Source organism: Endozoicomonas sp. G2_2, assembly GCF_017744135.1.
Classification (GTDB): Bacteria; Pseudomonadota; Gammaproteobacteria; order Nevskiales; family Salinisphaeraceae; genus Salinisphaera.
Genome location: NZ_JAGHQU010000005.1, coordinates 170724 through 284349 on the forward strand (window position 1 = coordinate 170724; position 113626 = coordinate 284349).

Annotated in this window: 104 protein-coding genes (2 of these 104 only partly in view); 58 read left to right on the forward strand and 46 right to left on the reverse strand. The window is 66.2% G+C overall.

Annotated elements, in window-relative coordinates:
* Both J7355_RS07930 and J7355_RS07935 read left to right on the forward strand, forming a co-directional pair.
* Positions 1-413: the end of a DUF445 family protein gene (locus J7355_RS07930; RefSeq protein WP_209061486.1), read on the forward strand. The gene continues 817 nt to the left of window position 1, outside the view; only the last 413 of its 1230 coding nucleotides appear in the window; its start codon lies beyond the left edge, outside the window; it ends in the stop codon at positions 411-413.
* A gap of 21 nt (positions 414-434) precedes the next feature.
* Complete coding sequence (locus tag J7355_RS07935) at positions 435-848, forward strand: DUF4282 domain-containing protein (protein WP_209061488.1); 414 nt, start codon at positions 435-437, stop codon at positions 846-848.
* Between the two features lie 64 nt (positions 849-912).
* Here J7355_RS07935 and J7355_RS07940 read toward each other — a convergent pair whose 3' ends face one another.
* The 5 genes from J7355_RS07940 to J7355_RS07960 form a co-directional block, all read right to left on the reverse strand.
* Positions 913-1965 (reverse strand): hypothetical protein, encoded by a 1053-nt coding sequence (locus J7355_RS07940; protein WP_209061490.1) that lies wholly within the window; start codon positions 1963-1965, stop codon positions 913-915.
* Positions 1962-3020, reverse strand: a complete 1059-nt coding sequence (locus J7355_RS07945; RefSeq protein WP_209061492.1) for a hypothetical protein — start codon at positions 3018-3020, stop codon at positions 1962-1964. The genes J7355_RS07940 and J7355_RS07945 overlap by 4 nt, the downstream gene beginning before the upstream one ends.
* Positions 3021-3143: 123 nt before the next feature.
* Positions 3144-3893 carry an SDR family oxidoreductase gene (locus J7355_RS07950; RefSeq protein ID WP_209061494.1) on the reverse strand — a complete coding sequence of 250 codons (750 nt, stop codon included), beginning with the start codon at positions 3891-3893 and terminating at the stop codon, positions 3144-3146.
* A 57-nt stretch (positions 3894-3950) separates the two neighbouring features.
* Entirely contained in the window at positions 3951-4691 is a 741-nt protein-coding gene (locus J7355_RS07955) for a sulfite exporter TauE/SafE family protein (protein ID WP_209061496.1), read from the reverse strand.
* 126 nt (positions 4692-4817) lie between these two features.
* Entirely contained in the window at positions 4818-5372 is a 555-nt protein-coding gene (locus J7355_RS07960; RefSeq protein ID WP_209061498.1) for a cytochrome b, read from the reverse strand.
* Positions 5373-5546: 174 nt separating this feature from the next.
* On the opposite strand from J7355_RS07960, the gene J7355_RS07965 reads away from it, so the two are divergent.
* Complete coding sequence (locus J7355_RS07965) at positions 5547-6803, forward strand: Glu/Leu/Phe/Val dehydrogenase (RefSeq protein ID WP_247739853.1); 1257 nt, start codon at positions 5547-5549, stop codon at positions 6801-6803.
* Positions 6804-6824: 21 nt separating this feature from the next.
* Here J7355_RS07965 and J7355_RS07970 read toward each other — a convergent pair whose 3' ends face one another.
* Entirely contained in the window at positions 6825-7199 is a 375-nt protein-coding gene (locus J7355_RS07970; protein ID WP_209061500.1) for a hypothetical protein, read from the reverse strand.
* Between J7355_RS07970 and J7355_RS07975 the strand changes: the two genes are divergently transcribed.
* Entirely contained in the window at positions 7198-8622 is a 1425-nt protein-coding gene (locus J7355_RS07975; protein WP_209061501.1) for an alpha/beta hydrolase, read from the forward strand. The genes J7355_RS07970 and J7355_RS07975 overlap by 2 nt on opposite strands.
* A 310-nt stretch (positions 8623-8932) precedes the next feature.
* Here J7355_RS07975 and J7355_RS07980 read toward each other — a convergent pair whose 3' ends face one another.
* Positions 8933-9904 (reverse strand): TerC family protein, encoded by a 972-nt coding sequence (locus J7355_RS07980; RefSeq protein ID WP_209061503.1) that lies wholly within the window; start codon positions 9902-9904, stop codon positions 8933-8935.
* Positions 9905-10126: 222 nt separating this feature from the next.
* On the opposite strand from J7355_RS07980, the gene J7355_RS07985 reads away from it, so the two are divergent.
* The 5 genes from J7355_RS07985 (at position 10127) to J7355_RS08005 (ending at position 15325) form a co-directional block, all read left to right on the forward strand.
* A complete protein-coding gene (locus J7355_RS07985) occupies positions 10127-11500 on the forward strand; it encodes a hypothetical protein (RefSeq protein WP_247739854.1) in 1374 nt (457 codons plus the stop codon).
* 9 nt (positions 11501-11509) lie between these two features.
* Positions 11510-12079 carry a TIGR00730 family Rossman fold protein gene (locus J7355_RS07990; RefSeq protein ID WP_348523008.1) on the forward strand — a complete coding sequence of 190 codons (570 nt, stop codon included), beginning with the start codon at positions 11510-11512 and terminating at the stop codon, positions 12077-12079.
* Positions 12080-12143: 64 nt separating this feature from the next.
* On the forward strand, positions 12144-13652 hold the full coding sequence (locus tag J7355_RS07995; protein WP_209061507.1) for an SLC13 family permease: 1509 nt from the start codon (positions 12144-12146) through the stop codon (positions 13650-13652).
* 10 nt (positions 13653-13662) lie between these two features.
* Positions 13663-14256, forward strand: a complete 594-nt coding sequence (locus J7355_RS08000) for an exonuclease domain-containing protein (RefSeq protein ID WP_209061509.1) — start codon at positions 13663-13665, stop codon at positions 14254-14256.
* Between the two features lie 121 nt (positions 14257-14377).
* Complete coding sequence (locus J7355_RS08005; protein WP_209061511.1) at positions 14378-15325, forward strand: oxygenase MpaB family protein; 948 nt, start codon at positions 14378-14380, stop codon at positions 15323-15325.
* Between the two features lie 808 nt (positions 15326-16133).
* Here the strand turns inward: J7355_RS08005 and J7355_RS08010 are convergent.
* The gene (locus tag J7355_RS08010; protein WP_209061513.1) at positions 16134-17246 is read right to left on the reverse strand and encodes a M23 family metallopeptidase; all 1113 of its coding nucleotides are present in this window, start codon (positions 17244-17246) and stop codon (positions 16134-16136) included.
* Between the two features lie 167 nt (positions 17247-17413).
* Between J7355_RS08010 and J7355_RS08015 the strand changes: the two genes are divergently transcribed.
* Complete coding sequence (locus J7355_RS08015; protein ID WP_209061515.1) at positions 17414-18835, forward strand: amidase; 1422 nt, start codon at positions 17414-17416, stop codon at positions 18833-18835.
* Between the two features lie 103 nt (positions 18836-18938).
* On the forward strand, positions 18939-19334 hold the full coding sequence (locus J7355_RS08020) for a PaaI family thioesterase (protein ID WP_209061516.1): 396 nt from the start codon (positions 18939-18941) through the stop codon (positions 19332-19334).
* A gap of 190 nt (positions 19335-19524) precedes the next feature.
* On the opposite strand, the gene J7355_RS08025 is transcribed toward J7355_RS08020, so the two are convergent.
* Both J7355_RS08025 and J7355_RS08030 read right to left on the reverse strand, forming a co-directional pair.
* Complete coding sequence (locus J7355_RS08025) at positions 19525-20721, reverse strand: HD-GYP domain-containing protein (protein WP_209061518.1); 1197 nt, start codon at positions 20719-20721, stop codon at positions 19525-19527.
* A gap of 101 nt (positions 20722-20822) precedes the next feature.
* Positions 20823-21836: an FAD-dependent oxidoreductase gene (locus J7355_RS08030; RefSeq protein ID WP_209061520.1), complete on the reverse strand. Its 1014-nt coding sequence runs from the start codon at positions 21834-21836 to the stop codon at positions 20823-20825.
* Positions 21837-21938: 102 nt separating this feature from the next.
* Here J7355_RS08030 and J7355_RS08035 point away from each other — a divergent pair, with 102 nt between their 5' ends.
* Both J7355_RS08035 and J7355_RS08040 read left to right on the forward strand, forming a co-directional pair.
* A complete protein-coding gene (locus tag J7355_RS08035; RefSeq protein WP_209061523.1) occupies positions 21939-23219 on the forward strand; it encodes a hypothetical protein in 1281 nt (426 codons plus the stop codon).
* On the forward strand, positions 23216-23989 hold the full coding sequence (locus J7355_RS08040) for a VacJ family lipoprotein (protein WP_247739855.1): 774 nt from the start codon (positions 23216-23218) through the stop codon (positions 23987-23989). Before J7355_RS08035 ends, J7355_RS08040 begins: the two co-directional genes overlap by 4 nt.
* A 28-nt stretch (positions 23990-24017) precedes the next feature.
* On the opposite strand, the gene J7355_RS08045 is transcribed toward J7355_RS08040, so the two are convergent.
* Positions 24018-25160, reverse strand: coding sequence for a glycerate kinase (locus J7355_RS08045; protein WP_209061524.1), 1143 nt, complete (start codon positions 25158-25160; stop codon positions 24018-24020).
* Between the two features lie 123 nt (positions 25161-25283).
* Between J7355_RS08045 and J7355_RS08050 the strand changes: the two genes are divergently transcribed.
* The 3 genes from J7355_RS08050 to J7355_RS08060 all read left to right on the forward strand — a co-directional run bounded on the left by J7355_RS08050 (position 25284) and on the right by J7355_RS08060 (position 28295).
* Positions 25284-26624 carry a sigma 54-interacting transcriptional regulator gene (locus J7355_RS08050; RefSeq protein ID WP_209061525.1) on the forward strand — a complete coding sequence of 447 codons (1341 nt, stop codon included), beginning with the start codon at positions 25284-25286 and terminating at the stop codon, positions 26622-26624.
* A gap of 315 nt (positions 26625-26939) precedes the next feature.
* A complete protein-coding gene (gene fliA, locus J7355_RS08055) occupies positions 26940-27656 on the forward strand; it encodes an RNA polymerase sigma factor FliA (RefSeq protein ID WP_209061526.1) in 717 nt (238 codons plus the stop codon).
* Between the two features lie 114 nt (positions 27657-27770).
* Entirely contained in the window at positions 27771-28295 is a 525-nt protein-coding gene (locus J7355_RS08060; protein ID WP_209061527.1) for a gamma-glutamylcyclotransferase family protein, read from the forward strand.
* 90 nt (positions 28296-28385) lie between these two features.
* Here the strand turns inward: J7355_RS08060 and J7355_RS08065 are convergent, their stop codons facing one another.
* From J7355_RS08065 to J7355_RS08085, 5 genes are all read right to left on the reverse strand, one after another.
* Positions 28386-29495, reverse strand: coding sequence for a glycosyltransferase family protein (locus J7355_RS08065; protein ID WP_209061528.1), 1110 nt, complete (start codon positions 29493-29495; stop codon positions 28386-28388).
* A 64-nt stretch (positions 29496-29559) separates the two neighbouring features.
* Entirely contained in the window at positions 29560-30543 is a 984-nt protein-coding gene (locus J7355_RS08070; RefSeq protein ID WP_209061529.1) for a hypothetical protein, read from the reverse strand.
* Positions 30544-30612: 69 nt separating this feature from the next.
* Positions 30613-31710, reverse strand: coding sequence for a glycosyltransferase family 9 protein (locus J7355_RS08075; protein ID WP_209061530.1), 1098 nt, complete (start codon positions 31708-31710; stop codon positions 30613-30615).
* Positions 31711-31795: 85 nt separating this feature from the next.
* Positions 31796-33061: a HAMP domain-containing sensor histidine kinase gene (locus J7355_RS08080; RefSeq protein ID WP_209061532.1), complete on the reverse strand. Its 1266-nt coding sequence runs from the start codon at positions 33059-33061 to the stop codon at positions 31796-31798.
* 19 nt (positions 33062-33080) lie between these two features.
* Positions 33081-33761, reverse strand: a complete 681-nt coding sequence (locus J7355_RS08085; protein WP_209061534.1) for a response regulator transcription factor — start codon at positions 33759-33761, stop codon at positions 33081-33083.
* A gap of 172 nt (positions 33762-33933) precedes the next feature.
* Between J7355_RS08085 and J7355_RS08090 the strand changes: the two genes are divergently transcribed.
* From J7355_RS08090 to J7355_RS08100, 3 genes are all read left to right on the forward strand, one after another.
* Positions 33934-34755, forward strand: a complete 822-nt coding sequence (locus J7355_RS08090) for an HAD-IIB family hydrolase (RefSeq protein ID WP_209061536.1) — start codon at positions 33934-33936, stop codon at positions 34753-34755.
* 12 nt (positions 34756-34767) lie between these two features.
* Entirely contained in the window at positions 34768-36000 is a 1233-nt protein-coding gene (locus J7355_RS08095; protein WP_209061537.1) for a glycosyl transferase, read from the forward strand.
* A gap of 138 nt (positions 36001-36138) precedes the next feature.
* Complete coding sequence (locus J7355_RS08100) at positions 36139-37410, forward strand: GGDEF domain-containing protein (protein ID WP_209061538.1); 1272 nt, start codon at positions 36139-36141, stop codon at positions 37408-37410.
* Between the two features lie 94 nt (positions 37411-37504).
* Here the strand turns inward: J7355_RS08100 and J7355_RS08105 are convergent, their stop codons facing one another.
* On the reverse strand, positions 37505-39220 hold the full coding sequence (locus J7355_RS08105; RefSeq protein WP_209061539.1) for a sugar phosphorylase: 1716 nt from the start codon (positions 39218-39220) through the stop codon (positions 37505-37507).
* Positions 39221-39318: 98 nt separating this feature from the next.
* Between J7355_RS08105 and J7355_RS08110 the strand changes: the two genes are divergently transcribed.
* The 9 genes from J7355_RS08110 to J7355_RS08150 all read left to right on the forward strand — a co-directional run bounded on the left by J7355_RS08110 (position 39319) and on the right by J7355_RS08150 (position 49991).
* Entirely contained in the window at positions 39319-39720 is a 402-nt protein-coding gene (locus tag J7355_RS08110) for a GFA family protein (RefSeq protein WP_209061540.1), read from the forward strand.
* 36 nt (positions 39721-39756) lie between these two features.
* Positions 39757-41169 carry a DUF945 family protein gene (locus J7355_RS08115; protein ID WP_209061541.1) on the forward strand — a complete coding sequence of 471 codons (1413 nt, stop codon included), beginning with the start codon at positions 39757-39759 and terminating at the stop codon, positions 41167-41169.
* Between the two features lie 92 nt (positions 41170-41261).
* On the forward strand, positions 41262-43175 hold the full coding sequence (gene mnmG, locus J7355_RS08120) for a tRNA uridine-5-carboxymethylaminomethyl(34) synthesis enzyme MnmG (protein ID WP_209061542.1): 1914 nt from the start codon (positions 41262-41264) through the stop codon (positions 43173-43175).
* A gap of 101 nt (positions 43176-43276) precedes the next feature.
* Entirely contained in the window at positions 43277-44911 is a 1635-nt protein-coding gene (locus tag J7355_RS08125; RefSeq protein WP_209061543.1) for a peptide ABC transporter substrate-binding protein, read from the forward strand.
* 40 nt (positions 44912-44951) lie between these two features.
* Complete coding sequence (gene oppB / locus J7355_RS08130) at positions 44952-45869, forward strand: oligopeptide ABC transporter permease OppB (protein WP_209061544.1); 918 nt, start codon at positions 44952-44954, stop codon at positions 45867-45869.
* Positions 45866-46759: an ABC transporter permease subunit gene (locus J7355_RS08135; RefSeq protein WP_209061545.1), complete on the forward strand. Its 894-nt coding sequence runs from the start codon at positions 45866-45868 to the stop codon at positions 46757-46759. The genes oppB and J7355_RS08135 overlap by 4 nt, the downstream gene beginning before the upstream one ends.
* A gap of 678 nt (positions 46760-47437) precedes the next feature.
* A complete protein-coding gene (locus tag J7355_RS08140; RefSeq protein ID WP_209061546.1) occupies positions 47438-47737 on the forward strand; it encodes a hypothetical protein in 300 nt (99 codons plus the stop codon).
* A complete protein-coding gene (locus J7355_RS08145; protein WP_209061657.1) occupies positions 47713-48531 on the forward strand; it encodes an ABC transporter ATP-binding protein in 819 nt (272 codons plus the stop codon). The genes J7355_RS08140 and J7355_RS08145 overlap by 25 nt, the downstream gene beginning before the upstream one ends.
* Positions 48528-49991, forward strand: a complete 1464-nt coding sequence (locus tag J7355_RS08150) for a phospholipase D-like domain-containing protein (protein WP_209061547.1) — start codon at positions 48528-48530, stop codon at positions 49989-49991. The genes J7355_RS08145 and J7355_RS08150 overlap by 4 nt, the downstream gene beginning before the upstream one ends.
* Before the next feature lie 33 nt (positions 49992-50024).
* Here J7355_RS08150 and J7355_RS08155 read toward each other — a convergent pair whose 3' ends face one another.
* The gene (locus J7355_RS08155) at positions 50025-50858 is read right to left on the reverse strand and encodes an endonuclease/exonuclease/phosphatase family protein (protein ID WP_348523009.1); all 834 of its coding nucleotides are present in this window, start codon (positions 50856-50858) and stop codon (positions 50025-50027) included.
* 56 nt (positions 50859-50914) lie between these two features.
* On the opposite strand from J7355_RS08155, the gene J7355_RS08160 reads away from it, so the two are divergent.
* From J7355_RS08160 to J7355_RS08180, 5 genes are all read left to right on the forward strand, one after another.
* Positions 50915-51925 (forward strand): dipeptide ABC transporter ATP-binding protein, encoded by a 1011-nt coding sequence (locus tag J7355_RS08160; protein WP_209061548.1) that lies wholly within the window; start codon positions 50915-50917, stop codon positions 51923-51925.
* Between the two features lie 33 nt (positions 51926-51958).
* Positions 51959-53161 (forward strand): hypothetical protein, encoded by a 1203-nt coding sequence (locus J7355_RS08165; RefSeq protein WP_209061550.1) that lies wholly within the window; start codon positions 51959-51961, stop codon positions 53159-53161.
* A 66-nt stretch (positions 53162-53227) separates the two neighbouring features.
* A complete protein-coding gene (locus tag J7355_RS08170) occupies positions 53228-54997 on the forward strand; it encodes an alkaline phosphatase D family protein (protein WP_209061552.1) in 1770 nt (589 codons plus the stop codon).
* Between the two features lie 130 nt (positions 54998-55127).
* Positions 55128-56573, forward strand: a complete 1446-nt coding sequence (locus J7355_RS08175) for an alkaline phosphatase PhoX (protein WP_247739856.1) — start codon at positions 55128-55130, stop codon at positions 56571-56573.
* Complete coding sequence (locus J7355_RS08180; protein ID WP_209061554.1) at positions 56570-58345, forward strand: alkaline phosphatase D family protein; 1776 nt, start codon at positions 56570-56572, stop codon at positions 58343-58345. The genes J7355_RS08175 and J7355_RS08180 overlap by 4 nt, the downstream gene beginning before the upstream one ends.
* A 75-nt stretch (positions 58346-58420) precedes the next feature.
* On the opposite strand, the gene J7355_RS08185 is transcribed toward J7355_RS08180, so the two are convergent.
* A complete protein-coding gene (locus tag J7355_RS08185; protein ID WP_209061556.1) occupies positions 58421-58693 on the reverse strand; it encodes an RNA-binding protein in 273 nt (90 codons plus the stop codon).
* Between the two features lie 193 nt (positions 58694-58886).
* On the reverse strand, positions 58887-59660 hold the full coding sequence (locus J7355_RS08190) for a M48 family metallopeptidase (RefSeq protein WP_209061558.1): 774 nt from the start codon (positions 59658-59660) through the stop codon (positions 58887-58889).
* A 131-nt stretch (positions 59661-59791) separates the two neighbouring features.
* On the opposite strand from J7355_RS08190, the gene uvrD reads away from it, so the two are divergent.
* From uvrD to J7355_RS08205, 3 genes are all read left to right on the forward strand, one after another.
* The gene (uvrD, locus tag J7355_RS08195; RefSeq protein WP_209061560.1) at positions 59792-61951 is read left to right on the forward strand and encodes a DNA helicase II; all 2160 of its coding nucleotides are present in this window, start codon (positions 59792-59794) and stop codon (positions 61949-61951) included.
* A 268-nt stretch (positions 61952-62219) separates the two neighbouring features.
* Positions 62220-63200, forward strand: coding sequence for a DUF3187 family protein (locus tag J7355_RS08200; RefSeq protein ID WP_348523011.1), 981 nt, complete (start codon positions 62220-62222; stop codon positions 63198-63200).
* A gap of 27 nt (positions 63201-63227) precedes the next feature.
* The gene (locus tag J7355_RS08205; RefSeq protein WP_209061564.1) at positions 63228-64361 is read left to right on the forward strand and encodes a transporter substrate-binding domain-containing protein; all 1134 of its coding nucleotides are present in this window, start codon (positions 63228-63230) and stop codon (positions 64359-64361) included.
* A gap of 49 nt (positions 64362-64410) precedes the next feature.
* On the opposite strand, the gene J7355_RS08210 is transcribed toward J7355_RS08205, so the two are convergent.
* The 9 genes from J7355_RS08210 to J7355_RS08250 all read right to left on the reverse strand — a co-directional run bounded on the left by J7355_RS08210 (position 64411) and on the right by J7355_RS08250 (position 75040).
* Positions 64411-65130, reverse strand: a complete 720-nt coding sequence (locus J7355_RS08210; protein WP_209061566.1) for an SPOR domain-containing protein — start codon at positions 65128-65130, stop codon at positions 64411-64413.
* A 289-nt stretch (positions 65131-65419) separates the two neighbouring features.
* The gene (gene argS, locus J7355_RS08215) at positions 65420-67066 is read right to left on the reverse strand and encodes an arginine--tRNA ligase (protein WP_247739874.1); all 1647 of its coding nucleotides are present in this window, start codon (positions 67064-67066) and stop codon (positions 65420-65422) included.
* Positions 67067-67150: 84 nt separating this feature from the next.
* Positions 67151-67981, reverse strand: coding sequence for a class I SAM-dependent methyltransferase (locus J7355_RS08220; RefSeq protein WP_209061570.1), 831 nt, complete (start codon positions 67979-67981; stop codon positions 67151-67153).
* Positions 67982-68041: 60 nt separating this feature from the next.
* The gene (locus J7355_RS08225) at positions 68042-70243 is read right to left on the reverse strand and encodes a primosomal protein N' (protein ID WP_209061572.1); all 2202 of its coding nucleotides are present in this window, start codon (positions 70241-70243) and stop codon (positions 68042-68044) included.
* A gap of 273 nt (positions 70244-70516) precedes the next feature.
* On the reverse strand, positions 70517-71095 hold the full coding sequence (locus J7355_RS08230) for a CoA pyrophosphatase (RefSeq protein ID WP_209061574.1): 579 nt from the start codon (positions 71093-71095) through the stop codon (positions 70517-70519).
* Between the two features lie 82 nt (positions 71096-71177).
* Positions 71178-72575 (reverse strand): NAD(P)(+) transhydrogenase (Re/Si-specific) subunit beta, encoded by a 1398-nt coding sequence (locus J7355_RS08235; protein ID WP_209061577.1) that lies wholly within the window; start codon positions 72573-72575, stop codon positions 71178-71180.
* A gap of 46 nt (positions 72576-72621) precedes the next feature.
* Entirely contained in the window at positions 72622-72906 is a 285-nt protein-coding gene (locus J7355_RS08240) for an NAD(P) transhydrogenase subunit alpha (RefSeq protein WP_209061579.1), read from the reverse strand.
* Between the two features lie 41 nt (positions 72907-72947).
* Positions 72948-74120, reverse strand: a complete 1173-nt coding sequence (locus J7355_RS08245) for a Re/Si-specific NAD(P)(+) transhydrogenase subunit alpha (RefSeq protein WP_209061580.1) — start codon at positions 74118-74120, stop codon at positions 72948-72950.
* A 155-nt stretch (positions 74121-74275) separates the two neighbouring features.
* Positions 74276-75040, reverse strand: a complete 765-nt coding sequence (locus J7355_RS08250; protein ID WP_209061581.1) for a DUF4412 domain-containing protein — start codon at positions 75038-75040, stop codon at positions 74276-74278.
* 75 nt (positions 75041-75115) lie between these two features.
* Between J7355_RS08250 and J7355_RS08255 the strand changes: the two genes are divergently transcribed.
* From J7355_RS08255 to J7355_RS08270, 4 genes are all read left to right on the forward strand, one after another.
* Complete coding sequence (locus tag J7355_RS08255) at positions 75116-76000, forward strand: 5'-3' exonuclease H3TH domain-containing protein (protein ID WP_209061582.1); 885 nt, start codon at positions 75116-75118, stop codon at positions 75998-76000.
* Positions 75997-76875, forward strand: a complete 879-nt coding sequence (locus J7355_RS08260; RefSeq protein ID WP_209061583.1) for a fructosamine kinase family protein — start codon at positions 75997-75999, stop codon at positions 76873-76875. The genes J7355_RS08255 and J7355_RS08260 overlap by 4 nt, the downstream gene beginning before the upstream one ends.
* Before the next feature lie 91 nt (positions 76876-76966).
* Complete coding sequence (gene ttcA / locus J7355_RS08265; RefSeq protein WP_209061584.1) at positions 76967-77788, forward strand: tRNA 2-thiocytidine(32) synthetase TtcA; 822 nt, start codon at positions 76967-76969, stop codon at positions 77786-77788.
* A 191-nt stretch (positions 77789-77979) separates the two neighbouring features.
* Positions 77980-79167 carry an acyl-CoA desaturase gene (locus J7355_RS08270; RefSeq protein WP_209061585.1) on the forward strand — a complete coding sequence of 396 codons (1188 nt, stop codon included), beginning with the start codon at positions 77980-77982 and terminating at the stop codon, positions 79165-79167.
* 239 nt (positions 79168-79406) lie between these two features.
* On the opposite strand, the gene J7355_RS08275 is transcribed toward J7355_RS08270, so the two are convergent.
* Together J7355_RS08275 and J7355_RS08280 are read right to left on the reverse strand one after the other, a co-directional pair.
* Positions 79407-80291: an ion transporter gene (locus tag J7355_RS08275; protein WP_209061586.1), complete on the reverse strand. Its 885-nt coding sequence runs from the start codon at positions 80289-80291 to the stop codon at positions 79407-79409.
* 30 nt (positions 80292-80321) lie between these two features.
* Complete coding sequence (locus tag J7355_RS08280) at positions 80322-80846, reverse strand: NlpC/P60 family protein (protein WP_247739857.1); 525 nt, start codon at positions 80844-80846, stop codon at positions 80322-80324.
* A gap of 90 nt (positions 80847-80936) precedes the next feature.
* Here J7355_RS08280 and J7355_RS08285 point away from each other — a divergent pair, with 90 nt between their 5' ends.
* Positions 80937-82469: a Ppx/GppA phosphatase family protein gene (locus J7355_RS08285; protein WP_209061587.1), complete on the forward strand. Its 1533-nt coding sequence runs from the start codon at positions 80937-80939 to the stop codon at positions 82467-82469.
* 265 nt (positions 82470-82734) lie between these two features.
* Here J7355_RS08285 and J7355_RS08290 read toward each other — a convergent pair whose 3' ends face one another.
* The 3 genes from J7355_RS08290 to J7355_RS08300 all read right to left on the reverse strand — a co-directional run bounded on the left by J7355_RS08290 (position 82735) and on the right by J7355_RS08300 (position 85808).
* The gene (locus tag J7355_RS08290) at positions 82735-84345 is read right to left on the reverse strand and encodes a peptide chain release factor 3 (protein WP_209061589.1); all 1611 of its coding nucleotides are present in this window, start codon (positions 84343-84345) and stop codon (positions 82735-82737) included.
* 402 nt (positions 84346-84747) lie between these two features.
* Positions 84748-85485, reverse strand: a complete 738-nt coding sequence (locus J7355_RS08295) for a hypothetical protein (protein WP_209061591.1) — start codon at positions 85483-85485, stop codon at positions 84748-84750.
* Positions 85486-85529: 44 nt separating this feature from the next.
* Positions 85530-85808: an acylphosphatase gene (locus tag J7355_RS08300; RefSeq protein WP_209061593.1), complete on the reverse strand. Its 279-nt coding sequence runs from the start codon at positions 85806-85808 to the stop codon at positions 85530-85532.
* A gap of 60 nt (positions 85809-85868) precedes the next feature.
* Here J7355_RS08300 and J7355_RS08305 point away from each other — a divergent pair, with 60 nt between their 5' ends.
* From J7355_RS08305 to J7355_RS08320, 4 genes are all read left to right on the forward strand, one after another.
* Entirely contained in the window at positions 85869-86558 is a 690-nt protein-coding gene (locus J7355_RS08305; protein WP_209061595.1) for a hypothetical protein, read from the forward strand.
* A gap of 94 nt (positions 86559-86652) precedes the next feature.
* Complete coding sequence (locus tag J7355_RS08310; RefSeq protein WP_209061597.1) at positions 86653-87000, forward strand: cytochrome c; 348 nt, start codon at positions 86653-86655, stop codon at positions 86998-87000.
* A 17-nt stretch (positions 87001-87017) separates the two neighbouring features.
* A complete protein-coding gene (locus tag J7355_RS08315; protein ID WP_209061599.1) occupies positions 87018-87377 on the forward strand; it encodes a cytochrome c in 360 nt (119 codons plus the stop codon).
* 36 nt (positions 87378-87413) lie between these two features.
* The gene (locus tag J7355_RS08320; RefSeq protein WP_209061600.1) at positions 87414-87599 is read left to right on the forward strand and encodes a hypothetical protein; all 186 of its coding nucleotides are present in this window, start codon (positions 87414-87416) and stop codon (positions 87597-87599) included.
* 24 nt (positions 87600-87623) lie between these two features.
* On the opposite strand, the gene J7355_RS08325 is transcribed toward J7355_RS08320, so the two are convergent.
* Positions 87624-88445, reverse strand: coding sequence for a ParB/RepB/Spo0J family partition protein (locus J7355_RS08325; RefSeq protein WP_209061601.1), 822 nt, complete (start codon positions 88443-88445; stop codon positions 87624-87626).
* 122 nt (positions 88446-88567) lie between these two features.
* On the opposite strand from J7355_RS08325, the gene J7355_RS08330 reads away from it, so the two are divergent.
* The 5 genes from J7355_RS08330 to plsB are packed head-to-tail and all read left to right on the forward strand — an operon-like array spanning position 88568 to position 94496.
* A complete protein-coding gene (locus J7355_RS08330; RefSeq protein ID WP_209061602.1) occupies positions 88568-89386 on the forward strand; it encodes a lysophospholipid acyltransferase family protein in 819 nt (272 codons plus the stop codon).
* Entirely contained in the window at positions 89386-90465 is a 1080-nt protein-coding gene (locus J7355_RS08335; protein ID WP_209061603.1) for an NAD-dependent epimerase/dehydratase family protein, read from the forward strand. The genes J7355_RS08330 and J7355_RS08335 overlap by 1 nt, the downstream gene beginning before the upstream one ends.
* 37 nt (positions 90466-90502) lie before the next feature.
* Complete coding sequence (locus J7355_RS08340; protein WP_209061604.1) at positions 90503-91249, forward strand: VacJ family lipoprotein; 747 nt, start codon at positions 90503-90505, stop codon at positions 91247-91249.
* Positions 91250-91261: 12 nt separating this feature from the next.
* On the forward strand, positions 91262-91960 hold the full coding sequence (locus J7355_RS08345; RefSeq protein WP_209061605.1) for a hypothetical protein: 699 nt from the start codon (positions 91262-91264) through the stop codon (positions 91958-91960).
* A 22-nt stretch (positions 91961-91982) separates the two neighbouring features.
* Complete coding sequence (plsB, locus tag J7355_RS08350; protein ID WP_209061606.1) at positions 91983-94496, forward strand: glycerol-3-phosphate 1-O-acyltransferase PlsB; 2514 nt, start codon at positions 91983-91985, stop codon at positions 94494-94496.
* Between the two features lie 12 nt (positions 94497-94508).
* Here the strand turns inward: plsB and sppA are convergent, their stop codons facing one another.
* From sppA to J7355_RS08380, 6 genes are all read right to left on the reverse strand, one after another.
* Complete coding sequence (sppA, locus tag J7355_RS08355) at positions 94509-95510, reverse strand: signal peptide peptidase SppA (RefSeq protein ID WP_209061608.1); 1002 nt, start codon at positions 95508-95510, stop codon at positions 94509-94511.
* Positions 95511-95512: 2 nt separating this feature from the next.
* Positions 95513-96025, reverse strand: coding sequence for a hypothetical protein (locus tag J7355_RS08360; RefSeq protein ID WP_209061609.1), 513 nt, complete (start codon positions 96023-96025; stop codon positions 95513-95515).
* A gap of 162 nt (positions 96026-96187) precedes the next feature.
* Entirely contained in the window at positions 96188-97528 is a 1341-nt protein-coding gene (locus J7355_RS08365; RefSeq protein ID WP_209061610.1) for an ATP-binding protein, read from the reverse strand.
* Positions 97528-98250 carry a response regulator transcription factor gene (locus J7355_RS08370; protein ID WP_209061611.1) on the reverse strand — a complete coding sequence of 241 codons (723 nt, stop codon included), beginning with the start codon at positions 98248-98250 and terminating at the stop codon, positions 97528-97530. Before J7355_RS08370 ends, J7355_RS08365 begins: the two co-directional genes overlap by 1 nt.
* A gap of 48 nt (positions 98251-98298) precedes the next feature.
* Positions 98299-98622 (reverse strand): PepSY domain-containing protein, encoded by a 324-nt coding sequence (locus tag J7355_RS08375; protein ID WP_209061612.1) that lies wholly within the window; start codon positions 98620-98622, stop codon positions 98299-98301.
* A gap of 62 nt (positions 98623-98684) precedes the next feature.
* Positions 98685-99104, reverse strand: coding sequence for a glycine zipper 2TM domain-containing protein (locus J7355_RS08380; protein ID WP_209061613.1), 420 nt, complete (start codon positions 99102-99104; stop codon positions 98685-98687).
* Between the two features lie 164 nt (positions 99105-99268).
* Between J7355_RS08380 and J7355_RS08385 the strand changes: the two genes are divergently transcribed.
* On the forward strand, positions 99269-99817 hold the full coding sequence (locus J7355_RS08385; protein WP_209061615.1) for a hypothetical protein: 549 nt from the start codon (positions 99269-99271) through the stop codon (positions 99815-99817).
* On the opposite strand, the gene J7355_RS08390 is transcribed toward J7355_RS08385, so the two are convergent.
* Positions 99814-100929 (reverse strand): DUF3080 family protein, encoded by a 1116-nt coding sequence (locus tag J7355_RS08390; protein ID WP_209061616.1) that lies wholly within the window; start codon positions 100927-100929, stop codon positions 99814-99816. The two genes, J7355_RS08385 and J7355_RS08390, sit on opposite strands and share 4 nt — an antisense overlap.
* Before the next feature lie 49 nt (positions 100930-100978).
* Here J7355_RS08390 and J7355_RS08395 point away from each other — a divergent pair, with 49 nt between their 5' ends.
* The gene (locus J7355_RS08395; protein WP_209061618.1) at positions 100979-102271 is read left to right on the forward strand and encodes a sigma 54-interacting transcriptional regulator; all 1293 of its coding nucleotides are present in this window, start codon (positions 100979-100981) and stop codon (positions 102269-102271) included.
* A gap of 76 nt (positions 102272-102347) precedes the next feature.
* Entirely contained in the window at positions 102348-103703 is a 1356-nt protein-coding gene (locus tag J7355_RS08400; protein WP_209061619.1) for an NADH:flavin oxidoreductase/NADH oxidase family protein, read from the forward strand.
* A 15-nt stretch (positions 103704-103718) separates the two neighbouring features.
* On the opposite strand, the gene J7355_RS08405 is transcribed toward J7355_RS08400, so the two are convergent.
* Together J7355_RS08405 and J7355_RS08410 are read right to left on the reverse strand one after the other, a co-directional pair.
* The gene (locus tag J7355_RS08405) at positions 103719-104045 is read right to left on the reverse strand and encodes a hypothetical protein (protein ID WP_209061621.1); all 327 of its coding nucleotides are present in this window, start codon (positions 104043-104045) and stop codon (positions 103719-103721) included.
* Positions 104046-104048: 3 nt separating this feature from the next.
* Positions 104049-104774 carry a BON domain-containing protein gene (locus tag J7355_RS08410; protein ID WP_209061623.1) on the reverse strand — a complete coding sequence of 242 codons (726 nt, stop codon included), beginning with the start codon at positions 104772-104774 and terminating at the stop codon, positions 104049-104051.
* Positions 104775-104872: 98 nt separating this feature from the next.
* Here J7355_RS08410 and dusB point away from each other — a divergent pair, with 98 nt between their 5' ends.
* Positions 104873-105886, forward strand: a complete 1014-nt coding sequence (gene dusB, locus J7355_RS08415; protein WP_247739858.1) for a tRNA dihydrouridine synthase DusB — start codon at positions 104873-104875, stop codon at positions 105884-105886.
* An 11-nt stretch (positions 105887-105897) separates the two neighbouring features.
* On the opposite strand, the gene J7355_RS08420 is transcribed toward dusB, so the two are convergent.
* Complete coding sequence (locus J7355_RS08420) at positions 105898-106449, reverse strand: YIP1 family protein (protein WP_209061625.1); 552 nt, start codon at positions 106447-106449, stop codon at positions 105898-105900.
* A gap of 138 nt (positions 106450-106587) precedes the next feature.
* Here J7355_RS08420 and J7355_RS08425 point away from each other — a divergent pair, with 138 nt between their 5' ends.
* The 4 genes from J7355_RS08425 to J7355_RS18030 are packed head-to-tail and all read left to right on the forward strand — an operon-like array spanning position 106588 to position 111824.
* Positions 106588-107502, forward strand: coding sequence for a lipid kinase (locus J7355_RS08425; RefSeq protein ID WP_209061627.1), 915 nt, complete (start codon positions 106588-106590; stop codon positions 107500-107502).
* 50 nt (positions 107503-107552) lie between these two features.
* Positions 107553-109763, forward strand: a complete 2211-nt coding sequence (locus J7355_RS08430; RefSeq protein ID WP_209061628.1) for an acetyl-CoA hydrolase/transferase C-terminal domain-containing protein — start codon at positions 107553-107555, stop codon at positions 109761-109763.
* On the forward strand, positions 109760-110653 hold the full coding sequence (locus tag J7355_RS08435; protein WP_209061630.1) for a MoxR family ATPase: 894 nt from the start codon (positions 109760-109762) through the stop codon (positions 110651-110653). The genes J7355_RS08430 and J7355_RS08435 overlap by 4 nt, the downstream gene beginning before the upstream one ends.
* Positions 110643-111824, forward strand: coding sequence for a VWA domain-containing protein (locus J7355_RS18030; RefSeq protein ID WP_209061632.1), 1182 nt, complete (start codon positions 110643-110645; stop codon positions 111822-111824). Before J7355_RS08435 ends, J7355_RS18030 begins: the two co-directional genes overlap by 11 nt.
* Before the next feature lie 837 nt (positions 111825-112661).
* On the opposite strand, the gene J7355_RS08445 is transcribed toward J7355_RS18030, so the two are convergent.
* On the reverse strand, positions 112662-113626 hold the 3' portion of the coding sequence (locus J7355_RS08445; protein WP_209061634.1) for a DUF5924 family protein. It continues 97 nt past the right edge of the window; the window shows 965 of its 1062 coding nt (coding positions 98-1062); its start codon lies off the right edge, out of view — the gene reads right to left on this strand; it ends in the stop codon at positions 112662-112664.

Consider the following 113626-nt stretch of genomic DNA (forward strand, 5'->3'; position numbering starts at 1 on the left):
TCACCCCGGCCAACATCATCGAGGCCGTGCTCAAGGGCCCGTATTCCGACAAGGTCTTTTCGCTGATCGGTCGCCACGTCCAGCGCGCGATCGACGAGCAGTCCAGCATCGCCAAGCCGTTCGTCACATTTACCGTGGGCACCGAGAACTATCGCCGCATCAAGACGTCGGCGGTGGACAAACTGGTCGAGCAGCTGCCCGACACGCTGCACCACATCGAGTCTTACGCCGACGACGCGCTGGATCTGCAGAACACGCTCCAGACGCGGCTGCAGGCACTCACGCCGGAGGAATTCGAGGGCATGCTGCGTCCGGCCTTCGAGCAGGACGAGTGGATTCTGATCGCAGTGGGCGCCTTGCTCGGCTTCGCGGTCGGCGTGTTCCAGCTGGTGGTGATGTTCGGTGGCGGCTGACATGCCGAAAAGGAGACATCAATGACCCGGCTCAAGGACATGCAAAACGACGGCGGCAGCCTGCTGTCCGGACTGCGGGATCTGCGTTTCGAAACCGTGGTCACCACCCAGATGGTACCCACCATCTATACCCTGGGGCTGGTGTTCTCGGCATTGTCGACGCTATACATGATCGCCTGGGGGTTCGGGCAGTCGTTGTGGATTGGGAGTGCCTGGGTCGTGGTGCTCGGGCCGGCGATGTTTCTTGCATTGGCGATCACCATTCGCGTGTTGCTCGAGTTCGTGCTCACGGTATTCCGGATCGCGTTCTTTCTCGAAGCGCTGGGCGGGCGCATCGACAGCATCGCGGGTCAGACCGAGGAAATCGCCGAAGATCTGCCGCGTATCCGCTTCTGGCGATCGCGCCGCAACCGCGACAATACGACGCAGAAGTAAGCCGTGGCGCGCCGTCGCCCGGAGATCGACGTGGCCGGCGTTTCGAACAACCCGAAGCGGCGAGTCAGTCCGCCGACACCGCGTGGTCTGGTTCCGCCCGCGGCAGCGTGACCACGAGCGTGCCGTCATCGCGCATGCCGAGGCGCCCGCGTGCGATCTGGGCCTTGTAGTCGGGGATGCTGAAGGCCATCGACTGGCCCGATTCCGGCTCTACGAGCACATGGGCGTTGACGATCAGCTTGTCGAGCGCGGCCAGATCCCCGGCCTGCACCCAGATATAACTGTCTCCCGCATCGGCCGGCGGCTCGAGGGTGACTTCGGGCGCACGGTCGAAGCAGATGGTCACGCCCTGGTCGTCGACGTTCAGGCGGTCGGGCGTGGTGGTGATGGTGGGCGGCGGAAATACTTTCGTCACGTCCAGATCGATCGCATATTCGCCAACCGTCACGCCCGGCCGGTCGATCGACAAGAGCTGGTCGAGCGCGATATGGGTCAGGTGGAGCACCTGATGGGCGCGCACCTTGAGGGCGTCAATCCGGTCCGGACGGTAGACGAGCTGGCCGTTATTCAGCGTGAGCGGGCCGCGCAGATACAGCGGCATCCAGAAACCGGGAAACCAGCTCCAGAGCTTGATCTGGCCGTTGATGGTCAGCGTATCGGCCGTGGTGCTAAGCGCAAGATCGTTCAGGGGCCGGGGCTCGTAATCGAGGATATGATCGTTGAACAGCGCCGAGAGCTGGGCCGGTGACAACCGCGCGCAGCCGTGCGCGACCTGTACGGAGAAACCCGCCGGGTCATTGAGATCCACCGGCGTCCCCGGCGTTTCGGGCACCAGTTTGGCGGTGACGTCCTGGGCGTAGAACCCGACATCGCCCTTGAAATACAGATCCACGTTGCGGATGCGTACCCACACGCCCCCCACGCCCGAGTCATAGGCATCGACCGGCGCGGTCGGTGCGTCGACGCCGGCCGGCACGTCCGGCGTTTCCCAGCCCTGCCGTTGCGCGTGGTAGGTCGACTGCTGGCGCTCGATGAATGCCGGTTCGGCCTGCGCGGCCGCCGCCGTAAACAGGATCAGCGTCAGCGCGAAGGCCGTGCGCACGATCGCGGGGTTCATGGCGTGCTCCCGAGCGTATCGAGATTGGGAATACGCGCGATGAAGACCTCGCGCGGGCTGCGCTCGAAGTTGAAATAGCCGGCGACGACCTGGCGGCGGTACTGATACAGGGACAGATTCAGCCGCATGCCGGCGTCGATGGGCAGCAGCTCCAGATTGGCGCCGCGCACCACCGTACGCATGATCTTGACGTCGCCGCCTTGGACCAGCACATAGCTGTCGGCGTCGCTGGTGGGCTCCAGCGCGGGCACGTCGACGCCGTCGTCCACGTCCAGCACCACGCCGTCGTCGCGCACCTGCGCGGCGCGGACCGACAGCTGCATGGCCGGCGGCGGGAACATGTCGAGCACGTGGAGTCGGATGGTGTTGCCGGACAAGACGACGCCGTTGGCGCTGACGTCGAGAATATCGTCGAGCTCGACGTGAGCGGCGGCCAGCAACTCGGCGGCCGGGTGGCCGGCGACGGTGATCTCGTCGGCGACGAATTTCAGCGTCTGTGGATTCTCGACCTCGAGCGCGCCGTGCATGGTGAAATCCACCCAGCCGTCGCGGTAATACTGGCCCGCGAACCCGAGCTGCCCGTCGCGCGTGGTGATCCGGATCCGGCGCAGCGGCGCGCCTTCGAAGGCGAAGCTGTAACGATTGAGCAGGGCAGCAAGCTCGTCGGCGCTCATGATGACCCGGCCAGAGTGCACCACGATTCTGAACGCCGTGGGATCGCCCAGACGCAACGGTTCGGCCGGATCGCTGGGATAGGCGCTGGCGGTCAGCGATTCGAGCGTGAAGCCGATGCCGACATCGAAATGCAGCCCGGCATTGCGCGCGAACAGCAATGTTTCATCAATGCCGGACGCCCGCGAGGAGCCGGCGCCGGACGTCGCGAGCGCATAATCGCCAATCTGGCGGCCGGTTGGCAGCGTGCCCTCGCTGACCAGCGCGCCTGAATCGGCGGTCGCCGGTGCCGAAGCGTTCGATGCTTTCGGCGGTACCGTATTTGCACAGGCGACCGCCGCGCATAGTACGAGCGCAAAGGCGCCGCACAGGCCCTGTCGCATCGCGTCTCCTCGCCGTCATTGTTGTTATTGCGCCGCGTATGCACGCGCTGTTCTAACCGCATTGGAGCGGCACGGACGCGATCTTGTCAATGTTCGATGGCGAGGTCGGGCGCCGCCGGCCGCTCAGACGCCGCCGTCGACGTCCAGGAACGCACCGGTCGTGAACTGGGCTTCGCTGAGATAGAGAATCGCCTCGGCGATGTCCTCGGGCTGGCCCACCCGGCCCAGCGGGATCACCGACTTGGCCTGCTCCGGTTTGTCCGGCAGGCCGCCGCTGGCGTGGATCTCGGTATCCACCACCCCCGGGCGTACCGCGCTCACGCGGATCTGCTCGGGCGCGACTTCCTTGGCCAGGCCTTCGGTAAAGGTGTCGATCGCACCCTTGGAGGCACCGTAGTCGATATACGTGTTGGCGCCGCCGCTACCGGCCGCATGGCTGGCTGCCGACGAGACGTTGACGATCACGCCGCCCGGGCCGCCGTAGGAGGTGCCCATGCGGCGAATGGCTTCGCGCGCGCACAGGAACGGGCCGACCACGTTGACGCTCATCATTCGGGCGACGCGTTCGGCCGCCATGTCGGCGACCTTGGCGGGCTGATCCACGATCCCGGCGTTGTTCACCAGCGCGGTGATGCGCCCGAGTTTGTCCTCCACCGTGGCGAACAGGCGCACGACATCCTGTTCGTCGGCCACATCGGCCTGGATGGCGAGCGCCTTGCCGCCCTCCTTCTCGATGGCGGCCACCACGGCGTCCGCGGCCTCGCGATTGCTGTGATAGTTCACCGCCACGGCATAGCCGTGCTTGGCGGCCATCAGGCAGGTGGCCGCACCGATGCCCCGGCTGCCGCCGGTGACGAGCATGATCTTGTCCATAGCGAAAACGCAGTCTGAAGATTTGCCGCCAGCCTAGACAAAGACGCGCCGTGCGCGCTAGCCGCGGATGAACATCAGCGCAGTCATCGCCAGCCCTATCACCACGATCCCCGCGCGGTGCCATTGCGGTGCGATGCGATAGCCGAAGGACGCGCCGATCCAGCCGCCCAGCATCGCGCCGGTTGCCATGAGTGCGGCGATCGGCCAGTCGATGAGCCCGAACAGGGCGTATACGGTCACCGAGATCGTGGTCAGCGTGGCCGACATGACGGCTTTCATCGCCACCGACGTCAGTAGCCGGCTCTGGCCGAGCAGCCCGAGTAGCGCGATGACGATGATGCCGACGCCGCCGTTGAAATATCCGCCGTAGGTACAAGCCAGATAGAGCGCGATCGCCGCGACGGGCGTGCTTGCCTCGCGCGCCGCCAGCGCGCTCTTGATCCACGGTGCGGCAGCAAAGATCGCGGTGGCGACCAGCATCAGCCAGGGCACGATGGCCGAGAACGCGCGATCCCCGGTGGCGAGCAGCAGCGCCGCGCCACTGACACCGCCGGCCGCGGCAATGGCGACCATCGCGATCAGCGACAGCGAGGCCGGCGGTTCGACGTCCTTGCGAAACCGAAACAGCGTCGTGGCATAGCCGGGCAGCACGGCGGTCGCGCTGGTGGCGTTGGCCACCGTTGGCGGCAGGCCGTGGAACAACAGCGCGGGTAGCGTGATGAAGCTGCCGCCGCCGGCCAGCGCGTTGATCGCGCCGGCCGCCAGCGCGGCGGCAAACAGCAGGGCCAGTTCCAGCAAGCGTCAGTCCCCGGGCGAGAAAGACGGCACTCTAGCGTAATCGCATCCGTGCCTGTGCTCGCATGGATTCAACGCCCCGGCGCGGGCACGCGCCCGCGCTGGTGCTCGTCGCCGTGCTGCGATGTTTCATGCGCGCTCGTCGCCCTTGGTCATGCGCGCGATCATGGGTTGTTTCCAGGCGTAGGTATGCACGAACGCCATGATGATATGGCCGGCGATGAGCGCGAACAGGGTCCAGCCGACGAAGCCGTGCCAGTCGTTGCCCAGGTTCGACATCCACTCGATCTTGGTCGCCTGGCCCGCGAAGAAGTCGATGCCCAGCGCCGAGAAGGGGCGCGTACTGCCGTAGGCGCGAATCAGCGCGATCACCGGCACCGCGATCAGTAGCGCATACATCGCCACGTGGCCCAGTGCCGCCACGCGATCCAGGCCGCCGCTGTGCGCCGGGCGGCGCGACAGATTGAGCAGCCCCCAGAACCCGCGCAGGATCGTCAGTCCGAGCAGCAGCACCCCGTTGGCGAAGTGGTAGCCGAAGAAGAAATCGGTAATCGGCGTGTCGTCGAGAAAATAATGCAGTGCTGCAGAAATCACCTGCCAGAGCAGTAGCAGGACCATCGCCCAGTGGAAGAAACGACTGACCAGACCGTAGCCGTACGCGTGATCCATAACGCGGGTATCCATGTGTTCGATCCTCGTGCTTGCGAGTAGAGTTTCCCAGCCTAGCGGAACTTGTATGACAACGTCCTGATTTCAGGCATCTTTGATGCCGGAGGCGGCGACATCCGTGGCATGCCGGACTTGAATCGGTCGCGGCGCACAGGCAGATATTGGGCTTTCGCGAACCTTTGGATTGTCATGCCCAGCCTGTTCGACGGTGCCAGTGCCCGAATCGAAGCCGCACTGGCACACACGCAAATTTCCGACGACATCGCCCAGCAGCTGGCCCAGCCGGATACCGCGCTCAAGGTGTCCGTGCCGCTGCGCCACGACGACGGCGCAATGAAGCTCTATCCCGGCTATCGGGTGCGCTACGACAACACCCTTGGCCCGTCCAAGGGCGGTATCCGCTTTCATCCGGACGTGAACGCCGACGAGGTCTCGACGCTGGCGTTCTGGATGACTATGAAATGCGCCGTGCTCGGTCTGCCTTTCGGCGGCGGCAAGGGCGGTATCTGCATCGACCCCAAGCAGCTTTCGCCGGCCGAAATGGAGCGCCTGTCGCGCGCCTATATCGACAAGGTCGCCGATTTCATCGGCCCCGATACCGACATCCCCGCGCCGGACGTGAACACCAACCCGCGCGTGATGGGCTGGATGATGGACCAGTACCGCATCATCAACCGCGCCGAGGAACGCGCCGTGATTACCGGCAAGCCGGTGGAAATGGGCGGCTCGGTGGGCCGCACCACGGCCACGGGCGACGGCGCTTTTCACACCCTGCAGACGATGATGCAGCGCTGGGACCGCAAGGCCCAGGGGACGACCGTGGCCGTCCAGGGCTTCGGCAATGCCGGGCAGCAGTTTGCGCGGCTTTGTGCCGATGCCGGCTATACCGTCGTCGCCGTGAGCGATTCCGGCGGCGGCATTCACGACGCGAACGGGCTGGACGTGGACGCCGTGGCCGAAGCCAAGGCGGCCGAAGGCTCGGTATCCAGCGCCGCGGGCGAGACGCTGTCCAACGCAGAACTCGTCGCACTCGATGTCGACGTGCTTGCGCCGGCCGCGCTGGAAAACGTGATCACGGCCGAAAACGCCGGCGAAGTGAAAGCCGGCGTGCTCGTCGAGATCGCCAACGGCCCCGTCGCCAGCGAGGCGGACGCGACCTTGATCGACAACGGCGTGCAGGTCTTGCCCGACATCCTCGCCAATGCCGGCGGTGTCACCGTGAGCTATTTCGAGTGGGTCCAGAATCGCCAGGCGTGGTACTGGGATGCCGAGACCGTCTCCGAGCGGCTCGAGTCGCGCATGGTCGATGCCACGCAGCGCGTTGCCGATCGCGCGGATCGGCTCGATATCGACTATCGCACCGCGGCCTATGTGCTCGCGCTGGAAAAGCTCGAAAACGCGGCGCGTGCGCGCGGTACCAGCGCGTTCTTCCGCGAGGGCGCCTGACCCGCGAAACAGCGAACGGCGTCAGGCGCAATGCCCGGCGCGCGGGCGTTTTCGTCGTATTTGCGCGATCGCAGTGCAACATCGCACGTTTGCAGTGCAGCATGATCCGGCCGGCGATATTTTAATTTCGCCGGCGGCGCGCCGCTGCAAGCCACTGAGATACGACATGAAACCATGTTTCGGCAGGGCGTGTCCGGCGGCGGCGTGGCCGGCGATCCCGTTGTAGGCCTGGGTTGGCGCTTGACGAATTCGTCGTAGCGGTGGATTACTCACCCAGTCGTTGAAATCGAATTTCGCAATTCGGTTCTGCGGCCTGAAAACACGACGAACATAACCAATTAGCGCACCCGAACCGTCCACCACAGAGACGGCGGTGACGCACGAGGGGATATACATGACGGATCTACGCTGGACGAAAGTCCTGGCGCTCACGATGGTGGGCGCGCTGGTGGTCGGCTGTTCCGATAGCGGGGGCAGTGACGATAATGTGGATACTGGCGATCAGGCGACCCGTGTGCAGGACACGCGCGAATTCGCGGTTCAAGAGGAAACGTTGGCGTTCGAGGCGATCGACGGTGTCGAGACCGATCGCTGGACCGGGGTCATGGACAACGGCGCGGGTTATCGCGTCGAAGTGCCGGCCGAAGGGAACTGGAACGGCATGCTGGTCATGTATGCCCACGGCTACCGCGGTGAAGGCTCTGAGTTGACAGTGAGCAGCCCGGCTCTGCGTAGCTACTACATTAGCCGGGGCTACGCTTGGGCCGCCTCGAGCTACAGCACGAACTACTACGACGTGCGTACTGGCGTCGAAGACACCAACGCGCTGGCCAATGCGTTCGTGGATATCGCCGCCCAGAACGGCCGCACGCTGATGGCGCCGTCCAAGATCTATATCACCGGCGATTCCATGGGTGGCCATGTGACCGCGGCCGCGATCGAAGCCGAAACCCAGGCCACGGCCGCGAACAAGGTCACCTATGCCGGTGCCGTGCCGCGCTGTGGCGTGGTGGGCGGCACCTACGAGTTCGACTACCTGTTGAACTTCACCTTCGCCGCTCAGCATGTCGCAGATATGGGGCCGACGAGCTACCCGGCGACAGACTTCGACCAGGCCGCCATCGACGACGTGCTGTGGACCACCACGCCGAGTTTCGCGGCGCAGGGGGTGCCGACAGAGGCCGGCCTGCAGCTCGAGAACATCGTTCGCACGCTCAGCGGTGGCGATCGTCCGACCTTCGAACAGGGCTTTCGCGGCGGCTACTACAACGTGGTCATGGGCACCGGCGGTCGTGACGGCACCGTCAACGGCATCCTGCTGCGCAACCTGAGTGGCAACGAGGGCGTGAATTACAACCTCGACGGCGACCCGGACAACAGCACGTCTGAGGAAACGGCATTCAACGAGTCCATGTTCCGCGTCATGGCCGATCCGGCCGCCAATCCGCTGCGCAACGACGGCGTGCGCTGGATCCCGCAGGTCAACGGCGAGTTCACCGTGCCGGTGGTGAGTCTGCATAACCTGGGCGATCTGTACGTGCCGTTCGTGCACGAGCAGATCTATCGCGAGCGTGCCGAGGCCAACGGCAGCGACGCCTGGCTGGTGCAGCGGGCCATCCGTTCCTCGCCGCACTGCAGTTTCGAAGCCGCCGAACTCATCAGTGCCTTCGACGCCATGATTGCCTGGGAGCAGAATGGCACCAAGCCGGAAGGCGACGACGTAACCACGGCCAGCGTGGTGGCGGACGAGAACTACGGCTGCCGATTCACTACCGCGACGCGCACGGGGGTGCCAGCCTGCCCGGCGACGGTGCAGTAAGCGCCGCGTATTGTTGAACCGGTGTACGGGCCGGGGCTGACGCCCCGGCCTTTTTTTGTTTTGCCGGAGTTGGTGGGCGTTCGCGGCCCCGCGCTGTGTGCGCTCCATAGCGCGACGCCTCGGCAAGGTGTCGGTGCCGCGCGGCCCGGCGGGCCGCTAATCGGCAGGCGTACGCGCCACCGCGTCGTGCGCTCTATTGCAGGTCCCGTGACGCAGCCCTGGAGCACCGAAGCCGAGCGCGCGCACGCCACGCCCCTGTCGGCGCAAGGGGATCCGGCGGCTGAAACGCGCGTCGTGCGCGTTCAGCGGGTCAGTGCGATTTTCGGCTGCTCATCAGGCTCGCCACGGTCGTCACGATCAGAACGCCGATGATGATCGACAGCGACAGCCAGATCGGGATTTCCGGCACCAGATGCACTTCCTGGCCGCCGTTGATGAAGGGTAGCTCGTTGGTGTGCAGCGCGTGGATCATCAGCTTGATGCCGATGAAGCCCAAAATCACCGCCAGACCGAGCGAGAGATAGACCAGCCGGTCGAGCAGCCCGCCCAGCAGGAAGTAGAGCTGGATCAGGCCGAGCAGGGCGAAGGCGTTGGCGGTGAACACGATATAGGGCTCCTTGGTGAGCCCGTAGATCGCCGGGATCGAATCCAGCGCAAACAGGATATCGGTGGCGCCGATGGCGATCATCACGATCAGCATGGGCGTGATGACGCGCTTGCCGTTTTCGATCGTGAACAGGCGCGTGCCGTCGTACTCGTCGGTGGCCGGCAGGTATTTCTGCGCCAGGCGCACGAGAATATTGGGCTCGTATTCCTCGTCCTCGTCGTGCGAGGTACGCGCCAGACTCCAGGCGGTATAGATGAGAAACAGCCCGAAGATATAGAACACCCAGGAGAAGTTCTCGATTGCGGCTGCACCGAGGGCGATGAATATCGTGCGCAGGATGAGCGCGATCACCACGCCGACCAGCAGCACCTTCTGCTGGTATTCGGCCGGCACGTTGAACGACCCCATGATGATGACGAACACGAACAGATTGTCGACGGACAGGCTCTTCTCGGTGATGTAACCGGCGAAGTACTCGATGCCGTGATCGTGGCCCCAGACCATCCACAGGCCGATGCCGAAGATCACCGCGAGTACCACGTAGAACACCGACCAGCCGCCGGCCTCCTTGAGCGACGGGGCATGCGGCGTGCGCACGTGTGCATAGAAGTCGAAGATGAGCAGGGCCAGAATGCCCGCAATCGTGCTGCCCCAGACCCAGACCGGTACGTCCATCGAATCGTTCTCCTCATGGCGCGCGAAAGCGGCGCGCCGTCGTTGCCGCGATGCTACCCGCATGGGCGTCAACGCATTGTTAACGCGGGCGACGGCCCATGGGCCACGGCGATCGCCCGCGGCATCATCGCACGTTAGCGGTGTGCGTCACGGGAATTGCGAGGGCGACGGGCTGGCCGGCGATGCTATCTTACGCGCCTCGAAATTCAGGGAGAGTTGATGGTGCAGTGGGCAAAACGCACGGCAGGTGAATCGCCGTACTGGGGCGCGGGGCCGTTCAAGGTTCGGTTACCGTTCTTGCATTACCGCTTCGAATGGCCGGATTACCTGCAGGGCCTGTTGATGTGCGCGGTCGACCTGGCCGCGATTCCGCTGATGACCGATCTGCTGGGCATGCCCTTCGAGGCTGCTCTGGCCGTGGTCATGCTCAACGGTCTGTTCTATCTCACCCATCATCTGTTGGGCGACCCGGTGGTGCCGGGCTGGATCACCCCGGCGATTCCCCTGCTCATCGCCTACTGCGAAGGCTTTCCGGAGGGCGTGGATCGCGTGCATGCGCTCATTGCCTTTCAGTTCATGCTCGGGGCGCTGTCGATAGGCCTCGGCGTGACCGGGCTGGCCAAGCATGTCGTGCGCTTCGTGCCGCCTGCGCTCAAGGCCGGCATCATCATGGGCGCGGGCCTGGCCGCGGTGAACAGCGTGTTCTCCGACGGCGGGCGTTTCTGGACGTTTCCGTTCACCATCTCGATCGCCGTGGGGCTGGCCTTCCTGCTGATCTTTTCGCAGGGCTTCAACGTGCTCAAGCAGCGCAACGCGGTGTTCGGGCTGATCGGCAAGCTGGGCATCTTCCCGATCATCGCGCTCGCCATCGTGATTGCGCCGCTCTTCGGCGAAGCGCCGTGGCCGAACGTGGAATGGGGCTTTTCCAAGCCGGACTTCGCGACCCTGTGGGCCGAGTACACGGTGTTCGGCGTCGGTCTGCCGCCAGCCTGGTTCTTCATCCAGGCGCTGCCGATGGTTGCGGCGACCTATATCGTGCTGTTCGGCGACGTGCTTCAGTCCAAGGCGCTGCTCGACGAAGCCGATAGCGCGCGCCCGGACGAGGACATCGACTACAACCCGGACCGCGCGCACATGATCTTCGGCGCGCGTAACGCGAGCATGAGTATCCTCGGCCCGGATGTTGCCATGTGCGGCCCGCTTTGGGCGGCCATGCATGTGGTGATCGTCGAGCGCTACAAGGAAGGCCGCAAGGCCATGGATTCCATCTTCGGCGGCTCGGGTTCGTTTCGCTGGGGTACCAACACCGGCCTGCTGCTGCTGCCGATCGTGTCCGTGATCCAGCCGATTCTGGGCGTGGCCCTGGCGCTGACCCTGCTCATTCAGGGCTATGTGAGCGTGCGTATCGGCATCATGGAAGCCCGCAGCCAGCGCGATCTGGGTATCGCAGGCGTGACCGCCGGCGTGCTCGTCACCCAGGGTGCGGCCTGGGCGTTCGGCATCGGCATCGGCCTGTGCCTGCTCATCTACGGCAAGCGGTTCTTTTCCGGCGAGGTCGATGAAACCTTCGTCAAGGATACGGACGGTGACCGCTAGCCCGATCGCGTGGTTCGAGTCTGCGCCGTGAGCGGGGTGCGCAGTGTTTGTGTCTACTGCGGCTCGCGCGACGGTGCGCGGGCCGACTACCGACAGGCGGCGAGCGCGCTGGGTGGGCTCATCGCCCGGCGCGGCTGGCGGCTGGTCTATGGCGGTGCCCAGATCGGGCTGATGGGCGCAGTCGCCAATGCCGCCCTCGCGGCCGGCGGTGACGTGCTGGGCGTGATTCCCGAATCCATGATGGATCGCGAGATTGCCCATGTCGGGCTGACCGAGCTGCAGGTGGTATCCGGCATGCATGCGCGCAAGCTCGCGATGATGGACGCCGCCGATGCCTTCGTCGCGCTGCCCGGCGGCTTCGGTACCCTGGAAGAGCTGTTCGAGGTGCTGACCTGGCACCAGCTCGGCTGGCACGACAAGCCTTGCGGCCTGCTCGACGTGGGCGGTTTCTACGCGCCGCTGGTGCAGGCGATGGCCCACATGCGTGACGAAGGCTTCGTCTCGGCGACGCATGTAGAGCGCATCAAGGTTGCCAACACCCCCGCCGGCCTGCTCGAATCGCTTCAAACAGACGCCTGAGGCGTCTTGCGAACCCGCGCGCACCACAGGCAGACCGTCGCGCTGCCGTATTCGGAGACTACCCATGAGCCCCAGTCAGGACAGCGTTTCCTCCAACCAGCAGAAGGCGCATTCGACCAGCCGCGCCGGGCGTATCGGCCTGTTTCTCGGCCCGCTGCTGATGCTGGTCACGCTGGTGCTGCCGGCGCCGGCCGGCATGGAAACCGCGGCCTGGCATTGCGCGGGTCTGGCGCTGTTCATGGCCACGTGGTGGGCAACCGAGGCAATCCCGATTCCCGCCACCTCCCTGCTGCCGCTGGCCATCGGCCCGGCGATCGGCGTGGGCGGCATCGAGGATCTCGCGGCGTCCTATGCCGACGACATCATCTTCCTGTTTCTCGGCGGCTTTTTGCTGGGTCTGGCGATGCAGCGCTGGAATCTGCATCGGCGCATTGCGCTGGCCACGCTGCTGGCGGTCGGCTCCAGCCCGGCCCGTCAGATCGCGGGTTTCATGATCGCCACGGGCTTCATCTCCATGTGGGTGTCCAACACCGCGACCTCGATCATGATGCTGCCGATCGGCATGTCGGTGGTCAGTCTTATGGCTGAAAACCCGGGCGAAGAACGATCGCCCGCCGTCGACCGCTACGCCACGCGCCTGTTGCTGGGCATCGCCTATGCCGCCTCGATCGGCGGCGTGGCCACGCTCATCGGCACCCCGCCCAACGCGCTGCTGGCGGGCTATCTGTCGTCGGACCAGGGCATCGATATCGGCTTCGCCCAGTGGATGATCGTGGGCATTCCAGTGTCGATCACCATGATGGCTGCGGCCTGGGCATGGCTGGTGTGGGGCGGCTTCGACCTGGACAACAGCCAGTCCGGCCGCGACATGCTCAAAAGCGAGATGGACAAGCTTGGCGCGCTCACGCCGGCGGAGAAACGTGTCGGCGTGATGTTTATGCTCGCCGCCGGCCTGTGGATATTCCGGCCGCTGCTCAACAGCGCCGGTCTCGACTGGTTGTCGGACGCGATGATCGCCATGGCTATTGGCGTGGCGTTGTTCGTGGTCCCCGCCGGCAGTGGCCGCGTCGGTCCCGATCGCGAACCCGCCGAAAGCGGGCGGTTGATGAACTGGGAGAACGAGGCGAACGTGCCCTGGGGCGTGCTGCTGCTGTTCGGCGGTGGCCTGGCGCTGGCCGGTGCGATCAAGAGCACCGGGCTGGCGGAATGGATCGCCACCCAGATGGAGGTCTTCGGCGTGCTGCCCAGCGTGCTGCTGATCGGCGCTGTCGTGCTGGTAATCATCTCGCTGACCGAAGTCAGCTCGAACACGGCGACCGCGGCCGTTTTCATGCCGCTGCTCGGGGCGCTGGCCGGCTCGGTCGGCGTCGACGTGCTGCTGTTGACCGTGCCCGCCGCGATCGCGGCCAGCTGTGCCTTCATGATGCCGGTCGCCACGCCGCCCAACGCCATCGTGTTCGCCACCGGGCGCATGCGTATCCAGTCGATGATGCGGGCAGGGCTGGCGCTCAACGTGGTCTGCGTGATCCTGGCCACGCTGATTCCGTATCTCATCATCAGTACGTTCTGGTAAGGGGCCGGCCTTGGCCCGCCCCATTGAGGCGCCGGTGCGCGCCGACCGCGTGCCGGATTTCATCGCCATCGACGTGGAAACCGCGAACAACGACGCGGGCAGCATCTGCCAGATCGGCTTCGCGACCTTTGCCGACGGCGCGCTGGTGGACAACTGGTCGTGGTTGATCAATCCGCGTACCTGGTTTTCCGGTCACAACATCGCGATTCACGGTATCCGCGCGGCCGATGTCGCCGACGCCCCCGGCTGGGACGAACGTTACGACGAGATCGCGGCGCTGCTCGCCGGGCGCACCGTGGTCTCGCATACGGCCTTTGACGTCACCGCGACGGCACGCGCCTGCGCGCGCCACGACTTGCCGTTGCTGGCCGCGCAATGGCTGGACTCCGCCCGGGTCGCGCGGCGCGCGTTTCGTCAGTTCGCCCGGCGCGGCTGGGGGCTCGCCAGCCTGTCCGCGCATCTGGCGATCGATTTCGAACACCACGATGCGGGCGAGGATGCCCGTGCCGCGGGCCTGGTGGTGATGGCCGCCGTCGAGGCCAGCGGCCGTTCGGTTAGCGATTGGCTCACCGACGCCCACCGGCCGCTGCGCGAGTTTGCGTAGCCGCGTTCGCCCGGCGTGCGAGACGACGGCTAAAAGTGCACGCGTGCAGTTTTAGCGGCGCCACGCGCATCTGCCGGCCCAGGCGCGCGGTATAGTCGAAAGCCTGTTTTCATCGAGTTTCATGCCGGTGTTCGATCGTTTCACCCAGCGCCTGCCTGCGCCGAATCAACTGCTCACGCCGCTGCACAAGCGTCTGCGCGACTGGATCGTGGGTGTGGTCGCGACGACCGAGGACTTCGGCATCGACTACGACGCGCCGGTCGGCGACGCCGGCCTGTTCGGCCCGGACAGCGTGACCTGGAAGATCCACGGCGATTTCCCCGGCATGATGTCCGGCGGCATTGCCGCGCTCATGCTGCAGACGCTGCATCCGCGTGCGCTCGCGGGGGTGTGGGATCACTCCAATTTCCGCGACGACCCGCTGGGTCGGCTGCGGCGCACGACCATGTTCGTGGCCGCGACCACCTATGCGCCGACCGCCGACGCCGAGCGCATCATCGAGCTGGTCGACCGTATCCACGACCGCGTGCGCGGCACCACGCCCGAAGGCGAGCGCTATTCCGCCCACGATCCGGATCTGCTCACCTGGGTGCACTGCACCGAGATGGCGAGTTTTCTCGACGGCTATATGCGCTATCGCCGGCCCGACCTGAGCGTGGCCGTGCAGGATCGCTACTTCGACGAGACCCGGCGCATCGCCGAAGCGCTCGGGGCACAGAATGTTCCGGGCTCGCGCGCCGAGATGGACGACTACTTCGCCGCCATGCAGCCGCGGCTGCGCTTCGACGAGCGTTCTCGCGCGACGCTGGCGGTGCTCGAAGCCATGGAGCTGCCGATTCCCATCGCCGGCGTGTCGCGGCGCATGTTTCTCGGTGCCGGCGCGGCACTATTGCCGCTCTGGGCGCGTGAACTCATTCACCGCACGCCGCGTCAGCGGTTGATCGATCGCGGGGCTGCCGAAAGCCTCAACCGTGTCGCGCCGCTCATTCGTGCGGCGATGTCGGAAGGCGTGGCCGTGCGCTCGGCCCGGCGGGCTGGGGCGGACAGGGATTGTCTGCGTTTCGACTGAGGGTTATCGAACAAAACTAGTTCGGTGCTTTGTAACCTCTTGTTTCGGGCTGCCGGTTCTGTAGCACTCACGAGTTTGTTGGACCGATGGTTTCGCACTGCTGTGCGAGTCACTTCTCTTTGCTTGTCCAAAGAGAAGTAACCAAGAGAAAAGACACCCGGGTTACGCGCCGGCGCGGAGCGCCGGTGCACTGCGATGCTCGGTCCGAAGGGATGCGGCCAGAACTCGCGTCGCTTTGGCGACGCTCAAACAGCTGGCCGCACCGGCGCAGTGCGCCGGACACCCTTCGGCCCTGTGCTTCTCGTCGCTTCACAAGGGGCCCGAATACAGGCGCCGCGGCCCGACTGTCGCCGTTGGAACAACTGCCGAGTAGAGGTTGGATCGGATGGCTGCGTTCCGGTCGGACTTGCCTTCGGCATTGTCCGACGAAGATCGCTTTGCGATCTTGGCGAAGCGTCAGCGAGCCGGTCTTCGTTTGTATTAGGCCCCCTTGGGCGCAGCGCCGAGCAGCGCGGGCCGCAAGCGGATCAAGGCGGCCGGATGTTTGAGCGCAGCGAGTTTCCGGCTGGCCCGCTTGCGGCCGGAGCCGCGCAGGGCACCGATGCGTAGCCTCGGCGCAAGACAGGGTGTCTTTTGTTTTGGTGCCTTTTATTTGGACAAGCAAATAAAAGACACTCGCACAGCAGTGCGAAACCCCAAGTAAAAATTCACCCGCATCGTCGGTTCAAACACTCGCGCTATCAAGTGGCGAGCCTCAGCCTGACGGTGAGAGTCGATTCCGATCGAGCACGCTCAAAAGCCACCCAAATCAACTCTCCGGCAACCGAGGCGGCGGCCCCAGAAACGGTGCCGGGTCGACCGGCCCGAAGCCGGTATAGATGCCGAAATGCAGATGCGGCGGCGTGGTCCGCGCATTGCCGGTATTGCCGACCGTGCCGATCACGTCGCCCGCCTGCACGCGGCTGCCCGACTCGACCGAGAAATCGTCGAGATGCGCGTAGTAGTAGCGCGCGCCGCCGATGCCGAGCATGCCGGACGACAGCCAGACGTGGTTGCCGCCGATCCCGCCCGTACCGGTGCGCACGCGCCCGTCGGTAACCGCCCGAACGGGCGTGCCGCGATCGGCGAATATGTCCACGCCGTGATGTTCGCGCGAGCCGCCGTCGCGCGGCGCACCGAAGCCGCTGCCGATATCGTGCGCCGCTGCGCCCTCGACCGGGAAGGGAATCGAGCCGCCACGGGCCATGGCGATCTCGTAGCTGACCCCCGCCGCGAGCTCCGGCTGGAGGACGACGCGATAGTCGCCGTTCTGGTCGACCACACGGCTGTCGGTCTCGCCGCCGGTGTCCAGCGTGGCCACCGTTGTCCAGTCGGCCGGGTCATCGCTGTCGGCGGCACGCCGTTCGAGGCTCGCGTAGAGCGCGTCGCGGCCGTTTTCGCACGGGGCGTCGCGGCGCAGACGGATGTCGAAACGCTCGCCGCGTTGCAGCGCGGTTTCGTACACATGCGCCTCGATCTGGTCGGCGGCGAATTCGTCGCGGGTGGCGTAGCGAGTGGTGAAACGTCGCGGGTCGGCGCCTGCGCGTTCGACCGCGCTGCGCCAGCGCTGGCCCAGCGCGCTGTCGTGCAGACCCGCCACGCGCAGGCGTAGGGCATAGACCGCCCGCGGCGAGATGTTCAGCCCGTCCATCACCGCGCTTCGTGTCGTTTCCAGTGCATCGTGACGCAGTTCCGGGCGTTGCACGAGCAGCGCGATGAGGGCGGCCAGCAACAGCAGCAAAAGCCACGGCCGCCAGCGTGCGCGCGCAGGCGTGGCCGGCGTCTGTGTCTCCGGCATGGACGCGTTTTCCGGGGCGGCGACCGGTTCGGCGACGTGTTCGTCCGTCGGTGCCGTCGAGTCCCGCTCGCTATCGTCATTCATGTATTGGATCGACTCGGATCGGATGCGCTCGATACGCGCAGGCCAATGGTCCGGATGATGACGGCGCCTTGCGCCTCGCGATTTGGGTATTTGTACGCATTGGCCCGGGCGCGCGAGGTCGATAGGGTCCGCGCCCTGATTTTTGGCCGTATGGGCACCAGAGCAACATGAGTGCAAACGATACCGATCTGGGCACGATGGATGCCGGCAAGCTTGTCTCGCTGTTCAAGTCGGGCGAGGCTTCGCCGCTGGAGGCCACGCGCGCGGCGCTCGATCGTATCGACCGATTCAACGGCGACGTCAACGCCTATGTCCATGTCGACCGCGAAGGCGCGGAGGATGCGGCCCGCGCATCCGCACGGCGCTGGGGGCAGGGCAAACCGCTATCGCCTGTCGATGGCGTGCCGACTTCGTTGAAGGACCTCACCGAAGCGGCCGGCATGCCCGCACGCGACGGCTCGCTGACCACCGGCACGGCCAAGTGCAAGACCGACGCACCGCCGGCGCGCATGCTGCGCGAGGCGGGCGCGGTCTTTCTGGGCAAGACCAACACCCCGGAATTCGGCTGGAAGGCCGTGACCGACAATCGCGTGCACGGCGCGACCAGCAATCCCTGGGATACGCGCCTGACGCCGGGCGGCTCGTCCGGCGGCGCTGCTGCGGCGGCGGCGCTGAACATGGGCGTGCTCCATCAGGGCGGCGACTCGGGCGGTTCGATTCGTATCCCGGCCGCCTTCACCGGCGTGTTCGGCTTCAAGCCCACCTTCGGCTGGACCCCGCAATGGCCGCCGGCCAAGATGCCGACGCTGTCGCATATCGGTCCGCTGACCCGGCATCCGCGCGACGCCGCGCGCATGCTCAACGTGATCGGTCGCTACGATTATCGCGACCCCTATGCCACGCGCGGTCAGCCGGAAGACTGGGGCGTGGATTTGGAATGCGATCTGCGCGGGCTGCGTATCGCCTACTCGCCGGACCTCGGCTATGCGGATGTCGATCCGCAGATCGCCGAGCGCGTGAAGGAAGCCGCGCAGAAGCTGGAAGAGCTTGGCGCCGAGGTGACCGAGATCAACCCGGGCTTCAGTTCCCCCATCGATATCTTTCGCAAGCTGTGGTTCACGGCCTCGCTGCAGGTTTGGAACAGCTGCGATCAGAAGGGGCGCGAGCTGCTCGACCCGGGGCTGGTGGCCAACGCCAAGCATGCGCAGAACTGGAGCGCGCTGGAGCTGTTCCAGGCCTTTTCCGAGCGCGCGGACCTCACCCTCGAACTCGAGAAGTTCAACCAGGACTATCACCTGCTGATGACGCCGACGGTGCCGCTCATGCCGTTCGAGGTGAACCACGAAGTCCCGCCGGGCAGCGGCATGCGCGACTGGGAGGAATGGGCGCCGTTCTCCTATCCGTTCAATCTCAGCCAGCAGCCCGCGGCGTCCGTGCCCTGTGGTTTCACCGACTGCGGCCTGCCGGTCGGCTTCCAGCTCGCGGGCGGCAAGTTCGACGATATTCGTGTGCTGCGCGCCTGCAACGCCTATATGGACGCCTACCCGGCGCGCTTTCCGACTGTGCCGAATCCGGCCGAGTACGGCTGACACGCTAAAGGCGCGTTCTGGCGTCAGGGAGGCCGGTGTGGAGAGACCCTCGTCGGCTGCGGCCCGGTAGAGTATGTCGCTCAGTCACCACAATCGGTCGCACATGGATCCGAGAGTCGCGCAGGTCGCGAATCACCCACTGCATCGCCATCTCGGCATCGCAGATGTGGTATCGGAAGCGGGGACAGGCCGTCTGTCAGTGGCCGTTGAAGAGCGCACGGTCAATCCGGCCGGCGTCTTTCACGGCGGTGTGCTCTACATGCTCTGCGATGTCTGTGCGTATGCCGGGCTGTTAAGCCAGCTCGATGCCCAGACCGAGGCGGTGACCCACGACATCCACGTATCCGTGATGCGCGCGGCACAGCCGGGCGAGGTCGTGGTGTTCGAGTCGACGCCAGTGCGCGTGGGCCGACGTATAGCCTTCATCGACGTGCGCGCCGCCGTGGGCGAACGGTTGATCGCCCAGGCGCGGGTAACCAAGACGCTGATCGCGGTCTGATTCCCGCGCCCGGAAGCTAAAGCGCCTGGCCGGACGCAGGCCGGTTCGTATCGCCGTCGACTGCGAGGCGGCGACGCCGCAACGATGTGTCGTCGTTGCGCTGACCCCGGCCGCCGGCACCGGGCCCAAACGCCATGTTGCGATCCGTCACAGCGCGGCGCGATCGCGCCTGCGAGGGGCGAAGACCGCTCTACAGCTCCCAGGCTTCGGCGTAATCGTCCACGTCCACGCCGTGGCTGCCGGGCGCGAGCATGCGCGTGACATGGAACTTGGGAAAACGCATCAGATCGCGTACACGCTGCGGAAAGTAGCGGCGCTTCTTGTAGTCGAGCACCAGCAATATCGTGGGCTTTTCCTGACGCTGCTGGCTCGGAATCACGAAACCCACTTCGCCGGTGTTGAGTTCGACCATGCTGCCGATCGGATAGTCGCCGAGGTAGTCGGCGAACTGGCGCAACAGCTCGTCGTTGAAGTCGCCATCGAAGCTCATCATCAGTTTCAGGGCTTCGGCCGGCGAGCGGCCCTTCTGATAGACGCGATCGCTGGTCATCGCATCGTAGACGTCGGCGATCGCGGCGATCTGGCTGTAGTAGGAGATCTCCGCGCCCTTGCGTCCGGCCGGATAGCCTCGGCCGTTGAGGCGCTCGTGGTGGTCGCGCACGATTTCCAGGCTCGCCGGTGTCAGGTCCGGCGAGTTCTTGAGAATCTCCACCCCGTACTCGGGGTGTTTCTTCATGATCGCGTATTCCGCGTCGGTGAGCTTGCCGGGCTTGTTCAGCACTTCCAGCGGCACCTTGAGCTTGCCCACGTCGTGCAGCAGTGCGCCGATACCCATTTCCTTGATCGCGCGAGCGTCGTTGCCCACCCAGGCGGCCAGCGTGACGGCGAGCATGCACACATTGAGGCTGTGCACCGCGGTGTATTCGTCGCGATCCTTGAGGTTGGAGAACCACACCAGCGCATCCGGGTGGCGTGCGACGCTGTCCATCATGCGCTCGACCACTTCCGCGATGGCCGCGGTGTCGAGCTTCTCGCCCTCGCGGACATCCTCGTGGAGGTTCGTGACCAGGCTCTTGGCATTGCTGTGGATCGCGCGAGCGATCGGCAGCTCCTGGCGAAAGGAGCGCGGCGTCTGGTCGCCCAGGGCCGGCATTTTCGGCGTGTCGTCGCTCGCTGTTTCCTCTTCCGCGGGCGGCTCGTCGCTACTGATATAGACGAATGCGCACAGCGACTGCAGTTCGTCGATATCGTTCTGGTTCTCGATGGCGATGCCTTCGAGCAGATAGGGCGTTTCGAGCCACGGACGGTCGAGCGCTTCGACGAACATGCCGGGCCGAAGATCGCGGACTTCGATTTTCTTCTTGTATAACGCCATCAGGTCGGCCATGTCCGATCGTTCCGCGGCAACGCGGTAGTCTATTTCTAATATATCGCACAAAACGGCCAAGTCTTGACCCCCGACGGGCGACAAGGCACGGGGCATATGGATTACCGCAGCGCGTCGGCGGCGGCCCGGCCCGAATGCCAGGCGCCTTCGATGCGCCCGCCGGCCAGCCAGTCGCCGGCCAGGGCGAGTCGAAGCTCGGGGCGCGCCAGGCAGCGCGTCTCGGCCGGCGGTGGCTCGGCGCCGGGGCGCGCGTAGCGCCAGCGGTGCTGGTGTACCGGCTTGATGCGCGCCGTGGCCAAACCGCCGAGCGCGGCGAATTCCTCGATCAGCAGCGTGGAGATCGTCTGCGGGTCGTCCTCGAGATGGTCGGCGCTGAATGCCGGCCCGGCGTGCAGTATCCACAGATGCCTGCCGGCCTCGCCGTGCCCGGCCTTGTGGGTGTTGTCGGCACACCAGGCGAGATGCCCGCCCTTGACGAAAATGCCGTGACAGTCGGCCAGGGCAGGCGCGGCGACGACCAGCGAGTGGCAGGGACTCAATGCCGAGTCGGCCGCTGCCAGCTCGGGCATGTCGTCGGCGAGATCGCCGAGCAGGCCGGCCGCCTGCACCGCGGGCAGGGTGACGATCAGGGCGTCGGCGTTCTGCGATGCGGCGTCGTCGGCGAACTGCAGCTGCCAGCCCTGCGTCGAGCGCGCGACCGCCGACACCCGGCGCTGACACTGGATATCGGCCGTGGTTTGGTCGAGGCGATGCCGGATCCAGTGGTTCAGGCCGCGCGGGCCGATCAGCCGTTCGCGCTCGTCCGGCGACGGCGTGCGGCGCCAGCCGGCATCGCCGTGCTCGGCGACATGCAGCATCGGCCGCCAGTGACACAGCGCGCCGGCGTCCAGATCGCTGGCGATTGCCTGCCGAAACGCCGGGTCGCGCGCGGTGAAATACTGGGCGCCATAATCGAACCAGGGGCTGGCGGTATCGGCGGCCAGGCGGCGGGTCGCACAGCGCCCGCCCGGACGTGCGGCCTTGTCCACGAGCGTCACGCGCCAGCCTGCGTCGGCAAGGGTTGCGGCCGCGCTCGCGCCCGCCACGCCGGCGCCGATGATCACAACATGAGGCATGGGCGGCATTGTCGGCTGAGCTGCTGCAGCGCGCAAATCGTGCGGAACACGGTATAATCGCGCCTATTGTGTTCGATGTTTCAGATAGCGCGGGTTTAATCCATGCGTAGCTTGTTGCGTGCTTTGGGGGCGCTTGGATTGCTGGCGACAGCGCTGGTGGTATCGGCCCAGCCTGCGTCCGGCACCTACCCGATCGAGGACGGGCTGGCAGCGACGGTGATCGGCACCCCGGCCGACTACAAGGCCGATCTGCCCGAGGATCTGGATTTCGAGGTGCGCAGCCTCGAGCCGCTGGTCGAGCGCGATACGCCGCCCACGCTGCGCTATGCCCGCCCGCTGCAGTATCTGCGCGTGACGCAGGACGAGCCGGCGCCGCTGGCCTTCGTCATCGCCGGCACCGGCGCGAGTGCGTTGTCGAGCAAGTGCGTCATGCTCTCGCGCGCGTTGTACGACGTCGGCTACAGCGTGGCCTGTCTGCCGTCGCCGACCAGCGTGACCTTCATGCTGGGCGCGGCCGAGCATCCGGTGCCGGGCCGCATGCGCACCGACGTGGCCGATCTCTATCGGCTCATGGGCGCGGTGCGCGACGATCTCGACGAACAGACCCAGGTCACCGGCTATGCGTTGACCGGCTGGAGCCTCGGCGCCACCCAGGCCGCGTTCATCGCCCGGCACGATGCCCGTGTGGGCACATTCGGTTTCTCGAAGGTGTTGCTGCTCAACCCGGCGGTGAATATCTGGGCCTCGGTGCAGCGCATGGACGCGCTGCTGGCAGAGAATCTGGACGGCGGGATCGACGGCATCCCGGCGTTCGTCGCGCGCGGGCTTGGCGGCCTCAAGCAGCTGTATGCTTCCGGCGATCCGCTGCGATTCAACGAGGATTTCCTCTATCGCGCCTACACGTCGCAGTCGCCGGATCGCGCCGATATCGCGGCCATCATCGGCCTGGCCTTTCGGCTGTCGCTGGCCAACATGGCGTTCGGCGCCGACGTGATCACCCGTGCCGACGTGATCGTGCCGCGGGATGAGGAACTCGGCCCCTACGATTCGCTCGATCCCTATATCCAGCGCTCGTTCAAGACCTCCTTCGCCGCCTATATCGACCGGCTGCTGGTGCCGTACTGGAACCGCGACGGCCGGCATGTGCCGCGCGAACGGCTGATCGCCGAGGCGGATCTGCGCGCCATTCGGGAATTCATCGTCGACAATCCGGATATCGGTGTGTTCACCAGCGCCGACGACCCCATTCTGAGTGACGACGAGATCGACTTTCTGCGCGACAGCTTCGGCGAACGCGCCCGCATCCGTGCGCGCGGCGGCCACATGGGCAATCTGTCCTCGCAGAATACCGTGCGCGCTCTACAGGACTTCTTCTCGCCATGATCGCCATGACCCGGTTCGGCTGCATGCATGCACGCCAGCGCGGCGCGCTGATACTCGTCTTGACCCTGCTGCTGGGTGCCTGTGCCAGCACACCGCCGCCGCGTACGGTCGACGAAAGCACGCCCGACGACGTGCCCGTGACCGCGACGACCGCCAACCCGCTCGCGATCAATGATCCCTGGGAAGGTTTCAACCGGCGCGTCTATCGCTTCAATGCGCTGGCCGATCGCTACGCGTTGATGCCCGTGGTGCAGGTGTATCGCACCGTCACGCCCGGGTTCGCGCGAACCGGCGTGCAGAATTTCTTTTCCAATCTTGGCGAGATCAACACATTCGCCAACAGCGTGTTGCAGATCAAGCCCGCCAGTTCGGCGGTCACGCTGTCGCGTTTCGTGGTCAACTCGACCGTCGGCCTCGCCGGGCTGTTCGACCCGGCAACGGCGCTCGGCCTCGAACAGCGCAACGAGGACCTGGGCCAGACGCTGGGCCACTACGGCGTCGGCGCCGGCCCCTATCTGGTGTTGCCGTTCTTCGGCCCCTCATCGCTGCGCGACAGCGTCGGTCTGGCGGGGGATCAGGCGTTCTTCTACGTGCTGGACCCGCTGCAGTTCGACGAACACCCCTGGGCGCGGGTGCCGTACTGGCCGCTATACGTGATCAACAAGCGCGATACGGTCAACTTCCGCTATTACCAGACCGGCTCGCCGTTCGAATACACGCTCGTCCGGCTGGTCTACATGAACTACCGCGCACTTCAGGTCGAGGAATAGCGTTGCGGCTGGGCCGCGGCGGCGCCGCTCAGCGGGTCGCGGCGGCGATCAGCGCCTCGGCGTCCCGGCCGATCTCGGCAGCGGCGTGACGTACCCAGTGCAGCGGTTGAGCCAGCGCGGCGTCTGCCGAGCCGGCGCGCTCGACCAGCGTGAAGCAGCCGGCGAATCGTTCGGCCAGCGCATCGACGGCGTCGTCGGCGATCGCGCCGGACAACAGCACCGTGGGCGTCGGCGCGGCGGCACGCGCGATCGCCAGAGGCAGCTTGCCCGACAGGGTCTGCGTGTCGGAACGGCCTTCGCCGGTGATCACGAGATCGGCTGCGGCGAGCGCGTCGCGCAGGCCGGTCATGTCCATGAGCGTGTTCGCGCCGGGCTGGAGATCGCCGCCCAGCAGCGCCAGGGCGAAACCCAGGCCGCCGGCCGCGCCGCTGCCCGGCTTTTCGGTCAGCGCGCGTGCGCTGCTGCAGGCGGCCATATGGGCGAATGCGTGCTCCACCGCGTCGATATCCGCGTCGGTCAGGCCTTTCTGCGGTCCGTAGACGCGGCTGGCGCCGCCCGCGCCGAGCAGCGGGTTGTCTACGTCGCAGAGCACGTGAATGGTCGTTTGCGCCAGTCGTGGATCAAGGCCGGACAGGTCCAGCGTGTCGAGCGCGAGCAGACCGTCCATCGTCGGTTCGACCGGGTTGCCGCCGGCATCATGCGCGGTGGCGCCCAGCGCGATCAGCAGGCCGAGCCCGGCATCGTTACAGGCGCTGCCGCCGAGGCCGATATAGAGTTCGTGAACGCCTTCATCGAGAACCGCTGCAATGAGCGCGCCGAGCGCGGCACTGCCGCGCGCGTGCAGCGTCGGCGCATCGGCGCTGGCCTGAACCAGCGGCAGCCCGAGCACTTCGGCCGATTCGATGATGGCGCGGCCGTCATCGGTGAGATACCAGCGGGCGTCGACAGGCGCGCCGTGAATCGCGTGTACGCCGACCTGTGCCCAGCGGCCCTCAAAGGCGGCCGCGACACAGTCGAGGGTGCCCTCGCCGCCGTCGGCCATGGGGGCGAGCGTCAGGCGGGCGTGCGGCAGCGCGGTCTGCAGGCCTTCGCCGAGTGCGTGTGCGATTTCGAGCGCGCTGGCGCTGCCCTTGAAACTGTCCGGGGCGAGTACGATACGGGGCCCGGTCATCGCGGCCGTCCTGTTTCAGGGGCCGCGCTGTGGTCTAATTTCGGGATAGTGACAATGGCTATGCGGGTCATTTGACGGGTCGTTCGCAGATGTTTTCGACAACTTCCAAGGCGGGGGGCGCCCGTGGCCGTGGCATTCGTCGATCATAGCGCGTCGGTGCTGGTCGTCGCTGCCAGCCGCGATGCCGCTGCCCCCGTACTGGATTATTTCTTCGATCAGGGTCTCGCTTTCGGCTTCAGTCGTCCTGCGGATCTCGCTTACGCCAGCGGCCGGCTGGACGCGATCTATCGCCTGGCGGTCGTGCTCGACCTCGGGGTCGGCGATCGTGTGCGCGATGCCGCGCACGCGCTCTCGCGAGAGTTGCCCTGTGTGCTGGTCAGCGACATGCCGGTGGCGCAACGGGGCGAATTTCGCGCCGTGCTGCACACCGACACTTCTCCGGCGGAACTGTTCGACAGCGTGCGTGGCGTGCTGGCGGGCAAGGCGACGGATTCCGGCCTGACCGGCACATCGCCGCTGATGCAACATGTTCACCGTCTGGTCGAGCGGGTGGCGAACAAGGCCACCACGGTTCTGCTCCTAGGCGAGAGCGGCACCGGCAAACACCTGGCCGCCCGCGAGATTCATCGCTATTCCGGTCGCCAGGGCGCGTTCGTGACCGTCGATTGTGCGGCCCTGCTGGATTCGAACCTCGAGGCCGACCTGTTCGGCGGCAACAGCGGCGGGCGTGCCGGCGGCGGCTATTTCCAGGCCGCGCAGGGCGGCACGCTTCTGCTCGACGAGGTGGGGGATCTCAGCATGGCCAGCCAGGCGCGGTTGCTGCGCGTGCTCGAGAACACCCGCCATCGGCGGCCCGGCGACGCCCATGCCCAGGCGCCGGACGTACGCGTGATCGCGACCAGCCGGTGCAACCTCGTCGAGGCCATGGACAACGGTGCGTTCCGCAGCGATTTGTTCTTTCAGCTGGCCGTGTTTCCGATTCGCCTGCCGCCGCTGCGCGAGCGCATCGCCGACCTGGCCGCGCTCGTCGAAGCACTCGGTGCCGGTCTGCCGGGCGGCCGGCCACGCTTCGATGCCACCGCGATGGCGCGTCTCAAGTCGTACGGTTGGCCGGGCAACGTGCGCGAACTCGCCAACGTGATCGAGCGGCTGGCGATTCTCTATCCCCACGAGACGATCGATCGCAGCACGCTCGATGCGCATCTGCACCCCATCGACGTCTCTCTTCTGGCGTCGCAATCCCTGCCCGGCGACGGCCAGGTGCCGGCGACCCAGATCTCGGCCATGTCGCTGCCGGAGGATGGCGTCGACCTGCGGGAGCTGGTCGAGCGCCTGGAGAAGCGACTCATCGAACAGGCGCTCGATCGCAACGGGCGTGTTGTCGCCCATGCCGCGCGTACGCTGGGTCTGCGTCGGACGACGCTCACCGAGAAGCTGCGCCGCTACGGCATCAGTACCGACTGATTGCCCGTCCCTCGTGCCGGCACGGCACGCGCCTGTACTGCGCTTGTATAAACGCCGTTTTTTGTCTAAAAGTGACGCAAAGTGTCGTTTTCTTGTCACCGCTGCGCAGGAAAAAAATCCCTCAAACGCCGCGTTTTGTCACGCTGTTTCGCAAGTCATTGAATAAAAAGCGTCATAAAAACGGCACGTCGTTTGCTAGAGCGATAGCGTGAAAACAACACAAACGTGACTCGAGCGCCGGTTTCCTGCCGCGCTCGAGGATCGGGTAACCACCGAGCGGGCCGCGGCATGGCCCGCCAGCTTCGAGGGGACAACATGTACGCGGCACTACATAACCGGAGCCCGATACAGGATATTGGCGTGGTCGTCGACGAGAACCTGGAGCTCGTCAAGCGCATAGCCTGGCGTCTGCATCAGCGCCTGCCCGACTGTGTGCAGGTCGAAGACCTGATCCAGGCCGGCACCATCGGGCTGCTCGAGGCCTGGGAGCGCTACCAGCCGGATGAAGACGCCAGTTTCGCGACCTTCGCTGGTATCCGCATTCGGGGTGCCATGCTCGACGAAATCCGCCGTGGCGACTGGGCGCCGCGATCGCTTCATCGTGCTGCCCGTGCGGTGAAGCAGGCGCGGGCCGATGTCGAGCGCCGCGTCGGTCGCGCGGCCGCGAGTACGGCCGTGGCCGCCGAGCTCGGCATGCCGCTGGCCGAATATCGCCGGCTGTGCGACGACGTCGCGCTGTCGCACGTCGCCAGCCTTGATGCCGCGCTCTCGGACCAGCCGGCGCTGGAAGTCTCTGCCGACGACGGTTTCGCGCCCGAAGCCGCGGTCGAATATGAGGACATGTGCGAAGCCATCCAGCGTGCGGCGGTCGAATTGCCCGAGCGCGAACAGCTGCTGCTGCATCTCTATTACGAAAGCGGCCGGAACCTGCGCGAGATCGCCGAACAGCTCGGCGTGTCCGAATCGCGGGTTTGCCAGCTTCACGGTCGTGCGATCCGCCAGATCCGCACGCTCGTCGGCGAAGCCGCCTGACCCGGCAACCGAATCCCTCCGTCGTGACCTGACCGCCTTCGGGCGGTCTTTTTTTGTCGCCGGCGATCGCTTGCGCTGTAAGCTTGCGCTCGCCAATCGACGTTCTAGCTATCGATGTTCTATTTTGCCTACGGCTCGAACATGCTCACCGCGCGCCTGGCCGAGCGGGTGCCCACCGTGCGCCCGGTCGGGCGCGGCTGGCTGGTCGGTCATCAGCTGCATTTTCATCTGAGCGGCAGCGACGAATCCGGCAAGTGCAACGTGCTGCACACGGGAGACGACCGCGATGTCGTCCACGGCGCGGTCTATGAACTCGACGCCGAACGCCTGGATCGCCTGCATGCGGCCGAGGGGCCGCCCTATGCCTTTCTCGAGCTCGAGATCGGCACGCCTGAGGGGCCGCTGCGTGCGGCGACCTACCGTGGCCGTGCCGAGTATCTGGACGACCGGCTCGTGCCGTTCGACTGGTATTGCGATTTCGTGGTCCATGGCGCGCGGGAACACGGCTTGCCTGCCGATTATGTCGCTGCGCTGGAGGCCGTCGTGCCGCGGGCGGATCCGGATACGGCCCGCGCCGCCATGAATCGCCGCATCCTGCGGCATAACGCGACCAATGTGCGTCGCGACAGGCTGGGTTGAGCCGGCGCGGCGCTGCACGGGTTTGCGGTTTCGTCGCCGCAGATGCGCTCGACCTTGGCTCGCGGCCATGGCGGCCATCGCGGGCAGCGGCTAGTAGGCCCCGGTCAGCCGCGCGAGGGCACCCGGCGCGGGGCGCGGCCGGCGCGACAGGGTATGGATGTGGCGGCGCAGCGCGGCCGTTGCATCGGCCAGCCCGTCGCTGCGATGGCCGGCGGTCGCGGCCGCGTGCGTGTCGGCATTTTCCAGAAACGCGCCGAGGCAGGTCAGCGACAGCTTGTGTAGCGGGGCACTCGCGCCTACGCCCATGCTGACGATCGCCTGGGCGTTCAAGCGCTGTTCGACCGCGTCCTCCGGCAGTGCCAGCACGGGTTTACCGAGATAGACCGCTTCCGAGAGCAACTGGTTGCCCGCTGTCGAGACCACCGCCTTCGCGGCGGCCAGATCGTCGATGAAGCCTTGCTGCGAGGGCGCCTTGAACTCGAGGTTCGCGCTCTTGCCGCGACGTGCGGTGCCGTAGACGACGACATCCTCGCCGCAGGCGCGCAGCGCGGTATCCAGCGCTGCAGTGTACTGATGCGCGCCTTTATTCAGGTACACCAGCACGCGTTCGCCGCGTATCGGTCTGGCCGTGCGCACGGGTTCGCGAAGGATCGGGCCGACCATCTGGACGGTGTCGCGCCGCGGCCGGGCCGGGTAGAAGCTGGACACGATCACGCGATCGGGGTCGCCCATGAAGGCGCGGTAACCGAGGCCGTCGCGAATGCCGGCGAACGCATCGCCGGGCGCGAAGTCGCAGTGGCAATAGGCCATGATCCCGACATGATCGAAGCCGATACGCGGAATGCCGTGGTGACGCGCGAACCGGTGACCATAGGTTTCGGAGTCGGATATGACGATATCCGGGGCGAAATCCGCCATCTGTTGCCAGACGGCGCGGGTACGCGGGCCCGCGGCGAGCAGGTCGGCGACCAGCGGCGCGTTGCGCAGCATCGTTCGGCGCGGGCAGATGCGGCCGTTGCTGCCGTACTGATAGCCGATGACGGGAATTTCGACACTGCCGTGGTCGCGCGCGAGCATGTCGTGGGCGTCGCGCCCGGCAAAAACGCGGACATCGTGATCACGTTCAAGGGCAGGCAGCACGGCCGCGGTACGCATGGCATGGCCGCGACCGTAACCCATGACGGCATAGGCGATTCGCATGACGGTCACTGTTTCGTGTGTCGGCGCCAGTATCGAGGCCGAGCATGACGAATTCGTGACCGTTTCAGGTCAGCGGCATCTGGGCCTCGAACTCGACCAGCAGTTCCTCGCGACAAAGCGGCGCGTGCAGCAAGGCGATCGGTACCCCGGGCGCTCGTGCCTTCGCGATCGCCTGAATGGTGGCCGCATCGCGCGGCACGCGGATATAGGCCTTCAGACATTCGAGTGCCGCCAGCCCGGTGGCCGGATCCCACGCGTCGGCATGGGCCATCACCGCGGCGACGTTGTCGAGCGCTTCGTGGGTCTGGGCGGCGACGTCGCCGATATGTCGGCTCTCGTGGCCGACGATGCTCGCGGTGCCGGAAATCAGCAGATAGGGCGTGCCGCCGAGTTCCATACGGCCGGCGCGAGCGAAGGCCGGAGCCCGCTCGCCGTACTGGCGTGGATAGTCGTAGGCGCTGACCTGACGCGGATTCTCGATCGGCGTGACCGGCCGATCGCCCAGCAGCACGTGCAGGCGCACGCCGCGACAGTGTCCGGCCACCAGTGTTGCCGGCGGTAGCGTTGTCATGTCGTGCCCGGGCAGATCGAGTGCCTCGGCCCGGCCACGGCAGAAACGCTTGTAACGCTCATCGTCGCCGTCGCCTGCGGTGACCGCCGACAGCCAGTGCCAGATGCGCTGGACATGACGCAGGCCGAGCTCGCGCTGGAGCGCGAACAGCCCGGTGTAGGCCGCCAGCGCCGCCTGCTGGATGGCGCCCGGTGTGGCCGGATCCTCGCCGTCGTCGATATGGCGAGCGGCAAAGACTAGCCCCGGTTCCGCGCGCGCATATGTCCAACCGTGGGCCTCGCCGCGCGTGACCGGCGTGCGCGCCAGCCAGCGTTCGGCGTCGAAATCGCCGCCCAGACTGGGCAGCGGGCAGTTGCATACGTCGTCGTCCGGGCGGTGGTGTACATCCACGAGCGTGTGTACATCGTCGGCCGGCGATATGCGGTCGGGGTCGGGTAGCCAGCGCAGGGCGGCGCGGCCGGTCGAGGCATCGGACATGCGTTGCGCAGCAGCGTCGAGACAGGTTGGCGCGCCAGTCTATCCGGTGTGCGCAGGGCGAACCAGCGGCTATGCCGCGCCGCTGGTCCGGCGACGCGTGATCATGTCGGCGACGGCATCGACCGCGCCTTCGGGCGTGAGCGCGTCGCCGCTGAGCGAGACACAATCGGGGCCGAGCGGGGCGTAGGCGGCCGGCGAGGTGCTGCGAAACAGGCCGGCGACCGGCACGCCGGCGGCAGCGGCCAGATGCATGGGGCCACTGTCCGCGGCGACGAAGGCATCCACCCGCGACAGGGTGGCCGCGAGCACGTCCAGCGCGGGAATGCATACGCTGGCGATATCCGTCGGTGCCGCCATGCCCGGCGGGCATATCTGGAGCAGCCGCGCGTTCGGCAGGCGGGCGGTGATCTGCTCGCGAAATGCCGACCACCAGGCGTCGTCCAGCTGCTTGTTGCCCGTGGCCTGGGTGAAGAAGGCCACGACCGGCGCATCGACCGGCGTCGCACCGAATGCCTCGACCCAGTGCGCTTGCGCCGCCCGGTCGGCGGCATCGCTGGGAAACACGGCGAGGCTGTCGAAGGTGTCCCAGCTCTTGCCGGTGACGCTGGAGGCCAGCAGTTCGACGGCCTGTTGCGCCTGATGACGGCTGCGCGGGCGTGGCGCTGCATGGGTGAGCGGCACCCACTGGTCGGTTCGGGCAAAGCCCATGCGCTGACGCGCTTTGGACAGCGCGATCGCAAGGCGGTTGCTGGCCGAGTTGCCGCTCGGGTCGATGGCGAGATCGTAGCGCCGCGCACGCAGCGTGCGCAGCAGCCGCAGGCTGGCGCCGAGCGATTTGTCCTGGATCCAGACGCGGCCGATGCCGGGCAGCGTTTCGAGCAGCGCCTTCTGGCGGGCGTCCTGTATGACCACGTCGATACGCGCGGCCGGAAGCGACGCCGCCAGTGTGCGCAGCATGGGAGTAAGAAAGAGAATATTGCCGAGGCGCTTGTTCAGCCGCACCACGAGTACGCGCCGGGTGTCGTCGGCGAGGGGGGCACGGCGTGGTTCGGCCGTGCCCAGCAGCCGCGCGAGCACGCGATTGAGGCGCTCGCGCGAGCCGCGGCGGGTGCGTTTGAGCCCGGCCTTGAAGCCGGTCGCGTTCACATGGCTGCGCTGGCCTGCCATGGTGAGGATCCCCTACAAGCGTCGATGAGTGAATAGGATGAACGTCCGCCGTTGGCGGGATCGTCAATACGAAATCAAGATTTCGTTAACGCGCGGCCAGTCGCACCTCGATACGGGTGCCTTCGTTTTCCCGGCTGGTCAGGCGCAAAGGCCAGGCATAACGGTCGGCCACACGCTTGACCAGGTACAGCCCGAGCCCGAGTCCGGCGCCCTGGCCGTTGCGATAGCCGCGTTCGAACGCATGACGCAGCTGTTCACGGCCCATGCCGTTGCCGTCGTCGGACACGCTGAGTACGCCGTCGGCCAGCGTCACGCGTACCGTATCGCCGCCGTGGCGCAGGGCGTTGCGGAGCAGATTGCCGAACACGATCACCACCGCGATACGCGGCGCGGCCACGCGGCAGTCATCCAGAGCGGGCACCTGCAGGTGCTTGTTGCCGAGCAGGGGGCGATAGGCATCGATGACTTCGCTGACCACGGTGTGTGCGCGGCAATCGGGCTCCACGCCGTCGCTGCTGCGGTCTTCGTCGCGGGCCAGGAACAGCAGCGATTCGATCAGCTCGGCCATCTGTCGGGTCGCGCGCTCGATGCGGGTGAGCGGCGCACTGTGGGCGCCGGGCGCTTCCTGCTGCAGGACTTCGAGCGCGCCCTGGATCACGGCCAGCGGCGTACGCAGCTCGTGGCTGGCGTCTGCGGTGAAGCTGCGCTCGCGCTCGACGAAGCCGTCCAGCCGTTGCATGAAGCGATCGAACGCGCGCGCGATAACGCCAACTTCGAAGCCGTCGAAACGATCGGCGAGATCGCGCCCGGCCGCCTCCGGCTGAAGACTGGCGACATGGTCGGCCAGCTCGTTAATGGGCTTGAGGCTGATCCGGGCGATCCAGATGCCCAGCGGCAGCGCCAGCGCCACGACGACGATCGCCGCCACGATCAGCACGGTGCGAAACAGCGACTCGCGTTGTTCGATGGCGGTGACGTCGTAGGCCAGAAACGCCCGCTTGCCCTCGATGACGGTGGTCGCGACCCGATAGCTGCGGCCGTTGAAGGTGAGGTCCATGCCGGGGTGGTGTGCCGGCAGGCTGCGCAGCGGCACCGGCAGGCTGTCGAGCGCGTCCGCCTCGACCACGAAGGCCTTGATCGTGGCGGAGTTCGGCAGCGCGGCCTCGCCCTCGACGGCGTATTCGGTTTCCAGCTCGTTGACCTCGTGGGCGACGATACCGTCGAGCAGGTCGTCCTCGAGGCGTTCGTTGATCGCGAACAGCGCCATCACCATGAGCGTGGCCATCATCGCGACGAACAGGGCCAGCGCCGCCGTCACCCTGAACTGGAGACTGTCGAGCCGGCGTTTCATCGCGTCGCGCCGGGGCGGCTCATGCGGCGTCGGGCGCGATCAGTCGGTAGCCCATGGTCGGCACCGTATGCAGCAGCGGCGTATCGAACGGCTTGTCGATGGCGGCACGCAGGGCATGGATATGGGTGCGCAGCGCCTCGGAATCCGGCGGATGGTCGCCCCAGATCGCGGCCTCCAGCTCGGCGCGGCGCACCAGACGGGGCGAGGCGCGCATGAGCACTTCCAGCAGGCGCAGGGCGGTTGGGGTGAGGGTGATGCGCTGCTCGGCGCGCTCGGCCTGCCAGGTATCGAGATCGAGGACCAGGTCCGCCACGCGCAGTACGTGCTGACTGCGCCGCGGGCCGCGGCTGCCGATGGCGGTCAGCCGCGCGTCGAGCTCGAGCAACGAGAACGGCTTGATCAGATAATCGTCGGCGCCGGAGGCGAAACCGGCCAGCTTGTCGTCGATGGTGTCGCGCGCGGTCAGCATGAGAATCGGCGTCTGGCAGTCCACCTCCCCGCGCAGCCGTGCACACAGATCGATCCCGCCGATGCCGGGCAGCATGAGATCGAGCACGATCGCGTCGTACTCGTTGACCACGGCCAGATGCAGTCCGGTCACGCCGTCGGTGGCGCTGTCCATGATGTGATGGCGCGCCGACAGGAATTCGATGATGTTGGCGGCGAGGTCTTCATTGTCCTCGATCACGAGTATGCGCATGCGATCTCCCGTTGGGTGCAGGCGCGAGCCGACAGGCCGCAGGGGGCCCCCGGCAGAATAAAACGGGCTGTCATGAGGTTATTTTATCCGCATGTCGCGCGGGCCGGGGCGGCGCGGGTGTTCTACACTGCGGTTGAAACCATGTCCCCCGCTCGTTGTTCGATAGACACGCATGCCGCCACGCCGTTCCCCTGCCGTCGTATTCACGGATCTCGATGCGACCCTGCTCGATCACCACGACTACGACTGGTCGGCCGCCCGTGCGGGCATGGCACAACTGGCGGCACGCGATATTCCGCTCTGCATCATCACCAGCAAGACGGTGGCCGAGGTCGCCGCGCTGCGCGTCGCACTGGGCAATGGCCATCCCTTCGCGGTCGAAAACGGCGGCGCGGTCGCCGTGCCGCGCGGCTATTTCGAGGGCGCGGCCTGTGATGCCCACACGCCGGTGGATGTCACCACGCTCGGCGCGCCGCGCGAGGCGTTGACCGCGCTGGCCGCGACGCTGCGCGCGCAACACGGGTTTCGCTTCACCGGCTTTGCCGATATGGATGTGGATGACGTCGTGGCGGCCACCGGGCTCGATCGCGAGAGCGCCATGCGGGCACTCGAGCGCAGCGCCTCAGAGCCGCTGCTATGGCAGGACAGCGACACGGCACGCGAAGACTTCATGCAAGCCGTCGTCGCCGCCGGTTATGCCTGCCGCGAGGGCGGCCGCTTCGTGCACGTGCTCGGGCATGCCGACAAGGGCGACGCGCTCGCCTGGCTGCGCAGTCGCTACGGCGCGGCGCGCGGCCCGATTCTTGCTATAGCGATGGGCGACAGCGGCAACGATGCCGACATGCTCGCCGCTGCCGATATCGGCTACTGGGTGGCGCGACCCGACGGCTGCCATTACGCGGCGGCGGGCGGGTCGATCCGGCATGCCGACGGCATCGGCCCGGCCGGCTGGTCGGCCGCGATCGACGATCTGATCGCGCATCACGACATCTGACGAGGACAGGACATGGCGGATTTTCACCAGAACGGTCTGATCACGACCCTGCACCGACTGGGCGATCGCCCGATCGCCGCACTCGAAGCCGAGCTGCGGGCCTTCGGCCGGCGCCGGCCCATGTCGCTGATCCTGCCCTGCCTGTATTCGGAGCTGGAAGGCGATGCGTTGCCGAACATCGTCGAACAGATCGCCAAGGTCGACTATCTCGACGAGATCATCATCGGCCTCGATGCCGCGAACGCCGAGCAGTTCGCCCATGCGCACGCCTTCTTCAAGCAGTTGGGCCAGCCGCATCGCCTGCTCTGGAACGACGGTCCGCGGCTGCAGGCGCTCTACGATCAGCTGGATGCCGAGGGCCTGGCGCCGGAACGCCCGGGCAAGGGCGCGAACGTCTGGAACTGCATGGGCTATTTCCTCGCCTCGGGCCGGGGGCGCGTTCTGGCCATGCACGACTGCGATATCAAGACCTACGACCGCGATCTGCTCGCGCGCCTGTTCTACCCGATGGTGCACCCGAACTTCACCTACAAGTTCGCCAAGGGCTATTACGCGCGTATCGCCGAGGGCAACATCAACGGCCGGGTGGCGCGGTTGTTCGTGACCCCCCTGGTGCGCTCGCTGATGACCGTGGTCGGCGACATGGACTACCTGCGGTATATGGACAGCTTCCGCTATCCGTTGTCGGGCGAATGCGCGATGACCGCCTCGGTGGCCGAATCCATCCGCATTCCCAGCGACTGGGGCCTGGAGATCGGCATCCTCGCCGAGGTGCACCGCAACTACACGCCCAACGCCATCTGCCAGGTGGATATTGCCGACGCCTACGACCACAAGCACCAGCCGGTCTCCGACCACGAAGCGGATACCGGTCTGGCCAAGATGAGCGCGGATATCGCCAAGGCGCTCTACCGCAAGCTCGCGACCTATGGGGTGGTGCTCACGCCGGAGACCATCCGCACCATCAAGGCGGTGTATCTGCGCAACGCGCTGGACAGCGTGGAGCGCTTTTATTTCGATGCCCAGATCAATGGCCTCGCCTACGATCGCCACAAGGAAGAAAAGACCGTCGAGGTGTTCGTCGAGGCGATCATCAAGGCCGGCGAGCAGTACATCGCCAACCCCATGGAAGTGCCGTTCATGCCGACATGGAACCGGGTACGCGCTGCGTTTCCCGAATTTCTCGACCGCTTCCACGAGGCGGTGGAAGCCGACCACGCGCAGGCGGAGTCCGCGCACCGCTGACGCGCGCATTTTTTCGCTGGACGGTCGATGGCGGCCGGCCGGTAACGCCGTCAAATCAGGCCGCTGCGCAGCCGTTCAGCCTGAGCGCGGGCGCGCATGTTATCTAGACGCCCTTCACCTGTTTGCAGGATGACGAACATGCGCAGTTCGCGTGTCGACGCGTTGGCAGATGCCCGGGAGATCGAACAGGCGCAATCGGCGCCGGCGCTGATCGGGCTGATCCGGAAACAGCTCGTGCGCGGTTTCGCTTGGCTGCGTTTCGCCAGCGAACTCGAGCAGGCGTTTCGCGTCGATAACGACCGGGCCGCCCGGATCAACCGCATCGCCTTGCTGGTGATTGCCACGCTCGTGCTGCTGCTCAGCCCGTTGTTCGACATGGCCTATTTTGGCGTGCCGGCGTCGGCCGCCTTCTGGTCGCGGCTGCTGCTTGTCGGCGTGCTGGTACCGGTCACACTCGCGGCGCTGGTCTGGTGCCTGCGCCGCGGCGAGTCGCGGGCCACGGAGTTCGTCATCACCGGGCAGTTCGCGATCGTCACCGTGGGGCTGCTGGCCAATCACGTGATCCTCAACCGCTACAGCGCCGATTTTCCAATCGAGTTCGTGGGTGTCGGTTTCGTGGCCGTGGTCGCGCTCGGCCGGGTGCGCTCCTGGGTGATTCTGCCGGTGGGTACGGCGCTGTCGGTACTCACCTGCGTCACCGTGGCCGGGATCGTGAACGCGAGCCCGGCGGATTATTACCACCTGGCCGCGGCCGGCGTGCTCGCCCTGTTCGCGACCTATCTTCAATACGCGAGCGAGTACGTGTTGCGACGCAGCTGGCTCGACCGCCAGCTGCTGCAGCTGGTCGCGCGTCACGACGGCCTGACCGGGCTGCTCAATCGTCACGCGCTGGAGAGCGCGCTGGCCACCGCCCACGCCCATGCCGTGCGCGAACGCAATGACTACAGCCTGGCGATGATCGATATCGACAAGTTCGGCAGCTACAACAACCGCTACGGACACCCGGCCGGCGATGAGGCGCTGCGCCGGGTCGCCGAGGTGATCGAAACCCATGCGCGGCGACCGCTCGACGTCTGCGGTCGCTACGGCGGCGAGGAGTTCGTGACCTTCTGGATCGAAGGCCGGCCCAACGAGGCCGAAGAACACGCCGAAGCCCTGCGCGCCGCGGTCGAAGCGGCCGCGATAACGCACGAGACGTCCGACGTCGCGCCGGTGGTGACGATCAGTATCGGTCTCTGTCACGTCGAGCAACCCCAGAAACGGGATTCGCTGTCTGCCGTTTTCGCCACGGCCGATGCATTGCTTTACGACGCCAAGGCCGCGGGGCGCAACTGCGTGAAGGTCGGCCTTTTCGACCGCAGCGAAACCCGCGATGAAGAAACTGAAGAGACTAGGGAGGCGGCCGGTTGAGGGCGTTTCGTTGAGCGGGCGACTCGCGCGGTGTCGGCGTGCCCGGCCGCCCCGGTGTCGCTGGCAGCGCACAGCCGCTTTCGAATTCGCGCACTCAATCGCTGATCCAGGCCACCTCATACGGTGCGAGGGTGATCGAGCGTGTTGACCCGCTGATGCCCTGGGCGGCGACCACGTTGCGGCGTATCCGGGCATCCGGCAGTACGTGGGCGGCGACCTTGACCGGTCGGTCGGTGACGTTGTGCAGGGCCAGCAGCGTCTGCCCGAAGCCGCGCCGCTGCAGGGCGAACAGCTGCGGGCCGAGATCGACCACCGTCTGCGCGGCTTCGGGGTGCAGCGCCGGCTGGCGCGCGCGCACGGCCAGCAGATGCTTGAGACGCGAGAAAACCTGCGCGTGGTGGGTATTGCCGCCGAGATGGTATTCCAGTTCGCCCACATCCCAGCGGCGCCGGTTGATGGTGCGATAGCGCCCGCTTTCCTCCACCCGGGACAGATCGTTATGGGTGCCCGTGAGACTGTGGAAATACAGCGCCGGAATACCGGCCAGCGCCATCGCGATCGCCTGACTGCACACGAAGCGATCCATATGCACCGGCGTGTCGCGCTCGGCGACATCGGCGAGCAGGTCGTAATAGGCGATGTTGAGTTCGTAGGGCTTGTGCGACCCATCCGATACCGCGCGGGTGGACACGAAGCCGCCGCGTTCGCGCACGGTCTCGACCAGGCGTTCGATCGCCTCGGCTTCCAGGATCGACTCCACCGCGCGCAGGCCGATGCCGTCGTGGCTGGCGGTGAAGTTGAGGAAATGACAGCCGGTCGGCAGCGAAGGCAGGTTATGCGCCCAGCCGGTCAGCGTCCGGGCGTCGCCGCTGAGCAGGGCGTCGGCGACCAGCGGCGGCAGCGCGAACTGGTAGGCCACATGGGCCTCGTCGCCGTCGACAAGATAGGAGATGTTCTCCACATGCGGCACGTTGGTCTCGGTGATCAGCTGTACGCCCGGCGCGTAGTGGGCGAGCAGGGCGCGCAGGAACTTGATCAGGCGGTGGGTCTGCGGCAGGTGGATACACGGCCCGCCGATGTCCTTCCACAGGAATGCCACCGCATCCAGGCGCAGCAGCCGCGCACCGCGCGCGACATATTCGAAGATGATGTCGATGAATTCCGACAGGACCTTCGGATTGGCAAAATCCAGGTCGATCTGATCCTCGGAGAAAGTGGCCCACAGGTGACGCGTGCCGCGGGCGGTGGCCACCTCGGCGAGCAGCGGCGTGCTGCGCGGGCGCACCACGGCACGCAGATCGGTGCCGGGCTCCACCTCGATGAAATAGTCGCGCCCGGGGTCGGCGTCGCCGAGATAGTTGGCGAACCACTGGCCCTTGCGCGAGGCATGGTTGAGCACGAGATCGAACATCAGCGGGTGGTCGTCGCCGAGCGCGGCCACGTCGTCCCAGTCGCCAAGTTTCGTATCCACCGCCCGGTAGTCCATCACCGAAAAGCCGTCGTCCGAACTGTGCGGATAGAAGGGCAGGATATGGATCGCCGCGATCGAATCGGCCAGATGCTTGGCCATGAACGCCTTGAGCGTGGCCAGCGGCGCCTCGCCGGGGCGCTGGACGATATCGCCATAGGTGATCATCACGTTGAACGACTGGTCGATTACCGTCTCGGCGGCGACCGGCAGGCCGTGACGGATCGCCGCATCTGCGGCGCCGTCCACGCAGCGCGCGGCATCGTCCGCGCCGTAGAGCGGGTCGAGCCAGTCGATCAGGGACGCGCGTGGTGCCCGCGTCGGGCTGCTTGCATCAGGCATGCCTAAGCGTCAAACAAGAGTTGTGCCAGCATGCATTATGCCGGCGTCCCACCTATGATTGTGCTTCCAGATCCCACGATCGGCAGGAAGGATTGATCATGATCACGGGCGGTTGTCTGTGCGGCGGCGTGCGCTACGCAATCCACGCCGCGGTCGACGAGATCCAGCTCTGCCACTGCCGCAGTTGCCGCAAGGCGCAGGGCGGGCCGCTAGCGAGCAACGTCCCGGTTGCCACGCGCGATTTCGAACTCATCGACGGCGCCGAGCGGCTGCGTGATTACGAGTCCTCCCCGGGCAAGCACCGGCTGTTCTGCAGCGTTTGTGGTTCGCCGATCATCAGCCGCCACGACGATCGCCCCGAGGCGGTGCGCGTACGCGCCGGCACGCTCGACGGCGACCCGGGGGCGCGTCCGGTTTCGCAGGCGTATGTCGGCGAGGCCGCGCCCTGGTGGACGGTGGACGAGGATCTGCCTTGCCATGTCGGCCCGCGGCCGGCGTGACGCCATGCCATTCTTACGACCGCGAGTACGCTCCACATGATTCGCAAGACGCTGCTGCTCGGTCTGCTGGTGCTCGTCGCCCTGGCGGCGGCCGCGCCGGCGCTGGTGGGGTTCTATCTCGAGCGTGAATTCGACGACGTGATCGCGCGCTTCGAGCGCCCCGGCCTGACCCGGGTGGTGAGTAGCGACTTCGAGCGCGGCTGGTTTTCGTCGCAGGCGCGTCTGCGTCTCGAGCTCGACGACGCCCTCTGCGAGACCCGGCCCTGTGCCGGGGTGATGCTCGACACCACGGTGCATCACGGGCCGATCCCGTTTGGTGCGCCGGTCGATCCGGACGCGGGCTTCAGGCCAAGTCTGGGTGTGGCGATCACGCGGATGGACCCGGCGGCGCTGTGGCCGCGGCTGGTCTTCGACCCGGCGTTGGCGCCGCTGCGGATCGTCACCCGTGTGGGCTTCGAGGGTAGCGCCCGCTCCACGCTTCGGATCGAGGGCAACAGCGTCGACATCTCGCGTGAGCGCCGCCTTGCGCATGTCGATTCGGCGCCGGTTACGGCCCGGGCCACCGTGCCGCTCGGCGCCGGTGCGATCGAGGCCGGGGTGGACGCGCCGCAGTTTCGCATCGTCGGCGAAAACGGCGGCCAGTTGGCCTGGCGTGCTCTCCAGGCCCGTCTTGGCCAGCCGGAGCAGAGCGGCAACGCCACCCGCGCCGGCGGCGTGCTCCGTGCCGAGTCGCTGCGCATCGCAGACGGGCTCGGGCTTTCTGCGCTGCTGCAGTCGCTGTCCTGGCAGTGGCAGCCGCTGCCGGCTACCCAGGAGCGCGTGAGTGGCCGGCTCGACGGGCGCATCTCGCGCGCGGTTATCAACAACGGTGAATACGGGCCGCTGATGCTGGGCGCCGAGGTTCGGGATATCGATCCCGACGCCTGGCGTGCGCTGTTCGATCAACTCGGCCTGCTGCGCGACGTGGAAACCGGCGCGCTCGATCCCGATGCCCGGGCCACGCTCTACGGCGAGACGCTGCCGGCGCTGCTTTCGGGGGCGCCGCGTATCGATATCCAGCGCCTGGTGCTGACCACGCCGCAGGGCGAGGTGCGGGCAAGCCTGCGTATCGACGCGCCCGAACAGATGCGAGAGGCGCGTCTGCTGGCGGACGTGATCTCGCAGTTGGATGTGGATTTCCAGGCCCGGCTGCCCGCAGGGCTGGCGCGCGACCTCACGGTGCAGGTCATGCTCGCCAGCGGGCGTTCGCCCTACGATATCGAGGAAAGCGATATCGACGCCGCACTGGCCGAGCTGGTGGCCGAAAACCTTATCGAGTCGGTCGACGAGGGCGCCGCCTATCGCCTGCGTCTGACGATCGAGTCGGGGCGTTTGACCCTCAACGGGCGCAACCAGATCGGCTGGCAGGCGATGGTCGATCAGTTCGAGGCGGCCCGGGAGCGGCTGTAGTCGAAGCATTCGAGCCGTTATACTGCGCGGTTCAGCAAGCAATACGGTATACCGCGTCACGCCGCGGTATCTCCCGCTCAGCAGGTGCGCACATGAGCAGTCAGACGCAATTCGACGTCATCGTTGTCGGCGGCGGCCACGCCGGGACCGAGGCCGCGACCGCGGCCGCCCGCATGGGCGCGCGTACGCTGCTGCTCACCGACAATATCGAAACCATCGGCCAGATGTCGTGCAACCCGGCGATCGGCGGCATTGGCAAGGGGCATCTGGTGCGCGAGATCGATGCGCTGGGCGGCGTCATGGGCCGCGCCGCGGATCGCGGCGGCATTCAGTTTCGCACCCTCAACGCGCGGAAGGGCCCGGCCGTGCGCGCCACCCGTGCCCAGGCCGATCGCGCGCTCTACAAGGCCGCAGTACGTTCGATGGTCGAGAACCAGCCGAATCTTCATCTGTTCCAGCAGTCGGTGGCTGATCTGGTGGTCGAGAACGGCCGGGTCGCCGGTGTCGAGACGGCCATGGGGCTGACCTTTCATGCGCCCACCGTCGTGCTCACCGTGGGCACCTTTCTTGGCGGCACGATCCATGTCGGCCACAAGCGCTTTGGCGGCGGCCGCGCGGGCGACGCGCCATCGAACGCGCTGTCCGAGCGTCTGCGCGCGCTGGATCTGCCGGTGGGGCGGCTCAAGACCGGTACGCCGCCACGGATCGACGCCAAGAGCATCGATTATTCCCAGCTCGCCGAGCAGCCGGGCGATACGCCCGCACCCGTATTTTCGTTCATGGGGCGGCGCGCCGAGCATCCGCGCCAGGTGAGCTGTCATATCACCTACACCAACGATCGCACTCATCAGATCATCCGCGACAACATCGGCGAGTCGGCGATGTATTCCGGTCAGATCGACTCGGTCGGCCCGCGCTATTGCCCGTCGATCGAGGACAAGGTGGTGCGCTTCGCCGACAAGGAATCGCACCAGATCTTCATCGAGCCGGAGGGGCTGACCGCTGCCGAGGTGTATCCCAACGGCATCTCGACCAGCCTGTCGTTCGAGACCCAGCTGCAGGTGGTGCGCTCGATCGCCGGCTTCGAGACCGCGCATATCACGCGCCCCGGCTATGCCATCGAGTACGACTATTTCGACCCGCGGGCGCTGAACTACACGCTGGAAACCAGGGCGATCGGCGGGCTGTATTTCGCCGGCCAGATCAACGGCACGACCGGTTATGAAGAAGCCGCGGCCCAGGGGCTGCTTGCGGGCATCAACGCGGCCCGCGCGGCGACAGATCGCGCGCCCTGGTGGCCGGGCCGCCATGAGGCCTATCTCGGCGTGCTCGTGGACGACCTGATCACGCGCGGCACGATCGAGCCCTATCGCATGTTCACCTCGCGCGCGGAGCATCGCCTGCTGCTGCGCGAGGACAATGCCGATACCCGGCTGACGCCGATCGGTCGCGAACTCGGACTGGTTGGTGACGACCGCCTGGCCGTGTTCGAAGCACGTCGTGAAGCCGTCGCCGCCGAGCAGGCGCGGCTGGCGAAGATCACGGTCAAGCCGGCCGATCTTGGCGCCGACCACGGCGCGGCCTGGTTGGGCAATGGGCTCAAGCAGGCGCTACCGGCCGCCGAGTTGCTCAAGCGCCCGGGTGTATCCCATGCCCAGGTGGCGGCGATCGAAACCGTCGGCGCGCCGGCGCTGGCGCATCTCGACGCGGAAGATGCCGAGGCCGTGGGCGAGCAGGTCGAAATCCAGGCCCGCTATGCCGGCTATATCGATCGCCAGCAGGCCGAGATCGAGAAGACCAAGGCCCACGAGGCGACTGCGCTTCCTCGAGAGATGGACTATGCGGCGGTCTCCGGCTTGTCGAACGAACTCCGGGGCAAGCTCGAGGATGTCCGCCCGGCCACCCTCGGTCAGGCGTCGCGAATTCCGGGCATGACCCCGGCCGCGATCTCGTTGCTGCTCGTGCATCTGAAGAAAACCGGAGCGCCGCTACAGAAAAGCGCCTGATCACGGTGTTCCTGCGCGCCCGGCGCGTAGCGCCAGGGCATTCGAACAGCGCGTCTTTCGTGTAGTCTGAGCGCGCATCCCAAGCTGGTTATTGTCTGCGCATGCTGTCTCGTCGAATCCTGCTTTGCCTGCTGTTTCTCTGCGTCGGTCTGACGGCCTGCAGCAGCGACAAATCCGAGCAATTCCCGGTCAAGAACACGCCGGAAATTCACGACGACGGCAGCACCACCCTGCGTCGCGGCAATGGTGCGGAGCCGGAAAGCCTGGACCCGCACCAGGCGCGTAGCGTGCCCGCGGCCAATGTGCTTCGCGATCTCTATGCCGGGCTGGTGCAGATCGCGCCGGACGGCGAGATCGTGCCGGCAGACGCCGAATCCTGGGAGGTTGGCGAGCAGAAGCTGGTCTATACCTTCACGCTGCGCGATAACGCGCGTTGGTCGAACGGCGAGCCGCTCACGGCCCAGGACTATGTCTACAGCCTGCGGCGCAGTGTCGATCCCGTCACCGGTTCGCCGTATGCCCAGCTGCATACGCCGATCGTCAACGCCAACGACATCATCCAGGGCGACAAGCCGCCGGAAAGTCTCGGCGTACGCGCGCTCGACGACAAGACGCTCGAAATCACGCTGAAATCGCCGACGCCGTATTTCCTGGGCACGCTGGCGCACAGCATCAGCTATCCCGTGTATCGCCCCGCTGTCGAGGCCCACTGCGCGGCTTTTCCGCAGCCGGGCAACGCGGTCACCAACGGTGCCTACAAGATGGCAAGCTGGCGGGTGAACTCGATGATCGGCCTCGAGCGCAACACCGAATACTGGGACGACGCCAACACCGCCATCGACCGGGTCGAGTTCTACCCGATCACCAACGGCAATTCCGCGCTGTCGCGCTACCAGGCCGGCGAGCTGGACTGGGCGACCAAGGTCCCCATCTCGCAGTATGACGCGATCGAGAAATACATTCCCGCGCAGCTGCATACCCAGCCCACGCTCGGCGTCTACTACTACGGTCTGAACCTGCGGCGCCCGCCGTTCAAGGATGCGCCCGAGCTGCGCCATGCGCTGTCGATGGCGATCGACCGGCGCGTGATCGTCGACAAGATCACCCGCGGCGACGAGATCCCTGCCTATGGCTGGATTCCGCCGGTGGTCGAAGGCTACGACGGCGCCAAGTTCGAGTGGACCACGCTGTCGGATGCCGACCGCAACGCCAAGGCGCGCGAACTCTATGAAAAGGCCGGCTATTCCGAGGACAAGCCGCTCGAGGTCGAGATTCGCTACAACAGCGGCGAGGGCAACAAGAAGATCGCTTCGGTGATCGCGTCGATGTGGCGCAGCGTGCTCGGCGCGGATGTCACCCTGCGCAACGAGGAATGGAAAGTCTTTCTCGACAGCGTGCGCCAGGGCGCGACTACCGAGGCCTACCGGTTGGCCTGGATCGGCGACTACAACGACCCGAATACCTTCTTCGAGCTCATGAACTCGAAGTTCGGCCTCAACGGCACCGGCTATGCGAGCGCCGAATACGACCGCCTGCAGGAGAAACAGGCGCATATGCCGGACGGGCCAGAACGCAACAAGGTGATGAAGCAGGCAGAGGCCACGCTGCTGGCCGACAGCCCCGTGATCCCGATCTATTTCTATGTCAGCAAGTATCTGATCAAGGACTATGTGAAGGGCTTCGAGGGCAACCCGCTCGACGCGTACTACAGCAAGGATCTGTCGATCGAGCCGTGAGCGGCTCGGTGATCGACATGCGCGACAGGCACGGTTGATCATGCTGTCCTATGCGCTGCGCCGGCTGCTCGGCGCGTTTCCCACGCTACTCATTTTGCTCACGCTGGCGTTCGTGATGATGCGCGCCGCGCCCGGTGGTCCGTTCGATGCCGATCGCGAGCTGCCGGCGCAGGTCAAGGCCAATCTCGAGGCCAAGTACCATCTCGACGAGCCGCTCTATCAGCAGTACGGCCGTTACCTCTGGGATGTGGCCCATTTCGATTTCGGCCCGTCGTTCCAGTATCGCGATATCACCGTCAACGACCTTATCGCCTCCGGCTTTCCCGTTTCGCTCAAGCTCGGCGGTGCATCGCTCGCCTTCGCGCTGCTGTTCGGCGTGCCGCTGGGCATGGTCGCGGCGCTGCGCCAGAACCGGCCGGCGGATTACGCCGCGATGACCACGGCCATGCTCGGCATCTCGATTCCTAACTTCGTCCTCGCCCCGCTCATGATCCTGCTGTTCGCGGTCTATAACGACTGGCTGCCGGCCGGCGGCCTGGGCGGCTGGCAGAACTACGTGATGCCGGTGCTCGCGCTTGGTACGGCGATGATGGCCTATGTGGCGCGCCTGTCGCGGGCCTCCACCATTGAGGTCATGCGCTCGAACTATGTGCGCACGGCGCGCGCCAAGGGCCTGTCCGCGCGGCGCGTGGTCTGGGTGCATGCCTTGCCCGCCGCGCTCACGCCGGTGGTGTCGTTTCTCGGCCCGGCCGCGGCCGGCATCATCACCGGGTCGGTGGTCATCGAGACCATCTTCGGCATTCCCGGGCTGGGCCAGTTCTTCGTGCAGGGCGCGCTCAATCGCGACTACACACTGGTGATGGGCGTGGTGCTGTTCTACGGCATGCTCATCGTCGCCTTCAATCTGGTCGTGGACCTGCTCTATGGCTGGCTTGACCCGCGGGTGAGCTACTCGTGAGCAGCCGCGCCGATGAAATAGAGATCGCGAGCGCGCCCGAAAAGGGGCGCAGCCTGTTTTCCGACGCATTGCTGCGCCTGCGCGCCAACCGCGCTGCACTCGCCTCGTTGGGCCTGCTGGGCTTCATCGTGGTCGCGGTGGTGGTCGGGCCGTGGCTGTCGCCGCACGATTACTTCACCCAGAACTACGGGGCGATCTGGGTGCCGCCGACGATGACCGAAAGCCACTGGTTCGGTACCGACGGTCTCGGCCGTGACCTGTTCGTGCGGGCGCTGGAAGGCGGGCGCATCTCGCTGCTCATCGGCCTGGTCGCCACGCTGGTGAGTCTGGTGATCGGCGTGGCCTACGGCGCCACGGCCGGCTATGCCGGCGGGCGCGTGGACGGCGTGATGATGCGCATCGTCGATATTCTCTATGCGATGCCGTTCCTGTTCTTCGTGATCCTGTTGATGGTGTTCTTTGGCCGCAACATCCTGCTGATCTTCGTGGCCATCGGCGCGATCAACTGGCTGGATATGGCGCGCATCGTGCGCGGCCAGACGCTTGCCCTGAAACAGCAGCCGTTCATCGAGGCCGCACGCATGTCCGGGGCCTCACCGTTCGCGATCGTGCTGCGGCATATCGTGCCCAACCTGCTCGGCGTTGTGGCGGTGTATATCACCCTCACCATTCCGCAGGTGATCCTGTTCGAATCGTTCCTGAGTTTTCTCGGGCTCGGCGTGCAGGAACCGGCCACCTCTTGGGGCGCGCTGATCAAGGATGGCGCCGATGAGATGGGGCGCGCGCCCTGGCTTTTGATCGTGCCGGCGGTTTTTCTGGCCGTGACGCTGTTCTGTTTCAACTTCATCGGTGATGGTTTGCGGGATGCGCTTGATCCGAAGGATCGGTGACTGCCTGAGCGTGTTGCCGCGCTAAAATCTGTCGGCCTTCGATAGCGACTCACTTTGAAGTGCTGGGCTGACGTAGCCTGCAATCAAGAGTGTTGGATCAACGGTGGAGGTGGATTTTTACTTGGGGTTTCGCGCTGCTGCGCGAGTCACTTTTATTTGCTTGCCCAAATAAAAGTAACCAAAACAAAAGGCACCCTGTCTTGCGCCGATGCTACGCATCGGTGCCCTCCCATCGCGGTCCGCAAGCGGGACGGCCGGAAACTCGCTGCGCTCAAACATCCGGCCGTCTTGATCCGCTTGCGGTCCGCGCTGCTCGGCGCTGCGCCCAAGGGGACCGAATACAGACAAAGACCGGCTCGCTATCGCTTCGCCATGAAGATCGCTAAGCGAGCTTCCTCGGACAACGCCGAAGGCGAGTCCGACCGGAACGTAACAAAACACCGCAACTTCGACTTGGTAGCTGTTCCCACGCTGTTGCTAGGCAGGCCGCGCCTGTATTCGGGCCCCGTGTGGCGCGACGAGAAGCGCAGGACCGAAGGGTGTCCGGCGCACGGCGCCGGTGCGGCCAGCTGTTTGAGGATCGCCAAAGCTATCCGAGCCTAGTTAACTGACTAGGGCTGCATCCCTTCGGACCGAGCATCGCAGTGCACCGGCGCTCCGCGCCGGCGCGTAACCCGGGTGTCCTTTTCCTTTGCTTACTTTCTTTTGGACAAGCAAAAGAAAGTGAGTCGCACAACAGTGCGAAACCCCAAGCCGGAATTCACCCGCGCCGTTGATTTAGAAAACCCAGTTTTCGCCGCCGCAGCTTTTAATAAGCGCTCGACAGAAGCCATAGATTCTCGTGAAACAGCGCTGATCTTCGCCAACTGTGGCGAGTTCACCGAGGCGGTAAAACTCAACAGGGCAGGCACGGCTGGCCCGTTCGAAGCAGCGGTTGCCTTACACTGGGCGCCATGCTGCTCGATGTCCGCGATCTGAAAGTAAGCTTCGACACGCCCGACGGCGTGGTTGAGGCGGTACGAGGTCTGGATCTGCAGCTGGCGGCCGGCGAAGCGGTCGGCATCGTCGGCGAATCCGGTTCGGGCAAGAGCCAGAGCGTACTCGCGCTCATGGGCCTGCTGGCCGACAACGCGCGGGTGACCGGCAGCGCGCGATTGGAAACGCCGACCGGGCCGGTGGAATTGATCGGCGCCAAGCGCCGCGTGCTGGAGCGCATCCGCGGTGCGCGTATCGCGATGATCTTCCAGGACCCGATGACCACGCTCAACCCGCATCTGCGTATTGCCACCCAGATGACCGAGGTGCTCAAGCGCCACCGGGGTCTGAAAGGTAAGGCCGCGACGGCGGCGGCGATCGAGATGCTGGAAGCCGTGCGTATTCCCGACGCGTCGCGACGGATCCGCTACTACCCGCACCAGTTCTCGGGCGGCATGCGCCAGCGCGTGATGATCGCCATGTCGCTGGCCTGCGAGCCCGACATTCTGGTGGCCGACGAGCCGACCACCGCGCTCGACGTCACCGTGCAGGCCGATATCCTCGACCTCATGGCCGAACTGCGTACGCGCACGAATACCGCGCTGCTGCTGATCACCCACGATCTCGGTGTGGTTGCCGGTCAGACCGAGCGCGTACTGGTCATGCGCAATGGCGAAGTGGTCGAGCGCGGCGCGATCGATACGCTGTTCGCCGACCCGCAACACGACTACACGCGGCGGTTGCTGGCGGCCGTGCCGCGGCTGGAAACGCCGCGGGACGTGGCCTCGGGCCAATGAACCTGCCGGACTATCTGACCGCGCCGGAGCTGGTCTCTCTGCTGCGGTTCTGGGCAACCGTGCTGTTGCTGGTGGGCACCGCGCTGGTGGCGAGCGTACACGCGCTGCTCACGCGCGAAACCCCGGCGAGCGCTTTCGGCTGGATCGGCGTGTCGATACTGTTCCCGCCGGTTGGGCCCTTGCTCTACTACATGTTCGGCGTCAATCGCGTGCGTATTCGTGCGCGGCGTCTGGACCGGCAATCGCGCCACGGCCTGGGTGCACGCCAGCCCGGCGCGTACGCGGAACTGCGCGACTACAGCGATATTCTGGACCGGCGTCGTCTCGGCCTCGCCGCCGCAGGCGACCGGCTGTCCGCCTGGCCGGTGGTGGCCGGCAACGCCGTGGACATGCTTCATAACGGCGAGCAGGCCTATCCGCCGATGCTGGAGGCGATCGAAAAAGCCCGGCGTTTCGTCTATCTGACCACTTATATCTTCGAGACCAACAAGGTCGGCAAGCGCTTCATAAACGCACTCGGGCGCGCTGCCGAGCGTGGTGTGGACGTGCGCGTGCTCATCGACGGCGTGGGCGAGTACTACGCCTGGCCGGGTCGGCGCGCGGTGGCACTGCTCAAGCGACAGAACGTGCAGGCCGCGCGTTTTCTGCCGCCGCGGCTATTGCCACCGTCGCTGCGTATCAACCTGCGCAATCATCGCAAGATTCTGGTCACGGATGCCGGGGTGGCCTTCACTGGCGGCATGAATATCGGCGATCGGCATTTCTATGCCGACGGGCGCGGCGTCGAGGACATGCATTTTCGTTTCGCCGGCCCGATCGTGCGCCAGATCGAGGCCGTGTTTCTGTCTGATTGGGCGTTTGCGACCGGTCGCCAGACCGGCGTCAGCCGCGGCGAGATCGCGGCCTCCGGCAGCGCGGCCTGTCGCAGTATCGAAAACGGGCCGACCCGCGACACCGAACGCCTGGCCACGCTGGTGCAGACCGCCATCGCCAGCGCCCGCCGGCGGGTGCTGATCATGACGCCGTATTTCCTGCCCGGCCCGGCCCTGATCGGCGCGCTGCAGTCGGCGGCGTTGCGCGGGCTGGACGTGCAGATCGTGCTGCCGTCGAAGAACAACCTGCCGTTCGTGGAATGGGCCTCGCGCCACGCGCTGGGCGAACTGATGCTGCGCGGGGTGAAGATCGTCTACCGGCCGCCGCCGTTCGCGCACACCAAGCTGCTGGTGCTCGACGACGACTATGCGCTGGTCGGTTCGCCCAATCTCGACCCGCGGAGTCTGCGTCTGAATTTCGAGCTGGCGGTAGAGATCTTCGATACGAGCGGTGTCGAGGCGCTGGCGACGCATATCCAGGGCATCGCCGAGCGCAGCCGCGCCTACACGCTCGCCGACCTGCGGCGCCGGCGCTGGCCGGCGCGCGTGCGTGATTCGATCTTCTGGCTGTTTTCGTCGTATTTCTGACGCGTTGCGGGCGCGACCCGGGCCCCTCGCTCTCTAGCCTTGACGGCCGTGATGGGCGCTTTCCAGCGCCTGCTGCAGCGCTGTCGGCAGTTCCACGGTCATGTGCAGCGGCAGGTGATCGGAGAGCACCGTGTCGATCGCCCGTGCGTCGCGAATCGCGAGGCTGGGCGAGGTGAGGATATGGTCGATGCCGCGCCGCGGTCGCCAGCTCGGAAAGGTGGGCAGCGGCCGGTCGTAGACGTGTAGGCCGCTGGCCGCCAGCGCCGGGTCCGCGATCAGCGCGTGGGCGGTGCAGTTGGTGTCGCCCATGACGACGACGTGTTCGTCTTTCGCCACCAGATCACAGATTGCGGCCAGCTGGCGCGCACGGCTGCCCGCGCCCAGCGCCAGATGCGTGACCACCACCGCCAGGCTGTCGCTGGGGGTGCCGAAACGCGCGATCAGCGCGCCGCGGCCGGGCAGGCGCCCGGGCAGCTTGTGCTCGCTCACCGCAAACGGGGTGAAGCGGCTGATCAGGCCGAGGCCGTGCTGGGCCACGCGCCCGAGATTGCGGTTGACCTGGACCCGCCAGTATTCGAAGCCCGCCTGTTCGGCGAGGTGTTCGATCTGGTTGCGATACTGGCTGCGCCGGCTGCCGGCGTCGATTTCCTGCAGGCCGATGATGTCGTGGCCGACCAGTAGTTCGCCGATGCGGTCGAGATTGTCGCGCACCTGCTGGCTGGGCAGCACATGGCGCCAGCCGCGGGTGACGTACTCGCGATAGCGCTTGGTGCCGACGCCGACCTGCATGTTGAAGCTGAGCAGGGACAGACGCGGCCTGTCGCGACTGGGGTGACGCAGGGCGCCGGGAGCGTTGGGCGAATTCACGGCTTCAGCGTACCATCGTTACCGGACTTAGTAGGTGCCGTACGGGCGGCTTGCCGATGAACGAAACGCTTCTGCACGCGCAGGATCTCAAGGTGCATTTTCCGCTGAGTGCCGGTTGGCCGTGGCAGGACGCGGGCGTTCTCAAGGCGGTGGACGGCGTCAGTCTGGCGCTGCAGCCCGGGCGCACCCTGGGGCTGGTCGGCGAGTCCGGCTGCGGCAAATCGACCCTGGCGCGGGCGCTGACCGGTATGGTGCCGATCACAGCGGGCGATCTCGTGTTCGACGGCCGCCGCGTCGAGCACCGGAAACCGACAACCTGGAAATCACTGCGCCGCGACGTGCAGATGATTTTCCAGGACCCGCTGGCCAGTCTCGACCCGCGCATGACCGTGGGTCAGATCGTGGCCGAGCCGCTGCGCCATCTCAGACCCGAGCTGTCGCGGTCCGAGCGCAACCGGCGCGTGCGGGACATGATCGAACGCGTCGGCCTGTCGCAGGCACAGATCAACCGCTACCCGCACGAATTCTCCGGCGGCCAGTGTCAGCGTATCGGCATCGCCCGCGCGCTGGTGGTCGAGCCGAAAGTGCTCATTTGTGACGAGCCGGTTTCAGCGCTGGATGTCTCGATCCAGGCCCGGATCGTCGAACTGCTGCAAGAACTGCAAGCGGAGTTCGGCATTGCGATCCTGTTTATCGCCCACGATCTCGCCGTGGTCCGACAGATCAGCGACGAAGTGATGGTCATGTATCTCGGCCGGGTGATGGAGCAGGCCGAGGGCGACGCCCTGTTCGACGTGCCGGCCCACCCCTATACCCGCGCGCTGCTGTCGGCGGTACCGCGCCCCGACCCCGCACTCGAGCGCGCGCGTCGTCGTATCGCGTTGCCGGGCGAGCTGCCGTCGCCGGCGAATCCGCCGTCCGGCTGTGTCTTTCGCACGCGTTGCCCGTGGGCGCAGGCGGACTGCGCGGCCCAGGTGCCGGCGCTGCGCGCGTTCGGCGAGGCCGGCCGCGTGGCCTGCCTGCATGCGGAGGCCGTGGCCGAGCAGAGCATCGCCGCGGTGTCTTGAATCGCGATGCCGGGCCGCTGGAGTCTGCGTGCATTGGGCGTTGCCGTCGTGCTGGCCGCGTTCACGATCCTCGTGTTCGCCGGCTGGCGCGCCGCGCTCGACCGCTACGCGGGCGCGTGGACCCATCAACCCGAAGATGCCGCCTGGGTGCTGCCGGACACCGCGCAGACCCTGGTCGAGCAGAGTTTTGCCGACCTCGACGGCGCCGTGGTCGACCAGCATGTGGATCTCATCACCGACGGCCAGCTCGCGTCTGCCGCGGTCGGGGGCGGGGCGCAGGCGGATGTCCGGGCGTCGCCGTCCGGGTCACCGATCGCCTGGGCCCGGCGGCGGGCGGTGCGCCATGCCGCCGGCATGGGCGACGGCGTGTTCGCCGATGCAGAGTACATGTCGCGTCTGCTGCGCCAGATGGCGGCGATGCCCGGTGATTATCGCGCCCGGCTTTTCGCCCGCGACGCGGTCTACGACGACCAGGGCCGGCTTGCGGCGGCCGCGACCACGGATTTCGTCGCCAACGCTGTGGTGGTCCGGCTTGCCGAGCGCGCGCCTGATCGACTGGTGCCCGTGGTTTCGGTGCATCCGGCGCGTGATGACGCCGTGCAGGCGCTGGCCCACTGGGCCGAGCGGGGCGTGAAGCACGTCAGCTGGCTGCCCGTCGCCCAGCGTATCGATCTCGACGGCGCCGCCGCGAACGCGGCCTATGCCGCGATGGCCGAACACGGCATGACGCTGCATACGCGCGTCGGCCGATGGAAAAGCGCCGCCGGGCACGAGGACACGATCGATCCGGCCGCGCTCAAGCCGGCGCTCGATGCCGGCCTGGAGGTGAGCGTTGCGATCGGCGACGTGGATGCGGGGGCGGATATCGACGTGATGGCCTCCCTGTTCAGCCTGCTGCGTCAGCCGGCCTACAACGCGCGGCTGCGCATCGACCTCGGTGGCGTGCTGAAGGCCGGCCGACTCGCCGACGTGCTCACCCCGTTGCTGCAACATCCGCAGTTCTTCGATCGCATGCGCTATGCCAGCGCGTATCCCGATCCGGCCCTGGCGCATGCGATCGATCCGGCACGCCTGGCGGATCACGACTTCCTCGACCCTGCGCTGGTCGAGCCGCTGCGCGCGATCTACGACGTGAATCCGTTGCTGTTCGCGCTGGTCACGCTGCGCCATGTGCGGCTGCCGACGACGGGGCTGCATTTTCCCGCGTCGGTCTTCACACAGGAAAGCGGGTCATGAAGGCTTAACAGCGGCGATCGAACCTGACCCGACCATCCTTCGTTATCGGGTCAGGGGAGATACGCCATGGGTCAGCCGGACAGCAAGCGTGGCAACGCCTGGGCGCCACAGTCGCGTCGATCGTTTCTGCGCCGCGCGGGATTTGCGGGGAGCGCGGCCCTTTCGCTCGTCGGTCTGTCGGCCTGCAGCGACGACGGCAAGTCGCGCACGCGGCGCACGCCGGGCAGCAGTGTCGACGTGTTCGCCCACGGCGTGGCCAGTGGTGACCCGCTGGCCGATCGCGTGATGCTCTGGAGCCGCGTCACGCCCGCTGCCGAGGGCGATGTCAGCGTCAACTGGACGTTGTCCGAGTCGCCCGACATGAGCGACGTACTGCGCAGTGGCACCGTTGTGACCGGCGCGGCGCGCGACTACACGGTCAAGGTCGATGCCACCGGCCTGGCCGCTGGGCGGACGTACTACTACCGCTTCGAGGCCCTGGGCGAGACCTCGCCCATCGGGCGGACCCGAACGCTGCCGGCGGCCGGCGTGGATCGGCTGCGCATCGCGGTGCTGTCCTGCTCGAACTACCCGTTCGGCTTCTTCAATGTCTATGCGCGGGTCGCGGCGCGCGCGGACCTCGATCTGGTGCTGCATCTGGGCGATTACATCTACGAATATCCCGGTCGCGGCGTGTCGGCCGAAGAAAACCCCGACGAGTACGGCGACGGCCGCCCGCTGGGGCGTGCGCCGGAGCCGCCCTACGAAATCGTGACGCTCGAGGACTACCGCACCCGCCACGCCTGCTACAAGACCGACCCGGACCTGCAGGAAGTCCATCGCCAGCATCCGATGATCGCGGTCTGGGACGATCACGAATCGACCAACAACAGCTGGCGCGACGGTGCACAGAACCACGACTCCGATAGCGGTGAAGGTGCGTGGCGCGAGCGCGAGGCGGTCTCCATCCAGGCTTATTACGAGTGGCTGCCGATCCGCGAGGTGGCGGCGGACAACCCCGAACGCATCTACCGCGGCTTCGACCTCGGCGACCTGGTGTCGCTGTCGATGCTCGACACGCGCCTGATCGGTCGCGATGAACAGCTGGCGCCGAACGTCGAGCAGGGTTTCACCGACACCGGCGCCTATGCCGACGCCGGGCGTACGCTCATCGATGCCGCGCAGCGTGACTGGCTGAGCGAGCGCCTGAACAACGGCAACGCGACCTGGCATCTGCTCGGTCAGCAGGTGATGTTCGGCCAGCTCAAGATTCTGGGCGCGCCGAACGCCAGCAATACCGACAATTCGGGCGGCCAGGGCGGCGTGTTCCTGAACCCCGATCAATGGGACGGCTATCCGCGGGCCCGCGAGGCGATCTGGGACATTATCCGCGGCGGGCAGGCCGCGCCCAATGTCGCGATCGACAACGTGGTGGTGCTGACCGGCGATATCCATACCTCCTGGGCGATGGATATCACCGAGGATCCGAACAATCCGGGCACCTACGACCCGGATACCGGCATGGGGTCGATGGGCGTGGAGTTCGTCACCACGTCCGTGACCTCGCCGGGCAGCGATGCCGAACCGGCCGCGATCATGAGCCAGAACCCGCACATGAAGTATGTGGAGCTGGCCAGCCGCGGGTATCTTCTGCTCGATATCACGCCGGCGCGTATGCAGGCGGAATGGTGGTATGTCGACGACATCGAAAGCCGCAACGACACGGAACGATTCGCCGCGGCCTGGCAGGTGCGTGCCGGCGAGAACCACGTGGTCGCGGCCGATGCCGCCAGCACGCCGAAGGGTGAGGCGCCGCTGCCGGCGCCGGCAGCCAGCCGTGCGGTCGGCGGTCGCTAGGCCGTTATAAGCGGCGTTCCGGGTCCGCTATTTCGGCATCGATTTAAGGAAAAGATGTCATTTCACAGTAGCGTCATATGGGCGGGCTAGTTTTTCCCGGACAAGACTTCGATTCGGTACGGGGGAAATCATGGTCAAGCTCGTTGCGGCACGGCCGCACGATCCGGCGCGTCGTCGTTTGTTGCTGCAAAGTCTCAGCGGTGCCGGTCTGTTGGTTACCGGAAGCCTGCTCAGCGGCTGCAGCGATGGCGATGCCGCGGTCAACCTGGGGAACGGGGGCACGAGCAGTGGCTCGGACGGCGGCGGCACGGTGCGCCCGTCCATGCCGGACGGCGGGTCGTCGCCCTCGCCGATCAGCCAGCTCGGCGCGCTCGGCGAGCCGGACGCCAACGGGTTGCGACTGCCCGAAGGCTTCACGTCGCGGGTGATCGCGCGCGCGGGCGAGGCGCCCTATGGCGGCTCTCCCTATCGGTGGCACATCTTTCCCGACGGCGGCGCGACGTATGCGCTCGAGGACGGCGGCTGGGTCTATGTCTCGAACAGCGAGTTCATTCCCGGCGGTGTCGGCGCACTGCGTTTCGACGCCGCCGGCGAGATCGTCGATGCCTACGCGATTCAGACCGGCACCATTCTCAACTGTGCCGGCGGGCCCACGCCCTGGGGCACCTGGCTGACCTGCGAGGAATACGAGGGCGGCCATGTGTTCGAGTGCGATCCGCGGGGCAATGGATCGACCGCGTATCTGTCCAACATCAAGCGCGCGCTGGGCACCTTCAACCACGAAGCCGCGGCTATCGACCCGGTCAACGGCATCGTCTATCTCACCGAAGACGATGCCGACGGTGGCTTCTATCGGTTTGTCTGCGATGCCTATCCGTCGCTGGACAGCGGCACGCTGCAGATTGCCGAAGTCGTGGGCGACGACCCCATGACCCGGCGGCCGGTCATCTGGCACGACGTGCCGCAGCCGAACCCGCAGCTGGCCGTGGTCAACGAGGCCACGCTCGCCGCCAATGAGGCGCTGCGCGAGATTCCCGGTCTGGGCGAGGCGATCGCCAACGGGCTGGAAAACGTCAATCTCGTGGTCGGCACGCCGACCCGGCAGCAGGTCGAGGCGGCCACGCCGTTCGATGGCGGCGAGGGCATCTGGTATCACGAGGCCATCGTGTTCTTCACCACCAAGGGCGACAACCGCGTCTGGGCCTACGACACCACGACCGACTCGATCGAAATCATCTACGACGACGATCTGTTCGAGGACGCGATCCTCACCGGTGTGGACAACGTCACCATCTCCCCGCTGGGCGATATCCTGGTCGCCGAGGACGGCGGCGACATGCAGATCGTGGCGATCACGCCCGAGCGCGAGGTGCTGCCGGTGGTGCAGGTCGTTAACCAGGACGGCTCCGAGATCACCGGGCCGGCGTTTTCGCCCGACGGACGGCGCCTGTACTTCTCCAGTCAGCGTGGTAACGCCGCGGCCGGCGACCAGGCAGCCTCCGACGGCGGGCAGGGCATCACCTACGAGATTGCCGGCGTGGGCGACAGGCGCTTCTTCACGCCGGCGGCCTCGTGAGCCCGCCGCGCGATCCGAAAGCCTATTCGCCGTCGCGGCGCGGTTTCCTGCGCCGCGTGGGCATGGCCGGCTCGACGCTGGCGGCCACGCCCTGGCTGGCCGCCTGTAGTGACGATACGGCTGTCGCATTCGCGCCTGCACCCGAAGACGGTCGCGATCCTGCCGAGCAGACGCCGGACACGGCGCCGGAAACCGCGGACGTCGCGGTGCGTTTCGAGCACGGCGTGGCCAGCGGCGATCCGCTGCCGGACGCGGTCATGCTCTGGACCCGCGTCACTCCGGCCGCGCCCACGACATTGCCCGTTGCGGGTCGCTATGTCGTCGCCCGGGATGCCGGCATGGCCGATATCGTGGTCGCGGGCGACTTTCTGACTGACGCCGATCGTGATTTCACGGTGAAGATCGACTGCGCGGGCCTCGACGCCGGCCAGACTTACTATTACGGCTTCGTGGTGAACGGCGTGCGGTCGCCCATCGGTCGCACGCGCACCGCGCCGATCGGCCCGGTCGATCGTCTGCGTATCGCCTTTACGTCCTGCTCGCAGTACACCGACGGCTATTTCAACGTCTACGGCGCGATCGCCAGGCGCGACGATCTGGATGTCGTGCTGCATCTGGGCGACTACATTTACGAGTACGGCAGTGCAGGCATCGACGGGCGCGATCACGAGCCCGCCCGCGAAATCGTTTCGCTGGCCGACTATCGACAGCGGCATGCCCAGTACAAGCGGGATCCGGACCTGCAGGCCCTGCATGCCGCACACCCGATGATCGTGGTCTGGGACGATCACGAATCGACCAACGACAGTTGGGCCAACGGGGCAGACAATCACCAGCCGGATACGGAAGGCGACTGGGCGTCGCGCAAGGCGCGGGCGATCCGTGCCTATTACGAGTGGCTGCCGATCGGGGCCGTGGACCCCGATCGTCCCGAGCGCATCTATCGCCGCTTCGCCTACGGCGACCTGGTCGACCTGATCATGCTCGACACGCGTCTGGTCGGCCGTGATCAGCAGGCGTCGAGCCCGGCGGATGCCGCCACGATCGGCGATGAAAGCCGCACGATGCTGGGTTTCGAACAGGAGGCCTGGCTCAACGGCGCGCTCGCCCGTTCGACGGCGCAATGGAAGCTGCTGGGGCAGCAGGTGATGTTCATGCCGCTACGGCTGGGCCTGCCGCGGCTGCTGGAACTCGATCTGCTGCCGTCGCTGAACGAAAAGCTGTCACTGCTTACCGACGGCGGCGTTGCGATCAATGTCGATCAGTGGGACGGTTATCCGGCAGCACGCGATCGCATCATCGATCAGCTGCGTATTCAGGGGCTCGACGATGTCGTCGTACTGGCGGGCGATATCCATACCGCCTGGGCACAGGACGTGACCGAAGACCCGAACAATCCGCTGGTCTACAACCCGGTCACGGGCGAGGGCTCGCGCGCGGTGGAGTTCGTCAGCCCGTCGGTGACGTCGAGCGGCCTGCCGGAGCTGCAGCCGGTGCGCGACAGTATTCGCCTGCTCAACCCGCACATGAAATACGTGGATCTCGAGAATCACGGCTATGTGCTGCTCGATATCACGCCGCAGCGGCTACAGGGCGAATTCTGGTATGTCGATACCGTTCTCGCGCGCAACAGCGACGAACGGCGGGCGGCCGCGTTCGCCACGGACGCGGGGGCCAACCGTCTGCGGGCGGTCGATGTGCCGGACGCCGAAGCCGGCGCCGGCGCGGCCAGCAGCCGACTGCCGCCCGTACCGGCAGCGGACGCCGGCTGACGGCGCCGCCGAAGACCGGCCAAAAAAAAGCCGCCCGATCAGGCGGCTTTTCTTGTTCTTCGCGAACGGTCGCTCTTAGAAGCGACGCGGACCGCGGGGACGGTCGTCGCGCGGACGCGCTTCGTTCACCCGCAGGGTGCGACCACCCAGGTCCTTGTTGTTCATGCCTTCGATGGCTTCCTTGGCGGCGCTGTCGTCCGGCATTTCCACGAAGCCGAAGCCGCGCGAACGGCCGGTCTCGCGATCCATGATCACCTTGGCCGACGACACTTCACCGAACGCCTCGAAGGCGCCACGGAGTTCGTCGTCATTGGTGTTCCACGACAGGTTGCCCACGTAAATATTCATCTCGACTGATCCTAGCGATACCGTGTCATTATTTCTGAAAAACCGTACGGACTCGTCAACGACACCAAACTAAGACCAACGGAGAACGGCTAAGCCGTACAAATCCGAGTCTACATATTTTTTCCGCCGTGCAATAGCTCAAGACGAAAAATATTTCAAGTTTTGACGTTCATCACGCCAGACTTGCGGCAGGCTAGCTGCAGTTCGTCTTGTTCGGCGCCTGCTGGTAGAGCTGCATCGCCTGATTCATATGACTTTGCAGGTTGTTGATGCGGGTCTCGTTCGAAGGGTGGGTCGACATGAATTCCGCCGGCTTCTCGCCGCCGGCCGCGGCCATGTTCTGCCACAAAGCCACGGATTCGCGCGGATCGAAGCCGGCCCGTGCCATCAGTTCCAGCCCCACGGTGTCGGCTTCGCTTTCCTGAGCGCGCGAGAACGGCAGCAGAATGCCGACCTGAGCGCCGAGGCCGAGCGCGGACATCACCGCCTGGCTGCCGGCGCCACCGCCGGAACCGCCGAGAAAGGCGGATACGACCTGGAGGCCGCCCTGGGTGGCCGCCTGCTGGGACACCCGCTCGTTGCCGTGCTCGGCCAGTACATGGCCGACTTCATGCGCGATGACCGTTGCCAGTTGATCGTCGGTTTGGGCGACATCCAGCAGTCCGGAGTAGACGCCGATCTTGCCTCCGGGCAGTGCGAACGCATTGACCTGATCGCTGTTGAAGACCACGACTTCCCAGGTGCCGCCGGTTACATCGGTAATGGCGTCGGCGACACAGCCTACGTAGTTATTGACGGACGAGCCGTTGGCGACCGGCGTCTGACTTTTCATTTCCTGAAAGCTCTGGGCGCCCATCTCGGCCAGGCGCTGCTCGGAAAACAGCTTGAGCTGATTACGCCCGGTGGGGGAAGTCGCGCAGCCCACCAGTACGAGCAGAATCAGCGCAGGCGTGATGAGTCGATGCATGGTCTGGAATCTCCCGGTCGGTCGGCGCGAGCCGACGGACTGTCTACTCTCGTTACCGCCTATTCTAGGCACTTCGCCTTTCGGGCGCATTAACGCACGACGCCGCTGGGGCCTTGGTTACAATGCGCGCCATGGACGACGTATCGACGATTCTCGAACCCCTGAACGAAGCCCAGCGCGAAGCGGTGGGTGCGCCGCCCGGGCACATGCGCGTGCTTGCCGGCGCCGGCTCCGGCAAGACCCGTGTGCTCATTCATCGCATTGCCTGGCTGATTGGCGTGGAAGGCGTGGCCCCGCAATCGATTCTGGCGGTGACCTTCACCAACAAGGCCGCCGGCGAAATGCGCGCGCGCCTGGAGCCGATGCTGCGGGTGCCGGCGCGGGCGATGTGGGTCGGTACCTTCCACGGCATCGCGCATCGGCTGCTGCGCCTGCACTACAAGGAAGCGAAGCTGCCGCAGGCGTTCCAGATCATCGATGCCGACGATCAGTACCGGCTCGTGCGCCGCACGCTCAAGAATCTGGAAATGGACGAGCAGCGCTGGCCGCCGCGCCAGATGCAGGGCTTCATCAACAGCTGCAAGGAAGCTGCCGAGCGCCCGCGCGACCTGGCCGATACCGGCGACTATGCTAGAAGTCAGATGATTCGGGTCTATCAGGCCTACGAGAACGCGCGCGAGGCCGCCGGCCTGGTCGATTTCCCGGAGCTGCTGCTGCGCGCCTTCGAGACCTGCCGCGACAACGCGGATCTGCTGGCGCACTATCGCCGCCGCTTCAGTCATATCCTGGTCGACGAATTCCAGGACACCAACGCCCTGCAGTACGCCTGGATACGGCTGTTGGCCGGCACCAACGGCAAGGTGTTCATCGTCGGCGACGACGACCAGTCGATCTATTCCTGGCGCGGCGCGCGGGTGGACAACATCCTGCGCTTCGAAGACGACTTCAAGGACACGGCCACGGTTCGCCTGGAGCAGAACTATCGCTCCACCGGCACCATCCTCGGCGCGGCGAACGGCCTGATCGGCCACAATCTCTCGCGTCTGGGCAAGGAGCTGTGGACGGCCGGCAGCGACGGTGAGCCGATCGATGTCTACGCCGCGTTCAACGAATACGACGAAGCCCAGCACGTCGTCACGCGCATTCAGAACTGGATCGCCGAGGGCGGCAAACGTTCGGATATCGCCATTCTCTATCGTTCCAACGCCCAGTCGCGGGTGCTCGAGGAGCGGCTGATCGCGGCCGAGATCTCCTACCGCATCTATGGCGGCCAGAAGTTCTTCGAGCGCGCCGAGATCAAGGACGCGCTGGCCTATATGCGCCTGCTGCAATCGCGCGCCGACGACGCCGCCTTCGAGCGCATCGTGAACACGCCGACGCGCGGCATCGGTGCGACCACGGTCGACAAGATCCGCAGCCATGCCCGCGCCGGCGCGATGAGCCTGTGGCAGGCGGCCTTCGATCTGGCAGAGAACGGCCTGCCCGCCAGGGCCGGCAAGATGGTGATGGCGTTCATCGAGCTTATCGACACGCTCGACGCCGAGATCGAGGGCATGGCCCTGCATGAGATTGCCGAGAAGGTGATCGTCGCCACCGATCTCAAGGCCCACCACGGCAAGGGCGGCGATGAAAAGGCCGAAGGGCGCAAGGAAAACCTCGACGAACTGGTCTCGGCCGCGCGCGCCTATACGGCGGACGACGACGAAACCATGGACGAGATCACCCAGTTCTTGGCCTATGCCTCGCTGGAGGCCGGCGAAAACCAGGCCGGCGAATGGGATGAATCCGTGCAGCTGATGACCTTGCATTCGGCCAAGGGGCTGGAGTTTCCGCTGGTGTTCATGGTCGGTCTCGAGGAAGGCCTGTTTCCGCATCAGCGCTCGGTCGACGACGACAACGGTCTCGAGGAAGAACGCCGGCTCTGCTACGTGGGCATGACCCGCGCGATGGAGAAGCTGCATATCTCCCACGCCGAGGTACGGCGCCTGCACGGCAGCGAAAACCTCTGCGCGCCGTCGCGCTTTCTGCGCGAGATTCCGGCCGATTATCTGCGCGAGGTGCGTCCGCAGGCTGGGATTAGCCAGCCCGTGTTCCGGCCCGGCAGCATCGCCAAGTCCGAACAGCGGGCCGCCGGGTTGTCGCTGGGCCAGCGGGTGGCGCACAAGAAATTCGGTCAGGGCACCGTGCTGGCGTTCGAGGGCGACGGCGCGCGGGCGCGTATTCAGGTGAATTTCGACGGCGTGGGCAGCAAGTGGCTTATCGCCGGGTATGCCAAACTCGATCCGGCATGATCTGAATCGTGTTATTAACCTGGCAGGGAATACCTTCATGCCGGGTTAACAGCGCGAATGCGCCTCGGCGCATTCGCCACGGCTACCGGCCGCGAAGCCATTGAAGATAAAGAACGGACATGCCCCGGTCTTTATTTTCGGCGGCTTTGAAAACAGCCGATCTTTCAGCTGTTTGGGTGACGATTAATAAAAACGAACGCGCCGTACGGCGCACAGCCTTGGGGGCGACATGGGGTTACGTCGTGCAGGGAGATGGTACGGGTTGTCGGTGCTGGTCGGCGCGGTGGTGCTGACAGCGCCGGCATTTGCGCAGGATGACGATCGCCTTGCGCCACAGCCGCTGACCTTTTCGGATCAATCGCCGACGGTGAGCATCTACGGTCTGCCGCGCGCCGACGGCTATACGGTGGCGCAGCCGGGCGCATGGCATGCCGGGCTGCGTATCGACTACACCAGTCATTACACCGAACAGGAAAGCGGCAACGAATCCCTGCTGTTCGACGGCGAGACCACACGCGCGGCCCTGGTGTTCAGGCGCGGCTTTGCGGGGCGCTGGCAGGCCTCGGTGGAAATTCCCTTCGTCGATCACAGCGGCGGCTTCGCCGACGGTTTCATCGACGATTTTCACGACGTCTTCGGCTTCGCCGACGGCGGCCGCTCGGGCGCGCCGGACGATCGCCAGACCTTTCGCTATCAGCGCGACGGCCGGCTGGCGCTGGATGTCAGCGATTCGCCTTCCGGCATCGGCGATGTTCGTCTGGGTTTGAAGAAGCGGCTGCCCGGCGTTGGCGACTGGGGCATGGCTGTCGCCGGTGAACTCAAGCTGCCCACCGGCGATGCCGATCGGCTGACCGGCAGCGGCGCGGCGGACGTGTCGCTCTGGGCCACGATCGGAAACAACCAGAGCGGGACATCACGCTGGCGCATGCTGGCCGGCGCCGGTGGCCTCTATTCCGGCGAGGGCGACGTACTGGAACGACAGCGCGTACAGGAAGTGGCCTTTGGCTGGGCCACGCTTGGCTATGCGCTGACGCCGGCCTTCGTGGTCGAAGTCCAGGCCTATGCCCACAGTGCCTTCTACGAAGACACCGATATCGAGGCGCTGGACGGTACCGCGGTGGCTGGCGCACTGGGTTTCGACTGGCAGCTCACGCAGCAGTCGAGCCTGGATTTTGCGATTATCGAAGACCTGAATACCGGCGCCTCGCCGGATGTGAGTTTCATGCTGGGGCTGCGTCACGATTTCTGACGCCGTACCCGTCATTAGGGGGAATAGATGAAAGATCTCTTGTCGTTCAAGACGCTGACGACACTCGTGCTGTGTGCCTTGCTGGCCTTGATGGCCTCGCCGGCCTGGGCGCAGCAGGATGCCGACGACGCGGTCTCGGCAGCCATGCCGGCCAGCGAGCGCGGCGCCGATCTCATTGTCGGCACCAAGGCTGCGCCGCCTTTCGTGGTCGAGGACGAGGCCGGCGCATTCTCCGGTATCAGCATTCAGCTCTGGGAAGCGGTGGCCGATCGGCTCGGGGTGCCGTTCGAGTACGCGCCCAGCGACCTGAGCGGCCTGTTTACCGGGTTGGGCGACGGCACGCTCGATCTGTCGGTGGCCGCGCTTACCGTGACCGCGCCGCGCGAGGCCAATATCGATTTCTCCTACCCGTTCTATTCCACCGGGCTGGCGATCGCGGTCCCGGCGGGTGGCAGCGCGGTATGGGGCACGATCAGCCGTTTTTTCTCCTGGCAGTTCTTCACTGCCCTTGGCGCGCTGGCGCTCGTGCTGCTGGGCGTCGGCGTGGCCATCTGGTTCTTCGAGCGCCGATCCAACGCCGAGGAATTCGGCGGCACGACCGCACAGGGGCTGGGCAGCGGCTTCTGGTGGGCGGCGGTGACCATGACCACGGTGGGTTATGGCGACAAGGCACCCAGGACGTTCGGCGGCAAGGTCATCGGTCTGATCTGGATGTTCGCCGCGATCATCATCATCTCGAGCTTCACTGCGGCGATCGCCACGTCGTTGACCGTCGATCGGCTGGCTTCCGGCATCAACGGCGTGCAGGATCTGGCCAACGCGCGGGTGGTGACGGTCAAGGGCTCCGCCGCGGCCGACTCGCTGAGCGAACGCGGCATCGCTTTCACGACGCGCACCGAGCTGGAAGAAGGGCTGGAGGATCTGGCCGCCGACCGTGTCGATGCCGTGGTCTATGACGCGCCGCTGCTCAATTACCGCGTGCTCAACGACTACGCCGGCACGCTCGAAGTGCTGCCGTCCGTGTTTGACCGCCAGGATTACGCGTTCGCCCTGCCCCAGGGCAGCGATCTGCGCGAGCCCATCAATCGCGCGATTCTGGAATACCTCGCGGGCGACGAATGGCGCGCGACGCTGACGCAATACATGGGCAAGCAGCCCTAGCTGCGCGTTATCCGGACGATCGTGCGGCGCCCCCGGCGCGGGCGCCGCGCTATTTCTTGGCCCGCATCACCAGGGTGTCGATCCGGTTCTCGCGCAGGCGCTTGAGCATGCGGTTGAGCTCGTCGCTGGAGCCGATGGTGTTGCTCTGCACGCGATAGACGGTCTTGCCCGAGGGCAGGTCGACCTGCACGATCCGCGCCGCCAGGCCCAGCAGGCCAAGCTCGGCCTTGCGCCGATCCGCGTCGGCGTGGGTCGAGAACGAGCCGGCCTGAATGATGTAGCTGCCCGGCTCCTCGACGCGGGGGGTGGTCGGCTGCGGCGTCTCGGTTTCTTCCGGGTCGGGCGGCGGTGCCGGCCCCGCGCCCGCGCTGGTGCCTTCCTCCGGATATTCCTCCTCCGGGATCACCACCTCGTAGTTCGGCAGCATCTTGTAGAAGGAGAAACGCGGTTCTTCCTCGGCCTTGGCGGGCTCGGCCGGCTGTTCTTGCGGCGCGCTTTCGGCGGACTTGTCGCTGCCGGTGACCTTGGGTGTGGCGATCTCGACCTGTTCACGCGCGAGCGTGCCGCCGGGGCGCGCAAAGACATAAAACACCGCGGCCACGGTCAGCCCGATGCACAGCCCGCAGACCATCCATACCCAGCCCGGCGGGCCGCCGCCCTTGGCGCGCCGGCTCTTGGTCGGTTTGGCCGCCGGCTTGCTGCGCGTGGTCTTGCGCTTGCCGTTCTTCGACGAGGCGCTGCCCGGACGCGAGGAATAGTCTCGAGCCATCAGGAAACCTCTGATCTATTCAGCCGTGGATCGCGTTCGCGTCCCATGCCGTCTGACTGCAAGGCGCCGGGCGAAGTGCCGTGGCAGGTGCCACGGTCGAGCCCGGCAACGCCGCTGGCGGGCGGCATGGGCCAAACCTTTTGCCTTGCAGGCAAAAGGCCAGGCTCTTGCGCGCGCCTGATCTGCGTCATTTGTCGTTCATGTGCAATAAGCACATTTCTCTCCTCATTCCTTGTCAGCCGCGCGCAAGAACTCTGGCGCGACCGCGTATGAATAGATCAGAGGTTTCCTACATTTTCTCCGGAGCACTCACGCCCAACAGCCTAAGCCCGTTGGCGAGCACTTGCCGAGTCGCGTACACCAGGGCGAGGCGTGCGTTGCGCAGCGCGCCGTCGTCGACCAGGAACTGCTGGGCGTTGTAGTAGCTGTGGAAAGCGTCGGCCAGATCGCGCAGATAGTGCGCCACGGTCTGCGGTGCGCAATCCGCCGCGGCAGACTCGACGAGTTCCGGAAAGCGTGACAGAGCGGTGATCAGGCGCTGTTCGTGCGGCGTATCCAGGCGCGCCGGATCGGCCTCGTCGCGGGCGAAGACGAGGCCGCGCTCGGCGAGCTGCCCGTCGACGCTGCAGATACGCGCGTGGGCGTACTGGATGTAGTAGACCGGGTTTTCCTCGCTCTGGCTGCGGGCCAGGTCGATATCGAAGGTCTGTTGCGAATCCGGCTTGCGCGCGGCGAGAAAATAGCGCGTTGCGTCGCGTCCGACTTCGTCGATGAGATCGCGCAGCGTCACGTAGGAACCGGCCCGCTTGGACAGTTTCACTTCCTCGCCGCCGCGCATGACGGTAACCATCTGATGTAGCACATAGTCCGGCCAGCCCTCGGGTATGCCCATATCCAGTGCCTGCAGGCCCGCGCGCACGCGGGCGATGGTGCCGTGGTGATCGGCGCCCTGTTCGTTCACCGCGCGGGTGAAGCCGCGTTCCCATTTGGCCACGTGGTAGGCGACGTCCGGCACGAAATAGGTATAGCCGCCGCCGGCCTTGCGCATGACGCGGTCCTTGTCGTCACCGAAGTCCGTGGTCTTGAGCCAGAGCGCGCCGTCCGCCTCGTAGGTGTGACCGGCGGCGATCAGGGCCTCGACGGTCTGCTCGACGCGATCGTCGGCATACAGCGCGGACTCCAGCGAATACACGTCGAAGTCGACGCCGAAGGCTTTCAGGTCGGCGTCCTGCTCGCGACGCAGATAGGCCACGGCGAATTCGCGGATGGCGTCGAGATCCTCGGCATCGGCCGCACCGGTGACCTCGCGGTCGTCGGCAGCCACGGTCTCACCGGCGAGATAGGCGGCCGCGACATCGGCGATATAGTCGCCGCGATACCCGTCGTCGGGCCAGGCGCTGTCTTGCGGTGTGATGCCTTTGGCACGCGCCTGCACCGACACGGCCAGGTTGGTGATCTGGGCGCCCGCATCGTTGTAATAGAACTCGCGGGTGACGTCGAAGCCTACGGCCTCGAACAGCCGCGCCATGCAGTCGCCGACCGCGGCACCACGGCCGTGGCCCACATGGAGCGGGCCGGTCGGGTTGGCCGAGACGAACTCGATCATCACCTTTTCGCCCGCCCCGGCATCGCTGCGGCCGTAGGCGTCGCCGGCATCCAGCACGCTGTCGATCGCGGCACGAAAGGCAGCCGGTGCCAGGAAGAAATTGATAAAGCCGGGGCCGGCGATCTCGACCTTGGCGATGCGTTCGTCGTCGGGCAGGGCATCGACGATCGCCTGCGCGATCTCGCGCGGATTGCGGCGCGCGGCCTTGGTCAGCGTCATCGCGATATTGCTGGCGAAATCGCCATGTGCGGCATCGCGGGTACGTTCGACATGTGGCGTGGCCGACGTGTCGATATCGGGCCAGGCCCGATCGGCGGCACGGGCGAGCAGATCCTGTACGAGGCGTTTCACGGTGGTATCGGTTCGAGGCGGTCGCGAATGACCGCGCAGTCTAACGCGGCGCGTCACACCCGGCTATGTCTCGGCCTCGATGAGAGCGAAAGCGCGCTCGGCGGGCGGCGGCGCGCGCCCGGCGTCGGCCAGTTCGGACTCCGGCAACACCCGGGCGTCGGCGAAGCCGCTGGACTTGAGCAGTGCGATGGCCTCGCCAGTATCGGCACAGAGCTGGTCGAGCATGTCCCGGCCGCTGATTCTACGCAGTGCGTCGAGTACGAGGTGGGCGGCCGGCCCGAAGCGCTCGATGCGATCGCGCGGGTGGACTTCCAGCAGATAGCGGCCGCCGCCGAGCCGCTTGAGCAGTGACGCAATCGCCTGCCAGGCGCGTTGTTTCTCGGCGCGGTCGAGATAATCCGTTACGCCTTCGGTCATCGCGATCACGCGGGCGTTGTTCGGCGCGGTGAGTGCGGCGCCCAGATGCGGCGCGAGCAAATCGCCGGCTTCCAGCGTGTAGTTCGTCGGCAGCGCGTGGGCCGCGAGCATTTTCTCGCGGGCGCGCACCATGTCGGGCAGGTCGTAGTCCACCCAGTGCATGTCGGCATGGCGCTGGGCGTAGGCGATGCCGCGGGTCGACAGGCCCGCGCCGATCTCGATCGCCAGCCCCGGCGCTTGGCTTTTCGCCCACTCGGAGAACCAGTAGTGACGCCAGTAGAGCGTCTCGGTGAACGCGCCCGGCGCCGGTGCGACGGTTCGCAGCGCGCGACAGCCCAGATGCATGGGCAAGAACAGCGCGCGGCCGCGCAGGGTGCTGAACCACTGGGCGTGTTCGAAGCCGAAATGTGCCCAGGCGCTCGCCGTGGCGTAGCCAGTCAGCGAAACGCGCGGATTGCCGGCAATCGTCTCTGTCATGGTCGTGTTCGATAGGCCTGCCAATACCGCAGGCTCGCACAACTGCGGCGCTCGTGCGCGCTAGAGCAGGTCCTGCGGGTCGACATCGATCGACCAGCGTACGCGGCGCGCGCCGGGCAGATCGGCGAGCACGCGCTGCCAATGATCCAGCGCCGGGTGCAGGCGCGCGCGCCGCGTGGCGTGCAACAGCAGATGGGCGCGATAGCGGCCCGCGCGGCGCGGCATCGGGGCCGGAACCGGGCCCCAGCAAGCGATATGTTCGTCGACGTTGATGGTCGCCGCGGCCTGTTCCAGAAACGCCTGTGGCGGCTGCATATCGTGTGCTTCGGCGCGCAGCAGGGCGAGATGCCCGTAAGGCGGCAGCCCGGCTTCGCGCCGCTCCGTCAGTGCGGCGCGGGCAAAGCCGTCATAGCCGTCGCTGAGCAGGCGATGCAGCAGCGGGTGCTCGGGGTTGCGGGTTTGCAGCCAGACCTCGCCGGCCAGGTCGCCGCGTCCGGCACGCCCGGCGACCTGCGTGACCAGCTGCGCCATGTGCTCGGCGGCACGAAAATCGGCCGAGAACAGGCCGCCGTCCACGTCGAGCACGCCCACACAGGTCAGGCGCGCGAAATCGTGCCCTTTGGCCAGCATCTGGGTGCCTACGAGCAGCTGTGTGGCGCCGCTGGCGACGTCCGCGAGTTGCGATTCCAGCCGCCCCTTGCGCGCCATGCTGTCGCGATCGAAACGGGCGATGCGCACATCCGGAAACCGGCTGCGCAGCGCCCCCGCCACGCGCTCGGTGCCGGCGCCGAGTGCGACGAGCTGTTTGGAGCCGCAGCTCGGACAGGCAGGCGGCGCGGGCTCGTTCGCGCCGCAGTGATGGCACTGCAGGCGCGCGCCGCCGCTGTGCAGGGTCAGCGGCGCGTCGCAACGCGCGCAGGGCGCGATCCAGCCGCAATCGTGGCAGGACAGGGCGGGCGCATACCCGCGGCGGTTGATGAAGATCATCACCTGATTGCCGGCGGCGAGGTGGCGTTCCACGTGGGCGAGCATCGGGTCGGACAAACCGCCGAGCAGCGGGCGTGAGCGGATATCGATCACCCGGATTGGCGGCATGGCCGCACCGGTGGCGCGCCGGGGCAGCTGCAGATGGGCAAAGCGTTTCTGCTCGGCGTTGTGGAGGCTCTCCAGCGCCGGCGTCGCACTGCCCAGCACGATCGGCACGCCGCGCTGCTGGGCGCGTCGCATGGCGACATCGCGGGCGTGATAGCGGAAACCGTCCTGCTGCTTGTAGGAGCCGTCGTGTTCTTCATCGACGACGATCAGCCCGAGCCGCGGCAGCGGCGTGAACACGGCCGAGCGCGTGCCGATCACGATGTCGGCATCGCCGGCGCGCGCCGCACGCCAGACATCCGCGCGTTCGCCTTCGCTGCGCTGGGAGTGAAGTACGCCGATGGCGGCGTCGAAACGCGTGCGCAGGCGCTCGATGAGCTGCGGCGTCAGGCCGATTTCCGGCGCGAGGAACAGCACCTGCCGGCCGGCGGCCAGGGTGCGGGCCATGCGCTGGAAATAGACTTCGGTCTTGCCGCTGCCGGTGACGCCTTCGAGCAGAACGGGGTGGAATGCGTCCCCGAGCGCGCACAGATGATCGACCGCCACCTGCTGATCATCGCCGAGCGCGGGCGCGGTGCCGGCGACGCCATGCTCGAGGGCGCCGGGCAGGTCGACGGGTTCGATCAGACCGCGACGTTCGAGCGCCTTGAGCGGCGCCTGCACGGAACCGAAACGCGCGAGCAGATGCGAATGAGCGGTGGGATGCGGCGTGGCGCGGATCGCGGCCAGCAATTCGTGCTGGCGCGTGGCGTTGGCCGCGGGCTCGTTCGCGCTCTCGTTCGCGGCGGCCTGCCAGCCGCGGTGGCGGTTTGGCGTCTGGTCCATCCGTGTACGCCGCAGGGCCACGGGCAGGGCGGTCGCAAGCGCTTCGCCGACAGGGTGGTGATAGTAGCGGGCGGCCCAGCGCAGCAGCCCGAGCAGTTCCTCGTCGAGCACCGGCGCGTCGTCGAGAACCGCTTCGATGGCGCGCAGGCGCGCGGCGGCGACGTCGCTTTCGTGGGCGTGCTCGATCACGATCGCCACCAGCCGACGACGCCCGAAACGCACGAGCACGCGACTGCCCACCGGCGTCGGTGCGGCGTCGCCGATGTCGAGATAATCGAAGCCGCCGTACAGCGGAACCGGCACGGCGACACGCAGGATCGGCGGGCTTTCGCGGCCTTCGATCAAAGGCTTATAGCCTGTGGATAAAATCGTGGATGGTTTTGCACCGCAGCGAGCATAGTTTTCTTCTAAGAACCGAAACGGCTTGAAATAAATTAACAATAAATATTAAAAACAGTCAGTTGCGTTCTATTGTCTTCAAGCTGCAATGCAGCAACCGGTGACGCGCGATCTTTTGAACGTTGTGCATATGTGGACAACTTTGGCTCATCCCCATGCTCGTGCGGCCGGCCCGGCCCCGGCCGACTGTGGACCTCAGGCTGCACGATACGGGTGCGTTCAGGCCAGTGCGCGGAGCTCGTCGAGCATCGCGAGCGTGAGGCCCCAGAGTCGGTGCCCGTCGCCACAGTCGTAGCAGGGCATGGGAACCGGCACGCGGCCGATTTGCCAGTGCATCGTGCGCCGTTGGTCCGGTTCGTCGAGCCAGGCCAGCGGCAGCCAGCGCGTTGCCGTGATTTCGTGGTTGAGTGTTGGCGTGTGCGTGCGGGCCTGTCGATAGACGAAGGGGGAGACCACCATCGGCGCGCGTCTGCGGTGATCGAGCGTCAGCCGATCGCCAAGGCGGCCGATGCCGTCGTCGCGAGAAATCGTCAGCCCGACTTCCTCGGCCGTTTCCCGGCAGGCGGCCGTGGAAGCGCTGGCCTCGTCGGCGGCGTCGACGCGGCCGCCCGGAAAGGCCATGTCGCCCGACCAGGGGTCGCCCGGGCGGTGGGCGCGCACGGTGAGCAACACTTCGGCGCCCTGGCGGGTTTCGCGCAGAATCACCGCGACCGCCGCCCGCTTGAGCCGGTGCCGCCAGCGATAGCGACGCGGCCGGTAGCGGGCCAGTGCCGCAGCCAGGGGAGCGATCTCGTGCATGATGTCGAGCTCAGCGCGGAATATGGGAGCCGAACGAAAAAAGCCGCCCGCAGGCGGCTTTTTCCTCTTTGGCCCGACAGCCCTAGAGCTGCTTGAGGCCGTTGGCCAGATCGGTACAGACCTGCTTCGCGTCGCCGAACACCATGCGGGTGTTGTCGCCGAAGAACAGGGCGTTCTGTACGCCCGAGAAGCCGGTGCCCTTGCCGCGCTTGACGACATAGACCTCGCGGGCCTTGTCGACGTCGAGGATCGGCATGCCGTAGATCGGGCTGGATTCGTCGGTACGCGCGGCCGGGTTGACCACGTCGTTCGCACCGATGACCAGGGCCGCGTCCGCGGTCGGGAACTCGGCGTTGATCTCTTCCAGATCGAAGATCTTGTCGTAGGGCACGCCGGCCTCGGCCAGCAGCACGTTCATGTGACCCGGCATGCGGCCCGCCACCGGATGGATGGCGAACTTCACGTCCACGTCGTGCTCCTTCTCGAGCATCTGCACGAACTCCCAGAGCTTGTGCTGGGCCTGGGCCACGGCCAGGCCGTAGCCCGGAACGATGATCAGGCTGTCGGAGTAGGCGAACGAGGCGGCGGCGTCGAAGGCCTCGACCGATTTCATTTCGCCTTCCGGGCCGTCGGCTTCGCTGCCGTCGTCCACGCCGAAGCCGGCGAACAGCACGTTCGAGATCGAGCGGTTCATGCCATTGGCCATGAGCAGCGTGAGCAGCGTGCCGGCGGCACCCACCACCGTGCCGGCGATGATCATGGCCGCGTTGCCGAGCACGAAGCCCTCGAACGCGACGGCCAGGCCGGTGAAGGCGTTGTACATCGAGATGACCACCGGCATGTCGGCGCCGCCGATCGGGTTGGTCAGCAGGACGCCGAAGGCCAGGCAGAGCACGAAGAAGATCGTGACCAGAACCGGCGCGCTGCCGGTGGAGAAAATGATCCAGATCGCGAGCAGCACCGTGACCAGCGCCACGCCGCCGTTGATGGCCTGCTGCGCCGGCAGACGGATGGTCTTGCTCATCTTGCCTTCGAGCTTGGCCCAGGCGATGAGCGAGCCGGAGAAGGACACGCCACCGATCAGGGCGCCGAGCACGGCGAGAATGAGCACGGTCGTGCCGTGATCGAAGGCGCGCCCGGAGTACATCTCGATGAGCGCGATCGCGGCTGCTGCGCCGCCGCCCATGCCGTTATAGAGCGCAACCATCTGCGGCATACCGGTCATTTCGACCTTCTTGCCGGAATACCAGGCGCCCGCACCACCAATGCCGATCGCAAGCAGGATCAACACATAGCGGAAAAAGCCGGCATCCATCATCGGATGCCAGAGCGTGACCACGGTGGCCAGCACCATGCCGATGCCGGCCCACTTGATGCCGCTTGTCGCGGTCTTGGGCGAGCCCATGCGCTTGAGGCCGATGATGAACAGTACGGCCGCGATGAAATAGCTCGCGTCTACGGTGAATTCCCAGAAACTCATATTCGGTAACCCTTTCGTGTAATCGGTATTCGCGGTCGGGGCGTGATCAGTCCTTGGAGGACTTGAACATTTCGAGCATGCGCGCGGTCACCACGTAACCACCCACGGCGTTGCCGGCCGCGAGGATCACGCCGATGAAACCGATCAGCGTTTCCCAGAAACCTTCGGCATGGCCAAGTGCGACCATGGCGCCCACGAGCACGATGCCGTGCACGAAGTTGGAACCCGACATGAGCGGGGTATGCAGAATGGCCGGAACCCGGCCGATGATCTCGTAGCCGGTAAAGGCCGCGAGCATGAAGATATAGAGTGCGACAAAACCTGTGATCACTGTCTTTTCTCCCGGAAAAATTTGCGCCGCGTACGCAAGGCCTAGGCCTTGTCGCCGAGGGCTTCCTTGGCGGCTTCGTTGACCGTTTCGCCGTCGTGCGTCAGCGCGGACTTGGCCAGGATCTCGTCGTCCCAGTTGATTTCCAGCTTGTGCTGCTTGTCCGCCGGCTTGGCGTCTTCCTGACCTTCTTCCGGCACCACGATGAGCTGCAGGAAGTTGAACAGGTTCTGGGCATACATCTCACTGGAATGCTCGGCGAGCAGTGCCGGCACGTTCGACGGCCCGTAGATGGTCACGCTGCCGTGGGTCACGGTCTCGTCGGGCTTGGTCAACTCGCAGTTGCCGCCGCCCGAAGCGCCGAGATCGATGATCACGGAGCCCGGCTTCATGGCGTCGACCATCTCGGTGGAGATGATCTTGGGCGCCGGCCGGCCGGGCACGGCAGCCGTGGTAATCACCGCGTCGGCATCGGCCATGTTCTTGGCCAGCATGTCCTGCTGTTTCTTCTTTTCCTCGTCAGTCAGCTCGCGCGCGTAGCCGCCCTCGGCCTCGGCCTTGACGCCTTCGGCCATGAGGAAGTCCGCGCCGAGTGATTCGACCTGTTCCTTGGTGTCGGTACGCACGTCGTAGGCGAACACCTTGGCGCCGAGACGCTTGGCCGTGGCGATCGCCTGCAGGCCGGCCACGCCGGCACCGATGACCAGCACCTTGGCCGGGCGGATGGTGCCCGCGGCGGTGGTCAGCATGGGCAGGAAGCGTTCCAGCGAATTGGCAGCCATGAGCGCGGCCTTGTAGCCGGCGGCCGAGGCCTGGGAAGACAGCGCGTCCATCGACTGCGCACGGGTGATGCGCGGCACCAATTCCATGGCGAAAGAGGTCACGCCGGCCTTGTTGAGCGCTTTCACCACGTCCGGGTTATTGTGCGCCTGCACGAAGCTGACCAGCACCGAGCCCTGCTTCATCTTGCCGATCGCCTTGGCGCTCGGTGCATTGACGGCCAGCACCACGTCGGCGCCGAAAATATCGCCCGGCTTGTCGCTGAGCTTGATCGGGTCCTTGAAGGAGTCATCCGGAATACGGCTGCCTTCGCCGGCACCGTTCTCGATGGTGAGATCGACGTTCAGCTTGGCCAGCTTGTCGGCCACCTTCGGCACCATGGCGACGCGTGTTTCGCCGCTGGCCGTCTCTTTCGGGACTGCGATAGTTACGCTCATGTTTTCCCTTGTTTGATTGCGATGAACATCCGGCGCGGCAGCATGGTCGGCGCGAGGCGCGCCATAGCCCCCTTCGGGCCGCAGGCCGGATCAACCCTCAGGCAGTCTAACCGAAACCATACGGCTTTCGTAGCAGGCGGCGCTGTGGCACGCCCCTAGCCGCCAGGCTGCGTGATCGCGGTTTCGATATAGCCATCGGGGATGGTGAAACGCTTTTCGGGCAGCGAATCGTGGGCCACGTTGGACAGCTGACGGCGCTCGCCGGAATTGGTGTCGGTGAAGCGAACCGGCATGCCGGACAGGCTCAAATAGGGCAGGCCCGCGGTCTCGAAACCGGTGCCGGCGAGCATGGTCTGCATGAGGGAGAACATCGACTTCACGCTGGCGAAGGTCTGCTTGGACATACCCAGCGCGTCGGGGCTGGCAATACACAGCGTTTCCGCCGGCTTGCCGTCGCGCACGACCTGGACGACCTCGCAGGGTACGCCGGCCACGCTGTCCTCGCGGCCGGTACGGTCGAGGCCGACTTTCTGGGCGCTCGTGTCCAGGCCGGGTACGGACTGGAGCATGGCAGCGCGGGCGGTGGCCTGCTGACCTTCGGGCAGCTGCTGTACCCGCGACTCGATCTGGGCGCGCAGGGCGTCGACGCGTTCGCGTATCGCACTGGCGGTGTTGCGATCCAGCCGCGTGTAGCTGCGATCCGACGGGTCGATCGAGAAGATCGCTTCGGACGACTCTTCATAGAGCTGCCACTGGCGCGTCGCGTCGTCGATGCGCACGGCGCCGGGTTTCATGTCGACGGTGAACTCGCCGCTGGCGCCCTGATAGGTCAGCGTCGTGTCGGCCTGGGCAGCGGTGGCCGCCACGCCCAGCAAACCGGCCAGCAGGAGCGTGCTGGCGCGGGTAAGATATCGGCTCATGATCGGTTTCCTCCGGGAATGAAATCGGTACGGGGCATGACAATCGGCGGTGCCGGCACCCGAACGCGGTCAGCGGTGCAGTACACTAGCGCCATGCTGCTCGTGGACGCCAGTGTCTATATCTTCCGGGCCTTCCACTCGCTGCCCTCGAGTCTGACCGGGCGCGATGAGCAGCCGCTGAATGCCGTCTACGGCTATGCGACCTTCCTCGCACAGCTGCTCGACGCCGATGCCGACCCCGAAATCGCGGCCGCTTTCGACGAGTCGCTGGTCAGCTCGTTTCGCAACGCGCTTTATGCCGACTACAAGGCCAACCGCGAGCTGCCGCCACAGGCGCTGGTGGACCAGATCGCGGCGTGTCGCGAGATCACCGAATCCCTGGGCGTGCCCACATTATCCAGCCCGGTCTACGAAGCGGATGACCTGATCGGCACGCTCGCGGCCTCGACCACGTCGCCGGTAACGATTGTCACGTCCGACAAGGATCTCGCCCAGATCATGGGCGCCGACGACATTCTCTGGGATTACGGGCGCGAGACGCGCTACGACACGGCCGCGATCGAGGCGAAGTTCGGCGTGCCCCCGCGATTGATTGCCGATTATCTCGCGCTGGTCGGCGATACGGTGGACAACATCCCGGGCGTGCCGGGCATCGGTGCGAAAACCGCCGCCGCGCTGCTGCAGCGTTTCGACGGCATCGACGCGTTACTCGCCGATCTGGCCGGCGTGGCCGCCAGCGGCCTGCGCGGGGCGAAATCGCTCGCGGGCAAGCTCGAGGCGCACGCCGATCAGGCGCGATTGTCGCGCCGGCTCGCCACGATCGTGACGGATATCGAACTCGATGCCGATCAGCGCGACGTGGCTCGCCGTAGCCCCGATCACGATGCGTTGGCCGCGATCTGCGATCGCCTCGGCGTGGGCGACCGGCTGCGCGGCCGGCTGGGACTGTCCGGCTCGTGATCGACTGGGAAGGGATCGATGCCGCCATCGCCCGCACCACCGGCCGCAGGTTCGCAAGCGGGCACCGTACGCGGGTCGGCGGCGGTTCCATCAATAGTGCATATCGGCTGGGCGATGCGCGCCAGCGTTTCTTTCTCAAGCTCAATCGGGCCGATCGTCACGCCATGTTCGAGGCCGAGGCCGCCGGGCTGGCCGAACTCGGGCAGGCGGTCGGACTGCGCGTCCCGCGGGTCGTCACCCACGGTACCGTCGGGGCACATGCCTTTCTCGTACTCGAATACATCGCCCTGCAGCCGCTCGCGCCCGCGGCGATGACGCGCCTGGGCGAAGCCCTGGCCGACATGCACGGCATTGTGGCCGCGCGCTACGGCTGGGATCGCGACAACACCATCGGTTCGAGCGCCCAGCCCAACGCCCGACACCCGCACTGGCTGGAGTTCTGGCGCGAGAACCGGCTCGCGGCCATGCTCGACGCGCTCGCACCCATCCATCCCGGCCTCGGGCGTGACGGCGACGCGCTGCTTGCCGTGCTCGATGAACTACTGGCCGGGCATCGCCCCGAGCCGTCGCTGGTGCACGGCGACCTGTGGGGCGGCAACGTGGCCATGGACGAGGCGGGCACGCCGGTGCTCTACGACCCGGCCGTCTACTACGGCGACCGCGAGACCGATCTCGCGATGGCCGAGCTGTTCGGCGGTTTCTCGCCGCTGTTCTTCGAAGCCTACTGGGGGGCCTGGCCGATGAGCCCGGGCTATCGGTATGTACGGCGTCCGCTCTACCAGCTCTATCACCTGCTCAACCACGCGCGTCTGTTCGGCGGTCACTACGTTGCCGAAAGCCGACGTGTGATGCAGTCGCTGCTCGCCCGCGTGTAATGAGGCGCATGCCGCGGCTGTCGGCGTTTTCGCGCCTCGGTACAATGGCGCTCGTTTTCGATTCACCGCAATCCCTGCCAGCGTGGCGCACATGTCCGATATTCCGGTTCTCGATACCCGCCCACCGGCCGGCCTGACGCCGGGTTCCGTCGGCGCGAACAAGCTTGCCAAGCGACTGAAGCGGCTGACCGGCCAGGCCGTGACCGACTACGACATGATCCGCGACGGCGATCGCATCATGGTCTGTCTGTCCGGCGGCAAGGACAGCTACACCATGCTCGACATGCTGCGCTATCTACAGAGCGTGGCGCCGGTGCGCTTCGAGCTTCGGGCGGTCAACCTCGATCAGAAGCAGCCGGGCTTTCCCGAGCACATCCTGCCGCAGTATCTGGACGGCCTCGGCGTCGACTACGAAATTCTCGAACGCGACACATATAGTGTGGTCACCGAAAAGGTGCCCGAAGGCGCGACCATGTGCGGGCTGTGCTCGCGTCTGCGCCGCGGCATTCTGTACCGCTATGCGCGAGAGAACGGCTTCAACCGCATCGCGCTGGGCCACCATCGCGACGACATGATCGAGACGATGTTTCTGAACATGTTCCACGGCGCGCGCATGGCGGCGATGCCGCCGAAGCTGCGCTCCGACGACGGCGACAATGTCGTGATCCGCCCGCTGGCGTATTGCAGCGAGCGCGACATCGAGAAATACGCGCGGCTGGAACAGTATCCGATCATTCCCTGCAATCTGTGCGGTTCGCAGGCCAATCTGCAGCGCCAGAACATCAAGGCCATGCTCGCCGAATGGGAGCGCACCGATCCGGGGCGCAGCGAGCGCATCTTTCGTTCCATTACGCGCATCGCGCCGTCGCAGATGGCCGATCGCGAACTCTTTGATTTCGCGGCGCTCGACTGAAGCCACTGCGTCCGCGGCGGAACGACTGTCGTAACAGGGCGTCCAATCGCAGGAACAGGCACAGCTGTTGCCTGTATTTCCCGGCATGGTCTTTCTTGAAAAGCGATCGGACCTGCCGCATACTTTTTTGGCGCAGTGAACAGTTGTGCACTGCAGCGAAACACCGTAACCTCGTGAGGGCTGACCAGCCGATGACCGCAGAAAGGAAATACCCGGCCAATCCAGAGATGGACGACCACTTCAACTGGGTCGAATTCATTCCGTTCGCGCTGTTGCACGTGGCGCTGATCGGTATCTGGTGGACCGGCTTCACCGCGACCTCGATCGCGATCTGCGTGGGCCTCTATATCGCCCGCGTGTTCGCCATCACCGGGGGTTACCATCGCTATTTCTCGCATCGTGGCTACAAGACCAGCCGCGGTTTCCAGTTCGTGATGGCCTTCATCGGCTCTGCCGCGCTGCAGCGCGGGCCGCTCTGGTGGGCCGCCAAGCACCGCGAGCATCACCGCGATTCCGACATGCCGGCCGACGCGCACTCGCCGCGCCAGTACGGCGTGCTGGATGCGCATGTGGGCTGGGTCTATCGCGAAGCGCGCTCGCACGCGGACCTGGATCTCATCAAGGATTTCTCCAAGTATCCGGAAATCCGCTGGATCGAGCGTCACCAGTTCACGCCGGGTCTGATCGTCGCGGCGCTGTGCTTCCTCGTCGGTGGCTGGGCCGGTCTGGTCTCGGGCTTCGTGCTCTCCACCGTGCTGGTCTATCACGCGACGTTCACGGTGAACTCGCTCAACCACATGATCGGCCGTCAGCGTTATCTGACCGGCGACGATTCGCGCAACAACTGGTTCCTGGCGCTGCTGACCATGGGTGAGGGTTGGCACAATAACCATCACTACTATCCGGCCGCCGCGCGCAACGGGTTCTTCTGGTGGGAGATCGACACCACCTACTACCTGCTGCTGGGCCTCGAAAAGCTGGGCTTGGTCTGGGACCTGCGCCAGCCGCCGCAGACCATTCTTGCCAACGAAAAGGCGCCGACGCAGAAGATCATCGACAAGTGCGCGGTCTACATCGCGGAAGGCTTCTCGGCCGATCGCATCAGCCGCAATATCCGTGCGCGCTGGGAAGGCAGCCATGTGCTCGACGATCTGCGTTCGCATGCACGTACCAAGTGGGACGCAGCCGAAGCCTATCTGGCCGAAATCGAACTGCCGGATCTGCCCAGCGCGGAACAGCTCAAGGCGCGTGCCTACGCGAAGTTCAAGATTCGCCACGAAGGTCTGGATCGCGCGATCGAGCGCGCGCAGGAAATGCTGCGTCGGTCGGTATCGCACCGTCTGATCGAACAGGCGCGCTCGGAGCCCGTGCCGGCCTGATCGCAAGCTGGCGCATGCCACCGCGAAGCCCGCTGCATTTGCAGCGGGCTTTTTTTATGCGCATCGCGCGTTACGGCGGGGCCTCGTGATGGGTCGCCGTGCGCTCAGGGGCGTTGCGCGATCCGCCGGCAACATGGCCTGAGGCCTGCCCGGCGGCGCGACGTCGGACCCGCGTATGCAAGCGCACTCGGGGCGCCGCGCTGCGCGGCGGGGAGGCATCGCAGCGTCGGCCTGAATGCTCAGTCGAGTTTTTCGCGGGCCTTGGCCTGATCCTCGTCTTCGGGTGGCTCCTCGTCGGGGTCGCCATCGAGGTCGCCGCCGCAGAACTTGCAGTAGTCGGCATCCTTCTCGTGGCCGAAGCGCTCGCAGTGCGGGCATTGCGCCGAGCCGCGCTGGGTGCTGATTTCGGTGGTCAGTTCGGCGGTGATCACGCCGGTGGTCACGGCGAGCACGCCATAGCCAATCAGGATCGCGATGCCGGCGATGGTCTGGCCCACCGGCGTGGTGGGCGAAATATCGCCATAGCCGACGGTCGTGATCGTGACCACGGCCCAGTAAATGGCGCGTGGGATGCTGGTGAAGCCATGTTCCGGGCCTTCGACCACGTACATGATCGCTCCCAGAATGGTCACGAACAGCGTGAGTATGCCGAGAAAGATCTGCAGCTTGCGTTGCGCCTGCATCAGCGAGCGGCGCAGCGTGTAGAGATCGTTGGCGTAGTTGGCAAGCTTGAACACGCGGAACATGCGCACGATGCGCAGTGAGCGCACGGCCACGAAGTAATGTGCGTCCGGAATCACCGGCGCCAGATACATCGGCAGGATGGCCGCGAGGTCGATCAGACCCCAGAAGCTGCGGATATAGTGCCAGCGATTCTCTGCCGCATAGACGCGGGTCGCGTACTCGAGGGAGAACACGATCGTGAAGACCCATTCGAGCGTGGACAGCTGCGGGCCGAGCCGGGCCTCGATGGCGGCCACGGAAATGAGCATGAGGTTGATCACGCTCGCGGCGATCACGAGTAGCAGCAGGATGTCGAAGGTGCGCCCGGCGGTCGACTCGGTGCCGAAAATGACGTTGTGCAGCCGCTGGCGCAGCGACCGCTTGGGGTGGGAATCGGTCATCGATCGTCAGCCGCCACGCGTTAACAGGCCCTAATTCGTGCGTGTGTTCAGCCGACGGGACTGCCAGTAGTGGCGCTGCCAGTAGACGTTGTCCAGTCGCGACATGGTCACCCCGCGGCTGGTCGAGGCGTGCATGAAGCGCCCGTCGCCGACATAGATGCCGACGTGCTTGCTGCGATAGCCGGTCTTGAAGAAGACCAGATCGCCCGGTGACAGATTGCCGGGCGGCACGGGCTGGCCGGCCAGCGCCTGGGCGCTGGTCGTGCGCGGCAGGTTGAGCGATTTAAGATCGCTCATCGTCTGGCGCACGAAACTCGAGCAGTCGATGCCGGAGCGGTCCACGCCGCCATAGCGGTAGGGCACGCCGCGCCACTGATGGTAATAGTCGTAGAGCGCGTCCGAGACGGCCGAATGGTCGCTGCCGTGGCCCGTGCCGGCGTAGGGCACCCCGCTCGTGCGCTGATAGGTCGGCTGACCCGCACAGCCGGCGAGCAGCAAAAGCATGAGCACGAGCGATAACGACGACAGGTGCAGCCGCGCGCGGCATTGCGACATAATCGCCTTCGCAATTCTCAAGTGCACGCGCATGCCCCCGTTCATGAATTCATATATCGGCGCGGCGTCCCGTTGGCTTAGGCATTGGCCATGAGCAACAGTCAGCCCAATCGCGCCACTCAGGCGGCGCCACAAACCGTCGCCGCCGTCGATCTCGGCTCCAATAGCTTCCACATGATCGTGGTCCGTGCCGATGGCGGCAAGTTGCACGTGGTCGATCGCCTCAAGGAGTCGGTGCGGCTGGCCGCCGGTCTGTCCGCCGATCGTACCCTCGACCCGGATGCCGCCGACCGCGCGCTGGCCTGTCTCGAGCGGTTCGGCCAGCGTCTTCGCGGCCTGGCGCCCGGGCATGTACGCGCGGTCGGCACCAATACCCTGCGCCGCGCGCGCGATGCCGATACCTTCATGGCGCGCGCCAGCGAAGCGCTCGGCCATCCGGTGGAGGTGATCTACGGCGCCGAAGAGGCGCGGCTGATCTACGGCGGCGTGATTCAGGACCTGGGCCGCGAACAGCCGCGGCGTCTTGTCATCGATATCGGCGGCGGTTCCACGGAGCTGATCATCGGCGAGCTGGGGGCGCCGCGACTCGTCGAAAGCATTTCGCTGGGCGCGGTGGTGCAGATGGGGCGCTTCTTTGCCGGTGGCAAGATCACCCGCAAGAGCTGGCAGGCCGCCGTCACCGATGCGCGCCTGACCCTCGAACCCATCGCCCGCGCCTATCGCGATGCGGGTTGGGATATCGCCATCGGCGCCTCCGGCAGCGTGAAATCCATCCTGCGTGCGACCGGCGCACAGAGCGCCGAGGAAACCATCACCCCCGACGGATTGAAGTCGCTCGGGCGCGCAATCGTGAAGGCGGGGCGGGTCGACAAGCTCGACCTGCCGGGCGTGTCCGACGAGCGCAAGGCGATCTTCCCCGGTGGCCTGGCGGTGTTGACCGGCATCTTCGAAAGTCTGGGCATCGACGCCATGCGTGTGTCCGACAAGGCGCTGCGCGAGGGCGTGGTCGCCGATCTGCTGGGGCGGCTGCACGACCGTGATGCGCGCGAGAACGGCGTGATGGCCGCGCTCGATCGCTACGACGTCGACCATGCCCAGGCCGAACGGGTTGCGAGCACCGCCATGCGCCTGCTGGGGGATTACGCCGACGACAAGTCGGACGCCCATGCCAGCGGCATGGCGCTGCGCCTGCTGCGCTGGGCGGCCCTGTTGCACGAGATCGGGCTGGCCATTTCCCACAAGGGCTATCACAAACACGGCGAGTACATCCTGCGTAACGCCGACCTGCAGGGCTTTTCGCGCACCGATCAGGCGCTGCTGGCCACGCTCGTGCGTCTGCATCGTGGTCGCTTTCGGGCCGACCTGATCGAGGCGCTACCCGCCGACTGGCGCGCACTCGCACGCCAATTGGTCATCGTGCTGCGTCTGGCGGTGATCCTGCATCGTGGCCGGGACCCGAACCTCGCGCCGCCGGTACGGCTGCGCGTGGGCAAGCGCGAGATTCGCCTGGTCTGCGACAGCGACTGGCTTGCCGAGCGCCCGCTCACCCAGGCCGATCTCGATCGCGAGGCGGAGCTGCTGGCACGCGCCGACATCCGGCTGGTGAGCGCGCGCGACAATTAGGGGCTGTTGCCGTTTCATCCGAGCGCCGTGTTGGAGACCGCAAATCGTGTGCTGCAAGGCGCGAGCCGCCGGTCGTGGCGTGCCACGATCAAGACTTGCAACGCCGTAGCACGCGATTTGCGGCCCAACCCTATGGGACAAGCGCTGTTTTGCGGCAATCCAGCGTTCTAGCACGCTTGCGCAGACTGACTGCGCGGCGCGCGCTACGCCTTGTTTTGCCGCAAAACAGCGCTTGGCACGGACTCGTATGAAACGACAACAGCCCCTAGCCCGCGTTGTACTCGCGGGTGTTGGCGAAGGTGATGTCGGGCCAGCGTTCCTCGGTGAGCTGCAGCTTCACGCGGGTAGGCGCGAGATAGACCAGCGCGCCGCCGTGATCTTCGGCGACGCCGTCGTCCATGCGGTCGCGAAAACGCCGGATCTCGCGGTCGTCGCCGTAGATCCAGCGCGCGGTATGCACGTTGATCGGCTCGAAGGTGGCTTTCACGCCGTACTCGTTCTTGAGCCGCTCGGCGACCACGTCAAACTGCAGCACGCCGACCGCGCCGAGGATCACGTCGTTGTTGTTGATCGGGCGAAACACCTGGGTGGCGCCTTCCTCGCAAAGCTGATCGAGGCCCTTGTGCAGTGCCTTGGCCTTGAGCGGGTCGCGCAGCACGACGCGCTGGAACAGCTCGGGCGCGAAGTTGGGGATGCCGGTGAACTGCAGATCCTCGCCCTGTGAAAAGCAGTCGCCGATGGCGATGGTGCCGTGGTTGTGGATGCCGATGATGTCGCCGGGCCAGGCCGTTTCCGCGGCCTCGCGCCGATTGGCCATGAAGGTGATCGCATCGTTGACGCGGATCTCCTTGCCGGCCCGCAGGTGCTGCATCTTCATGCCCTTGGCGTAGTGCCCGCTACACACGCGCATGAAGGCGATACGGTCGCGATGCTGCGGGTCCATGTTTGCCTGGATCTTGAACACGAAGCCCGACAGCGGTTCTTCGGCGGGCTCGACCTCGCGGCTGGTGGTCGGGCGCGGCAGCGGGGCGGGCGCCCATTCGACAAAGGCGTCCAGCAGCGGGCGAATGCCGAAATTATTGACCGCGGAGCCGAAGAACACCGGCGTGAGTTCGCCGGCGCGGTACATCTCCAGGTCGAAATCCACGCCCGCCTCGCGCACGAGTTCGATTTCCTCGAGCAGATCGTCGTAGAAGATGCCGGCAATCTCCTTGAGGCGCGGATCGTCGAGGCCGTCCATGGTGACGGTCTTGCCGCCGGCCTCGTTGTCGGAGCCCTCGTAGAGATGAACCTTGTCTTCGAGCAGGTGATAAACGCCCTTGAACTGCCCGCCCATGCCGATCGGCCAGGTGATCGGCGCACAGGCGATGCCCAGCACGTCCTCGATCTCGTCGAGCACTTCCAGCGGCGGGCGGCCTTCGCGGTCCATCTTGTTGATGAAGGTGAAGATCGGCGTGGTGCGCAGCCGGCAGACCTCCATGAGCTTGATCGTGCGCGGCTCCACGCCCTTGGCGATATCGATGACCATCAGCGCGCTGTCGACCGCCGTGAGGGTGCGGTAGGTGTCTTCCGAAAAGTCCTCGTGACCGGGGGTGTCGAGCAGATTGACGATGCGCTCGTTATAGGGAAACTGCATCACCGAGGTGGTCACGGAAATGCCGCGCGACTGCTCCATGGCCATCCAGTCCGAGGTGGCATGGCGTGACGCCTTGCGCCCCTTGACCGTGCCGGCGAGCTGAATCGCGCCGCCGAACAACAGCAGTTTTTCGGTGAGCGTGGTCTTGCCCGCGTCGGGGTGCGAAATGATGGCAAAGGTCCGACGCTTGGTCGCTTCGCGCGCAGTCGGCGTGTTGTCGAGGGCGGGTGACGCGCTCATCGATGGCTCCCGGTCGCTATAAAAGGCTGTATGAGCAAATAAAAATGTGTGTATAGTGCATCGCTATCCATAGCAATAAGAAATGCAATTAGGAATCACGATCGCGCTTGCCTATAATTCGTCTCGAAGCCGGCGGGGCGCAACGCCTCGCCGAATTCGCAGAATCGGTGTCCCCCCTTCACCGGTTTTTGCGCCAACGCAGCGCAAGCTACCCGAGCGATAGCGCTGCGATGCTGGTGCCGCTCTCCCCCTGGCGGCATCACTCTTCAGGCCCGGATCGGCTGCCCTCCCGATTCGGGCCTTTCTTTTGTCGGGTGCTTTGTGTGGCATGCCGCGATGGTCCGCGCCCGATGCGCCGGCGCCGCGTATTCTGCCGCACTCGCGCGCCGAAGGGGCGGCCGGTCAGCCGCCCTGAGGCACATTGTTGCGTCGGTGGCGGATGCGGGCGATCACCGCAACGATATAAAGCGCCAGGAAAACGGCGAACATCAGTTCCTTGACCTCGCCGGCATCGATATCGAAAGGAAACGGCACCTCATCGAACGCCGCTTCGAACAGTTTCTCGGGGATCGAGGCCAGAGGCGCGATGAAGCCGATCGGCACGCACTCGATGCCCGGCATGATCCAGTAGCGAACCGTGCCCGGCGCGTAGACGACACCGCGGGCGCGCCGCACCAGCGGCAGAATCGCCCCGCCGACGAGCATGGCGATGGCCAGCAGATTGCGCGGCAGCTGGTCGAGCAGGGATCCGGCCAGCGCGTTGGAGTTGTGCAGGTTGGTTTCGGCCTGATTGTTCAGGGCGCGCCATTCCTCGGGCGTGGCCCAGCCGAACCAGTGCTGGCCCCAGCTCGCCTCTTCGCCACCGAAATAAAGACAGCCGAGCGCGAACAGGCCGAAGAAGAGCATCAGTCGCCGGTCGCCGGTATGCACCGCCCAGCGGGTGACATACAGCCCGCCCGCGAGCGCGAGTGCGAGCAGCAGCACCGTGCCCGATTCCGTCAGCCCCGCTTCGTGACGCAGCCAGGCGTCGTATACCGGATGGCTCAGGAATGCCCGCGCCAGGTAATGCCCGAAGTAGAGCAGGATCGGCACGCCCAGCCAGAACCAGCGGGGCAGATAGGTGTCGTTGGAGTCGTTCATCGGCATCGGTCTGGACGTTGTGCCGGCAACCGCCGGGGCGGGGCTCAGCGTACGGTGAAGGGATGAGGCGGTTCGTCCCGGGCCTCGACGGTTGTTGTATCGACGCGGTCGACACGCGCGATGGACGGGCCACCGTGCTCGAACCAGAGGCGCAAGGCCTCGAGCGCATCAGCGGTGCCCGTGGCCCGTGCTTCCACGCGCCCGTCCGGCAGGTTGCGCACCCAGCCCGCAAGGCCGAGTTCGCGTGCCTTGTCCTGCGTGGCGGCTCGAAAGCCGACACCTTGAACGCGGCCGCTGATATTGAATCGTTGTGTGTCTGCCATGCGAGTATTTCCAATAGGCCATTATAATCCTTCCATTGTCTAGATGGCGCAGGTTGATCCATGTTCAACACCATCCGTCGCCGCGTACGTCGCCTGGCCGGCCGTGACGAATCCACGGCGCGCGCCCACGACGCCACGGTCCAGTTGCGCGTGCCCAACCCTTACGGCGGCAAGCCCTGGCTCACCGCTACCGTCGCGTTGAGCAGCACGCCGCGCGGGTACGGCGAAACGGTCCGGCTGCGCGCGCATTTCGACGGCGCGCTGAAGATGCCGACGCCGGGAAGCGCCAGGGAAAAGCTCGCGTTCGAAGCCGGCGAACGCTCGGGCGGCCTCGTGCAGTTCGGGCGGAATACGGCGGCCGCGCTCGCCCGTGGTGTCGTGGCGCGGGTGCCGGCTCGGCAGTTGGAGTCTTTGGCGGCACGGCGCTGGCGCAGCTGGCTGGACGTCCAGTTGAGTACGGCACCGCTCGATCGCGGTGCCGATGCGCTCATGCCCGAACCGCTGCGCGGCCTCTACGGCGGCGGTTTGCCGCGCGCGGGCAGCGGCGAGCCGCGTATCGGCGTCTGGTCCGGGCCCGCCGGCGGGCCCGCGGGTGGGGTCGCGAGCCTGGCCATGCTGCAGCTCGACGAGCGGGATCTCGGCCGCGACCGGCATGAGAACGGCGGCTCCGGGTTCAATCTCAGCGCCAGCATGGCGCAGGTCGTCGAGCCTTCGTTTCCCTATGCCAAGGACGACGAAACCGACGACTGACGCGCGTGCCGCGAATTGACTCATGCGCGGTTTTACAAGAGCATATCGCTGCGCCGGGCTCCATGGCGCATGCTGTCACCGGGAGAGTTTGATGATGCAAAGTTGGCGTAAGGCCCTGATGGCCTTGATCTGTTGCGCCTTCGTGAGTGCCCCTGCGTTTGCCCAGTCCGGGGACAACGCCGACGCACCGGGGGATGCGGCCGCAGGCAAGGAGCGCTTCTATACCTGCGTGGGCTGCCACGGCATTCCCGAATACAGCAACGCCTACCCGACCTATCACGTGCCCAAGCTGGCCGGTCAGCACGCGACCTACATCGTGTCCGCGCTCAAGGCCTACCGCAGTGGCGCACGCAAGCACTCGACCATGCACGCACAGGCATCGAGTCTGAGTGATCAGGACATCAAGGACATTGCGGCATACCTGTCGCAGCAGAAGCCGTAATGGCGGGGCTGGCAACGATGACGCATGCATTCACGCGTGGATTGATTCTTATGGTGCTGTGCTGTCTGGCGAGCGTCGCCCTGGCCGCCGAGTCCGGAGAGGACAAGCCGGCCGGTAGCGATTGGGTATCGCAGGCGGCCCAGACCTGTGCCAGCTGCCACGGCAAGAAGGGTGTGTCCCAGACCGAGAATTTCCCGATCCTCGCCGGTCAGTATCAGGATTACCTGCTGCACAGCCTCAAGGCCTATCGCGACGGCGAGCGCAAGAACGCGATCATGTCCGGCCAGGTTCAGGGCATGAGCGACGACCAGCTCAAGGCGCTGGCGCGTTACTACAGCCGCCAGGAAAGCCCGCTGTACACGCCCACGGTCGAATAAACAGACGCGCAAAGCGCTTTTCAGGGAACGACGCCGATGTCGAATTTTTCTGTCTACATGATTGGCATCATCATCGTGGCCGGTGCATTGGCCTACGGTGCCTACGCGCTGAGCGTGCCGCCGGTCTGGATTGGCGTCGGTGCGGCCGTGATTATCGGTTGCGGCCTGATGGGCGCGGTGAAGAAGACGCGCGGGCCCTCCGGCAACGGGCCTCGCCGCTAGGCGATCGTCCGCGCGCCGGCCGATTCAGTCGCCGGCATAGCCCAGCCGGGCCAGAAGGCCGTCGAATTCGTCGAGATCGTGAAAGGCGATCCGCAGCTCGCCGCGACGGCGATCTGCGTCATAGTCGATTCTGACCGCGTTGCCGACCAGATCCGCGAGCTGGCCTTCCAGTTCCGCCATGCCGTGGTCGACGGTCGCTGCCCCCGGCGTGTCGTCGGCATCCAGTTTGCGCGCCGCCGCTTCCAGCTGACGCACGCTCATGCCCCGCGTGGCCGCCAGACGCGCCAGCTCGATCTGGCGCGCGGCACCGAACCCGGCCAGCACCTTGGCGTGGCCCAGATTGAGTTCGCCCGCATCCAGTCGTCTTTGCACCGGTGCCGCGAGCTGACGCAGCCGCAGATAATTGGTGACGTACACCCGCGACTTGCCGATCCGTCGGGCGACGGCATCGTGGGTGAGGCCGTGTTCGTCGCAGAGCCGGGCCAGTCCGTGCGCCGTATCCATGACCCCGAGCGACTCGCGTTGCAGGTTCTCGATCAGCCCCAGCACCGCCGCCTCGGCCGCGCCGAGGTCGTTGCGGACGATCGCCGGCAGCTCGGTGAGCCCGGCCCGCTGCGCGGCGCGCCAGCGACGTTCGCCGGCGAGCAGTTGATAGCCCGCCGCCGCATCGCCGCGCACCACCACGGGCTGGATGATGCCGGACGTGGCGATCGATGCCGCGAGCTCGGCCAGGCCGGCCTCGTCGAACGCCGTACGGGCCTGACTCGGGCCGGGGCTCACGTGTTCGATCGCCAGCGTGACGACGCGCTGGCTGACGTGATCTGTGGCGGTGGAATCGTGGGGCATCGAACGCCTTCCCAGTGCTTGGCACGCCGATCTGCGTGCTAAGCTCGATGGTCATAGGCTGCAGTGTAAAACCAAAGGCGCGCCCGCCCCAGAACCGACGGACGCGCCGTGCGAGGAGTTCTATGCGCACTCGGCAGTTTCTCAAGCCCCGTACGGTCGGTCGGGACGTGGATCGGCTCGTCGATGCGCTGCCCAAGCACAACATCGGCACCCAGGGCTACGACCCCTGGGGGCTGAATCCCGATACCGCCAAGATCACCTTCACGGCGGTGCGCTGGCTCTACCAGAACTATTTCCGGGTGCAGGCAAACGGGCTCGACAACATTCCCGGCGAAGGGCGGCTGCTGATCATCGGCAACCACAGCGGTCAGTTGCCGATGGACGGGGTGATGGTGAGTTTCTCGGTCGCCAACAAGGCCGAGAACGCGCGCCTGCCGCGCTCCATGATCGAGCGCTGGTTTCCGTCGGTGCCGTTTCTGGGCAACTGGATGAACTCGGTCGGCGGCGTGATCGGCGATCCGAAGAACTGCGCCAAGATGCTCGAGCGCGAAGAGGCCATCGTCGTGTTTCCGGAAGGCATCCGCGGTTCCGGCAAGCCATATCGGCTGCGCTATCAGTTGCAGCGTTTCGGCCACGGCTTCATGCATCTGGCCATGGAGCACAACACGCCGATCGTGCCGGTGGGTGTCGTCGGCTGTGAGGAGACGATGCCCTCGCTTGTGGATATCAAGCCGCTGGCGCGCATGCTGGGAATGCCGTATTTCCCGCTCGCGCCGCTGGTGCCGCTGCCGGCGCGGGTGTTTCTGAACTTCGGCAAGCCCATGCATTTCGCCAACGATGCGCGCAACGAGCGCGATGTGGAATGGCGCGTGGAAGAGGTCAAGGACGCCATCCGGGACCTGATCGATACCGGCATTGCCCAGCGCAAGAGTATTTTTTGATGACCGAGTCGACCGAGAACAAAAGCGATATCGACGAAACGGCCAACAGCACCCAGGAAAGCGCCACCCCGCGGCGCAAGACGCCGGCGCGGCGCCAGAGCCGGGGCCGCAACACGCGGTCGCGCCCGAAGGCGCACGGTATCGGCAGCGACACGCGCGGCAAGGTGCTGGTCACCGGCGCCGCGGGCGCGCTCGCCCAGCATGTGATCGCGCTGCTCAAGGAAAACTACGAGGTCGTCGGCGTCGAATTCCGCGGTCTGCAGACCGATTACCCCGATACCGTCGACTACGTAGTGGATTTCAACACCCGGCCCTTCGAGGACGTGTTCCGCGAGCACGGTTTCATGGGCATCATCCACCTCGGGCGTATCCGCTTCACCCAGTCGACACGCAATCGCCGTTATTCGGCGAACGTGGTCGGCACGGCCCGCCTGCTGCGTCTGGCGCGCAAGTACGGCGTGGAGCAGGTGATCGCGTTGTCGACGTATCACGTCTACGGTGCGGACGCGCGCAACCCCTCGCTGATCGACGAGGAGTATCCGATGCGCGCGGCCAATCTCATGCCCGAGATCGTGGACGCGGTGGAGCTGGAAAACCTGTTCAACATCCATCTCTACAAGCACCCGGAGTTGAACATCGCGATTCTGCGGCCCTGCAACATCGCCGGGCCGGGCATCAACAACGAGATCAGCCGGATGCTGTCGCAGTCGGTGGCGCCGTGTCTGTTCGGTTTCTCGCCGCTGATGCAGTTCATTCATGTCGAGGACATGGCCGCGGCGGTGTTGCGGTCATTCGAGCGTAACCGGCCGGGCGTATACAATGTCGCGCCTGAGGATTACGTGGCGTATCAGGATGCGCTGCAGCTGGCCGGTTGCCGGCGGCTTTTCCTGCCCTCGGTGCCGCCGTCGCTGGCGCGCCGGTCGGTACGGGCGCTGGGCCGCTATGCGCCACCGGATTATCTGATCGATTTCTTCAAGTATGCGGTGATCATCGACGGCGGGCTATTTGCGCGTACCTTCGATTTCACGCCGCAGCATTCGCTGAGCGAGCTGCTCGGCCATTATCGCGGCCGCAAGTAGCGCCTGCCGGCGCGCCCATATCTCGAGGATAACCATGATGAAACTGTTGCCGTCCCCGCTGCTTTCGATTCCGGGGCTGTTCGCGCTGCTCGTGCTTGGTGGCTGTGTGCACAGTCCGCCGTCCGAGCCCTGGGACCCGATCGAGCCGGTCAACCGGGCGGTGTACAAGTTCAACGACACCGCCGATCGGTACGTGCTTCAGCCCGTGGCCCGCGGCTACGACACGATCACGCCGGACCCGGTGCAGCGCAGCGTCGGCAATTTCTTCGACAACGCGCGGGAGCCGATCAACATGGCCAACAGCGCGTTGCAGCTCAAGTGGGGCTCGTTCAACACCTCGCTGGGGCGTTTCATGGTGAATACCACCGCCGGCGTCGTCGGGCTGTTCGACGTTGCCAGTGCCGTGGGCGTGGCGGAAGTGGACGAGGATCTCGGTCAGACGCTCGGCTACTGGGGGCTCGGACAGGGACCCTATCTGGTGCTGCCGTTTCTCGGCCCGAGCACCGGCCGCGATCTGACCGGTCGTCTGGGCGACCAGTTCTTCTATCCGTTCACATATGTGGATGAAGATTACGACTACATCGTCTGGAGTCTGCGCGCGCTGGAACTGATCAACTACCGCGCCAGCCTGCTCGGCTTCGAGGAAACGCTGGCGCAACAGTTCGATCCCTATGCGTTCATGCGCGGCTACTATCTCGAGAACCGGCTCAAGGACGTCTACGACGGCAACGTGCCGCCCGAGCGCATGTACGGCGACGACAGCGACGACGACGGCGGCGCCTAGCCCAGGAACTGCATGCCCCATGATCGGACCGATCTGCAGGCGCTTCGGGGGCTGACCCGGGCGCAGCTGCATGCGCATGCGCGTCGCTACTACAAGACGGGCGGGCGCACCGAACCGGAGGTCGCGCTCGTCGTCTACGGCGATGCACAGGCGGTGTTCAAGGACTATGCCCGCACGCCGGGCTGGTTCGGGCGCATCATCGCGCCGGTGCTGATCTGGCGCGAGGCGAGCGCCCTGCGTCGTCTGGCCGGCATCACCGGCATTCCGAAGCTGTATCGCCAGCTGGATGCGCGCGGCGTGCTCATCGAGTACCTGCCGGCCACGCCCTGGCCGCAGGCGAAGCCGCCGGAGATCGCCTACGAGCGCCTCGACGCGCTGGTGGCGGCGATGCACGCGCGCGGCGTGGCCCACTGCGATCTGCGTGCACCGAGCAACATGCTGGTGAGCGACGACGGCGTGCCCTACATCGTCGATTTCGTGGCGCGGGTCTGTCGTGGCCGGGCCTGGAATCTGCCCTGGAACTGGGTGTTCGCCCAGTTCGTGGGCGCCGACGAAAGCGCGCTGGCCAAGCTCCGGGTTCGCTTTGCACCGTCACTGGCCACCGGGGCGGATCGGGCGCTGCTGGCGGAACAGGGACTGGTCGAGCGTGTCGCACGGGCCATCGGCGAACGTACCCGCGAGATCGTGCGCTTTTTCGTGCGTTCCGGCTGACAGGTCGCGAGAGGAAAAGGCCATGCGTTTTCTGTTGCGCTTTCTCATGCTGTTCATGCCGCTGCTGCGCTGGCCGCTGCGGGCATGGATCAACACCCACGCCTCGCCGTCCGACCTCGAGGAGATCTCGCTCGCGGCCGACAAACCGCTGTGCTACGTGCTGCCGGTCGCAAGCGTCATGGACTGGCTGGCGCTTGAGGCGGTCTGTGCCGAGCATGGCCTGCCGCGCCCGCAGCTGGCCGGCAACCGCATGCCGAGCATGCAGCGTGCGGTGGTGCTCGCGCTGCCCGTGGGGCGTAGCCGCGAGCGTTCGGAGCTGCAGCGTATCGTCTCGCGCGGCCTGCACGACAAGAACTTCGACGTGCAGATGGTGCCCGTGTCGGTGTTCTGGGGGCGTAACCCGGTCAAGGAAACGTCGTTGTTCCGGATCCTGTTCGCCGACAGCGAACGCACCGGCCGGCTGCGCAAACTGCTGATCGTGCTCGCCAACGGCCGCAATACGCTGGTGCACTTCGGCCAGCCGCTCGACTACCGCGGTTTTCTCGACGAGGGCGCCGCGCCCGATACCATGGTGCGCAAGCTGGTGCGCGTGCTGCGCATTCACTTTCGCCGCCAGCGCGCGGCCACCCTCGGTCCGGCCCTGTCGCGGCGCAGCCAGCTGATCAATTCCCTGCTGGCCGATCCGGACGTGCAACACAGCATCGAAGCCGCGGCGCGCCGCGAAAACGTGACCGTCTCGGCGGCGCGTGCCCGGGCGCGCGACTATGCCAACGAGATCGCGGCCGACTATTCGAACATCGCCATCGGCTTCATGCTGCGCGTGCTCACCTGGCTGTGGCATCGCATCTATGACGGCGTGGATGTGCGCCATCTCGCCCGCCTCCGCGCGACCACGCATGACCGCCGCGAGGTGATCTATCTGCCCTCGCATCGCAGCCATATGGACTACCTGCTGGTGTCCTACATCCTCTACCAGGAAGGGCTGGCGCTGCCGCAGATCGCGGCCGGGGTGAATCTCAACTTCTGGCCGGTCGGGGCGCTGCTGCGTCGCTGCGGGGCGTTCTATCTGCGGCGCAGCTTCAAGGGCGACCGGCTCTATACCGCCGTGTTCCGTGCCTATGTGGACGTGCTCATCCAGCGCGGCCAGCCGATGAAGTTCTATCCCGAAGGCGGGCGCAGCCGGACCGGGCGGCTGCTGTCGCCCAAGACCGGCATGCTGTCGATGGCGGTGACCAGCGCGCTCGGCGGCAAGGGCGCGCCGGCGGCGATCGTGCCGGTCTATATCGGTTACGACCGCGTCATGGAGGTCAACAAGTACTTCGACGAGCTGCGCGGCACGCGCCCGAAGAAAGGCGAGTCCATGGGCGATCTGGTGCGTGGCTCCACCAAGGTGCTCAAGCGCAAGTACGGGCGCGTGTTCGTTTCCTTCGGCGAACCCATCGATCTTCAGGCCTATGCGGATGCGCACCTGCCGGACTGGCGCGAGCAGATGCGCAGCCTCGACATGGATGCGCGGCCCCGCTGGCTGCAGGATTTCGTCTCGTCGCTGGCCGAGCGGGTAATGGAGGGTATCAACGCCACGGCCACGCTCAATGCCACCGGGCTCGCCTCGCTCGTGCTGCTTGGCAGCCCGCAGAAGGCGGTTGCCGAAGACGAGATGGTGGGCACGCTGGCGCTGCTCGCCCAGCTGGCCCGCCACAGCCCCTATTCGCGCGACGCCACCGCGCCGGCCGAAACCGACGGGCGCAAGCTGCTCGCCGAAGCCGAGCCGTTGATGCGCCTGATCCGTGTGCCGCACGCCTGGGGCGATGTGCTGACCGTGGAGTCGCGCCAGGCCGTGCTGCTGACCTACACGCGCAACAACGTCATGCACCTGTTCGCGCTGCCGTCGCTGGTGGCCAATTTCTTTGCCCATTTCGAACATCGCGATCGCGCGCGGGTGCTCGACGATGCCGTCGAGCTCTACCCGCTGCTGGCTTCGGAACTGTTCCTGCGCTGGCGGCCGGACGAAGCGCGCGCGGCCCTGGACGGCGCGATCGACGGGCTGCTCGACTGTGGTTTTCTGCTGACCGACGAGTCCGGCCAGTTGCGGCGGCCGCAAGCGGGCAGTAACGCCTTCGCCGCCCTCATGAGCCTGTCACGGATCATGCGCGAAGCGCTCGAGCGCTATGCGATGACCGCGATGCTGCTCAGCCACAATCTCGAGTCCGGCTGCGTGGAACGCGGCCGCTTCGAGCGCCAGTGCCAGCTCATGGCCGAGCGCATGGCCATTCTCACCGGTCGCAACAGCCCCGAGTTCTTCGATTCGCGCCTGTTCCGCAACCATCTGCAGACGCTGGTGCGTGTCGGCCTGCTGCAACAGCAGGGCAACAAGTTGCATATCGACGCCGCGCTGCGCGATGTCGCCGAACACGCCCTGCAGTTGCTGGGCCCGGACCTGCGCCAGTCGATCGCCCATCTGACGTCGCTGCCGCATCTCGAGGATGGCGCCGAGGCGCAGGCCGGCGACAGCGCCAGCACGGCTGCCGCCGGCTAGATGTCCGAGCCGCTAGCGCGACGCGGGCGGCTGCCAGAGATAGAGCGGTTGGGTGGCAGTGCCGGCGTTGCTGTCGATCGACAGATCGATAGGAACGCCCGCAGCACTCAGGCTCAGGCCGCTGCCGGCGGCGGCTTCGGCAAGAATCGAGCGTGGCGCGCGGGCGCCGCGGTAGTAGCGGATGACGCGGGCCTCGTCCACGCCGGCCTTGGCCCGTGCCAGCGTCAGCACATCGTCGATATGCCCGATTTCGTCGATCAGCCCGAGACGTCTGGCGTCGTCGGCGGCGACGATACGGCCGTCGGTGACGGTATCGAGTTGTGCCGGGTCCAGGCCCGGCCGTCCGGCCTCGACGACGGCCACGAAGCGCGCGAACAGCGAATCGATCACGTCCTGCACGATTCTGCGCTCCTCGGGCGTGGCGTCGCGCAGCGGCGACATAATGTCCTTGTGCGGCGCGCTGACGTAGCTGGCGTCCTCGACGCCGAGCTTGTCGAGCAGGCCTTTGGCATTCACGCCCGGAATGATCACGCCGATCGAGCCCGTGATGGAGGTCGGCTGGGCGATGATCGTATCGGCGGCCATGGCCACGTAGTAGCCGCCCGACGCCGCCACGCCGCCGAAGCTCGCGATCACCGGTACGCCCGTCGTTTCGTGGTAGCGCTGAATACGAGCGTGGATCTCGTCGGCTGCGGACACCGTGCCGCCGGGGCTGTTGATACGCAGCACCACGGCGCCGATATCGTCGTCCTGCGCCGCCTTGTCGAGCGCGCGGGTTACGCTGGCCAGCGTCGACGGCTGCTGTACCAGGCCGAAGGCCTGGCGTCCCGGCGCATCCGAGATGAAGCCGGAAATCGGCAGCCAGAGGATCTTGCTGTCGCCTTCACCCTGAACCGTCGTCTCGCGCAACTGGTCATCTTGGCCGCCGAACGGCGAGATGACCACGCAGCCCGACAGCCCGATCAGGGTTGTCGCGAGCAGGCCGGTACGCAGCGCGCTGGCAAGACGGCCCATGGTTAGTGCACCTGCGTCTGCCAGGCCTCGATTGCGGCGATCACGCGCTCCGAAGCCTGCTGGAGGCATTGGGCGGCCTCGTCGCGCTGGTCGTCGTCCAGATGTTCCCACGCCATGGCGATGAACGGGCGCGCGTCGTCGATTACGTCGTGTTCGTAAAGCTGGCGATAGGCGGTCTCGAGCGCAGCCAGGCACTGGCCGATCGCGTCGGCCGGCATCTTGGCCTGTTGAAAGACCATGACGCAGGCGCCGGTGGCGGCATTCTCGAGCATCGGCTCGTCCCGGGCTGCCTTGGGATAATGCTCGATGAACAGATCGGTCAGGCGCGTGACCATGTCGACCAGCGCGAGCATCGCCGGCATGTCGTCATGCAGCGTCGGGTGGCCGCGCTTGGCGGCGATGTCGGCCGCAGCCTTGAGCGCCGGGCCGATCACGCGGTGATAGGTCTTCGGGTCGAGTGCTTCCGGGTCGAGCTTTTCCGGGTCGAGGGCTCGTGCGCTTTCGGTGTTTTTCATGGGTCGTGTGTCGTGTTCGATAGATGAAGCCGCCGCAGCGGCCCGGCGGTTCAGGCGTGCGGGCGCCACGTCGCCGCGGGTCGTGTAACCGTTGGGGCAGTCGCGGCGCCGGGCAAGCCGTGGGCCGCGGCGGGGGTTCGTGATGGCACGGAATCGATCGTATCACCCGGCCGGCAGTACGATGGCGACCCGCGCGCCGCCCTGTTCGCAGTGCGTGAGCGTGATCTCGCCGGTATAGGAGCGCACGATTTCGGCAGCCACCGCCAGGCCGAGGCCCTGGCCCTCGCGGCTGGTATCGGCGCGCACGCCGCGCTCCAGCAGGCGTTCGGTCGAGCCGTCGCCAAAGCCCTGGCCGTTGTCGTCGATCTGCAGGTGCAGGTCGCCGTCGTGGGTTTCGGCGCGAACGTCCACCTCGCCGTTGCCGTATTTGGCCGCGTTGTCCATGAGCGTGCCGAGCAGCTCGGTGAGATCGCCTTCGTCGATCGGCGCCTTCACCTCGGGCGCGATATGGACCCGAAAACGCGTGCCGCTTTCCGCATAGACCTTGGTCAGCGCCCGCCCCAGCTTTTCGGCGATCGGCGCGATCGCGATCGATGCCGTCAGGCTGCGCTTGCCGGCCGCGGCAGCCTTTTGCAGCTGGTAGTCGAGGATGTCGTTCATGCGTGCCAGCTGATTGCGCAGCGGCCGGCGCTGGTTTTCCTCCAGACGCTCGTCCTCGGCGAGGCCGCGCAGTACCGCCATCGGCGTCTTCAGGCTGTGTGCCAGGTCGCCAAGCGCGTTGCGATAGCGGGTCAGCCGTGCCTGATCGTTGGAGAGCATGGTGTTGAGATTGCTCACGAGCGGCTGGATCTCGTCCGGGTAGCGGCCTTCGATACGCCGCTTTTCATGCGCCTGGAGGGTGGCCAGGTTACGCGCGAGCCGGCGCAGCGGCGCGAGCCCCCAGCGCAGAATGAGCAGCTCCACAACCAGCAACACCAGCGCCGATGCGCTCAGCAGCGCCCACAGCACGCCGCGAAAACGCTGCATCTGCTTGACGAAGGTACTCGCGTCCTCGGCGACGACGAGCGTATAGCGATAATCCTTGCCGGCATCGGTGACCCACCGGAAGCCGAACGAAAGCGTGATCAGCGTGCCTTGCTCGGGATAGACACGCATGAACTGCCATTCGCCCACCGCGGGCACGGTGTCGAGTTCGATTGGATCGAGCAGCGACGGCGAGCGCCACACCGTTTCGCCGTCCTCGTCGAGCACGAGTGCGTAGAGGCCGGAGTCCGGGCGGGTAAGGTCCGATTCGGGCAGTACCCGCGGGGCAAGCTTGAAGCCGCCGTCGTCGGTGATCTCGGCACTGCCGAGCAGCGCATAGCTCAGCCCCTGAAGGCGGTCGTGCTCGGCCTGGTCGGCGCGCTCGCTCACGGCGGTTTCCAGCGCGACGCCGGTCAGCACGATGAAGGCCAGCAGAAGAACCGCGGTCGCGGCCAGCAGCCGCGCCCGCAGCGAGTTCATCACGAGTCCGTTGCGCCCGTGCTGCCGGCGGTATCGGCCTCACGCGAGGACAGCCCGCGCGACAGGCGATAGCCGCGGCCACGCAGGGTCTCGATCGGTTTGCGCGTGCCTTCGGGGTCGAGCTTGGCGCGCAAGCGGCGCACGAACACCTCGATGACGTTGGAGTCGCGCTCGGCGTTCTCCTCGTAGATGTGTTCCGTGAGCGCGGTCTTGGACACGACCTCGCCGGCGTGCAGCATCAGATGCTCGAGCACGCGGTATTCGTAGGCGGTGAGCTCTACCGGCTCGTCGGCCACGAAGACCTCCTGACGGGCGGTGTCGAGCACGATGTCGCCCGACTCCAGCTTCGGCTGCGCCCAGCCGCGCGAGCGGCGTACCAGCGCCTGGATGCGGGCGGTCAGTTCTTCCGGCTGAAACGGCTTGACCACATAGTCGTCCGCGCCGGTCTCCAGGCCTTCGACCTTGTCCTGCCAGCGGCTGCGCGCGGTCAGGATGAGGATCGGGTAGTCGAGGCCGGCTTCGCGGACCTCGCGGATGATGTCGAGGCCGGTCGGGCCGGGCAGGCCCAGATCGATGATCGCGATATCGATCGGGTACTCGCAGGCGAAGAACAGGCCTTCCTCGCCTTCGCCGGTGGCATCGACCGCGAACCCGTCACTGCGCAGCTGTGCGCACACCTGCTCGCGCAGATCGACGTCGTCCTCGATGACCAGTGCTCGCATGGGTTGTCCTACGAATGCGGTTGTGTGGATCGCCGCTTGGCGAAGATGTCAGTGGCGGGCTTCGACGTGCACCACGCGCACGCGCCCGCCGTCGAGCAGTTTGACCCGATAGTACGGGCCGCCCGGACCGTCTTCCAGCACGACATTGAGAACACGCCCGCCATATTCGCGCGAGGCGCGCCGGGCGGCTTCGCCGGGCGCGACATTGGGCTTCGGCCGGCTCTCGCGTGCCGCCGCCTCGCGGGGGCGCTGTTTGCCCGGGCCAGCACTTTCTGCCAATGGCGAGCGCAGCGCATTGCCGTCGAGCTGAGCGAATGCCGGCGCGCCGACGGCGAGCGCTGTCATGCAGGCGGCAGTCGCCAGCAGACGCATGGGGCGGGAGCGCATGGGGTCGCGGGATAGCATGGAAAACGATTCCGGTCGGCCGCGGCGGGCTAGTAGCCGCTCTGATTGGCCGGCTGATAACCGCCCTGATAGGTATTCTGGCGCTGCAGACAGTTGTTCAGTCGGTTGTTTTCCATGCGGCGCGCATTCCAGGCGCCCGCGCCGGCACCGGCCAGCGCGCCGACACCCGTGGCGATATCGCGCCCGGAACCGCTGCCGAACTGGTTGCCCAGCAGACCGCCGGCGGCGCCGCCGATGACTGCTTGGCCGGCGGTGCTCGTTGCGCCCTTCACGGCGACGTTGCGGTCATCCGACTGGTAATAGCAGTCGTACTGACCGCCGGGCACGGCCTGGAAGATCGGGTCGACCTGCGGTTTCGGGTTGCTGGCGCAGCCGGTCACGAAGAACAGGCCGCTCAGCAACGCCGCGATCAGCGGTCGCCGACAGGCTTTGAAGATGTCTGATGTCATGGCGTGGTCCCCGTAGCTATAGCGCAAACGCTAGGCCCGAAGCCCTGAACGTCTGCTTAATTCTGGTCCCCGGGTCGACGTGCGGTCGCGGCCATTCATGCCGTATTCACGCCCGTGAGCCGAGACTGTTGAAAAAGTGGGCATTGCCCGCGAGGAGGTCTGCCATGTCGATGCACACACGCGCGCTGAAGCATTTCATCGGACTGTTCGTCATTGTCTCGACCGCGCTGCTCGGCGCAGGCCCCGCACTGGCCGCCGACAACTCCGGCATCGTGATTATCGAGCAGCAGCAACGGTCGACGCCGTTCGGCAGTTACGACAGTCGTCGCCGGACACAGGTCTTCGGCCCGTCGAGCGGCTTTCGCTACGAAGAGTATCGAACCCCGGTGCAGCCGGTGTACCCGCAGTACCGGCATCGCGGCCACCACCATGATGATCGTCGTCGCGGCGGTTATGCGTACGGGCCAAGCTATCGCGGGGATCGCCACGATGGCCGGCAGGGCCGCGTAATCGAACGCTACGGGCCCGGCGCCTATGGGCGCTACGGTGCGCCCGCGGCGCCGCGGATCAACGGGTATGCCAACCCCTATCGTCATGATCACGATCGATATCGCGGCTCGTATCGCGATCGCCGTGATCACGGGCGCGCCATCGAGCGCCCCGAGCGCGCCATTCAGCCCGCCGAGCGGGCGATCGGGCGGGATCGGCGCTAACGCTCCGGTGCCGGCGTGCCCGGCATGAGATTGCAGGCGCCGAGGGCGTCCTGCCAGCGTTGCGTATGGGCGTCGAGCGCCTTGCTCAGGCGGGCCCAAACCCCCGTGTTTTCAGACAGCGTGTCGCGCCGATAGGCCGTAAACGTGGCCGGCAGCGTCGCCGTCTGTACCGCAATGAGCCGATCCGTGGCTTGTCGCCACAGTCGCCCGGCGCGCACCAGATCGGCGAGATAGGGCTGCACGCGCTGGCCGTAGATATCCAGCAGGATGGTCCGCAGTATCTTTGCGCGTCGATTGGGGCGTTGATTGAAGCAAAGCGGACGGTCGGCGAGGCGGGCATCGATGAGCGCGGTGGCCTGTTCCAGTGCGCGGCTGGCCTCGGCCGCCGCGATCTGCAGTGCGCCGCCGTATTCGACCGTGTCGAGGGTTTCATAGGCTGAAGCGAGCGCCTCGCGTTCGACCGCCTGTCCGTCGCCTATGGCCGCGCTTCGATCGGCGAGCCGGGCCAGCGCCTGGCGGCTCGCCTGCCCGGCCAGCGTGGGCTGCAGGCCGGCATCACTGCCGGCGACGCTGAACAGGTGGGTCATCGGTTCGCTTGCCCAGGTGTTGTTCCAGAGCGTCGCGGCGCGACTGGCGCTCTTGCGCGCGATCAGCGTATCGAGGCGGTCGAGAAATTCCGGGTCGACGCCGTCCGCCTGGGCGCCGAGGCGCTGCCGGCAGTCCACCAGGCCGGCTAGCAGTTTCGATTCGTAGGCGAGCCGCGCCTGTGGCGGGGCGACGCGCCCGAGAATGCTGTTGCGCTTCGAGACCAGGTTCATCACGCCGCAGCGGTGCAACTGGAAGAAGCCGATCCAGCCGGTGCGCGGCGTATCCACCGGCTGTAGCAGCGTGCGACGGGCCGGATAGCCCACACGCGGCGCTGCCGGCGCGGCTGGGATGTCGCGGTCCAGCGTGCGGGCGAGTCGGCTCAGATAATCGTCGAAACGCGCGGTCGGGCTATCGCTCACGCCGCAGCCGCCGATACAGACCAGCAGCAGGAGCAATCCGGCCCGCGCGAGCCCTGCGATGGGCCGAAACCGTCTGGGCGCCGTGCGGCTCTCGTCAGTGCGCATGGGGCAGGATACGATCGCCCAGGGGGCGCAGTTGCCGGGAGTAAACGCCATGTTCGGCGCTCGAAAGAATAATCAGATCGACAGCGCCAGACCGGCGCGGCGCCGGGTGGCGGTGCATGTGGAATCGCGTCTGGCGCAGAACGAGGCGATTCAGGAGCGCATCGTCGATGCCGTCGCGCCGCGGGCCTGTACGCCGCTGGTCGCGCCGGTCGGGCAGGTGCCCGATGTCGATGCCGTGTTTGCGCTTTATCCCGATCTCGAAACGCTGGATGCGCTCGCCCGCGCCGTGCGCGCTCAGCGCGAAAGGCGCGACGACGGGCTGCCGGTTCTGGTGGTCGGCCTGTCGCCGGACCATCTCACGGCCTTTGGCGGCTGGCTGGCCCGCGCCGCGCGTGACGATGCGGTTCATGGCCTGCGCCTGCTGGTCGATCGCGACCCGAGTGTGGTGATCTCGCGGCTCGAGGCATATCTCGAGCCGGTATACGAGACCAACATCATCGCCATGCCGGTATCGGTGGAAGTCGAGACGCGCGAGTACAAGTATTTCTTCTGCCTGAGTCCGGAGTTGCGCGGGCTGCTCAACTATCTTACCGAGCTGGCGGAAAACAACGTCGAGCGCATCTATCTGCTCGGCGGGCCGGGCGCGGGCAAGACATCGCTCGCGTACTACTACTACCTCTGCCGGCAGCGGGGAAATTTCGTCACCGTGAACCTGTCGGCCGAGTCTACCGACGACAAGGCAGCGATGAAGTCGCTGCTGTGTGGCCATGTCTCGGGCGCGTTTGCCGGTGCGGGTTCGCGTACCGGCGCCTTTTCGCACGCGCGCGAGGGTGTGTGCTTTCTGGACGAGTCCCACGGCGTGTCGGGTTCGGTGATGGAAGTGCTCGATTCGGGCCAGTATCTGCCTTATGGCGCCTCCGCCAAGCGGCCGCTGGAATGCGCGCTCGTGTTCGCATCCAACCGCAACTGGGAGACGTTGATCTCGGCGGTTAACATGGACGAGCACGCGCGCCTCGCGGCGCAGGTGCTGCATCTGCCCGATCTGGCCGTGCGGCGCGAGGATCTCGTCGCCGTGCTGGCGGTCACGCTCGACAACATGCGTCGCCGCGCGACCACCTGGCAGGCGCCGGCCGGCCTCACGCATGCCGCGTGGCAGGCGGTATGCAACTGCCCGTGGCGCGGCAACACCCGGGCGTTGATCCGCGTGATCGAGACCGCCTTCGTCACCGCAGCCACGCGACGCGCGCCGTTGATCGAGCGCGACGCCATCGACGACGCGCTGGCCCTGTGGGAGCCGGAAACCCACGCCAGCCACGGGCTATACACGATCGGCGGGCGATAGCGCCTGGCCGGTCACGGCCGAACCACAACACCGGCGCGCGGATGTATCGCCGGAAACGACGCGCTATGCTGGCCCGATGCAAGCACATCCCGACGACAAACCCGCGCCGAGCGACCATGCGCTCGGTGATCTGCGTACCCCGCTGACGCTGCCCTGCGGCCAGCAACTGCCCAACCGTGTCGCCAAGGCAGCGATGACCGAGGGTCTGTCGGATGCGGGCATGAACGCCACGCCGGCGTTGGAAACGCTCTACCGGCGCTGGTCGCGCGGCGGCGCCGGCCTGCTGATCACCGGCAACGTTCAGATCGACCGCTGGGATCTTGAACGCCCGGGCAATGTCGTCATCGACGGCGACGCCGATCAGGCTGCGCTTACGCGCTGGGCCGCGGCAGCCAGGGAGGGTGGCAACCGGGTCTGGATGCAGCTGTCGCACGCCGGGCGGCAGGCACCGCTGTACTGCACGCCGCGACCGGTCGCGCCCTCGGCGGTCGGCCTCAAGCTGCTCGGCGCCTATCGCACGCCGCGCGCGCTCACGCGCCAAGGCATCGAGTCCGTGATCGAGCGCTTCGTGCATGCCGCCACGGTGGCACGCGATGCCGGCTTCGACGGGGTTCAGGTGCACGGCGCGCATGGTTATCTGCTCAGCGAATTCCTCTCGCCGGTGACCAACCGCCGCAGCGACGACTATGGCGGCAGTCTGGAAAACCGGGCGAGGCTGCTGCTCGAGGTGGTGCGTGCGGTGCGTGACGCGGTCGGGCCGGACTTTGCCGTTGGCGTGAAGCTCAATTCGGCCGATTTTCAGAAGGGCGGATTCACCAACGACGAATGTCTACAGGTCGTGCGCTGGCTCAACGATTGTCATATCGATCTGCTGGAAATCTCCGGCGGCAGCTATGAGCAGCCGCGCCTGCTCGGCCATTCCGGCGATGCCGCCCAGGCCCAGGACGATCGGCGAGAAAGCACGAAGCAGCGCGAAGCCTATTTCATGACGTACGCCGCACTGATTCGCGAGGCGGCGACGATGCCGCTGATGGTGACCGGGGGTTTTCGTTCCCGCGACGCGATGGTCGATGCGCTGGCCAGTGGCGACACCGACGTGATCGGCCTGGGTCGACCGCTGTGTGTCGATCCGGCGTTCGCGCAGCGCCTGTTCGAGCGGACCACCGAGCGCGCGGAGGACCCCGGCGCCGATCTGGCCTACGGGGCGGGAAAACTCGGGCCGCGGTCGTCCGTATCCGCGCTGCGTTTTCTCAACATCTTCTCGCAGATGGGCTGGTACTACGTCCAGCTCATGCGGATGGGGCGGGGTCTGGAGCCGGACTGGAAGATGCCGCTATGGAAGGGCCTGTTGGGCCACGTGAAGGCCGAACTCGCTGCCGCGCGCCGTATCCGGCCCTTCCAGAAGAAGGCGCAGACGCTCGACGCGGAATGATGCCGCGCCGGTGTTCTAGCTGAAGACCGCGATCCCGAGCAGAAGCACGCCCAGCGTGTTGATCGCGCCGTGGCCGAGAATGAGCAGGCGCGGCGGCGCGCTGTGTTTCCAGACGAGGCCGAACAGCACCGCGCCCGCACCAAAGCCCACCGCCAGCAGCGCAAACGCGCTCCAGACCAGCGTGCCCGGCACGATCAATGCGCCGATGAGCAGGCACAGCAGGCCGAGGCCCGCGATCGCGCCGTGACCCATCCGCAGCGGCGCGGTGGCACCATCGAGCACCGCCATCGCGGCGCCGCCCAGCGCGGCGATCAGCAGTAGCCAGAAGGCGACGACCAGCATGGTCTAGCTCTCGCCGGTCTGCGGTTCGGCCGGCGCGGCGGGCTTGTCCTCGGCGGCGTTATCGCCGGCTTCGGCGTCGTCGCCGCCGTCATCGCCCTGCGGCTGCGGCTTCTTTTCGGACTGGGTCGGCTTGTCGCCCGCCGCTTTCTTCGGCGGCTGGGCGTTCTGTTCCGGCGTTTTCTGCTGCGCGTCGTTCGAGGGCTTTTCGGTCTTGCTGGCGGCTGCCGGGGCGCTCGTCTTGCCGTCCGCGACTTCCAGCTCGTCGACGACGTCCTGCACGCCGGCCTGCGAGCGCGCCAGCTTGATCGCACGCTTGCGCGTCTCGTCGTCCGGCACGTTGCCGGTGAGCGTGACGACGCGGTTCTTGACGCCGACCGAGATAGCCGCCTTGTCAAATTCCTTCTTGTCCAGCACCTCGCGCTGGATCGTACGGAACAGCACTTCGTCGTTGACCGTCTTGTTCACGGCCTGGGAAGCGGCTTCGACCTTCTTGCGCGCTTCCTGGAGCTTGGCTTCAGCCTCGTTGAGATTGGCCTGCAGCTCGCTGAGCTCTTCTTTCTTGTCGTTGACCTTTTCCTGGGCCTCGTTACGCGATTCGCGGCTCTCGTTGAGTTTTTCGACCGCGTTGTCGTACTTCTCCTGCGGCGTTTCCGAACAGCCGGACAGGGTGGCGAGGCCCAGCGCGAGGGCGACAAGCAGGGCGGCAGGGCGAAGCGAGGTGTTGATCATCGAAGCCTGGAAAGGTGATAAACCGATGCAATCGAAAATAACACGTTTCGATCCGCGATCTGCAGGGCGTATCGCGACGTGCTTTAGAATACGCCGCCATGCGTATCGCCGGTTTCCAGTTCGATCCGGGCCTCGCGGCCGCGCCTATGGCGGGCGTGACCGACCGTGTCTTTCGCCAGCTCTGCCGGAGTCTGGGCGCACGCGCGACGACCGCCGAGATGGTGTCGGCGCGCCCGGAGCTGCGCGCCACGCGCAAGTCGCGGCTACGGCTCGACCACGACGGCGAGCCGACGCCGCGCATCGTGCAGATCGCCGGTGGCGATGTCGCCGATCTGGTGCATGCGGCACGGGTCAATGCCGACGAAGGCGCCGATATCATCGACATCAATATGGGCTGTCCGGCCAAGAAGGTTTGCCGCAAGGCTGCCGGCTCGGCCCTGATGGCCGATTACGACCGGGTGGCCGCGATTCTGGATGGCGTCGCGGCCGCGGTCGATGTGCCGGTCACGCTGAAGATGCGCACCGGCGTCAGCGCAGACCGGCGCAACGCCGTGGCGATCGCGCGGCGCGCCGAACAGGCGGGCATCGCAGCGGTCGCGGTGCACGGGCGAACGCGCGACCAGCACTACAAGGGCGTGGCCGAGTACGACACCATCGCAGCGGTCAAGCGCGCGGTTTCGATCCCGGTCTGGGCAAACGGCGATATCGACTCGCCCGCGAAGGCGCGACACGTGCTTTCGGTGACGGGCGCCGACGGCCTGATGATCGGGCGTGCCGCCTGCCGACGGCCCTGGCTGTTCCGGGATATCGCTATCGAACGGGCGACCGGGCGGGCGCCGGCGCCACCGACGCTGGCCGACGAGCGTGAAATTCTGCTCGCGCTCGTCGAGCAGCTGCACGACTTCTACGGCGAGCAGCAGGGCGTGCGCGTTGCGCGCAAGCATCTGGCCTGGCTGCACGAACGCCGGCCCGCACGGCCGGCGCTCTACATGGACATGGTCCAGGCCGACACCGCGGCGCGTCAGCTGCGCCTGCTCGACTGCTATTTCGACGCCGCGCACGACGCCGAGGCGATGCGCGGCCCGGGCAGCAGCGCCCGCGCGGCTGCCTAGCCCGGTACGCCCTAGACCGCGGGCGCCGGCGACGGCCCGCCCATGCCCAGGCTCGCGGCGCCGCCCAGCAGCGCCAGGATGAGCAGCTGCGCCAGCCAGCCGATCAGGCAGACGCCGATGGCGCGCCCGGTGCTGTTGTAATCCAGCGCCTGGCGTACGGCCACCACCATGGTCGCCAGCATCCAGACATAGACGACCAGCAGTAGGATCGGCCCCAGCACGGGAATGAAGCCGAACACGCGCAGCAGCCCCGGCGCAGCCGCGAAACCGAGCGTGCGCAACAGCTGGCCGACGTCGGCCTCGGTCTGTGCCTCGGGCAGCAGTTTGGTGCCCACCGCCCAGATGATTGCTGCCCAGATCAGCCAGCCGAGCAGCGAGGCGATGGCGGTCAAAAACAGCGCGCCGATGCTGCCGCCACCGAGCGCGCCGATACCCGCCGCCAGCGCGGCAAGCACGACCACGATCGCGGCCTGGCCGGTGGCGCTCTTGTCGTGTTCGACTTCCTCGTAGGTCGGCACCTGCAGTTTCGCGGCGCCGATCATCCGTTGGGTAAAGCTTTGCATGGGGGACTCGCGGGTTCGTTTCGTGTTCGATATTGCTGCAAAGCCGCGACGCTGGCCAGCCCCCGCGCCCGCGCGCGACGCGTCGATTGCGCTGGACTCGGGCGGCCACTACGCTAGCCGCAACCGCTTTCTGCACGGATGACCATTCTGCGCGCGCTACTGCTGATCAACCGCGAATCCCGCCAGGGCGAAGCCAACGCACAGGCGGCCCGCGACGCGCTGGAAGCGCTCGACGTCGAGGTCACGCTCGGCCAGTTCGAGCAGCCCGAGGACGTGCCGGCCGAGATCGAGCACCACGCGCCGGCGGTGGACGTCATCGTGCTTGGCGGCGGCGATGGCACGCTCAATCTCGCCGCGGCATCGGTGATGCGCGCGGGCAAGGCCATGGGCGTGCTGCCGCTGGGCACCGCCAACGATTTCGCGCGCACGCTGCTCATCCCGACCGAACTCGAGGCGGCCTGCCGGAACGTGGTCGAAGGCGTCACCCACAGCGTCGATCTGGGCCAGTGCAACGACGTGTATTTCGTCAACGTCGCAAGCATCGGCCTGGCCGTGCGCGCCTGCGAATATCGGTCTGACGCGGCCAAGCGCTGGCTCGGTTCGCTGGGTTATGCGAGCAACGTCTTCTCGGCCTATCGCGATACCGAGCCCTTCTACGCCACGGTGCGCTTCGGCGACGAGACCCATCAGCTGCGTTCCATACAGCTGGCGGTCGGCAACGGTCGTTATTTTGGCGGCGGCCTGGCCGTGGCCAACGACGCGGCGCTCGACGACGGTCGCCTCGATCTTTACAGCCTCAAGCCGCAGTCGCTGGCCCGTCTGGTGGGCATGCTGCCGGCGCTGGTGCGCGGGCCGGACAAGTCGGTCCAGGGCGTGCAACTGTTCGAGGGCACCACGTTCGAGATCACCACCGACCGGCCCATGCCGGTCAATACCGATGGCGAGATCCTGACCGAGACCCCGGCGAGCTTCCGTGTGCTGCCCGGCGCGTTGCAGGTCAAGGTGCCGCAGGCTTACGTCGATCGGTATGGCCGCAACCGCGACGTCGCCTGAAGCCGAGGGCGCCATGACCGGCTGTCGGCACGCACATCAGGACACATCGCATGAGTGATCGCCCGCTACGCTTCACCGAAGCCGAGGCCACCGTCGACTGGATCATCGAGACCGTCGGCCACGATATCCGCGTGGGTGCGCCGCTGGGGCTGGGTAAGCCGGCCACGCTGCTCAATGCCCTCTATGCCCGGGCCAAGGCCAACCCCGCGATTCGGCTGAGTATTCTCACGGCGCTGTCGCTGGACGTGCCACACGCCTCAAGTGAGCTGGAACGGCGGCTCATGGATCCGATCGTCGAGCGCGTGTTCGAGGACTATCCGGGCCTGCACTACTTGCAGGACGTGCGTACCGGCGCACTGCCGGACAATGTCACCGTTTCGGAATTCTTCTTTCAGCCCGGTTCCATGCTCGGCAACGAGCACGCCCAGCGTCACTATCGTTCGGTGAACTACACCCACGTGGCGCGCGACCTGATCGACTCGGGCGTGAACGTGCTCATGCAGATGGGCGCGCCGGGGCCCGACGACAGCTGTTTTTCTCTGTCCAGCAATACCGATGTCACCCTCGACCTGGTCCCCGTGGTCGAAGCCATGCGCGAACGCGGCGAGCCGATCTGGGTGGTGGGCCAGCTCAACGCGCGCATGCCGATGATGACGCGCAGCGCCCTGGTGGATGCCTCGCTGGCGGATGCCGTGTTCGAGGGCGAGGCCGCCAGCTTCAAGCCGTTCGGCGCGCCCGCCATGCCGGTCGCGCCCGCCGACTACGCGATCGGCCTGCGCGTATCGAGCCTGATCGCCGACGGCGGCACGCTCCAGATCGGCATCGGCTCGTTGTCGGATGCGATCGCCTACAGTTGCGATCTGCGCCACAACCACAATGCCGACTACCAGGCGCTGATGGCCGGCATCGACCGCAGCGACGACGAGGGCGCGCTGATCGAGGCGATCGGCGGCCTCGAGCCATTCGTGCAGGGCCTCTACGGCTGTACCGAGATGCTGGTCGAGGCCTATATCCAGATGTATCGCGCGGGCGTGATCTCGCGTCCGGTCTACGACGACATCGGCATTCAGAAGCTGCTCGATAGGGGCGCGATCGGCACCGACGTCAACGCGACCACGCTGGCGGCGCTGCGCGACGCTGGCGATCTGCGCAGCCAGCTCGACGAAACGGACGTGGCGCGGCTCAAGCATATCGGCGTGTTTCACGACCGCGTGTCGCTACGCGCTCGCGAACTCGACGCCGGCGATGGCGGCGCGACCATCGCCGCCGATCTCGACGACGACGAGGCCCGCGCCGCGATCGAAACGCGCTGCCTGGGCGACCGGCTCAAGGGCGCCACGCTCGTGCATGGCGGTTTCTTTCTCGGGCCGAACAGCTTCTACGACGCCCTGCATGATCTCGACGACCACGAGCGCGAGCTGTTTCACATGACCAGCGTCGGCGAGATCAACGAGCTCTACGGCAACGAAGCCCTGCGCCGCGGCCAGCGCCGGCAATCGCGCTTCGTGAACACCGCGATCAAGGCGACGTTGTCTGGCGCCATCGCCTCGGACGGACTCGAAAGCGGACAGGTGCTGTCCGGCGTGGGTGGCCAGTACAACTTCGTTTCCCAGGCGCACGCGCTCGACGACGGCCGGTCGATCATCTGCGTGCGCGCGGTGCGGCAATCCAGCGATGGTTCCGAGTCGAACATCGTCGCCCACTATGCGCACACGACGATCCCGCGCCATCTGCGCGATATCGTGGTCACCGAATACGGTGTGGCCGACCTGCGTGGCAAGACCGATGAACAGGTCGCCAGGGCGCTCATCGAGATCGCCGACGCGCGCTTCCAGGACGAGCTGCGCAGTTCGGCCGTTGCCGCCGGCAAGCTGGCCCGCGATTACCAGGTGCCGATAAGCGCGCGCCGCAACACGCCCGAGAACGTCGGGCGCTGGCTGGCCGCGGAACAGGCCCGGGGCCGGTTCGAGCCGTACCCGTACGGCAGTGATTTCACCGAAATCGAACGCGCGCTCATCGGTGCGCTCAGGAAGCTGCAGGGCGGCTCGGCAGGCCAGACGCTGTCGCAGTTCGTGCGCCATGCCTCGCGCCTGGCAAGCCTGCCGGTCGCGGCCGCGCCCTATCTGGAACGCATGGGTCTGGAGCGCCCGCGCAGCCTGCGCGAGTCGCTTTATGCGCGCCTGGTCACGCTGGCGCTGATCAATGACGGCGTGATCGACGCAAACGACGACGAAACCGAAGACAGCGACCACGGCGCATGACCGGCGCGAACCCGACAAGGCGCTTCGACAGCCCCGAAGCGCTCGACGCCGCGCTCGTCGATCAGGCCTATATCACCGATTCCGAGCTGCGCATGACGCTCTATCTGGCCATGGCGCTGGGCAAACCCTTGTTGGTGGAAGGCCCGGCGGGCGTCGGCAAGACCGAGATCGCGCGTGCGCTCGCGGCAGCGCTGGATACGCGCCTCATCCGCCTGCAGTGCTATGAAGGCCTGGACGCGGCCCAGGCGCTCTATGAATGGGACTATCCGCGCCAGTTGCTCGAAATCCGGTTGCAGGAAGCCGCCGGCGCGTCGGTGGACACCCTGCGCGCCAGTCTTTACAGCGACGACTTCCTGCTCGAGCGCCCGCTGCTCGCCGCGCTGCGCCGCAGCCCGCCCCCGGTGCTGCTCGTCGACGAACTCGACCGTGCGGACGAGGCGTTCGAGAGTTTCCTGCTCGAAATCCTCTCCGAGTGGCAGATCAGCATTCCCGAATACGGCACGGTGCGCGCGGCCGTGCCGCCGGTGGTGGTGATCACGGGCAATCGCACGCGTGCCCTGGCCGAAGCCACGCGCCGGCGCTGTCTCTATCTCTGGCTGGATTATCCGGATCGCGCCAAGGAACGCGCCGTGCTCGAACGCCGGCTGCCCGGCATCGACACGACGCTCGCCGATGCCATCGTCGACTATCTGGCCTGGGCCCGGGGCCAGGATTTGCTCAAGACGCCGGGCCTGTCGGAAACACTGGACTGGGCAGCCGCCCTGATCGAGATCGGCGCGGCGGATCTCGACAACGCCCAGGTCCCCGCCACGCTCGGCGCGCTGTTCAAGGACCCGGCCGATATCGACGCGATGCGAGAACGCCTCGCGGCATACCGCGGTGGGCACTGAAGCGTCCGATCGCGGCGCGAGCGGGGACTGGTCGCTCGCGCAGGGCGTGGCCGCCTTCGCCGGCGAATTACGTGCCCAGGGGGCGATCGTCAGCCCGGCTGAAAGCGCCGACGCCCTGGCTGCACTGCGCGCGCTGCCGATGCTGGACAAGGGCCGCTTCGCGCGCGTCTTGCGGGCCTGCATGGCGAAAACGCCCGAGGATCGCGCCCGTTTTGACGTGGCCTTTCGGCGTTTCTGGGGCGCGATCGACGCCACGCCTGCACAGGTGGTCGATGCCGACCCCGAGGCCGATACGAGCGACGACAGCGCGACGCCTGTTCGCGCGGCCGCCGAACGGACCGAGCCCGAACCGGCGCGCGCGCAAGCGGTCGAGCAGGCGCGCAGCGATGGCCCCAACGACGGCGCCAGCGGCGAGCAGCGTGCGATGCGGGCCGATCTGGGCGCCATCGACGATCATGAACGTGCGGCGATGGAGCGGCTCATACGCACGCTGGGCCGCCAGCTCGCCCGACGCGCCGCACGGCGCTGGCGTCAACGCAGGCGCGGTGCGCTTGACCTGCGTGCGAGCCTGCGCGGTGCGATCGCGCGCGGCGGCGAAGTGATGGCGTTCAAGCGTCGCTACCGGCCGCGGGAACGGCCTCGGCTGGTGGTGTTCGCCGACGTCAGCTACTCGATGGACGCCTACAGCCGGTTCTTTCTGTGTTTCGTGCACGCCTTCGGCCAGGTGTTTCGATCGATCGAAAGCTTCGTGTTCAGTACCCGGTTGTCGCGGGTCAGCCAGGCCCTGGCGCAGGGGCGTGTCGAATCCGCTCTGGCGCGGTTGGCCGATACGGTCGAGGACTGGGCCGGGGGTACGCGGATCGCCACGTCGCTGGAAGCGTTTCTCTTTCGCCACGCGGACTCCATGCTCGATCGCAATACCGTCGTGATGATCGTGTCCGACGGCTGGGACAGCGACGAGCCGGCGTGCCTGCAGGCGGCTCTGAAAGAATTGCGCGGCCGTTGCCGCGCGCTCATCTGGCTCGATCCATTGATGGACCACCCGCGTTATTTCACGAGTGCGCTGGGCGTGCAGCATGACTCGCCGCATGTCGATCTCTGTGCGCCGGCGCGAGATCTCGATGGACTCGTGCGGTTGGTGGATCGGCTTTCGCGAGAGCGGTTGGTCTAGATCCTATTGTCGGGAGCTGGTGTTGGACGGCGTTGGCATCTTTCCGTGATTGTTCCCAAAGACTTGCCGTTCTCCGGCTAAGAGTTTTTCGGAACTCACGAGTTCGTCGAGTTTTTCGGAACTCACGAGTTCGTCGCACCTGTTGTTTCGCACTGCAGTGCGACTCACTTTCTTTTGCTTGTCCAAAAGAAAGTAAGCAAAGGAAAAGGACACCCGGGTTGCGCGCCGGCGCGAAACGCGCCGGTGCACTGCGATGCTCGGTCCGAAGGGACGCGGCCAGAACTCGGATCGCTTTGGCGATCCTCAGACATGCTGGCCGCACCGGCGCAATGCGCCGGACACCCTTCGGCCCTGTGCTTCTCGTCGTTTCACACGGGGCCCGAATACAGCGCGGCCTGCCCAGCAACGGAGTTGGAACAGCTGCCAAGTCGACGTTGCGGTGTTTTGCTACGTTCCGGCCGGACTCGCCTTCGGCTTTGTCCGACGAAAATCGCTTCGCGATCTTCACGGCGAAGCGATAGCGAGCCTGTCTTGAGTCTGTATTCGGTTCCCTTGGGCGCAGCGCTGAGCAGTGGAGGCCGAAAGAGAAAAAGACAGCCGGATGTTTGAGTCGCGCGCAGCGCGGCGAGTTTCCGGCTGTCCTCTTTCGGCCGGAGCCGCGCAGGGCACCGATGCGTAGCATCGGCGCAAGACAGGGTGTCTTTTGTTTTGGTGCCTTTTATTTGGACAAGCAAATAAAAGACACTCGCACAGCAGTGCGAAATCTCAGTTCTAACAAAAACTTGGCGTTGATCGAGAACTCGCGCCTTGAGCCGAGATCCGCAAAAGCATTTGCCGCTATTCGACCGTAAACCGCCGCGCACCAATCAACTGCCCGTCATCGGTAATAACCGCCACGCGCCAACGACCGGACGGATCGTCACCCAGTGCGAGCTTGTGGCTCCAGGCGCGATACCCGTTCTCCGGCCCGCCGCCGGTGATCTCCAGCGGAATGCGATCGACCACTTCGCCGTCGTGCGACCAGACGTGGAGCACCTGCTGCTGCAGGCCACGCGGCGCGGCAATCGCGGAAAAGGCGTAGAGGCCGTCGCCGCCGAGTTCGTCGGCCGAGAAGCGCGTGCGGTTGTCGGCCGGGGTGCGGTTGGCCACATCCACATGAAGCGTGATCGCCATGTCGGTGGCGCGCAGCGTGGCGGGCGGGATCCAGAAGCGACCGAACCAGGCCATGAAGCCGAGCGCGACCGACAGCCCCGCGAGCAGGAACCAGCGCCACCAGTGGCGTGCCTGTAGGGCATCGTTGAAGCTGGGCAGGGCACAGACGCCCATAGCCACGGAAGCGATGGCGACCGTCTCGCCGGTGGTCAGCGAGAGCATGATCGGCCCGGCGGTGAGCAGGGCGACGAACAGGGTGAAGCCGTGAAAACCCAAAAACAGCCAGCGTCGGCCCGCGATGCCGTTCAGATAGAGCGGATCCACCGTCGATACGCCCGCGGCAACGATGAGCAACCCGGTGAACAGCGCCTGGCCACTCAGCCATGTCGTCGTTGCCAGAAAGAATGGCAGCACGAAGAACAGCGTTTCCTGGTGCAGGCACTGGGCCGCGAAACGAACCGCGGCCTGCGGTATGCGTTCGCCGAGAAAACGCGCGAGCAGGCGACAGAGCAGGCCCTCGAACAGCAGCGCTACCCAGCCCAGCAGCATCAGCGCGGTCACCCACTGGGCCAGCGTGGCCTGACGCTCCACCAGGAAAAAGCTGGCCGCGCCCATGGCGAAGGATGCCACCGGCACCAGTCGCCGATAGC

What these genes read in the sequence shown, in the direction of transcription:
- J7355_RS08095 (WP_209061537.1), top strand. Translation starts at nt 34,768, where the DNA reads ATGGCGGATTTTCACCAGAACGGTCTGATCACGACCCTGCACCGACTG.
- J7355_RS08390 (WP_209061616.1), bottom strand. Translation starts at nt 100,929, where the DNA reads ATGCGCACTGACGAGAGCCGCACGGCGCCCAGACGGTTTCGGCCCATC.
- J7355_RS08425 (WP_209061627.1), top strand. Translation starts at nt 106,588, where the DNA reads ATGACCATTCTGCGCGCGCTACTGCTGATCAACCGCGAATCCCGCCAG.
- J7355_RS08075 (WP_209061530.1), bottom strand. Translation starts at nt 31,710, where the DNA reads ATGGCAGGCCAGCGCAGCCATGTGAACGCGACCGGCTTCAAGGCCGGG.
- J7355_RS07935 (WP_209061488.1), top strand. Translation starts at nt 435, where the DNA reads ATGACCCGGCTCAAGGACATGCAAAACGACGGCGGCAGCCTGCTGTCC.
- J7355_RS08025 (WP_209061518.1), bottom strand. Translation starts at nt 20,721, where the DNA reads ATGGCCGACCTGATGGCGTTATACAAGAAGAAAATCGAAGTCCGCGAT.
- J7355_RS08320 (WP_209061600.1), top strand. Translation starts at nt 87,414, where the DNA reads ATGTCGAATTTTTCTGTCTACATGATTGGCATCATCATCGTGGCCGGT.
- J7355_RS07945 (WP_209061492.1), bottom strand. Translation starts at nt 3,020, where the DNA reads ATGCGACAGGGCCTGTGCGGCGCCTTTGCGCTCGTACTATGCGCGGCG.
- J7355_RS07980 (WP_209061503.1), bottom strand. Translation starts at nt 9,904, where the DNA reads ATGGACGTACCGGTCTGGGTCTGGGGCAGCACGATTGCGGGCATTCTG.
- J7355_RS08220 (WP_209061570.1), bottom strand. Translation starts at nt 67,981, where the DNA reads ATGACAGAGACGATTGCCGGCAATCCGCGCGTTTCGCTGACTGGCTAC.
- J7355_RS08020 (WP_209061516.1), top strand. Translation starts at nt 18,939, where the DNA reads ATGGATCCGAGAGTCGCGCAGGTCGCGAATCACCCACTGCATCGCCAT.
- J7355_RS08100 (WP_209061538.1), top strand. Translation starts at nt 36,139, where the DNA reads ATGCGCAGTTCGCGTGTCGACGCGTTGGCAGATGCCCGGGAGATCGAA.
- J7355_RS08360 (WP_209061609.1), bottom strand. Translation starts at nt 96,025, where the DNA reads ATGAAAAACACCGAAAGCGCACGAGCCCTCGACCCGGAAAAGCTCGAC.
- J7355_RS08085 (WP_209061534.1), bottom strand. Translation starts at nt 33,761, where the DNA reads ATGCGCATACTCGTGATCGAGGACAATGAAGACCTCGCCGCCAACATC.
- J7355_RS08045 (WP_209061524.1), bottom strand. Translation starts at nt 25,160, where the DNA reads ATGACCGGGCCCCGTATCGTACTCGCCCCGGACAGTTTCAAGGGCAGC.
- J7355_RS08190 (WP_209061558.1), bottom strand. Translation starts at nt 59,660, where the DNA reads ATGCATCGACTCATCACGCCTGCGCTGATTCTGCTCGTACTGGTGGGC.
- J7355_RS08105 (WP_209061539.1), bottom strand. Translation starts at nt 39,220, where the DNA reads ATGCCTGATGCAAGCAGCCCGACGCGGGCACCACGCGCGTCCCTGATC.
- J7355_RS08375 (WP_209061612.1), bottom strand. Translation starts at nt 98,622, where the DNA reads ATGCGTCTGCTGGCGACTGCCGCCTGCATGACAGCGCTCGCCGTCGGC.
- J7355_RS08290 (WP_209061589.1), bottom strand. Translation starts at nt 84,345, where the DNA reads ATGAGCGCGTCACCCGCCCTCGACAACACGCCGACTGCGCGCGAAGCG.
- J7355_RS08280 (WP_247739857.1), bottom strand. Translation starts at nt 80,846, where the DNA reads ATGTCGCAATGCCGCGCGCGGCTGCACCTGTCGTCGTTATCGCTCGTG.
- plsB (WP_209061606.1), top strand. Translation starts at nt 91,983, where the DNA reads ATGCGTTTTCTGTTGCGCTTTCTCATGCTGTTCATGCCGCTGCTGCGC.
- J7355_RS08150 (WP_209061547.1), top strand. Translation starts at nt 48,528, where the DNA reads ATGAACCTGCCGGACTATCTGACCGCGCCGGAGCTGGTCTCTCTGCTG.
- ttcA (WP_209061584.1), top strand. Translation starts at nt 76,967, where the DNA reads ATGTCCGATATTCCGGTTCTCGATACCCGCCCACCGGCCGGCCTGACG.
- J7355_RS08420 (WP_209061625.1), bottom strand. Translation starts at nt 106,449, where the DNA reads ATGCAAAGCTTTACCCAACGGATGATCGGCGCCGCGAAACTGCAGGTG.
- J7355_RS07995 (WP_209061507.1), top strand. Translation starts at nt 12,144, where the DNA reads ATGAGCCCCAGTCAGGACAGCGTTTCCTCCAACCAGCAGAAGGCGCAT.
- J7355_RS07950 (WP_209061494.1), bottom strand. Translation starts at nt 3,893, where the DNA reads ATGGACAAGATCATGCTCGTCACCGGCGGCAGCCGGGGCATCGGTGCG.
- J7355_RS08040 (WP_247739855.1), top strand. Translation starts at nt 23,216, where the DNA reads ATGATCGCCATGACCCGGTTCGGCTGCATGCATGCACGCCAGCGCGGC.
- J7355_RS08325 (WP_209061601.1), bottom strand. Translation starts at nt 88,445, where the DNA reads ATGCCCCACGATTCCACCGCCACAGATCACGTCAGCCAGCGCGTCGTC.
- dusB (WP_247739858.1), top strand. Translation starts at nt 104,873, where the DNA reads ATGCGTATCGCCGGTTTCCAGTTCGATCCGGGCCTCGCGGCCGCGCCT.
- J7355_RS08065 (WP_209061528.1), bottom strand. Translation starts at nt 29,495, where the DNA reads ATGCGAATCGCCTATGCCGTCATGGGTTACGGTCGCGGCCATGCCATG.
- J7355_RS08010 (WP_209061513.1), bottom strand. Translation starts at nt 17,246, where the DNA reads ATGAATGACGATAGCGAGCGGGACTCGACGGCACCGACGGACGAACAC.
- J7355_RS08380 (WP_209061613.1), bottom strand. Translation starts at nt 99,104, where the DNA reads ATGACATCAGACATCTTCAAAGCCTGTCGGCGACCGCTGATCGCGGCG.
- J7355_RS08365 (WP_209061610.1), bottom strand. Translation starts at nt 97,528, where the DNA reads ATGAACTCGCTGCGGGCGCGGCTGCTGGCCGCGACCGCGGTTCTTCTG.
- J7355_RS08035 (WP_209061523.1), top strand. Translation starts at nt 21,939, where the DNA reads ATGCGTAGCTTGTTGCGTGCTTTGGGGGCGCTTGGATTGCTGGCGACA.
- uvrD (WP_209061560.1), top strand. Translation starts at nt 59,792, where the DNA reads ATGGACGACGTATCGACGATTCTCGAACCCCTGAACGAAGCCCAGCGC.
- J7355_RS08400 (WP_209061619.1), top strand. Translation starts at nt 102,348, where the DNA reads ATGCAAGCACATCCCGACGACAAACCCGCGCCGAGCGACCATGCGCTC.
- J7355_RS08340 (WP_209061604.1), top strand. Translation starts at nt 90,503, where the DNA reads ATGAAACTGTTGCCGTCCCCGCTGCTTTCGATTCCGGGGCTGTTCGCG.
- J7355_RS08315 (WP_209061599.1), top strand. Translation starts at nt 87,018, where the DNA reads ATGACGCATGCATTCACGCGTGGATTGATTCTTATGGTGCTGTGCTGT.
- fliA (WP_209061526.1), top strand. Translation starts at nt 26,940, where the DNA reads ATGTACGCGGCACTACATAACCGGAGCCCGATACAGGATATTGGCGTG.
- J7355_RS08345 (WP_209061605.1), top strand. Translation starts at nt 91,262, where the DNA reads ATGCCCCATGATCGGACCGATCTGCAGGCGCTTCGGGGGCTGACCCGG.
- J7355_RS08300 (WP_209061593.1), bottom strand. Translation starts at nt 85,808, where the DNA reads ATGGCAGACACACAACGATTCAATATCAGCGGCCGCGTTCAAGGTGTC.
- J7355_RS08110 (WP_209061540.1), top strand. Translation starts at nt 39,319, where the DNA reads ATGATCACGGGCGGTTGTCTGTGCGGCGGCGTGCGCTACGCAATCCAC.
- J7355_RS08125 (WP_209061543.1), top strand. Translation starts at nt 43,277, where the DNA reads ATGCTGTCTCGTCGAATCCTGCTTTGCCTGCTGTTTCTCTGCGTCGGT.
- J7355_RS08370 (WP_209061611.1), bottom strand. Translation starts at nt 98,250, where the DNA reads ATGCGAGCACTGGTCATCGAGGACGACGTCGATCTGCGCGAGCAGGTG.
- J7355_RS08090 (WP_209061536.1), top strand. Translation starts at nt 33,934, where the DNA reads ATGCCGCCACGCCGTTCCCCTGCCGTCGTATTCACGGATCTCGATGCG.
- J7355_RS08030 (WP_209061520.1), bottom strand. Translation starts at nt 21,836, where the DNA reads ATGCCTCATGTTGTGATCATCGGCGCCGGCGTGGCGGGCGCGAGCGCG.
- J7355_RS08205 (WP_209061564.1), top strand. Translation starts at nt 63,228, where the DNA reads ATGAAAGATCTCTTGTCGTTCAAGACGCTGACGACACTCGTGCTGTGT.
- J7355_RS08210 (WP_209061566.1), bottom strand. Translation starts at nt 65,130, where the DNA reads ATGGCTCGAGACTATTCCTCGCGTCCGGGCAGCGCCTCGTCGAAGAAC.
- J7355_RS08080 (WP_209061532.1), bottom strand. Translation starts at nt 33,061, where the DNA reads ATGAAACGCCGGCTCGACAGTCTCCAGTTCAGGGTGACGGCGGCGCTG.
- J7355_RS08170 (WP_209061552.1), top strand. Translation starts at nt 53,228, where the DNA reads ATGGGTCAGCCGGACAGCAAGCGTGGCAACGCCTGGGCGCCACAGTCG.
- J7355_RS08385 (WP_209061615.1), top strand. Translation starts at nt 99,269, where the DNA reads ATGTCGATGCACACACGCGCGCTGAAGCATTTCATCGGACTGTTCGTC.
- J7355_RS07940 (WP_209061490.1), bottom strand. Translation starts at nt 1,965, where the DNA reads ATGAACCCCGCGATCGTGCGCACGGCCTTCGCGCTGACGCTGATCCTG.
- J7355_RS07960 (WP_209061498.1), bottom strand. Translation starts at nt 5,372, where the DNA reads ATGGATACCCGCGTTATGGATCACGCGTACGGCTACGGTCTGGTCAGT.
- oppB (WP_209061544.1), top strand. Translation starts at nt 44,952, where the DNA reads ATGCTGTCCTATGCGCTGCGCCGGCTGCTCGGCGCGTTTCCCACGCTA.
- J7355_RS08245 (WP_209061580.1), bottom strand. Translation starts at nt 74,120, where the DNA reads ATGAGCGTAACTATCGCAGTCCCGAAAGAGACGGCCAGCGGCGAAACA.
- J7355_RS08070 (WP_209061529.1), bottom strand. Translation starts at nt 30,543, where the DNA reads ATGTCCGATGCCTCGACCGGCCGCGCCGCCCTGCGCTGGCTACCCGAC.
- J7355_RS08005 (WP_209061511.1), top strand. Translation starts at nt 14,378, where the DNA reads ATGCCGGTGTTCGATCGTTTCACCCAGCGCCTGCCTGCGCCGAATCAA.
- J7355_RS08395 (WP_209061618.1), top strand. Translation starts at nt 100,979, where the DNA reads ATGTTCGGCGCTCGAAAGAATAATCAGATCGACAGCGCCAGACCGGCG.
- J7355_RS08335 (WP_209061603.1), top strand. Translation starts at nt 89,386, where the DNA reads ATGACCGAGTCGACCGAGAACAAAAGCGATATCGACGAAACGGCCAAC.
- J7355_RS08435 (WP_209061630.1), top strand. Translation starts at nt 109,760, where the DNA reads ATGACCGGCGCGAACCCGACAAGGCGCTTCGACAGCCCCGAAGCGCTC.
- J7355_RS08115 (WP_209061541.1), top strand. Translation starts at nt 39,757, where the DNA reads ATGATTCGCAAGACGCTGCTGCTCGGTCTGCTGGTGCTCGTCGCCCTG.
- mnmG (WP_209061542.1), top strand. Translation starts at nt 41,262, where the DNA reads ATGAGCAGTCAGACGCAATTCGACGTCATCGTTGTCGGCGGCGGCCAC.
- J7355_RS08285 (WP_209061587.1), top strand. Translation starts at nt 80,937, where the DNA reads ATGAGCAACAGTCAGCCCAATCGCGCCACTCAGGCGGCGCCACAAACC.
- J7355_RS07975 (WP_209061501.1), top strand. Translation starts at nt 7,198, where the DNA reads ATGACGGATCTACGCTGGACGAAAGTCCTGGCGCTCACGATGGTGGGC.
- J7355_RS08330 (WP_209061602.1), top strand. Translation starts at nt 88,568, where the DNA reads ATGCGCACTCGGCAGTTTCTCAAGCCCCGTACGGTCGGTCGGGACGTG.
- J7355_RS07965 (WP_247739853.1), top strand. Translation starts at nt 5,547, where the DNA reads ATGCCCAGCCTGTTCGACGGTGCCAGTGCCCGAATCGAAGCCGCACTG.
- J7355_RS08145 (WP_209061657.1), top strand. Translation starts at nt 47,713, where the DNA reads ATGCTGCTCGATGTCCGCGATCTGAAAGTAAGCTTCGACACGCCCGAC.
- J7355_RS08185 (WP_209061556.1), bottom strand. Translation starts at nt 58,693, where the DNA reads ATGAATATTTACGTGGGCAACCTGTCGTGGAACACCAATGACGACGAA.
- J7355_RS08060 (WP_209061527.1), top strand. Translation starts at nt 27,771, where the DNA reads ATGTTCTATTTTGCCTACGGCTCGAACATGCTCACCGCGCGCCTGGCC.
- J7355_RS08175 (WP_247739856.1), top strand. Translation starts at nt 55,128, where the DNA reads ATGGTCAAGCTCGTTGCGGCACGGCCGCACGATCCGGCGCGTCGTCGT.
- sppA (WP_209061608.1), bottom strand. Translation starts at nt 95,510, where the DNA reads ATGGGCCGTCTTGCCAGCGCGCTGCGTACCGGCCTGCTCGCGACAACC.
- J7355_RS08250 (WP_209061581.1), bottom strand. Translation starts at nt 75,040, where the DNA reads ATGAGCCGATATCTTACCCGCGCCAGCACGCTCCTGCTGGCCGGTTTG.
- J7355_RS08410 (WP_209061623.1), bottom strand. Translation starts at nt 104,774, where the DNA reads ATGATCAACACCTCGCTTCGCCCTGCCGCCCTGCTTGTCGCCCTCGCG.
- J7355_RS08305 (WP_209061595.1), top strand. Translation starts at nt 85,869, where the DNA reads ATGTTCAACACCATCCGTCGCCGCGTACGTCGCCTGGCCGGCCGTGAC.
- J7355_RS08230 (WP_209061574.1), bottom strand. Translation starts at nt 71,095, where the DNA reads ATGCACGAGATCGCTCCCCTGGCTGCGGCACTGGCCCGCTACCGGCCG.
- J7355_RS08275 (WP_209061586.1), bottom strand. Translation starts at nt 80,291, where the DNA reads ATGACCGATTCCCACCCCAAGCGGTCGCTGCGCCAGCGGCTGCACAAC.
- J7355_RS08270 (WP_209061585.1), top strand. Translation starts at nt 77,980, where the DNA reads ATGACCGCAGAAAGGAAATACCCGGCCAATCCAGAGATGGACGACCAC.
- J7355_RS08235 (WP_209061577.1), bottom strand. Translation starts at nt 72,575, where the DNA reads ATGAGTTTCTGGGAATTCACCGTAGACGCGAGCTATTTCATCGCGGCC.
- J7355_RS08295 (WP_209061591.1), bottom strand. Translation starts at nt 85,485, where the DNA reads ATGAACGACTCCAACGACACCTATCTGCCCCGCTGGTTCTGGCTGGGC.
- J7355_RS08310 (WP_209061597.1), top strand. Translation starts at nt 86,653, where the DNA reads ATGCAAAGTTGGCGTAAGGCCCTGATGGCCTTGATCTGTTGCGCCTTC.
- J7355_RS07970 (WP_209061500.1), bottom strand. Translation starts at nt 7,199, where the DNA reads ATGTATATCCCCTCGTGCGTCACCGCCGTCTCTGTGGTGGACGGTTCG.
- J7355_RS08405 (WP_209061621.1), bottom strand. Translation starts at nt 104,045, where the DNA reads ATGCTGGTCGTCGCCTTCTGGCTACTGCTGATCGCCGCGCTGGGCGGC.
- J7355_RS08430 (WP_209061628.1), top strand. Translation starts at nt 107,553, where the DNA reads ATGAGTGATCGCCCGCTACGCTTCACCGAAGCCGAGGCCACCGTCGAC.
- J7355_RS08160 (WP_209061548.1), top strand. Translation starts at nt 50,915, where the DNA reads ATGAACGAAACGCTTCTGCACGCGCAGGATCTCAAGGTGCATTTTCCG.
- J7355_RS08015 (WP_209061515.1), top strand. Translation starts at nt 17,414, where the DNA reads ATGAGTGCAAACGATACCGATCTGGGCACGATGGATGCCGGCAAGCTT.